A 115,343-nucleotide genomic window follows, 5' to 3' on the forward strand; every position below is an offset into this window, starting at 1 on the left:
ACCAGGGCCGCGCCCGCCGTCATCAACCCGCCGCGTCGGCCCATCCCGCCGCGCGCCACGCCGGCCGCCCCCTGGGTGGTCGCCGCCGCCACCACCCGGTCGCCGCCGGCCAGGGCCAACACCCGGCGGTCCGCCGCGAGGCCGCGCTTGTCCGAGCCGACGTCGCGCATCCGGGTGGCCGCGACCGCCTCTTCGCGCGCGCCCCGCGGATCGCCCGTGCACAGCGCCAGGATGGCCAACTCGTGCCGGAACCAGGCGTGATCGGACGCCGCCGCGGCACCCGCGTCGCGCGCCGAGGACAGGCCCAGGTCAAGCACCTCGCCCCAGGCGTCCCAGCGGGCCGAGGCGCCGAACGCGGGCGCCGAGGCCCGGGCCAACGAACGCGCCGAACCGGCCTTGCCCAGCCGCTCGGACTCGCGCAGGCAGGCCAGGATCGTGTCCGCCTCACGGGCGATCTCGGCGGGAGTGACCGAGGGGTGCGAGACCCACCAGGTGAAGTGCTGTATCGCCGCGACCGCCCACGAGGACGGTCCGCGCACGATCGCCGCGATCGCCTCGGCGGTGCCCCCGGTGAGCCGATATCGGCCGAACTCGCATGTCGCCAGCCCGGCTTCGACCAGTTCGTCGGCGGCGCCCACCGCGTCCACCGCGCCGGTCAGGGCCGGCAGGTGTACCGGGTCCGGCAGTTCGCCGTCCAGGGCCGAGGCCAGTCGCAACACCTGCTGCGCCGACGCGGACACCAGCGGCACCAGGCGGGGTACGAACTGGCGCGGCTCGCCGGGCGAGGGCAGCTCGCCCGACCCGTCCGCCGCGCCGTCGTCGAGCAGCCCGTAGCCGGACCGCCCGCGCTCGCGCCGCGCGAGCAACGCGCCGGCCTGGACGAACCGCCCCGGATGGCCGCCGACCTGGAACCACAACGCCGAGGCCCAGGCGAGTTCCTCGTCGTCGAGTTCGCGCCCGGCGGCACGACGCAGCAGATCGAAGCACGCCTCCTGGGGAAGACCGCCCAGGGTAATCTCGTGCAGCGGCGAATCCCGGCGCACGATCGGATCCACCACCTCCGGACCGGCCACCAGGAACGCGCATTCCGGCGCCATCCGCAGGAGCTCGGACAGGTCGTCCTGACCCAGCGCCAGGTCGTCCACGACCACGAGCGCGGCCGGCTCGGCCAGGAGCCCGGCCAGTTGCTCGCGGGTGGGTCGATACGCCGGGCCGGCGAAGCACGCGTCGTGCAGTTGCTGCAACAGGTCGTCCAGGCCGCGGCGCCGCCCGTCGAGCAGGATCACCCCGTCCGGCGCGCCCGCGGGATCGAGCGCGGCGAGGTAGCGCAGCAGGGTGCTGCGTCCGCTCGACGACGGGCCGCCGATCCGGACCGACGTGCCGCGCTGCAACAGGCCGGTCAGCTCGGCGATCTCCACCCCCCGGCCCAGCGGCGGCAGGTCGGTCGCGGGCACCGAACCGGGCAGCCTGGACGGCCGCGGCGGCCGCGCTCCGGCGGACAGCGGCGCGACGTCGGTGCCGTCCACCCCGCCGAAGGTGAGGAGCAGGTCGCCGGCGACCAGTTGCAGCACCCCCGGCCCGGACTCGCCGGCCCCGCTGCGATCGGCCGCCGGGTCCGACCATTCGTCGTCGAGCCGGATCGGCTCGCCCCGACCGATCCGAGGCTCGGACGAAGACGGAAACGAAGGCGCGGCAGGAGGCACGGACGAAGGCGCGGACGACTCGGCGGCGGCCCCGGCCCAGTCCCCGAACTCCGGCGCGGACGGCTCGAACGCGGCCCCCGAGCCACCCGGCCCGCCCTGCGCCGACCCGGCCCCGGCCCTCGGACGCGGCCCGAACAACTCGTCCAGATAGGCGTCGTCACCCCAGGACTCGCCGAAGGAGTCCATCGCATCGCCGGCGGAATCCGTGCGCGCGTCGGCCGGGGTCCCGAGCGGATCGTCCTCGAAGCGCTTTTCCCCGTCTTCTTCCGGCCGTTCCCTGCCGACGCCGTTCATGCCACTCCCTGTGCTCCCCGTCGTGGTTCCTCGACGCGCCGGTGCGGCCGGGGACAAGTCCGGGCACTCGGGGGCGGAAACCGGTGATCAGTGTGCCGGGCGCGGCCGGCACACCGATACCCGGCGCCGGGTTCGTGACAAGATCGTTGAGCACCGACGCGTCGAGCAGCGGGGCGGCCGACCACGGGCTGCGCGCACCCCCGCCGCACCGCATCCCACCCTGCCACCTCCTGCCGTCGAGCGGACCGGGTCCGGGCCGACCTTCGCTCCCTCTTCACAACACAACGCGCGCGCCTTCGAGTGGTCACGGGACGATCCTGTCGAGCCGGTCCCGAGGGCACCCGGGCTTGTCGAAAAGTCGGTGTATACCCGCCGAGTCGCCCTATGGTGCACAAGTGACGCCACAACGGTCCGGCGCACAGGGGGAACAGGGGGACATACATGTCCGGTTCCATCATGTCCGGTTCCATACGATTGCGATGTACGGGACGGCGGGTGAGCCGGCACAGGACCCGACTCGCGTGCGCCGCCGCGCTGCTCGCCTCATTGGCACTGTCGATACCCTCGGCCGGCGCATCGCCGGCCTCATCCGCCGTCGTCTCCGACGCATCCGCGCGGCCGCCCGGTCCGGAGCTGTTCGGCTCGGCACCCAGCGCGCGTGCCGGCTCCGCACAGGCCGCCGCGGTGCCGCCGAAGTTCTCCGACGATTCGGTACTGACCGGCCTGAGCCAGCCGGTCGACGTGGCCTTCGCCAAGGACGGACGGGTCTTCGTCGCCGAGAAGTCCGGCGTCGTCAAGGTGTTCGACTCGCTCACCGATCCCACGCCCACGGTGTTCACCGATCTGCGGGCGAAGGTGCACAACTTCTGGGACCGCGGCCTGCTCGGCCTGGCCCTGGCCCCGAACTTCCCGACCGATCCGTCGGTCTACGTGATGTACGCGCACGACGCACGCCCCGGTGGTTCGGCCCCCTACTGGGGCACCGCCACCGGCCCGGACGACGGTTGTCCGGACCCGCCCGGCGCACAGGCCAAGGGTTGTCTGATCACCGGCCGGGTCGCCAGGCTGACCGCGACCGGCAACACCGCGGGCCCGGAGCAGGTGCTGGTCGAGGGCTGGTGCCAGCAGTTCCCGTCGCACGCCACCGGCAGCCTCGCCTTCGGCCCGGACGGCTACCTCTACGCGTCCGCCGGGGACGGCGCCAGCTTCGACTGGGCGGACTACGGCCAAACCGCGGCGAGCGGCCCGATCCCGGGCAAGGATCCGATCCCGGCGAACCCGTGCGCCGACGGGAACAGTCCGGTCGGCACCGTACTGACCGCGCCGACCGCCGAGGGCGGCGCACTGCGGGCGCAGGACTTCCGGACCCCGGGTGACCCGTTCGCGCTCAACGGCAGCATCATCCGAATCGACCCGAACACCGGTGCGGGCGCGCCCGGCAACCCACTCGCGGGCAACGCCGACGCCAACGCCCGCCGTCTGGTGGCGGCCGGCCTGCGCAACCCGTTCCGGTTCGGCTTCCGGCCGGGCACGAACGAGCTGTGGGTGGGCGACGTCGGCTGGGGCACCTGGGAGGAGATCGATCGGCTCACCCCCTCCGGCGGCGCCGTGGCCAACTTCGGCTGGCCCTGCTACGAGGGCTCGGCCCGCCAGGGCGGCTACGAGTCGATCGGCCTGAACCTGTGCAACAACCTGTACGCCGACGGGCCCGAGGCGGTCAAGACGCCCTACTACGCCTACCAGCACAGCGCCGCGGTGGTCCCGGGCGACGGCTGCCCGACCGGCAACGGCTCGGCGATCTCCGGGGTGACCTTCTATACGGGGCAGCGCTACCCGGCCGCGTACCGCAACGCGATGTTCTTCGCCGACCACAGTCGGCGCTGCGTGTGGAGCATGCTGGCCGGTGCCGACGGGCTGCCGGACCCCGCCACCCGCCAACTGTTCGTGAGCAACGCGAACCCGGTCCAGTTGACCACCGGCCCCGAGGGCGACGTGTACTACGTCGGCTTCGAGGACGGCGCGATCCACCGGATCCGCTACACCGGCAGCGCGCCCAACGCGGTCGCCTCGGCCACCCCGACCACCGGCACCACGCCGCTGACCGTGGCGTTCACCGGCTCCGCCTCCACCGATCCGGATCCGGGCGAGACCCTCACCTACGCCTGGGACCTGGACGGTGACGGCGCGTTCGACGACTCGACCGCGGCGAACCCGTCGTACACCTACACCACTCCCGGCACCCGCACCGTCAGACTGCGCGTCACCGACCCGGTGGGCCTGACCGGCGTCTCCGCGCCGATCACCATCTCGGCGGGCAACGCACCGCCGACCCCGGTGATCGACACCCCGGCCGGCACGCTCACCTGGAAGGTCGGCGACCCGATCGCCTTCGGCGGACACGCCACCGACCCGCAGGACGGCGCCATCCCGAGCACCGGCCTGAACTGGCAGATCATCATGCATCACTGCACGACGCCCACCGACTGCCACGAGCATCAGATCACCGGCCAGGTCGGCGCCTCGGGCAGCTTCACGGCGGTCGACCACGAGTATCCGTCGTGGCTCGAACTACGGCTGACCGCCACCGACTCCGGCGGCCTGACCGGGACCACCAGCGTGCGCCTGAACCCGAAGACCGTGGACATCACGCTCGCGTCCGATCCGCCGGGCCTGACCCTGGGCCTGTTCTCCTCACAACGCCCGGCACCGTTCACCAGCACGGTGATCGTGGGCGGCACCTCCTCGATCGCCGCGCCGACGACCCAGGCCCTGAACGGCAAGAACTACGAATTCGTGTCCTGGTCGGACGGCGGCACCGCCGCGCACAACATCACCGCGCCCGCGACGCCGATCACGTTGACCGCCACCTATCGTGAGGTCGACGGCCCGACGCCCGGTCTGATGGCCCAGTACGGCTTCAACGCGTCGAGCGGCACGATCGTCACGGACGACGCTGGCCAGGGCAACAACGGCACCGTCACCGGCGGCACCTGGGTCACCGGCCATTCCGGCAACGCGCTCTCCTTCAACGGCACTTCGTCGATGGTGACGGTGCCGCACAGTGCCCGCCTGACACTCACCACCGGGATGACCCTGGAAGCCTGGGTCAAACCCTCGGCGATCACGAACTGGCGCAGCGTCCTGCTCAAGGAACGCGGAGGCGGCCTGTCCTACGCGCTGTACGCGAACGGCACCGCCGCACCCAACACGTCCATCAACACGACCGGCACCAACAACGACACCTACGCCGACGGCCCCGCAGCCCTGGCCACCGGTGCCTGGGCACACCTGGCGGCCACCTACGACGGCACCACGCTGCGTCTGTACGTCAACGGCGTCCAGGTGCAGGCCACCGCCCACACCGGCCCGATCGTGGACCAGGGCGGCGCACTCCACATCGGCGGCAACACCGTCTGGGGTGAGTACTTCGGCGGCCTGATCGACGACGTCCGCATCTACAACCGCCCGCTGACCCCCACCGAGATCACCACCGACATGAACCGCCCGGTCCCGTAACCCAGCCAACCCTCGAACGCCGGCCGGGCGCACATCGCCCGTCCGGCGTTCGAGGACACCCCGGCCGGCCGTCCGCGTTCGAGGACGAGCCAGGCCGGGCGAAGCCTCAGCCCGAAGGCACCGCGGCCCCGGCCGCCAGGCCGTTCGCCGCCCGAATCACCTCGACGATCCGCCCCATGATGTCCGTGATCCCGAAGTCCTTCGGCGTAAAGACGGCAGCAACCCCCTGCGACCGCAACACCACTTCGTCGGCGGAGGGAATGATCCCCCCGACGATCACCGGCACATCACCGATCCCCGCGTCGCGCATGCGCGAGAGCACGTCCGGAATCAGCTCCAGATGCGACCCCGACAGGATGGACAGCCCCACGCAGTGCACGTCCTCCTCGACCGCCGCCGCCACGATCTGCTCCGGAGTGAGCCGAATCCCCTGGTAGACCACCTCGAAGCCGACATCGCGCGCCCGCACCGCGATCTGCTCGGCCCCGTTCGAGTGCCCGTCGAGCCCCGGCTTGCCGACCAACAGCCGCAACCGGCCGCCCAGTTCCTCGCCGGTCCGCCGTACGGCACCGCGCACCTCGGTGAGCCCAGCGCCGTCCTGCACGCCGACCACCCCGGACACCCCCGTCGGTGCCCGATACTCGCCGAACTCCTCGCGCAGCGCCTGCGACCACTCGCCCGTGGTCACCCCCGCCCGCACACACGCCAGCGTGGCCGGCATCAGGTTGACCGCCGAGGCGGCCTTCCACGACCGCGCGTCCTCGCGCAGCCGGGCCATCGCCGCGGTCACCGCCTCCGGGTCGCGGTCCGCGCGCCAGGACCGGATCCGCTCGACCGCCGAGCGCTCGGCGTCCGGATCGGCGCTCATGATCGCCGCGTCCAGGTCGGCGGTCAGCGGGTTCTCCTCGGTGGTCTCGAAGCGGTTCACCCCGACCACCACCTCGTCGCCCGCCTCGATCCGGGCCCGCCGGGCGGCGTGCGAGCCGACCAACTGCGACTTCATGTAGCCCGATTCGATCGCCGCGACCGCGCCGCCCATCGCCTGGACCCGGTCGATCTCCGCGCGCGCACCCGCCACCAACTCGGCGACCTTGGCCTCGATCACGTGTGAACCGTTGAAGATGTCGCCGTATTCGAGCAGGTCCGACTCGTAGGCCAAAACCTGCTGGATCCGCAACGACCACTGCTGGTCCCACGGCCGGGGCAGCCCCAGCGCCTCGTTCCAGGCGGGCAACTGCACCGCCCGCGCCCGGGCGTCCTTGGACAGCGTCACGGCCAGCATCTCCAGCACGATGCGCTGGACGTTGTTCTCCGGCTGCGCCTCGGTCAGGCCCAGCGAGTTGACCTGCACGCCGTAGCGGAACCGCCGCTGCTTGGCGTCGCGTACGCCGTAGCGCTCCAGTGTGAGTTCGTCCCACAACTGCACGAACGCCCGCATCTTGCACATCTCTTCGACGAACCGCACCCCGGCGTTGACGAAGAAGGAGATGCGCTGCACCACCTCGCCCATACGATCCGCCGGCACCTGCCCGGAGTCGCGGACCGCGTCCAGCACGGCGATCGCGGTGCACATCGCGTACGCGATCTCCTGCACCGGCGTCGCGCCCGCCTCCTGGAGGTGGTAGCTGCAGATGTTGGTCGGGTTCCACTTGGGGATGTTCGAGACCGTGTACGCGACGGTGTCGGTGATCAGCTTGAGCGAGGGCCCGGGTGGGAAGACGTAGGTCCCGCGCGAGAGGTATTCCTTGATGATGTCGTTCTGCGTGGTGCCGGTGAGCTTGGCGATGTCCGCGCCCTGCTCCTCGGCGACGACCTGGTAGAGCGCGAGCATCCACAGCGCGGTCGCGTTGATCGTCATCGAGGTGTTCATCTCCTCGACGGGGATGCCGTCGAGGAGCGCTCGCATGTCGCCGATGTGCGAGATCGGCACGCCGACCTTGCCGACCTCGCCGCGCGAGAGCACGTGGTCGGGGTCGTAGCCGGTCTGGGTCGGCAGGTCGAAGGCCACCGACAGGCCGGTCTGGCCCTTGGCGAGGTTGCGCCGGTAGAGCGCGTTGGAGGCGGTGGCCGAGGAGTGACCGGCGTAGGTGCGCATCACCCAGGGACGGTCACGCTTGAGCGGCGCGGCCTGCTCGGTCGGCGAGGGCGGACCGGCCGGGGACGGCGTGGCCGGCTGCGAGGGCTGAGCTGAGGGCGTCTGGCTCGCCACGGAATACCTCCGGAGGGTTCCGGACCGACCGGTACTCGGCGACTACCGGCCTGGGCGTGCCCGCTGGTCCGCTGTCACCGCGCCTGGTGCGGCCCTGCTTACCACGGAGTGTACTGACGGGTAACAGCTCCGGACAGGGTGTGTTCGACCACAGCACGCAAGTCGTCGCCGGGCTCGCCTGACACTGTGTCGGCCTGCTCGCACGATCGACCGGCTCGGACCCCGGCGGTTTCGCGGAGGGTGAGGATACGGTGCAATCGAGTCAACACGAGCACCCGGTAGACGTCGGGGTTGACCCCGGCCAGCACGAGGCGACGTTCGCGCCGACCCGCCCGCCGATGCGCGCCGACGATCAGGCCCAGTCCGGTGGTGTCCAGCGCGGGCACCCGGGTGAGGTCGAGAATCAGGTCGCCGTCGCCGTTGTCCAGCGCGTCGTGCAACGCCAGGCGCACATCGGCGGTGGCCCGCACGTCGAGTACGCCCGCCAAGTGCAACTCGCGTGGGTCGCCCCAAACACGCATCGTCTCCTCCTGGGGAATCCGTCCGTTCGATGACGGTTCCGCTTCCCAGAAGAACACCCAAAACCCGATAATCCTCACTCATCACATCGGACTTCACTCGTACAGGTGACGAATCATCAGATGATGCACCGCCCGCGCGCCGCCCATCGGACCAACGGCCGCCCGACGACCGCCTCATGGGCGTCGAGCCCACGAAACCGGTCGCAAAGCGGCCGTCGCGCCGGACTCAGTACCGGTAGAAACCCTTGCCGGTCTTGCGGCCCAGGTCGCCCGCCGCGACCATGCGGTTGAGCAACTCCGGCGGAGCGAACTTCTCGTCCTTGCTCTCGGCGTAGATGTTGCTCGTCGCGTTGCGCATGATGTCCACGCCGGTCAGGTCGGCGGTGGCCAGCGGCCCCATCGCGTGGCCGAAGCCCAACCTGCAGGCGATGTCGATGTCCTCGGCGGTGGCCACCCCCGCCTCGTACAGCTTCACCGCCTCGACCGTGAGCGCGGTGATCAGCCGAGTGGTCACGAAGCCGGCCACGTCCCGGTTGACCACGATGCACGTCTTGCCCATCGCTTCGGCCAGTTCGCGCGCGGTGGCCAGCGTCGCGTCCGAGGTCTTGAAGCCGCGGACCAGTTCGCACAGGCTCATCAGCGGCACCGGCGAGAAGAAGTGCATGCCCACGACCGACTCGGGTCGGTCGGTGACGGCGGCGATCTCGGTGATCGGGATCGCCGAGGTGTTGCTCGCCAACACCGCGCCGGGCTTGCAGATCCGGTCCAGCTCGGTGAAGACGGCCTGCTTGACCTCGACCTTCTCGAACACCGCCTCGACCACGACGTCCGCGTCCGCGACGGCTTCCAGGTCGGTGGTGCCGGTGATCCGGGCCAGCGCCGCCGAGGCGTCCTCGGCGGTCAGCCTGCCCTTGGCGACGAACTTGTCGTACGAGGCCGCGATCCCGCTCAGCCCGCGCTCCAGGGCGGCGTCGGTGACATCGCGCAGGACGACGTCGTAGCCGGCCTGCGCGGCGCCCTGGGCGATGCCCGAGCCCATGAGCCCGGCCCCGATGACGGCGATCTTGTTGGTCACTGCGCTACCCCTCCAGTACACGAACCCGAACCGACGCCCTGCGGACGTCCCTCGCCCGGGAGCGTAGCCGGACCCTCGAAGACACCGACGCACCCCTACCTGACGACCCGTCAGAAACGCGAGGTACTCTCCGGCTCCGGCTCCCGGACGATCTTCGCGCCGAGCGACTGGAGCTGCACCTCCAGGCCGGTGTAGCCGCGATCGATGTGGTGCACCCCGCTGACCGTGGTGTCCCCGTCGGCCACCAGGCCGGCCAGCACCAGTCCCGCCCCGGCCCGGATGTCCGCGGTCAACACCGGTGCGCCGGAGAGCTGTTCGACTCCACGCACGATCGCGTGGTGTCCGTCGGTACGAATCGAGGCACCCAGCCGGAGCAGTTCCTGCAGGAACACGAAGCGCGCCTCGAAGAGGTTCTCGGTGATCATCGCCGAACCCTCGGCGATCGAGTTCATCGCGGCGAAGAACGGCTGCATGTCGGTGGCGAACCCCGGATACGGCAGGGTGACCACGTCCACGGCCCGGGGCCGCCGGTCCATCACCACCCGGAAGCCGTCCCGCACATGCGACACCTCGGCGCCGGCCAGGGTCAACTTGTCGAGCGCGATCTCCAGATGCTCGGGATGCGCGTTGCGTACCGTCACATCGCCCAGCGTCATCGCGGCGGCGACCGCGAACGTACAGGCCACGATCCGGTCCGGCACCGTGCGATGGCGCACCGGCTTGAGCCCCTCGACGCCCTCGATCTCGATCGTGGACGAACCCGCGCCCTCGATCCGCGCGCCCATCTCGGTGAGCATCGAGCAGATGTCCACGATCTCGGGCTCACGTGCCGCGTTGTCGATCACCGTACGGCCCTGCGCGAGCACCGCGGCCATCAGGATGTTCTCGGTCGCGCCCACGCTCGGGAAGTCGAGCCAGACGGTGGTGCCCTTCAAGCCGTTCGGCGCCTTGGCGATCAGCACACCGTGCGAGTTCTCCACGGTCGCGCCCAGCTTGACCAGGCCCTCGATGTGCATGTCGAGACCGCGCGAGCCGATCGCGTCCCCGCCCGGATAGGCGACGTGCACCTCCCCGCAACGCGCGAGCAGCGGGCCCAACACGCAGATCGACGCGCGCATGCTGCGCACCAGGTCGTAGTCCGCCTCGAAGCGCGGCGCCGCCGGCACATCGATCCGCACCGTCCCGGTGGTCTCCCCCTCGACCTCACAACCCAGCCGCCGCAGCAGCTCGCTCATGATCTCCACGTCGAGGATCCGGGGTGCCTCCTCGAGCACCGTGGTGCCCTCCGCCAGCAGCGCGGCGGCCATCAATTTGAGCGCGCTGTTCTTCGCGCCCGTGATCCGCACCTCGCCGACGAGTCGCTGACCACCTGTCACCCGGAACCTGTCCATCGGAGAATCGTACTGATTCCCGGACCCCGCCACGGACCGCGCCAAGCACGGACAAAGCGCGCCCCGAGGCCGGTTGCGAACGAACCCCAGGCCACGGGCCTAAGGTGTCCGTCATGGTCAACCTCACCCGGATCTACACCCGCACCGGCGACGACGGCACCACCGCGCTCGGGGACATGTCGCGCACCGCCAAGACCGATCCTCGACTCGCGGCCTACGCCGACGTGGACGAGACCAACGCGGTGATCGGCGTCGCGCTCTCGCTCGGCAACCTGGACGAGGATGTGGTCCGGTTGTTGACCCGCATCCAGAACGACCTGTTCGACCTGGGCGCCGACCTGTCCACGCCGGTGGTCGAGGACCCCAAGTACCCGCCGCTGCGGGTGGAACAGGGCTACATCGACGCGCTGGAAGCGGCCTGCGACGAGTACAACGAGAACCTGGAGAAGCTGCGCAGCTTCATCCTCAACGGCGGCACCCCGGGCGCCGCGCTGTTGCACCAGGCCCGCACCGTCGCCCGCCGTGCGGAGCGCACCACGTGGGCCGCCCTCGAAGTACACGGCGACTCGATGAACCCGCTGACGGTGAAGTACCTCAACCGCCTGTCCGACCTGCTGTTCATCCTGGCGCGGCACGCGAACCGCGAGGTCGGCGACGTGTTGTGGGTGCCGGGCGCCAACCGCTGACGCCAACGGCCGGCGCTGCTAGGCGACGTTCACCCGTTGTCCCGGCGGCGCCGCTTCCAACCAGGCCAGGAAGCCGGTCAACGCGTCGTCGCTGAGCGCGAGTTCGATCCGCGCGCCGTCGTGTTCGCAGACCAGGATGACCGCGCCCGCCAGCAGCGCCAACTCCTCCTGGCCGGCCGGTTCCCGGCGACCGATCACGTGGATCCCGCCGCGCTGCAACACCCGGCGCGGTCGCGGCGCGTAGCTGAACACCCGGAACCATTCGATCCGGTCGCCGCTGTAGCGGGCGATCCCGAAGACCCAGCCCTTGCCGTGGTCGGGATCGGCCGACGGCGCCGCCGGGTCCCCCTCGGCCGCGTCCGCGGCCCGCTCCGGGGACGACGACGCGGCGCCCCCCGGGGCCTGGTGCCCGGGTGACGCCGCGGTGGTCGATCCGGCTTCGCCGGCCGGCACTACCGGTGGCCGCATGCGAAGCGAACAATCGAAGGTGCCACCCGGTCGCTGGATCAGCCGGCGACGCAGCGCGAAGGCCGCGACACCGACCACCAATACGACGACAACAGCCAGAATCACGCTCAGCACAACGAGGACCATCCGGATCGACCTCCTCGTTCGCGCGTTGAGCAGTGGTCCCGGCCGTGTGTCGGTCCGGGCTCTGGTGCTGCGACTGGCCTTGTCAGTCCCGCCGCTGGGCGGCCAACAGCCGCGTCTCCGCGCGCCGCTCGGCGCTGGAGTCCTTCGCCGCGCCGGCGCGCTCGAGCGCCCGCTCCGCGCGGGCGACATCGATCTCGTCGGCCAGCTCGGTGATCTCGGCGAGCAGCGAGAGGTTGTTGTCCGCGAACGAGATGAACCCGCCGTGGACCGCCGCGATGACGACCGAACCGTCGGCCTGACGGATCGTCACCGGACCTGATTCGAGCACTCCGAGAACCGGCTGGTGACCGGCCTGGATGCCGATGTCGCCGTCCGCGGTGCGTGCGATGACGATGGTGGCCTCGCCGGACCACACCTTGCGGTCGGCCGCGACCAGCTCGACGTGCAGCTCAGCCAACGTGGCTCCTCATGTCGGGTCGAAGACACGCTGGTCTTCGCCTCCGCCCTCACGGGACGGGTGGTGTCCAAGGATAGTGGCCCGGACGGGCCTGGCTCCAACCGGCGCAGGCGCCGGCGGGTTTCCGGCCACGCCGAAGGGCGCGGTCGGGAACCGACACGAGGGGCGGACCCATGCGGGACCGCCCCTCGTCGATCAGGCGATCGTCAGCCCTTGTTGAGCTCGGCGATCTTCTTCTCGAGGTCGTCCAGCCCACCGAGCATGAAGAATGCCTGCTCGGGAGCGTGGTCGTACTTGCCGTCGGCGATCGCGTTGAACGCCTCGACGGTCTCGGACAGCGAGACGTCCGAACCGTCGAGCCCGGTGAACTGCTTCGCCACGTGGGTGTTCTGCGACAGGAACCGCTCGATGCGCCGCGCCCGGTGCACGGTGAGCTTGTCCTCTTCGGACAGCTCGTCCATGCCCAGAATCGCGATGATGTCCTTGAGGTCCTTGTACTTCTGCAGGATGTTCTTGACCCGCATCGCGCAGTCGTAGTGGTCCTGCGCGACGTAGCGCGGGTCCAGGATCCGCGACGTCGAGTCCAGCGGGTCCACCGCCGGGTAGATGCCCAGCTCCGAGATCGGACGGGAGAGCACGGTCAGCGCGTCGAGGTGCGCGAACGTGGTCGCCGGGGCCGGGTCGGTGAGGTCGTCCGCGGGGACGTAGATCGCCTGCATCGAGGTGATCGAGTGACCACGCGTCGAGGTGATGCGCTCCTGGAGGGTGCCCATCTCGTCGGCGAGGGTCGGCTGGTAACCCACCGCGGAGGGCATCCGGCCGAGCAGCGTCGACACCTCGGAACCGGCCTGGGTGAACCGGAAGATGTTGTCGATGAACAGCAGCACGTCCTGCTCCTGCACATCGCGGAAGTACTCCGCCATGGTCAGGGCCGACAGCGCCACCCGCAGACGGGTGCCCGGGGGCTCGTCCATCTGGCCGAAGACGAGCGCCGTCTGGTCGTAGACGCCCGCTTCCTTCATCTCCTCGATCAGGTCGTTGCCCTCACGAGTACGCTCGCCGACGCCGGCGAACACCGACACACCCTCGTGCAGACGGGCGACACGGACGATCATCTCCTGGATGAGCACCGTCTTGCCGACGCCCGCACCACCGAACAGACCGATCTTGCCACCCTTGACGTACGGGGTGAGCAGGTCGATGACCTTGATGCCGGTCTCGAACATCTCGGTCTTCGAGTCGAGCTGGTCGAAGGCCGGCGCCTTGCGGTGGATCGGCCAGCGCTCGGTCACCTCGAAGCTCGCCCGGTCCACGTCGAGGACCTCACCGAGGGCGTTGAACACGTGCCCCTTGGTGACGTCGCCCACGGGGACGGAGATCTGCGCGCCGGTGTTCGTGACGACGGCGCCGCGAACGAGGCCGTCGGTCGGCTGCATCGAGATCGCGCGCACGATGCCGTCGGCAAGGTGCTGCTCGACCTCGAGGGTGAGGGTGGTCTTGCCCTCGTCCTCGCCCTGGCCCGTGAGGTCCAAGTCGACGTGCAGCGCGTTGTACATCTCCGGCATCGCGTCGACGGGGAACTCCACGTCGACGACCGGGCCGATGACGCGGGCGACGCGGCCCGTGGCAGCGGCCGTCTCAACAGTGGCAGTCATGATGTCTAATCACTCCCCGCGGTCGCGTCGGCCAAGGCGTTGGCGCCACCGACGATCTCGCTGATTTCCTGGGTGATCTCGGACTGGCGAGCGTTGTTCGCCAGACGAGAGAGGGTCCGGATGAGGTCTTCGGCGTTCTCGGTCGCCGACTTCATCGCCCGCCGGCGGGCCGCGTGCTCGGAAGCGGCGGACTGCAGCAGGGCGTTGAAGATGCGGCTTTCGACGTACCGCGGCAGCAGTGCGTCGAGAACACCCTCGGCCGAGGGCTCGAAGTCATAGAGCGGGAAGGGACCGCCGGCCGGCGGCTCGTCCGTCTCCTCGACCGCCAACGGGAGCACCCGCACCGCGACCGGGCTCTGCGTGAGCATGGAGACGAACTCGGTGCTGACGAGATGAATCTCGTCCACACCGCCCTCCTCGGTGGGCGTCACGAACGCGTCGATCAGCTCACCTGCCACCTTCTTGGCGTCGGAGTACTCGGGGCGGTCGGAGAATCCCTTCCACTGCCCGGCCAGGTCCACGTCGCGGAACTGGAAAAATCCGATGCCCTTGGACCCGATCACGTAGCGGCTGACCGTCTTGCCCTCGTCCTCGAGCAGCTTGGTGAGCTGCTCGGCGGCCTTGATGGCATTCGAGTTGTAGCCGCCCGCGAATCCGCGGTCACTGGTTACCAGCAGCACCGCGGCCCGAGTGGGCCGCTCCACCGAAGTGGTCAACGGGTGCTGCGTGCTGGAGAAGGTGGCGACCGCGGAAACGGCGCGCGTCAGCTCGTCGGCGTACGGCTTGGAGGCCGCGACGCGCTGCTGCGCCTTCACGATCCGCGACGCCGCGATGAGCTCCTGGGCGCGCGTGATCTTCTTGGTCGCCGACACGGAACGGATCCGACGCCGGTAGACCCGAAGTTGGGCTCCCATTGGTCAGGGTTCTCCGTTCTTTACTCGGACTTGGCCACGTGACGGGTGATCTTCTCCTGGCCGACGTCTTCCTTCGTCAGCCCGGCAGGCGCCACGTCCTGGATCAACGGCTCGCCGTCGAACTTGGTGAACGTCTGCTTGAAGGAGTTCACCGCGTCGGTGAGCGCCATCACGGTGTCGTCTTCCAGCTTGCCGGTCTCGACGATCCCGGTCAGCAGGGCCGCGTGCTTGTGCTGCACGTACTCGTGCAGCTCCTTCTCGAAGCGGCGGATGTCCTGCACCGGCACGTCGTCCAGCTTGCCGGTGGTACCGGCCCAGATCGAGACGACCTGGAGCTCGATCGCGAACGGCTCGAACTGACCCTGCTTGAGCAGCTCGACCATGCGCGCACCGCGCTGGAGCGAGGCCTTGGAGGTGGCGTCCAGGTCGGAACCGAACGACGCGAACGCCGCCAGCTCGCGGTACTGGGCCAGGTCGACACGAAGTCGACCCGCGACACTCTTCATCGCCTTGATCTGCGCCGAGCCACCGACTCGCGAGACCGAGATACCGACGTTGACCGCGGGGCGCACGCCCTGCAGGAACAGGTCGGACTCCAGGAAGCACTGACCGTCGGTGATCGAGATGACGTTGGTCGGAATGTACGCCGACACGTCGTTCGCCTTGGTCTCGATGATCGGGAGACCCGTCATCGAACCGCCGCCGAGCTCGTCCGACAGCTTCGCGCAACGCTCGAGCAGACGCGAGTGCAGGTAGAAGACGTCACCGGGGTACGCCTCGCGCCCCGGCGGACGACGCAGCAGCAGGGACACGGCGCGGTACGCCTCGGCCTGCTTCGACAGGTCGTCGAACACGATCAGAACGTGCTTGCCCTGGTACATCCAGTGCTGGCCGATGGCCGAACCGGTGTACGGGGCCAGGTACTTGAAGCCGGCCGGGTCGGACGCCGGGGCGGCGACGATCGTCGTGTACTCCAGCGCGCCGGCCTCTTCGAGCGAGCGGCGCACGGACGCGATGGTCGTGCCCTTCTGGCCGATCGCGACGTAGATGCAGCGAACCTGCTTCTTCGGGTCGCCCGAGCGCCAGTTGTCGCGCTGGTTGATGATCGTGTCCAGGCAGACCGCGGTCTTACCGGTCTGCCGGTCGCCGATGATCAGCTGACGCTGGCCCCGACCGATCGGGGTCATCGCGTCGATCGCCTTGATGCCGGTCTGCATCGGCTCGTGCACCGACTTGCGCATCATCACGCCGGGAGCCTGAAGCTCCAGCGCGCGACGGCCTTCGGCCGCGATCTCGCCCTGGCCGTCGATCGGCTGGCCGAGCGGGTCGACGACGCGACCCAGGTAGCCGTCACCGATCGGTACCGACAGAACCTCGCCCGTACGACGGACCTTCTGGCCCTCTTCGATGCCGCTGAAGTCACCGAGGATGACGACACCGATCTCGCGGACGTCGAGGTTCTGCGCCAGACCGAGGGTGCCGTCCTCGAACTTGAGCAGCTCGTTCGTCATGACCGAGGGCAGGCCCTCGACCTTGGCGATACCGTCGTACGCCTCGGTGACGGTACCGACCTCTTCGCGCGCGGCCGTCTCCGGCTCGTACGAGGCGACGAAGCGCTCCAGCGCGTCCCGGATCTCCTCCGGCCGGATCGTGAGCTCCGCCATCTGGTGTCCCTGCTCTCCTAGGTGGTGGGGTTAACGGTCCGCTGTCCGTCGCTTGTCGTACGGAACCGCGGTGCTGCTGTGGGGGTCGCTGTGCCGCTCGGGGATTTCCCCGGGCGGTCGACGACGCCCCTGTCGTCCGGTGTCTCAGCCGGCGAGCCGTCGGCCCGCTTCTTCGAGACGTGTGGTCACGGTGCCGTCGATGACGTCGTCACCGATCTCCACGCGGACCCCGCCGATGACGTCGGCATCGATTTCCACGTTCAGGTGGACCTCGCGGCCGTACATCCGGCCCAGCGCCGCGGCCAAGCGGGTGCGCTGCTCCTCGGTGAGAGGCAGTGCGACCGTGACCAACGCGACCATGCGACGCCGGCGATCGGCGGCAAGGCGCGCGTACGACTCGAGCCCGTGTTCAAGGTTACGGCTACGGGGGTGTGCGACAAGCCTGGTGATCAGCCGCCGGGTGACGGGCTGGGCCCGGCCGTCCAGCAGTCCGGAAACCAGTTCCGCCTTGCGCTCGTTCGCCACGCCCGGGTCGGTCAGGGCGGAGCGCAGCTCGCGCTCGCCCACCACGATCCGGCCGAAGCGGAACAGCTCGTCCTCGAGTTCGTCGAGCTTGCCGTCGCGCTCGGCGGCGATCAGCTCGGCGGACACCGAGAGTTCGGCGATCGCGTCGACCAGGTCGGTCGGCCGCGACCAGCGGGTACGGACCAGTCCGCCGAGCAGATCCGCCGTGGTACCGGAGATCTGACCGGAGAGGAGCTGGGCCAGGAAGGCCGCGCGGGCCTCCCCGGAACGTGTCGAGTCGGTGAGGACCCGACGCAGCGACACCGTCCGGTCGAGCAGGATGACCACGGAGTCGAGCTCCTGGGCCAACCCGACCATGTCGGTACCGGTCACGGTCGCGAGCGCGTCGAGGCGCTCACGAGCCGCGGCGAGGGATTCCCTGCTGGCGCCCTGCATCAGCGCACCTTCTCCGAGGTCGCCGTTGCGGAGGCCTTGGCCTCCAGCTCCTCCAGGAAGCGGTCGACGACCCGACGCTGACGCGCCTCGTCCTCGAGCGACTCCCCGACGATGCGCGACGCGAGGTCGACGGCCAGCCGGCCGACGTCCTGACGAAGCGCGTTCTGGGCCTGGTTGCGGTCGGCCTCGATCTGGGTGTGGCCGGCGGTGACGATCTCGTCCTTGATCCGCTGGCCTTCGGCGCGCATCTCGGCGATGGCGACTGCACCCTGTTCGCGGGCGTCCTCCGTGAGGCGACCGGCCTCACGACGGGCTTCGGTGAGCTGGTCGCGGTAGCGCTCCAGCTCGGCCTGGGCCTCGGCCTGCGCCTCTTCGGCGCGCTTGAGACCGCCCTCGATGGCGTCCGTACGGTCCGCCAGCGTCTTGGCGATCTTGGGAAGGAGCATCTTCCACAGGAAGCCGAAGACGATGAGGAACGCCACGCCACCGATGATGATCTCGTCGAGCGGCGGGAGAAGAGGATTCATCTTCTCTTCGCTGTTGGCGAGGAAAATCACGGTGTGAGGACCTTCCGTCCGTAGCGGATTGATCAGGTGCCGTAGACGAACGGCATGACGACGCCGATGAGGGCGAGCGCCTCGGCGAGGGCGAAGCCGAGCAGCATGTTCTGGCGGACCAGACCGGCAGCCTCGGGCTGACGGGCCATGGCCTGGACACCGTTACCGAAGATGATGCCGATACCGATGCCGGGGCCGATCGCGGCGAGGCCGTAGCCGATGGAACCGAGGCTGCCCGAGACGCCGTCGGCGGCGAGGTTCATCATGGGAACTGATCCTTTTTTCGAGGCCGATGGACGATCCACCGGACGACGGTCGAGGAGGGAAAGGGGTCTGCGGGGTCTCTCAGTGCTCGGCTTCGAGCGAGCTGGAGATGTAGGAGGCCGCGAGCAGCGTGATGATGTACGCCTGCAGCGCCTGAATCATCAGCTCGAAAGCGGTCAGGATGACGACCACGATGAACGAGGTCGCCGAGAAGAGCGCCCCGATGTGGAAGCCGAGCAGGTACCAGGCGCCGACGCTGAAGGTGACGATCAGCATGTGTCCGGCGAACATGTTCGCGAACAGTCGGACCGCCATGGTGAACGGCCGGGTGATCAGACCCTGGAGCAGCTCGATCGGCGCGAGGAGGAAGTAGATCGCCTTCGGCAGACCGGGCGGGAACATCATGTTCTTGAAGTAACCGACGAAGCCCTGGTTCTTGATACCGAGGACGAGGTAGGTCACGTACACGACGCCGACGATCGATGCCGGGAAAGCGATGCGCGAGGTCGCGGGGAACTGGGCGAACGGGATGATCGCCATCACGTTCATGACCCAGACGAAGAAGAAGATGGAGAACAGGAAGGGGACGTAAGGGTCGCCCTTCTTTCCCATCGTCTCCCGCGAGATGTTGTCGCGGACGAACAGGTAGCCCAACTCGCCGACGTTCTGCGCGCCGCGCGGGACCATCTTGGGCTTGGCGAAGGCCGACCAGAAGAAGCCGATCACCAGCAGCATCGAGATGAGCGCGAGCAACATCGGCTTCGTGAAGTCGAAGGCCCCGATGGAGAAGATCGGCTTGAACTCGAAGACGTTCAGCCCGGGCGAGGGGAAGCCGCACCCGGAGAACAGGTGACATCCGCTCTCGCTGGCGAGCGTCTGGACGTCAGCAGTCACCACCGACTCCTTCGTCGTGAAGCATGATTTCGGCTACCTCGATGTGTCGGCGTGGCGAGGGCCACGGAGCGGCACGCAACAGGGCCCGGTCAGGAGGACCTGCCGTGGCGGACAAAGACAAGAACCAGGGACAGAGCGATTCCGACGACCAGGCCGATCGGCAGGAACAGGGCGGAGTGGCCCGTCCACCGGTCGATCAGCCAGCCGATGCCGCCGTAGAACAGCATGCCGCTCAGCAGGTAACCGACACTCGACCATGCGGCACCGTCCATCGCCCGATTCTCTCGGTCCGGTGGACGGGGGCCTCTCTCGCTCATGACGCCCCGGACATTAGCAGTACCTGCGTCGCGTCTACATACCCGGCCCGCGAACCCCGTGCCGAGTGCGACCGGCGTGGTGCGTAGGTCATCGCTCTCCGTCCGGTTCGACATAGGCGATCTTCAGTCGGGTGAAGATCCAGACCTGCGAGGCGACCCAAACCAGCGTGGCCCCGAGAATCGTGAGTCCGAACACCTTCGTGTCGAATGCCTTGGTGTCCTTGAACAGGAACAAAACCAACCCCAGCAGCAGGATCTGCACGATGTACGTGAAGAGCGCCATGTTCATCATCATCAAGGGGTTGTCGCGCGAGATACGCCCGATCGCGACCTGGCCGATCGCGAAGAAGGCCAGGACGACGACGGTGGCGAACACCGCGCCGAGCAGTCCTTTGCCACCGGCCGCGAAGAAAGCCGCGATGGCCGCGATTACTCCGGCGGCGGTCGTGAACACGACCGAGCCTCGGAGAAGGCGGACGTCGTTGGCCTGCATGTCGGTGACTCCGGCATCAAGTGGGGGGCAAGGAGTGGATCAGTCGTCCCGCCAAGCGCTCGGAACGACGCAACGCTCGGGACTGGCCGTGAGGTATCAGAACCCTCGTTGCTGGGGGTTCATCGGCTGTTGATCCTGGTTCGTGAACGATATCACAAACTATTTGAGCAGAGCTTTACCCGTTCGTGTGTACAAGCTCACAGCCTTCCACCACCCTTTCGCGTCCCTCTCCCCACCGGCAAATCCGCAGGTCGGGAGGGGTCTGCGGGATTTCGTGAGGGGCCTGTGGCGGGTGTGGCGGTTGCTCCGTTCAGCCGTACGCCGTCTGATTCGCCGGGAACCATCCGCTCGACCGGAACGTTCGCGCCGCGCCCGCGACGACGCAGCCTGCGATAGCGCGGCGGGACCACCTGGTGCAGCTCGGTGGGCACATGCGGCTTGAACCACGGCAACATCAGGATCACCAGGCCCAGGACAATCAGCCCCAGGCCCGCGTAGACGATCGGACGCCGTTCCGGTCGGACCGAGATGAGCACGGTGAACGACGCGATCAAACCGGACCAGAAGTACATGATCAGCACCGCGCGGCTGTGCGAGTGGCCGATCTCCAGCAGCCGGTGGTGCAGGTGGCCCTTGTCCGCGGCGAACGGCGAGCGCCCCGCCCAGCCGCGCCGACCGACCGCCATCACCAGGTCCATCAGCGGCACCACCAGCACCGCGAACGGCAACACCAGCGGGATGTAGACCGGCACCAGCTTGTGCGTCGTGAAGGTCAGCGAGCCGTCGTTTTGCGCGACGATCGCGCCCGGGTCGATCCGACCGGTCACGGTGACCGCAGCGGCGGCCAGCATCAGGCCGATCAACATCGAGCCGGAGTCGCCCATGAAGATCCGCGCGGGGTGCAGGTTGTGCGGCAGAAAGCCCAGGCACATCCCGACCAACAGCGCGGTGAACAAGGTCGGCGCGGCGGCGCTGGAGACGCCGTACCCGAACCAGAGCCGGTAGGAATAGCCGAAGAAGGCGAGCGCGGCGATGCACACCATGCCGGCCGCGAGGCCGTCCAGGCCGTCCACGAAGTTCACCGCGTTGATCGTGATGACCACTATCCCGATGGTCAGCAACGTGCCCTGGGTCGGCGTCAGCCCGACCGTGCCGTAGCCGGGGATGGGCAGCCACAGGATGACGATGCCCTGCCAGACCATCACGCCCGCGGCGAGCGCCTGACCAAGCAGCTTGATGATTGCGTCGACGCCCCATTTGTCGTCGATCACCCCGAGCACCGAGATCAGCGTGCAGCCGGACAGCAGTGCCTGCACGTCGGTCGAGGAGATGAACACGTCCTGGAGCACCGGCAGATGCCGGGCGACCAGCAGGCCCGCGCACAATCCGCCGAACATCGCCAAGCCGCCCAGGCGCGGCGTCGGCTCCTTGTGCACGTCCCGCGCGCGGATCTCGGGCATCGCGCCCGCGGCGATGGCGAACCGGCGGACCGCGCCCGTCAGCAGGTAGGTCACCGCAGCGGCGACGAACAGCGTGAGCAGGTATTCGCGCAAGACTCAACCGTCCCCGGCTTCGGCACATCCCAGCGGCAGCACGGGCATCAGACTAGACGTGCCGCCGCTCCCCGGGAGAATCACCAATCTTCACCGGCGAGGGACGATCGCACAATGCTCGGTGGCGCCGCCACCGGCCCGTCGCCCCACACGTAACCACAGTCCCCCCGGTCCCAGCCACCCCGTGGGCGGGTTTGCCGGATACGCACCTCACCGACGCGGGTACGCCGGACGGGTGGCGACGAGTTCGCCGACCGCGACCCGCACCTCGCGCAGCACGCCTTCGTCGTCCTCGCGCACCGCCCGGCCGATCAGCAGGGCGATCTCCTTCATGTCCGTCTCGGTCATGCCCTGCGTGGTCACCGCGGCCGTGCCGACCCGGATCCCGGACGCGATCATCGGCTTGACCGGGTCGAACGGGACCGCGTTCTTGTTCAGCGTGATGCCCGCCCGCTCGCAGCGGCGCTCCGCGTCGCTGCCGCTGACCCCGATCGGGCGCAGGTCCAGCAGCGCGAGGTGGGTGTCGGTGCCGCCGGAGACCGCCCGCAGACCCTCCGCCTGCAAACCCTGGGTCAGGGCCTGCGCGTTGGCCACCACGCGTCGTGCGTACACCCGGTACGCCGGGGTCGACGCCTCGCCCAGTGCGACCGCCTTCGCCGCCACCGCGTGCATGTGCGGGCCGCCCTGGCTGAACGGGAACACCGCCCGGTCGATCCGGTCGGCGAGTTCCTCCCGGCACAGGATCAGCCCGCCGCGCGGACCGCGCAGCACCTTGTGCGTGGTGCAGGTGACGATGTCCGCGAACGGGATCGGCGAGGGCACCGCGTCGCCCGCGACCAGGCCGATGAAGTGGGCCGCGTCCACCATCAGGTAGGCACCCACCTCATCGGCGATCTGTCGAAATGCCGCGAAATCGACAAGTCGCGGATATGCGGTCGCGCCGCACACGATCAGCCGCGGCCGATGCGCCCGGGCCAGCTCCCGGACCCGGTCGTAGTCGATGCGCTCGTCGCTCTCCCGCACCCCGTAGGCGACCGCGTGGAACCAGCGGCCGGAGAAGTTCACCCGGGAGCCGTGGGTGAGATGGCCGCCGTGCGGCAGCGACATGGCCAGGATCGTGTCGCCCGGTACCAGCACCGCCGCGTAGGCCGCCAGGTTCGCGGCCGTGCCCGAGTGCGGCTGCACGTTGGCGTGTTCGGCGCCGAACAGGGCGCGGGCCCGGCGTACGCCCAGTTCCTCGGCCCGGTCCACCTCGGCGCAACCGCCGTAGTAGCGCCGTCCGGGGTAGCCCTCGGCGTATTTGTTGGCGAGCGTGCTGCCGAGTGCGGCCAGCACCGCCGGGGAGGTGAAGTTCTCGCCGGCGATCAGTTGCAGGCCGCCGCGTTGCCGGGCCAACTCGCCCAGGAGCACCTCGGCGATCTCCGGATCCGCCTCGTGCAGGGCGGCGAAGTCCGGCCCCCAGAAGGGAGTTGGCGTGGAGTCGGGAGTGCCCATGGGACTGCTCCTCAAGGCCGCAGGGACGGTCTCCACCATAGGCCGGGGGTCGGGGCACCGACAGGCTCTTCGCGGGCCGATTCGGGCCCGTTGCCGCCCGCGCGAGGCGTCCGCTCACGGCCCGCGCGCCGACGCTCGGTCAGAGGCTGTGCGCGGGGTGACCGGTGAGCGCGGTGAGCACCGGGTCCAGGGCCGATCCGATGTCGGAGGCACAGGCCCGGAAGACGCTCAGCGGCGCGCCGTACGGGTCGGCCACCTCGTCCCACTCGGGATCGGGCGCGGCCAACCGACCCCGCAACGCCGCCGCGGCCCGCACCAACGAGCGACCGCGCTGGACCAGATCGCGCTCGGGGTAGGGCGCCCGCTCCAGCACCGCGACCAGCCGGGTGAACTCCTTGAGGGTGAACGTGCGCAGGCCCGAGGCATGCCCCATGGACACCACGTGCGCGCGGTGGTCGAGCGTCGCGGTGAGCACCAGGTCCGCCTCGGCGACGTGCTCGTCGAGCAGCTCGCGGCCGTGGAAGTCGCCCGGATCGGCGCCGTATTCGAGCAGCACCTCGGCGGCGTGCGGCTCCATCGGCGCACCCTCGTGCCCCCAGGTCCCGGCGCTCTGCACGCTGAGCCGGACCGCGTCGTCGGCGGCGAGCCGGCGCTCCAGGCCGAGCCGCGCGAGCCGCTCGGCGATCGGCGAGCGACAGATGCTCCCCGTGCACACGAACAGGATCCGAAACGAATCGGCCGCGGACCCGTACGGCCCGTAGGAATGCCCCACGGGTGGTGGCGGGGTCAATTCACGCCCTCCAGGTCGGGTACGACCTCGCGCAACGTGTCCAGCGACAGGGCGCCCTCACGCAGCAGCCGGGGGCGGCCGGCGGTCAGATCGATGATCGAGGACGGCGCGGTCGAGGGGCACGTGCCGCCGTCCAGGTACACCGACACCGAGTCGCCGAGCTGGGCCTCGGCCTCGTCGACCGTGGTCGCGGCCGGATTGCCGGAGCGGTTCGCGCTGCTGACCGCCAGCGGGCCGGTCTCGGTGAGCAACTCGATCGCGACCGGGTGCAGCGGCATCCGCACCGCGACCGTGCCGCGCGTATCGCCCAGGTCCCACATCAGCGACGGCTGGTGGAACGCGACGATGGTGAGCGCGCCCGGCCAGAACGCGTCGACCAGTTCCCAACCCACCTCGGGAAAGCCGGTGACCAGTCCGTGCAACGTGTTCGGCGAGCCGACCAGTACGGGCGAGGGCATGTTGCGGCCCCGACCCTTGGCGTCCAGCAACGCGTGCACGGCGTGCGGGGTGAACGCGTCCGCGCCGATGCCGTACAGGGTGTCCGTCGGCAGCACGACCAGGTCGCCGCGCTTGATCGACCCGGTCGCCTCACGCAGCCCGAGCCCACGGTCCATCGCGTCGGAGCAGTCGTAGCGTCGGCTCATCGGGCACTTACCTCCTGAAGCGGTACGGGCGGTACAGGCGATACGGGTGGTACCAGTGGTGCGGGTGCTGCGGGGGTTCTGCGCGGCGCGCGGTTCACGCGCCTTCCTTGCGGGCGGTGGTGAAGCGTGGGCGATTGGTCAGGTCGCGGTGGTCGGCCGCGTCCACCCAACCGGCTTCCTCGTTGAAGATCCATGGCACCGCGCCGCCCTGGGTGTCCGCGTGCTCGACCACCACCAGGCCCCCCGGGCGCAGCAGCCGGTAGGCGGTCTTGGACAGGATCCGGATGAAGTCCAGCCCGTCCGGCCCGGAGAACAACGCCAGTTCGGGATCGTGGTCGCGGGCCTCGGGCGCCATCTCGTCCCGCTCGTCCAGCGGCACGTAGGGCGGATTGCTGATCACCAGGTCGACCGTGCCGTCCAGGGCCGGCAGCGCGGCGAGCGCGTCGCCCCGATGCAGGATCACCCGCGAGCCGCTCGCGTTGCGCGTGGCGTAGCGGTGGGCGTCCGGGTCCAGCTCGACCGCGTGCACGACCGAGCGCGGCACCTCCTGGGCGACGGCGAGCGCGATCGCGCCGGAGCCGGTGCACAGGTCGACCACGAGCGGCTCGGCCACGTCCATCGCGCGCAGCGCGTCTATCGCCCAGCCGACCACCACCTCGGTCTCCGGGCGGGGCACGAACACGCCGGGTCCCACCTGGAGTTCGAGGTAGCGGAAGAACGCGCGCCCGGTGATGTGCTGCAACGGCTCACGGGCCTCCCGGCGCGCGATGGCCTCCCAGAACCGCGCGTCGAAGTCGCCGTCGGCGACGGTGTGCAGGGCGCCGCGCTTGACGCCGTGCACGAACGCCGCGAGTTCCTCGGCATCGAAGCGCGGAGAGGGAACGCCCGCGTCGGCCAGTCGCAGGGTGGCCTGGGCCACCTCGGCGAGCAGCAGATTCATCTCGTCTCCGTTATTGGTGGGCGAGCCGAGCGGCCATGTCGGCGTCCACACACGCCTGGATGACCGGATCGAGATCGCCGTCGAGCACCTGGTCCAGGTTGTACGCCTTGTAGCCCACGCGGTGGTCGGAAATCCGGTTTTCCGCGAAGTTGTACGTGCGGATGCGCTCGGAGCGGTCCACCGTGCGGACCTGGCTGCGACGCACGTCGGAGGCTTCCTTGTCGGCCTCCTCCTGGGCCGCGGCGAGCATTCTGGCGCGCAGGATGCGCATCGCCGACTCCTTGTTCTGGAGCTGGCTCTTCTCGTTCTGGCAGGAGACCACGATGCCGGTCGGCAGGTGCGTGATGCGCACCGCGGAGTCGGTGGTGTTGACCGACTGGCCGCCGGGGCCGGACGAGCGGTAGACGTCGATGCGCAGGTCGTTGGCATTGATCTCGACCTCGACGTCCTCGGCCTCGGGCAACACCAGGACGCCGGCCGCGGAGGTGTGGATGCGGCCCTGCGACTCGGTGGCGGGCACACGCTGGACGCGGTGCACGCCGCCCTCGAACTTCAGCCGGGCGTAGACGCCCTCGCCGGGTGCGGGGTTGCCCTTGGTCTTGACCGCGACCTGGACGTCCTTGTAGCCGCCGAGATCGGACTCGTTGGATTCGAGGATCTCGGTCTTCCAGCCGGCCCGCTCGGCGTAGCGCAGGTACATCCGCAGCAGGTCGCCGGCGAACAGGGCCGACTCCTCGCCGCCCTCGCCCGCCTTGACCTCCAGGATCACGTCCTTGTCGTCGGCCGGGTCGCGCGGCACGAGCAGCCGGCGCAGCTTCTCCGCGCACTCCTCGCGGCGCTGCTCGGCCTCCTCCGCCTCGGCGGCGAAGTCCGGGTCCTCGGCGACCAGTTCGCGGGCGGCCTCGACGTCGTCGGCGGCACTGGACCACTGCCGGTAGGCGTCCACGATCGGCCCCAGTTCGGCGTAGCGCCGCCCGAGGTTGCGGGCGCGCGTCTGGTCCGTGTGCACGGCCGGATCGGCGAGCTGTCGCTCCAGGTCGGCGTGCTCGGCGAGCAGGTCGTCCATCGCCTCGAACACTGGGGGGCTCCTCTGGGGTATGGCCGCGAACTCGGCGGGATCGGTGTCACGGTGGCGGGATCGGCGGGACGCCGGACGGGCGGACAAACGAACGGCGCCGGAGGAGCGGGCGGGCCTTGGACAAGGCCCACCGCTCGTCCGGCGCCGCAGGGTCGCTACTTGTTGCCGGCCACCGGCTGCTTGCCGAAGCGCTTCTCGAAGCGCGCCACACGGCCACCCGTGTCGAGGATCTTCTGCTTGCCCGTGTAGAACGGGTGACACTGCGAACAGACCTCGACGCGGATCTGGCCGCTGGTCGCGGTGCTGTGCGTGGTGAACGTCGAGCCACAGCCACAGGTGACGGTGGTCTCCACGTACTCGGGGTGGATGTCGGGCTTCACAGGAGTCTCCTTGAGGTTCGGGAGGGCGCCGGGTCGTACGCCCGAGCGGGCGTCACGTGAACCGGGGCCGACAGAGCAGTCTGCCAGGAGGGGGCGACCGGACCCAAATCAGGGTCTGTACCGCCCAACCACGATCGAGGTCGTGGCATTCCCTCCCGGCCGACGCCGTGCCTTTGTCTTGTCGTGCGTCGAGACGAGCAGTCGAACGAACTAGTCGTTCGGCATCGGCGTGGTCTTCTGGATCTGCATGAGGAACTCGCCGTTGCTCTTGGTCTTCTTCATCTTGTCCAGGAGCAGCTCGATGGCCTGCTGCTGGTCGAGGGCGTGCAGCACCCGACGCAGCTTCCAGACGACCGCGAGTTCGTCCGAGGCCATCAGGATCTCTTCCTTGCGGGTGCTGGACGCGTCCACGTCCACCGCCGGGAAGATCCGCTTGTCGGCGAGCTTGCGGTCGAGCTTGAGCTCCATGTTGCCGGTGCCCTTGAACTCCTCGAAGATCACCTCGTCCATCCGCGAGCCGGTCTCGACGAGCGCGGTGGCCAGGATGGTCAGCGAGCCGCCGTTCTCGATGTTGCGCGCCGCGCCGAAGAACTTCTTCGGCGGGTAGAGCGCGGTCGAGTCGACACCACCGGACAGGATGCGGCCGGAGGCGGGCGCCGCGAGGTTGTACGCGCGGCCCAGGCGGGTGATCGAGTCGAGCAGCACGACCACGTCGTGGCCCAGCTCGACCAGACGCTTGGCCCGCTCGATGGCCAGCTCGGCGACGATCGTGTGGTCCTCGGCGGGCCGGTCGAAGGTCGAGGAAATGACCTCGCCCTTGACCGAGCGCTGCATGTCGGTGACCTCTTCGGGGCGCTCGTCCACGAGCACGACCATCAGGTGGCACTCGGGGTTGTTCACGGTGATCGCATTCGCGATCGCCTGGAGCACCATCGTCTTGCCCGCCTTGGGCGGCGCGACGATCAGACCGCGCTGGCCCTTGCCGATCGGCGACACGAGGTCGATGATCCGCGTGGTCAGCGCACTGGAGTCGGTCTCCAGGCGGAGCCGGTCCTGCGGGTAGAGCGGGGTCAGCTTGTTGAAGTCGGAGCGCTGCCGCGCCTGTTCCGGCTCCATGCCGTTGACCGTGTCCAGCCGCACGAGCGCGTTGAACTTCTCCCGACGCTCGCCGTCGCGCGGCTGACGCACCGCGCCGACGATCGCGTCACCCTTGCGCAGGCCGTTCTTGCGGACCTGGGCGAGCGAGACGTACACGTCGTTGGAGCCGGGCAGGTAGCCCGAGGTCCGCACGAAGGCGTAGTTGTCGAGGATGTCCAGGATGCCCGCGACGGGCACCAGGACGTCGTCGTCGGCCAGCACGGGCTCGTTGGTCTCGAAGCCCTCGCGGCCGCCGCGGCGACGGTTGCGGTCGCGGTAACGGCCACGACGCCGACGGCCGCCGCCCTCGAAGTCGTCGTCCGGACCCATCGGGTCGTTGTCCTGCTGCTGCTGTTGCTGCTGCTTGCCGCGCTCGCCGCCACGATCGGCCCGCTCGGCGCGGTCGTTGCCGCGCTCGCCACGCTCGCCGCGCTCGTTGTTGCGGTCGCCGCGCTCGGCCCGCTCGCCACGCTCCGGGCGCTCGGCGCGCTCGCCGCCGCGCTCGTTGTTGCGCTCGCCGCGGTCGCGCCGGTTCTGGCCGCGCTCGCGACGCTCGCGGCGGCCTTCCCGCTCGCCGCCCTCGCGCTGCTCGCCCTGGTCGTCACCGGCGCCGGGGCGCTCGGCACGCTCGGTGCGCTCGCCGCGGCGGCGGGTCGGGGCCTCGGTGGCCTCGGCCGTCGCCTCGCCCTGCTCACGCCGGGTGCGGCCGTTGGTGGGCGCCTCGGCGGCGGCCTGCTCGGGAATCTCGATCTGCGGTGCCTCGACCGCGACCCGCGTGCGGGCGGCGCGACGGGCCCGGGTGGGCGCCTCCGCGACCGGTGCCTCGGCGGGCGCCGCTGCTGCCGGGGCGGCCTCGACGGGCGCCGCGCCGTTGTCGGCGGCGACGGCGGCGGCCTTGGCCCGGGTGGCCCGGGCGGGCTTCGTGGCGGCAGCGGGAGCGGCGTCCGAACCACCCTGCTTCGCCTGGATGGCCTCGATCAGCTGGCTCTTGCGCATGCGACCGGTGCCGCTGATGCCCAGACCGGTGGCGACCTGCTGCAGCTCCGCCAGCACCATGCCGTTGAGGCCGGTGCCCGTCGAGCGGCGGCGCCGCGTGGCGGGAGCGGGGGCGTCCGCGGTGGCAGCCGCGTCACCCGAGGCGGACGCGGCCTGTGGCGTTGCGTCCATGAGTTCGGTGGTGTCGCTCACGAAGGGTCCTTCCCTGGAGCGGGCGTCGGCCTTGAGGGGGCTCGGCGACCGGTTGTGCTGTCCGTCCCGCTTCCAGTGCGGTCCGGTGCGGTGGTCCGCCGGATGGCGGGAATCGTCGAAAATGTGCCCAGTACTGCGAGGATCGGGCTCATGTGTGCCTGTGGGGGCTCGTATTCCTGTAGGGGCTCGATTTCCTGGAGAGGAAAAGCCCTCGGGTCCCCGGGATGAGCTCGACGCGGCGCGGTGGTTCCGCCGGTCTGTTTCGGGGAGCCACGTTCGTCACGAAGGACAGGCAGGAGGGGAGACTCCCAAAGGATCGTGGCCACAGAGCACCGAACGCGCCCAACCCTATGCGGGTGGGGGATCTGGTGCGGTGATGACGCTAACACTACCGGACCCAAGAGACATTCCCCCACCCCATCGCTCCCCCGGCGCAGCCCTTTTTTCCAGCGGTAGTGCAGTGGAGTGAACGGACCCACCACCGTCGCCGACCGCTCGCCCGGCCACGCCGGGTCCGCCGTCGGGCCGGCTCCCGCCTACCGGGCGTACTGCCAACGAACAGCGAGTACGCAGGTCACGCCAGTGGCATGACGCTTGCTCCGGCCCCGTCCACATCCAGTTGCCGAACCACCCAATCGGGCCCGGCGCTGCCGATCGCCTCGTCCACGCGGTCGTGCGTGACCAGGGCGAGCACGGTCGGCCCCGCGCCGGAGACGACCGCGGCCATCCCCTGTGCGCGCAGCTTGTCGATCAATTCGGCGCTCGCGGGCATCGCGGGCGCACGGTAGGTCTGGTGCAGCCGGTCCTCGGTCGCGGCGAACAGCAGGTCCGGACGCGAGGTCAGCGCGGTGACCAGCAGGCCGGCGCGCCCCGCGTTCGCCGAGGCGTCGCGATGCGTCACCTTGGCCGGCAGCAGACCGCGCGCGACCTCGGTGGACAGTGGAACCGCGGGTACGAACACGACGGGAGATATACCCCGGTCGGGGGTCGATCGCACCGCCTTGGGGCCGTCCTCGTCGGTCCAGGCGATGGTGAAGCCGCCGAGCAGGCACGCCGCGACGTTGTCCGGGTGGCCTTCGAGCTCGGTCGCCAGGGCCAGGGTGGCCTCGTCGTCGAGCCGCTCGGCGCCGCCTATCGTCAGCGCCCGGGCCGCGATCACGCCCGCGCAGATGGCCGCGGCGGACGAGCCCAGTCCGCGCCCGTGCGGGATGCGGTTGGCACACACGACGTCCAGGCCGGGCGGTCGGCCGCCCATCGCCTCGAACGCGGCGTAGGCCGCGCGCACGACCAGGTGGTTCTCGTCCCGGGACAGGTCGTCGGCGCCCTCGCCTGCGATGTCGATCGACAAACCCTCGTCCGCGACCCGGACGGCGACGTCGTCGTACAGTCCGAGCGCGAGTCCGAACGCGTCGAACCCGGGGCCCAGGTTGGCGCTCGTGGCCGGGATGCGAACCCGGACGGGGGCGGCACGGAATGCGGGGCCGGCCATACGCGTGGACACTCCTCCTCGTGGAGTTCCGGGCACCTTCACGGGACGGTCCGAACCGGTGGCGCATTCGGGAAATCGCGGGTGCTGCGGAACGGCAGGAACAGACGCGAGACTCGGGCGACATGCGCCGCGGAACGAGTGCAAAGTCGCGTCCGGTGATCAGCCTACCGAAGGTGCGTTCCCTCGCGGGACACCGTAACCACCGCGTCGTGGGATTGGTACCGGAATCGGGATCCAAAGGGTCCGGGAGCGGTCGACGGATGATCATCGACCGTCCCGGTGTGTTCCCGTGTACGGCAAAGGTGGGGCGCGACCGCTTTCGGCGGCGGGTGCCGGGTCGGCTTTCCCGGAGTCGGCTTCCCTGGGTCGGCTTCCCGGGATCGGCTTCCCGGACCGGGGCCGAATTTTTCTACCGGTGCCGGGGTGCGGCGGCGCGGGTCGCTTTCCGGCCGGGTGCCGGGAGCGGGCGTCCGCGCCGCCGATGGGTGTCGCGGGTCAGCCGAGGCCGAGTTGTGCGGCTGCGGCAGAGGCGTCGATCGGGACCACGACGGGCTTGGGCGCGCCGGCCACCGCCCAGTCCGGGTCCTTGAGGCCGTTGCCGGTGACCGTGCAGACGATCCGCTGGCCCGGGTCGACGCGACCCTGTTCGGCCGCCTGGAGCAATCCGGCCACACTCGCGGCGGACGCCGGCTCGACGAAGACGCCCTCCTGCGCGGCCAGGAGGCGATACGCCGAAAGGATCTGACGGTCGGTCACCGACTCGATGTGGCCCCCCGATTCGTCCCGCGCGGCGATCGCGAAGTCCCACGAGGCAGGGTTGCCGATCCGGATCGCGGTGGCAATCGTCTGCGGCGAGAGCACCGGCGCGCCGTTGACCAGCGGTGCCGAACCGGCCGCCTGGTAGCCCCACATGCGGGGGCGGCGGGCGGACAGGCCGTCGGCCGCGTATTCGTTGTAGCCCTTCCAGTACGCGGTGATGTTGCCCGCGTTGCCCACCGGAAGCACGTGGATGTCGGGCGCGTCGCCGAGCATGTCGACGATCTCGAAGGCGGCGGTCTTCTGGCCCTCGATGCGGACCGGGTTGACCGAGTTCACCAGCGCGACCGGATACTTTTCGGCCAGATCGCGGGCGAGCGTGAGGCAGTCGTCGAAGTTGCCGTCGACCTGGAGGATGCGCGCGCCGTGCACCAGGGCCTGGCCCATCTTGCCCAGCGCGATCTTGCCCTGCGGCACCAGCACGGCGCAGACCATCCCGGCGCGCACCGCGTAGGCGGCGGCGGAGGCCGAGGTGTTGCCGGTGGACGCGCAGATGACCGCCCGGGCGCCCTCCTCCTTGGCCTTGGAGATCGCCATCGTCATGCCGCGGTCCTTGAAGGACCCGGTCGGGTTGGCGCCCTCGACCTTGAGGTGAACCTCACATCCCGTGCGCTCGGAGAGCACCTGGGCCGGGACCAGCGGCGTACCACCCTCACGCAGGGTGACCACGGGTGTGTTCACCGAGACCGGCAGGCGGTCGCGGTATTCCTCGATGACCCCGCGCCACTGAGTGGTGCGGACGCCTTCCTTGAGCGCGCTCACGGTCCCTCTACTCCCCTTCGACCCGCATGATGCCGGCGATGTCACGGACGATGTCCATACCGCGCAGATCGGCGACGGTCGCCGCGAGCGCGGCGTCGGTCGCGGTATGGGTGACGATCACGAGTGTGGCATCCCCGTCCCGGCCCTGTTGACGGACCGTGTCGATGGACACGTCGTGCTGGGCGAATACCGCGGCCACCTGGGACAGCACGCCGGCCCGGTCGGCCACGTCCAGGCTGAGGTGGTAGCGGGTGCGGACGATGCCCACCGGCTGCGGGGTCAGCTGTGCGTAGGCCGACTCGCCGGGCCCGGTCGCGCCGGAAAGCTTGTTCCGGCAGACCGCGACCAGGTCGCCGAGCACCGCGCTCGCGGTCGGCGCGCCGCCCGCGCCGGGGCCGTAGAACATCAACTGGCCGGCCGCCTCGGACTCGACGAAGACCGCGTTGTACGCCTCGCGCACGGACGCGAGCGGGTGCGTACGCGGGATCATCGCCGGGTGCACGCGGGCACTCACGCTCTGCCCGTCGGCGCCGCGCTCGCAGATCGCCAGCAGCTTGACCACGCAGTCCATCGCCTTGGCACTGGCCACGTCGGCGGCGCTGACCTCGGTGATGCCCTCGCGGTACACGTCGGCGGCGGTCACCCGGGTGTGGAACGCCAGACCGGCCAGGATCGCGGCCTTGGCTGCGGCGTCGAAGCCCTCGATGTCGGCGGTGGGGTCGGCCTCGGCATAGCCCAGCGCGGTGGCCTCGTCGAGCGCCTCGGCGAAGCCCGCACCGGTGGAGTCCATCCGGTCCAGGATGAAGTTGGTGGTGCCGTTGACGATGCCCAGGACCCGTTCGACCTTGTCCCCGGCGAGCGACTCGCGCAGCGGACGCAGCAGCGGGATCGCGCCGGCGACGGCGGCCTCGTAGTAGAGGTCCACGCCGTGTTTCGCGGCGGCGGCGTGCAGCGTGGAGCCGTCCTCGGCCAGCAGCGCCTTGTTGGCGGAGACCACCGAGGCGCCGTGCTCCATCGCGGACAGGATCAGGCCGCGGGCGGGCTCGATGCCGCCGATCACCTCGACCACCACGTCGATGTCGTCGCGTTTGACCAGTTCCACCGCGTCGGTGGTGATCAGCGCGGGGTCGATGCCCGCGCGCTCGCGCCCGGCGCGGCGCACGGCCACGCCGGCGAGCTCGATCGGGGCCCCGATTCGGGCGGCGAGGTCGGTCGCGTGCGTCGTCATGATGCGGGCCACTTCGGAGCCGACCACACCACAACCGAGCAGCGCCACCTTCAGCGGCTGCGTACGCATCATCCGACCTCACTTCTCGAAGACAAAGGTTGTCCGAGTCTGCCGTCCGGGGGAATTCCGGAGACAGGCAGTGCCGACAAGTGTCGCTCGGATCATGGGCCGAACCAGGGCCGGTCCAGGATCCGAGACGACAATTCTTGCGGCCTCACAGGCTGGCCGCGGGATTTTCTCCCGGGCCCGGGGGCCACCGCGCGGTGACCCCCGATCATTGCGTTGCTCTTGTTTCGTTGTGCTGCGTTGCGTTTCTTCGCTCTTGTTTCGTTGCTGTTGTTTCGTTGTTCTCGTCCTGCCGCCGGCGGCGGCGCTCGGTTGCCGGAGTCCGCTCAGCCGATGTCGAGGCGGAGCAGGTCCTCCTCGGTCTCGCGCCGCACGATCACGCGTGCGCTGCCGTCGTGCACCGCGATCACCGGCGGGCGGGTCACGTGGTTGTAGTTGCTCGCCATCGAGCGACAGTAGGCGCCGGTGGCGGGCACCGCGAGCAGATCGCCGGGGGCCAGGTCGGCGGGCAGGTAGGCGTCCTTGACGATGATGTCGCCGGACTCGCAGTGCCGACCCACCACGCGGGAGAGCATCGGCGCCGCGTCGCTCGCGCGTGAGACGAGCGTCACGCTGTACTCGGCGTCGTAGAGCGAGGTGCGGATGTTGTCCGACATCCCGCCGTCCACGCTGACGTAGGTGCGCAGGCCCTCCAGCGGCTTGATCGTGCCCACCTCGTACAGCGTGAAGGTGCCGGGCCCGGCGATCGCGCGGCCGGGTTCGACCGACAGACGCGGCACCGCCAGGCCGGCGGTGGCACACTCGCGGCGCACGATGTCCAGCAGCGAGGCGGCGATCACCGCGGGCGACTGCGGGTCGTCGGCGGAGGTGTAGGCGATGCCCAGGCCGCCGCCGAGGTCGATCTCGGGCAGTTCGACGCCGTGCTCGTCGCGCACCGCGACCAGCAGGCCGACCACCCGGCGCGCGGCGACCTCGAAGCCGGCCGTGTCGAAGATCTGCGAGCCGATGTGCGAGTGCAGGCCGACCAGTTCGAGCGACTCGAGCTTGCGGATCCGGCGCACCGCCTCGGCCGCTCGGCCGTCGGCAAGCGAGAAGCCGAACTTCTGGTCCTCGTGCGCGGTGGCGATGAACTCGTGGGTGTGCGCCTCGACCCCGACGGTGATCCGGACCAGCACCTTCTGCGTGACGCCGCGCCGGTCGGCCAGGAAGGCCAGCCGGCTGATCTCCTCGAACGAGTCGACCACGATCCGGCCGACGCCGACCTCCAGCGCGCGGTCCAGCTCGGCCCCGGACTTGTTGTTGCCGTGGAAGGCGATCCGGGCCGGGTCCATGCCCGCGGACAGTGCGACGGCCAGCTCGCCGGCGGTACACACGTCCAGGTTCAGGCCCTCCTCGGCGATCCAGCGCACCAGCGCGCGGCACAGGAACGCCTTGCCCGCGTAGAACACGTCGGCGCCCTCGAACGCCTCGCGCCAGGCGCGGCAGCGGGCCCGGAAGTCGGCCTCGTCGAGGATGTAGGCGGGCGTACCGAACTCCCGGGCGAGTTCGCGCACGTCCAGGCCGGCGATGGTGACCACGCCGTCGGCGCCGCGCTCGGCGCCGGCGGGCCAGATCTTCGGGTCGAGCAGGGTCAGGTCCTCGGGCGCGATCGGCGGCGCGCCGTCGGGCAGGACGTCCGCGTGGCGGGGACCGGCGGGGTGGGCGGAGCGGCTCATGTCGTGGTGCTCCCCGTGGGGTGAGGGCGTCGGTGTGGGGTGGGTGGTGTGCGGCGGTGTGGCGGGTGCGGCGGTTTGCGTGTGGTGCCGCGGCGGGTGCCTGCGGTGGGGCGGTGAGTGGCGTGCGGTGGGTGGCGGCCCGTGGTCGGGAACGGCCGAAGGCCGGGCATGTGCCCGGCCTTCGGCCTGTCGTCGCCTGCGTTGTGACGATCCGTCACATGCGCTCGGGGGCGGACACCCCGAGCAGGGCGAGGCCGTTGGCCACCACGGTTTTCGTGGCCTCGGCCAACCACATTCGGGCGTGCGTCAGGTCGGTGACCTCTTCCTCGCCCTTGGGCAGGATCTGACAGTGGTCGTAGAAGCGGTGATACGTGCCGGCCAACTGCTCCAGGTAACGCGCGACGTGGTGCGGCTCGCGCATCTCGGCGGCCTTGGCGACCACCCGCGGGAACTCGCCGAGCATGCCGAGCAGGTCGGACTCCCACTCGGTGGACAGCAGCTCGGGCTTGAACTCGCCCTTGACGATGCCGCGTTCGGCCGCCTTGCGCTCGACGGCGGACATCCGGGCGTGCGCGTACTGAACGTAGAACACGGGGTTCTCGTTCTTGTGCGACGTGAGGATGTCGATGTCCAGCGTGATGGTGGAGTCGGTGGACGAGCGCGCCAGCGAGTACCGCGCGGCGTCGACGCCGATCCACTCGACGACGTCGTCGATGGTGATGATGTTGCCCGCGCGCTTGGACATCCGGACCTCTTCGCCGGCGCGCATCATCTTCACGAACTGGCCGACGATGATCTCGATGTTGCGCTCGGGGTCGTCGCCCGCGCAGGCCGCGATCGCCTTGAGCCGCCCGACGTAGCCGTGGTGGTCGGCGCCGAGCATGTAGACGGCGACCTCGTTGCCGCGGTCGCGCTTGTTCAGGTAGTACGCGGCGTCGGAGGCGAAGTAGGTCTTCTCGCCGTCGGACTTGATCAGGACCCGGTCCTTGTCGTCCCCGTAGTCCGTGGTGCGCAGCCAGATCGCGCCGTTGTCGTCGTAGACGTGGCCCTGCTCGCGCAGCCGCTCGATCGCCTTCTCCACCGCGCCGGACTCGTGCAGCGTGGTCTCGGAGAACCACACGTCGAAGTGCGCGCCGAAGTTCTCCATCGAGCGCTGGATCTCGGCGACCATCAGCTTGAGCCCGGTGGCCCGGAAGACCTTCTCCTGCTCGGCCTCGGCCAGGCTCAGCACATCGGGCTGCTCGGCGAGGATGTCGGCGGCGATGTCGTTGATGTACGCACCGACGTAGCCGTCCTCGGGGACGGGGCGACCGTTCGCCGCCGCCATCAGCGACTTGCCGAACTTGTCGATCTGCACGCCGGCGTCGTTGATGTAGTACTCGGTGGTCACGTCCGCGCCGGACGCGCGCAGGATCCGCCCGAGCGAGTCGCCGACGGCGGCCCAGCGCACGCCACCGATGTGGATCGGCCCGGTCGGGTTCGCCGACACGAACTCCAGGTTGATCTTGAGTCCGTCGAACGCGTTGTTGCTGCCGTACTCGGCGCCGGCCTCGACGATGGAGCGGGCCAGCTCGCCCTGGGTGGCGGTGTCGAACGTGATGTTCAGGAACCCGGGGCCGGCGACGTCGACCTTGGCCACACCGGGCGCCTGCGCGATCCGCACGGCCAGCAACTCGGCGATCTCGCGCGGCGGTCGCTTGGCCGGCTTCGCGAGCTGCAACGCGATGTTCGTCGCGTAGTCCCCGTGCTCACGGTTCTTGGGTCGCTCGACCGTCGTGCTCTCGGGCACGGCAACGGCGAGCTCGCCCGCCTCGACGGCGGCACGAACCGCGGACAACACTGACTGCGAAAGCTCTGCGGGGGTCACGGGCACAAGCGTAGGCGACCCGCGGACCAACCCACCCGGCGGGCGGGGTCGGTCATTCGGGTGAGACTTCCGCCGGGGAACCGGGCGGGGGATCGAGCGGGCCGTCGGCGACGGAATCCGGCCCGGGCTCGGGCTCGGGCCTCGGCTCCGGCTCCGGCTCCGGCTCCGGCGACAACGCGCGCACGAGCCGAATCAACTGCTCGGGATGAAACGGCTTGGTCAGATACCCGTCGACCCCCACCGCCCGAGCCCGCGAAAAATCCTCGTCCTGCGCACAGGCACTGATCATCAATATCTTCAACCCACTGGTCCGCGGATCCGCCCGCAACCGAGCGGCAGTCCCGATCCCATCCAAATGCGGCATCACCACATCGAGCGTGACCAGATCCGGCCGCACCTCGTGCACGAGCCGCAAACACTCCTCACCATCACACGCGGTACTCACCACGAACCCCTCCAGCCGCAGATTGACCGCGATCAGCCGCCGAATCACCTCGTCGTCATCCACGACAAGCACCCGCGCCGCCTCACCACCAATCCCGCCCACGCCAGTGAGATTAGGCCCCCCACCCCCACCCGCGGGCCCGATCCGCACATCTCACCCCCGCCTCCCCCCAACCCCTTCGCAACCCACTCCCCGGAGCTGGTAATGTTCACGTCACCCGAGCCCCTGTAGCTCAGGGGATAGAGCAACGGCCTCCGGAGCCGTGTGCGCAGGTTCGAATCCTGCCAGGGGCACAAGCAGGTCAGAGTGTGCTAGTTGGACTTGACCAGCAGAAACGCCAAGACGAAGCGCCCGGACCCAGTCCCACTGAGTCCGGGCGCTTCTCGTTGTGCTGCGCTGTCCGCGCCCATCCTGCGCCCAGCTTCCCGGGCTAGGTGGTCGGCTCCTCCAGGGCCCGCTCGATCGCCCGGTTCGCGGCCTCCTCCCCGCCGTCCAGGCACCCCTGGTACCGCTTGTGGATAACCTCCACCGAGTTGCCCGCCCTGCGTGCCACCTCGGCGACGGGCACCCCGGCGTTCAGCCATCGGGTGATGGCTGCGGCCCGGAGGGCGTAGGGCTTCTCGGCGAGGATCGAGCGCACCCGAGCAGGAGGCAGGGCAAACTCCCGCGCTTCCTGCCAGACCCGCCAGTACGTGGAAGTCCCGACCAGTTCGCCCCGCTCGTTCCCGAACACGCGCCCATCCTTCGCGGTACCGAACTCCTCAAGGTGCGCTCGGAGGATGGCCACCAGGACCGGCGGAATGGGCACCGGACGATCCGTCCCCGGCTCCCGACCCTTCAAGCCGCGCTTGTCGTGCCGCGTCCCGCTGTCGGTCCACCGCTTGCCCGAGACCGGGCGCGTCTCCCAGAGCGTCAGGACGCCCCACCCCAACTCGGGAAGCTCACAGTCGCCCACCCTCAGCCCCACCACCTCGGCCGGGCGCAGGGCGGCGAAGTACATGACGGCGAAGAACGCCACCAGGCGGCGCCCCCGCATCCGGTCCCACGAACCGACGTACGAGACGGCCGTCAGCAGCTGCTGAGCCTGCGTGGGATTCGGCAGCGACCGGCGGTCGATCGGGCGCATCGTCGTCCCCAGCTTGGACCACCCACCGGCGAAGGGATCACCGGTCAGCGCCCCGATCTCCCGGGCGTACGCCACAGCGCCTTGCAGGGCCCGCCGTCTCCGCTTGACCGTCTCGGCCCCGGCCGGGCCGCCGTCCAGCTTGTACGTCACCCGGTAGCGGACCTCCCGGACGACGGCGGGATCCTCCAGAGCCGATACCGGCCGGGCGTTCTTCTCCAACCACTCCCACACCGGCAGGAGTTCGGCGGACAGGTCGTCCGGCGTGTGGTCCGGGACCGCGATCCACCGCATGACCGCCCGGATGTCCAGGGGCGCCGGTTGCCCCGGCGCGTCGGGCGAGACCATCGCGATGGCAACGGCGGCCAACCCGTCCGCGATCCCCTCGCGGCTCTTGCCCGCGAGGGTCCGCCACCGTACCCCCAGATAGGCGCGGCTGAACGCGGGCCACAGGGCATCCCCTGGCAGGACCACCGGAGTTGGCGGCGCCACCTCCTCCTCTTCGGCATCCCGGGCGACCTGGGCAGCCTGCGCGGCCCGGTACTCGGACTCGGGCAGGCCCGTGAGGACGTGGAACGCCTCACCGCGGCGCATCGCCTGCGACAGCTCCGACCGGCGGCTCTCCGCGAGAGGCAGCGTGGCGAACTGCTCGTTGGCCGGCCACCCCGCGACCCGCCAACGCAGGCGCCACGGCGCGGACTTGCTGGCAGACTTCGCGACCCGCCACAGGCGGACGTTGAACGAGAACTCGTCAGAGGCGGGGGCAGGGCGCCCAGGACGGGCGCCCCTTCCCTCGGCCGCTCCGGCGGTCACGCGGCCTCCTCGTGTGCCGACAACCACCGGTCGAACTCGGACCGGCGCACGCGCACGGCCCCGTTCGGCAGCTTGATGGCCTTCGGTCCCTTCCCGAGCTGACGCCACCGGTAGAACGTCGCGCGCGGCACGTCCAGGATCCGAATGATCTGAGGGATGGTCAGCATCTCGTCACGGCCCTTCAAGGCCGCCGGGTCAGCCATGGCTGCGGTCTCCCGTGGAGTTGTAGGCGGCGAGGGCCTTGTTTTCTGTCAGACCCCGAATTTCGCCGTCCGCATCGTCCGCGCCGTCCGCGCGGGGGTATCCATGCTGGTCAGAGGGCGATTGGCTGCGGACAACGGATGGTGCGGCACCGTCCACGCCTTCGTCCGCGTCGTCCGCACGGCCGGCCCCTGCGGACGATGCGGACAACGCGCGGACCGAGGACTCATCCGCGTCGTCCACACGTTTCCGCAGGTCAGAGGGCATTCCGGACGGCGCGGACGATGCGGACGACGAAATCCGCCCATGGACGAATTCGCTGTCCGTGAGGATGACCAGGCGGGTCCGGTTGCGGTCGGTCGCCCGTTGGTCGAGGTCCACCTCGATCCCGTACGAGCGCAGGGCGGGCAGGTCGCGTTTGACCTGTTCGCGCATGCGCCGCAGCACGGGCCATCCCTTGGGCGGACGCGGGTCGCCGTTGGCGTCCTTCGGGGTCAGCGCGCCCCACAGGTCGGCCGGAGTGCCCTGCCACCGCCCGCAGTAGGCCCGTTGGGCGAAGTCCCGCAGTGCTTCCCCGAACGCCGACAGCGACTCGGCCTCGGTCTGGGAGGACAGGTGAAGGTAGCGGTCGAGGCTCTTCCAGCCCGTGATGTGGTCGAGGGCCACCAGCACCCGGGCGAAGTCGGCCATGCGGGCGTTGCCCGGCTCCGGCAGGGTGTGACGAACTGCCTGGACACGGGCCGTCAGGTCCAGAAGCGCGCCGAGTGCGGTCGGGTGGGCGCGGCGGTAGTCGGCCCACAGGTCGTGTTCGCTGCGGTGGTGGGTGATGGGCAGCAGTTCGAGCGGGAGCATGCGGTTGGCCAGGTCGCCCTGTCCGCCCGCGAACTCGATCCCGTTGAGGATGATCGGGCGCCGGAAGCTGATGATCGACACGTCGGAGTCGGTGTACAGGGCCCGGTCGACCATGCCCTCACCGGTCGAGGCCCGGCACAACCAGTCCGAGAACTCGTCCGAGACGAACGAGACGTTGTCGATCCCGGAGATCCATCCGGCGTAGGCGCCGATGATCCAGGACTTGACGTCGCGCGGGGTGGATCGGGTCGGGACCGGGGACGGGCTGACCATCCGGGTGACCATGCGCGTGGTGTTCGACTTCGCCGTTCCCCGCAGACCGCGCAACCCCAGGATCGGGTAGGGCAGATCCGGCAGCAGCGCGCCGACCATCCAGCCCACGATCAGCGGCCAGTCGACGTCGGAGACGTTCACCAGGGCGCGCAGCCCGGACAGGTCTCCCCCGGGGATCGGATCCGGGAGCGGCCCGATGAGCTTGGTCCGGCGGAACAGCACGGGCGAGGTGGCCTGGATCGACCACGCCCCGCCGTCCAGCACCACGCACCGGCCGTCTGCCGTGCCCAGGTCGAGCACCACGGCCGACCCGTGTCCGGCGACGCGCAGGTGGATGGGTTCGGGGTCGCAGGTCAGGGCGTGCCCAGCGAACGCGTTGAGCGCGTCCGTCAGGGCCGCCCCGCCGGGAACACTGCCGTCGTGCTCCTCCGCGAACGCGCGGGCCAGCACCTGACGCAGACCGCCACCGCCGCTGAGCGGCAGGGCGATGCTGGGCCCCTCCAGCTTGACGGCGTACGGGTTGCCGTCGTCGCCCGTCAGGGGCCGGTAGCGGTCCCGGATCATGGCGAGCAACACACTCGCCTGCGTCGGCTTCTTCGACTCGCTCACGCGGACTCCTCGCGGATGTCGGTGTGCACGGGCGTCGCATCGGAGAGGAAGAGTCCACCCCGCCCCGACGCCGGGTGGACTCTTGCCGTCAACCGCCCCGGACCGCAGGGGACTTCACGGCGGGCGGGAACCGGTTCCGACGTAACGAAAGGCGTAACGGAACCCGGTTCGAGGCCGGGCCGGAACCGGCCCTGCAACAACGGGCGCAGGTACGCCAGGACTTCGACCGCCGGGGCCTGGAAGAGCCACGTACGGACCGGCGGCGGGCACGAGTGACCGAGAGCCCGGACGAGCTTGGACGGCACCCTGCGGCCCTTGGCGCGGTTGCAGGGCAGGCAGGCCAAGACGAGCGCGTTCGGCGAGTCGGTCGGGCGGATCGCGCGGGGCCACAGGTGGTCCAGCGTGGCCGGGCGGTCGCCGCCGAGTTCGGTCGCGCAGTAGAAGCAGGCGCGGCCGTCGCGTTCGACAACGCGGGCACGCAGGTACGGCTTCGAGGTGCGCCACGTGTTTCCGGGACGCGTTCTCGGCGTCGGAAGCAGTGCGGCCGACAGGCCGCACTGGCGGATGGAAGGAGTGACGTTCACGTGGATGTCTCCTGTTGAGGGAGCAGTGCGCGGAAGCGGTCGGGAAGCGCGTCCGGAACGCGTTCACGGGGGGGTTCACGGCGTTCACGACCCGCCCGCCGGGCGTGGTCGGCGATCCGTGTCGGACGCGGTGGTGAAGCGCTACGGGCGCGATCCGGGGAACGCCCGAGGACCGTGTTCACGGGTGCGTTCGGGCTGTTCAGGGCCGCGTTCACGGTGTTCACGGACCGCCCGCCGGGAAGCACTCGGCGCGCGGCGCGGAACACTCGGGAACAGGCGCGGAAGCGTTCCCGGTGCCCGCGTTCAGGCGTGTTCAGGAACGGGGCGCGTCGGCGTACGCAGCGCCGATCGCGGTAACCCAGGCAGCGCGGTTGTCGGTCACCGGGAAACGCTCCTCGACAGGCCCGTTCTGCCTGCGCCACAGCGCTTCCGGGGCGCGAAAGGTCGCGGACGCACCGTGCATCCCGACGTACGTCGCCACCAGCTCACGCACCTTGTCGGCGGACAGCGTGGCCGGGTCGTCGTGAACGCCGTGAAGGGCCATGAACGCGGCGAGTTCGGCCACCGCGACCACCGGCGCCACCGCCACCGCGACGGTCACCGGGCCACCGACGAACACGCTCGGCGTGAACGTCGAGGCTGGCGGTTCGGGCATCGGGCGAGTCGGCATCGGCGTGGTGAATGGCCGGGCGGTCGGCGTGTGCGCCACGGCGGCCCGCTTGCGGGCCCTCGGCGCGGTGATCGCGTCGGCGTGCGCGGTCAGGCAGGCGCCGCAGCGGTCGTTGTCGTTGTACCGGCTGAGCGCGGTACCGCACGCGCAGCTGCGTGCGGCCCTGGTGAGAGTGGCCGTCCCGGTTATCGGGCCACCGCCAAGGCGAACGAGGCGGAGGAACCGGCGGACCGCTCGGCGACGGCCAGGTGGCCGAAGACGTCCAGGACGCGGGCCCGGCACAGGTCCACCCACTCGGCGCCGCCGCTGTCCGCGTCGAAGTCGGCCGGCGCCTGCTTCTCCATCCGGCCGACCATGAGCTGAATCGGGGTGTAGCCGTTCAGCGTGAGGGAGGACGCGATCTCGAACCGGACCTGCTCGTCCGTGGCGATGTCCTCCGGCGTGATGAACTCCGACACCAACAGGGCCGCGACCATCTCCGCGACGGACAGGTGGACGCTCACCCGGCAGACCGGGAGCCTCGGAAAGGCGTGCCGCTCGGCGGGGAAGAGCGCCGCGGTGAGGTCGGGCAGGCGGTTGGGCGTCGGGAGCGTGCTGCGAGCCATACTGGTCACGTCCTTCGGTCAACTTGCTGACTGAGGTTCGAACCCGGCGGGACGTCGACACTTGGCGGTAGAGGCGTCCCGTCGGAGCTGTGCGCAGGCCAAAGAAGGCCCTTCTTGCACCGTCCTGGACTTCACTGGACCGGCATGAACAACATAGACAACCTGCCTAGGCAGGTCAACAGTCTCTCGCACTTACCTACCTTGACCATGTCGCCTAGCATGGCTGTCATGAGTCTTGACCCGGACGACCCTCGCGCGCCGTACCAGCAGGTGAGCAGCGCGCTACGTGCTCAGATCCTCACGAAGAAGTTCCAGCCGGGTGAGCAGCTGCCATCAGGCCCGGAGCTGGCGAAGCACTATGGCGTTGCCCGAATGACGGTGAGCAAGGCCCTGAAGATCCTTCAGGATGAAGGGCTGATCGTCACCAGGCAGGGAAGCGGGTCGTTCGTGCGCGAGCGCACCGAGCGGCCGGTGGGCCTTCGCCCGCACTTGGAACAGGCGTTCACTGAACAGCAGGTGACCATCGACTTTGCGGGCTTCTCCAGCGAAACGCTGCACAACGCCATGCAAGAACCGTTGGACAAGGTCCGCTCTGGCCGACTCACACCCGAGTCGATTTCTGTCCGGTTGCTGCTTCCGGATACTTCGGCGTCCATGGCTGTCCCGGTCCTCGTGGACGGGCTGGAGGACGATCCGGCCTTGCGCAACCGAGCGCGGGACATTGCTCTGACCAACGCCGGAGGCATCCTTCACTCCGTCGAGGTGCTTGCCGAGCTGGGTCTCATTCAGACAGCAAGTGTCCAGGTCAAAGTGCACCGCGCGTCTTCGCTGTTCAAGCTCTACATCCTGAACAGGACGGAAGCCTTCTTCGGCTTCTATCCGCTGCGGGAGAAGTCCGTCCCGATCGACGGTGAGTCGAAAACGTTCTACGACGTCACAGGGAAAGACACGACGCTGTTTCGTCACACTGCCGGCCCGGATGACGCCTCAATGGGTTCCCAGTACGTCCAACAAGCGCAGATGTGGTTCGACAGCGTGTGGCAGACGATCGCCTACGAGCGTGCGAAGTGACTCGGGAGTCACAGCCTCTCGCGGAAGTACTGCGGTCAGTCAGCCATGTGCTTCTGGACTTCGACGGCCCCGTTTGCTCAATCTTCGCGGGCCTGCCCGCGACCGAGGTTGCTGCGCGCATGGTGACTGACCTTCGGACCGCTGGCGAAGTGACGCCCGACGAATGGTCCGGGGAACGTGATCCGTTGGCCCTGCTCCGCCGCATCGCCGACGCACGCGCAGACCTTGTTCCACGAGCCGATGGGCTACTCGAACGAGCCGAAAACGAGGCTGCGAAGACGGCTTTGCCAACGGCGGGAGCCAGCGAAATGCTGCGGGCGTGTGCAGACGGGGGACGATCAGTCTGGGTGGTTAGCAACAACGCCGGGAGCGCGATTCGCGCGTACCTGCATGACCACAACCTGACGCCCTTCGTCGCTGGCGTCTTTGGCAGAGTCCCCGGCGACCCTTCGTCCCTGAAGCCAAACCCGCGTTTGCTCAACGACGCAATCGCGATGGCCGTGGCCAAGCCGTCAGAGTGCGTGTTCATCGGCGATGCCGCGCGCGATGTGGAAGCAGGGACCGCCGCGGGCATCGCCACGATCGGCTACGCGAACAAGCCCGGGAAAGCCGAATCGCTCGCCAACGCTGGCGCGGTCTCCGTAGTCGAGTCGATGTCGAGCATCGTCGACGCCTTGTTGTGAGAGAGGACCGAGACTCCCGACTGCGGCAAGTGGATCCGCACACGAAGCGTGATGGCCGAGCATCCAGCGTGCGCACGGTGTGAGGTGTGCGCACGGCCGAGAGTGGGCCCTACGCGCGCGCGTGCGCGCGAGGCGCACGGGGTGTGCGCACGGTCCGCACGCGTGCGCACCCCGGATGCACAGTTACCCAGTGTGAGGATAGTTCACCGACGTTGTTAAGGATTCTGGCGCGTCAGCAGGACTCCCCTGACGCCTGTCACGCGCGCACGCGCAGGGGAATGGGCCGAGCCTGGCGGCCTGACGCTTCTGACACCTGGGCGCCGACTCGCCACTCGCGGCTACTGGGTAGGGGGCACACCCAGTAGCCGCCGAGAGGCACGCGCGCCCCGCGGTGGGCGGTCGCCGCCTGCGACGCCCCAGTACCCCAGTAGCCGACACCCCAGTACCCACTACCCAGTAGCGACCGCCCGCCATAGCGGCGCGTGCTCACGGCGTGTGGACCCACACGGTTCACATCTCGTACCGCCACGAGAGGTCCACACCCCCTCTTAAGAGGGGTGGAGGGGTGTTCTGTGTGGGCCCACACGGCCCACACATGCAGGTCAGAGGCCCACACGGGCTGTATGAGCCCACACAGTCCGTGTGGGCCCCCGTGTGGGCCCACACGGAACGGGCCCAGGTGTCTTTCGCCAGCGAAAAGCTTTTTGTAGGGCCTCGTGTCGGTTCTGTGTGGGCCCACGCGGACCCGGCGGCGGGTCGCCCCGCGCCTCTTCGCTCAGCGTGCGGCGGTACCCGCACGGGAAGTCAGGCCGCAGGTTGATCGGGCTCCCCATCCTCCGGGGAGTCGCCCTGGAAAGACCACCCATCGACATAGGTATGACCAGAAGGAAGATCCTCCCCTGTCTCCTCCTTGTACTTCGTCCGTTTTGCCTCGCTAGCGCTCTGGCCATCAGGGAGCTTGCGCACAAAGTTGTCAACGTTATAGGGGCTGAGGGAGTAACGAGGCTCGTCCACGGTTTCAGGGGCAGAGACCGGATCGGAATCCTCGATGCCCTCGATGTTCTGCCCCTTGGCGCGACTGACGACCACAGCGCTGACAGCCACGCCCACGGCGACGACAGCGACGGCGAGGATCTTCGGCTTGTGCTTCTTGTACCAGTTCTTCGCAGTCTCGGCGAAGGAGGTGGGCTCGCCGTCCTCGGGGTTGGCCTGGTCGTTGACCCCGGGGGTCTCGTCGGAGGCATTCACCTGCATAGACCTACCGGATCCAACCTTCGACTGTCAGGCGATTACCCGACATCGCCCATCCAAGTTCGGTAGCAAGCAAAACCGCATCCCACCCACCAACAGGGCGTGCGGAAATGCGGCCTATGGTGAGGGGATTCAATTCTCACTGGCTCCCGCTTTCAACTGTTCGCGCCCATCCTGCGCCCGTAGTCGACGTCAGAGCACTGCGTTGAGTACAACATGCAGGTCAGGGCCATGTACGGCGTGGCCTCCGGAGCCGTGTGCGCAGGTTCGAATCCTGCCAGGGGCACACAGCGTGAACAGTCTCAGCAGCCACGATCACTCGTGAGCTGCTGTTTTTGTTTTGGGGCCTCTTTTCACTCGTCACTCCGTGTGTCAGCCCGCGCAGGTGCGTGCAGGCGTAGGACGACCCGCGCGTAATGGGCGCGTAATGATCTTGGAGCCGTTTCCGCAGGTCACAGCGCGTATTTGGCGTATGTGCGGCGTGGCCCCGACACGACGAAAGCCCCGGAGTGATCCGGGGCTTCCTGCCGTCTGACGGTTGCTCAGCTCTCGTCACCGAGACCATCCGAGATGCGTTGGTTGATCAGGTCGCGCTGTCCGTCGATGCACTTGGCGTAGATCTTGAGCAGTACATCCACCGAGTGCCCGAGCCGTTCGGCGACCTCCGTGGCCGGCACTCCGGAGTTGAGCCAGAGCGACGCACAGGCGTGCCGCAGGTCGTACGGCCGAGCTGCCAGAGGTGAGATCACTTGTTCCTCCGTCAGCGCGAGCTTGCGTGCTTCCTTCCACACTCGGGAGTAGGTGGAGGAGGCAAGGACGCCACGGCGTTCGCTCGGGAAGAGCCGACCGTCCTTCGCCGTGCCGAACTCTTCGATGTGCGCGAGCAGGATCGCGACGAGTTGCGGAGGGATGGGCACGTGGCGCGTGTCCTTGTCCGCCCGCTGCTTCAGGCCCCGCTCATCGTGCGCCTGTCCGCTGTCCGTCCAGGTCTTCCCCGCCGCCGGCCGGGTGGTGTGGAGGGTGAGCGAGCCCCATCCCGAGGTGGGCAAGACACAGTCGGCGCGCCGCAGGTTCACCGCTTCTGCCGGGCGCGTGCCGGCGTAGTAGAGGACCGCGAAGAAGGCGCGGAGACGACGGCCGCCGGCCCGCTTGTGTCCGCCGACGTAGGTCACCGCGGCGAGCAGTTCGCGAGCCTGAACCGGGTTGGCGACCGAGCGACGGTCCACCGAGGAGGCCACCATGACGCGCTTGCGCTTGAGCTTGTCGATCGGGTTCACCGGAAGGTGTTCCAGCTCCACGGCGTAGTCGAGGAGGTTGTAGACGACCGAGCGCTTACGGCGAAGCGTCTCGGCGCTTGCCGCGGATCCGTCGAGCTTGAGACCGAGCGCGTCCAAGACACCGTGAACAGTCTTGGCGTCCGCAAGCCCCGTGATGGGCAGAGACCTCTTTTCGAGCCAGGCAACCGCTTTGGTGATGTCGCCGGGCCGAGGGAGCTTCCGGCGAGTCGGCGGTAGAACGAACAGCCGGAGGGCACGGCGGAGGGTCACGACGTCGGGCCGACCGTCGCTGTCCTTCACGAGCGCGGGCAGAGCCGTGGCCAACGCGTCGGTCATGCTGTCGCGCGACTTCGCCGCCGCACCCGGCCACTTCATGTCCATGTAGGCGAGCGCGAAGGTGAGGGCCGACGTCGCCTGTTTGGCCTTCTGCATGGACTCGGGGAGACCGCTCTCAAGATCGAACGCTTCGCCGTCCTCGGTGGCACGGATCAGGCGTCCACGGAACCGGTCGACCAACCCTTTCGTACCAAACGTCGCTGATTGCGGCTCGCCCGCGACAGTCCAACGCACCACGAAAGAGGGCTTCTTCTTACTGCTCTGGTTCCGGACCACGGCCCAGACCCGGACCTTGTACGTCTTGTCCGTCACGCTGCTTCCTCCGCCCGAGTGTCGAGCCACTCCGCGAACGCCTCACGAGTGACGCGCAGTTCGCCATTCGGGAGCTTGTGGCAGGCCGGCGCCAAGCCGAGTTCACGCCAGCGGTAGAAAGTCCGGCGAGAGAGGCCACCCAGCGCTTCGAGGACTTCCGGGACGGTCATGAGTTCGACGTCCGAAGTCTTGGCCCTTCTGGTCATGCCGCCCTCCCCCGGGCAGTTGCCGAATTGTCGAGCGTCCCTTCTGCGCGTGCTTTCGCGTCGTCCATCGCCTTGCGCCACCGCACCCGTTCGGCGACCGCACGAAGGAGGCGATGGGACAGCGGTGCGACGTCAGGGTCGTCACGGCCGACCGGAGCCCAGATGAACCGATTCGGATCCGGAATGTCGCCGGCACGGCCGACCAGGTCCAGCACCCATGCCCGGCGCTCCGCCTTGTGGTCGGCCATGGTCTTGCCGGACCACTTGCGCGAGACGAGGACACGCCGCCCGCCGTAGCCGAGGTGGGTCCGCCGATGGGCTTTGGCCTTGCAGCAGCCAGGCCGCAGGCCCGCGCGAGCGTTCTTCGGCTGGACCCCATAGAGCAGCCAGTTCGCGCAGGTGGGCGAGCAGGGCTCGTAACGCAGGGCTTCCACAAGCCGGTCCACGTGCGCGTGCTGCGCCCCGCTCTGGGCCTCGTGGGACTCGTGGGCGGACTTGTTGAGGTACTTGGTCAGGTAGCCGATGCAGCGGCGCGCGTCCGGCGAGCCGACCAGGACGCCCTTCGCGTCGACCTGCGTCCCGAACCGGGCGACGTGAATCGGCTCCGCATCGCCGCCCAGGTCGTCCAACGCCTCGTCCCAGGTGGGGAGTTCGACGCCGTTCGCCGGGTCGAGATAGGCGCCGGACTCCGTGTCCCAGACCGGCGGAAGGTCGGTCGAATAGACCGGCTCGTCGCACGCTGGCCACCACACCTGGTGATAGGTCGCCGCCGCCACCTGGCGCAGTTCGGCGCGCGAGACCGTGCCCCTGATCGCCAGGTGGATATGCGGAGCCAGCCGCCGTTGATACTCGACCGCGGCGAAGTACTGCACGTCGAAGCCGACCAGGCGCCGCAGGTTCTGCACGAACCGATCGACCAGCTTCGAGAAGTGCAGCGCGTCCCGAGCAGCCGCCCGGTAGTCGTACGCCGAGGCATCCACGGGTGTCCCGTCCCGCCGCACACGCCCGTACGACGGCAGCGTCAGCGTGACGAACAACGAGGGCCGGAACACCTTGCCGTCCGGTGCCGTGTACGCCCTGCCGACCGTCCGCGCGTCGACCTCACGCCGAGGAAGATCCGGAGCATCCTGCCGCCGCCGAGTCGACCGCACCCGCCGTGTGACCGAGTCGGGGTCGATGTTGCCCCGTACGCCGGAGTCGGCCAATTCGGCGTCGACCGCGGCCAAGTCTTCGGCGAGTTCGTCCCGCTCATCACCGCGCGCCAGGTCGTGCTTCTTGGTCCAGTCCGCCCGCAGTTCGGCCAACAAGCGCTGTTCGTCGGTCGGCTCGTCGGCTTCCTGAATGGGTTCCTCGGTCAGATGCCACCCTTCCCGACACTGCGCCATCCTCAGCCGCCGCTTCCGCTCGGCACAGGTCGGGCACACGCTCGCCAACGTCGCCCCACACGGGACGTCGACCACGGTCGTCTCACCGGTCACGATGTCCGTGCGCCGCAAGGCAATCGGCCGGACACAGACCCCGTGTTCTTGAGCCACAGCCCGCACGACCTCACGCGCAAGTGGTATCCGCGCACGTTCCGCCCGGGTAGTCATCGATCACCAGCCGGGAGAAGCGGACCGTACTTCCGTTGGAGCTCAGCCATGAACGCGTCGTCACTCCGTCGCATCTGGCCGACCAGGTCTGCGCGCACCCGATAGAGCACCGTCACGGCGGTGTCGATGCCCTGGATAGCGGAGTTTGCCGCCTCGCGTCGTTCCGCCGAGGTGCGCCCGTCCGTCTCCCCCGTCCAGATCGCGACCGCTTTTCCCGCGAGTGCCAGCAGGTTGTACACCGCAGCCATGCGCTCGCTCATGCTCCGCTCAGCCATGGCGCAACTCTTCACCGTGCGCTTCACCCCTCAGACGTCCGCGCGACCACACGGTGATCGAGGCACCCGCGATGCTTCCCACCGCCTGGTAGTGGACGTACGACGCGCCCGACATGGTCACCTGAGCCGACGTCGTCACACCTTTGGTGATCTCTCCAGCCCACATCGCAACGGCTTCCGCAGGGAAGTCCGAGTCGCCGTCGACGAACACGCGCGCCGTCACGTTCCACTCGTCCGTCTCCGCGCTCCACACCGTGTGGACAGAGACCAGGTCGGGCAGCGCCGGCCGAGCTTCGATCAGCGCGACCAGGGCTGCGAGCACACCCCCGAGGTCTGCCAGGTTCGGAATGGACCTCATGCCGCCGCCTCCAATCCGCCACGTCGGCCGTAGTCGCGCACCATCGCGTCGATCGCGGGATCGGAGACGAACGCCGCTCGAACGCGCACCGGTTCCGGCTGGGTCTCGTGCTTGACGTAACCGACACCCGCGCCGATCTCGGGTTGCGGCGAGATCAGGTCCGCCGCAGCGCCACGCTCCCGAGCGCCGTTGCCGAGGACCATGTCCACCTGGTTCGGCTCGTCCAGCCGGAGCGCGATCCGGTCCGGGAACAGGTTGCGGATGTTCATCACCTCTTTGCGCGGATCCTGCAAGGCTCCGATGACGCAGAACCCGACGGACCGCCCCTGGGACGTGAGCGTGGCTATCGCGGCATCCGCGCGCTTTCGTAGGTCGCGGTCCGGTTGATACGCCGTCAGGAACGCCAGCTCATCGACGATCAACACGACGAACGGGCAGACAGAGGAGGGTTCGTGCTTGCGGACCTTGCCGGCGAATGTCTGGGCCCGAGTGTTCATCTCGCCCGCAGCGTCTTCCAGGAGTTCGACCATGGCCGCCGGCTCACAGGCGTAGCGGTGGAAGAGCGACCGGCCGTAGGACAACTCCATGCGCTTCGGATCGCACGCCCAGAGCTGCACGATGCCCGAGCGGGCAGCCGGCAGGAGCGCGCGGATGACGCCCCAGAGGACCGAGCCCTTTCCGGCACCGGTCACCCCGGCCACCAGGACGTGCGTTCCGTGAAGTCGCAGCCGCCATGGCGAGCCGTCGTCACACCGCCCGATCTCCGCCGACGCGAACTCTGGTGTCCACGGATCCTCGCGTTCCTCGGCCGGCCGCCCGAACCGGATGGACGCAAGGCCGGCAGCCCGTTTGGTGACGTCGCCCAGTCCGGGCATCGGAGGAGCTTCGAAGGATTCGGCCAGTGGGTCCACGAACCAGGCCCGCAGTACGACGACCCCGCGAGCAGGTGAAGACGCTTCGACCCGGAAGACCTTCCAGGTATGCGCGATGCCTTCGACGTGGTCACCGAGGTTCTTGGGGATCTGCCCCGGCAGGAGGGAAACAACTACGTCAAAGCCCAGTTGGTGGCGCCGGATTCGCAGGATCTTCGGGTACCGGTACTCGAACGTCTCGTCGATCCGGGACACCGGTTCTTGCTGCCATGCGCCGAGCGCCTTGGACAACGCGGGCCAGCCCCTTCGGACTCGTGCAGCGAAGGAGAACAGCCACCACCAAACGCCGGCCACCGCCGACGTCAGGTAGATGGAGACGACCAGATACGAGGCAGTCAGGCCGGCTTTCGCGCGCACCGCCTCGTAGACGACGTACAGGGCCGCAAGTAGTAAGGCCCCGAGCTTCACCCAGGGCCGGTTGAGGACATGCATGATGGGAGACACCCCTTCGAAGATCACCAGGTCGTTCGGATGGGGGCGACCCCGGTGCGTGAGACCCGCCAAAGTCAGTTCGCACCGGGGCCGCGTCGTACTCCGTGCGCGACGAGCCGTCAGGCCGCCGTCTTGATCGCGCTCTTCAGCGGTCCGCCCGGCGCACGGAGGCCGGAGGCGCGGTAGGAGAACGCCACGCGGTTGTTGGACTGGTTGACGTACGCCGTCACCGTCAGGCCCTCGAACTCCACCGGCCGGAACGGCAGTCCGGGCAACGCGTCCGGAAGGACCGGCTCGGAGTCGGAGGCGACCTTGACCTTCACGGTCGCCTCGTTGGCGTCCGGGTCGCCGTCGACCACGGAGACGGCCCAGACCGGCAGCCCGGTCGTCTTGTCGCGCGCCTGAACCTTCACGCCGCCCTTGGATGCCTCGAAGTCGGCCATCGGAACCACCGACTTCGCGAAGGCCCCGAAGGGGAACACAGCCGCGAAGGACACCGGGATCGCACCCTTGATTGCCACGAACACACTCCTTGTCCAGTTGACTTATCAAGCACTCTCGAAGTTAGACATGACAGGTTGACTTGTCAAGTTGCTTTGCGGAGAAAACCCGCCACACACGGCGGGATCCTCACTGGACCGAGTAGACGTCTTCCAGCTCGTGGCGGTCGCCCGCCAACACCACGTCCGCGACGTACCAGCCCCGACCGGTCGAGTCATGGCCGATCACCAGCAGACCAAGGACCGGCTCCCCCGCCGGCAGCTCCAGCAGTTCGGCCTCTTGGTCGTCAGCGAGCCGTGCGCAGATGCGCTCGGTGATGTGGTCGATGCGGACCTTGCCGCGACTCTCGAGATGAGCCCTCAGCCCGCCGGGCAGTGCCTGATCCGAGGCCAGGTCTGTGCGCTCCGCGAGTTGCAGCGGGAAATAGGACGAGACCAGTTCCGAGGGTCCGTCCTCATCGCGCACCAGCCACCGCCGAAGAAGCGCCTTGGCGCCGGGAGGCAGGCCCAGCGCGGAGGCGGCTCGTCGAGGAAGGTCGATCGTCGTGACCGCGATCAACTCACCGGGACTGGAGTCTTCGTCGCGCTCCATGACCTCCAAGCCGCGGCGAGCAGGCGTCGCGCGGGACGACTCGGGCCGTCCTCGGACGAAGGTGCCCCGGCCTTGCTGCGACTCGATCCAGCCGTCTTGCCTCAGGATCTGAAGCGCCCGCACCACGGTGGGCCGCGACATCCCGAATGCCTGCACGAGTTGGTGCTCACTCGGCAGGAGCGAACCGGCCGGATAGGTGCCGTCTTCGATGCGCGACTGAAGCGTCTGCACCAGGCGTACGTACTTCGGTGGAGCCACCTCATACGCCATGCTGCACCCGGTTCTCACTTGACCTGTCAAACGGTTGACCCGTCTACATTCGCAGTAGATGTAGCCACTTTCAAGCTCATCCATGCAGCTCAGTCGACCGCGCAGGCCGCGCGTCACTGGCGGAAGCAGCTGGTCAGGCCAACCGAACGGCGAACCACACGATGGTCCCACCGTCTGGGCCACGCTCGCTTCCGCAATCCTCGGAAAACGCACCGACGAGGAAGAGACCACGTCCGTCGCAGTCCTCCGGTCCGGGCGCGCGCGAGAAGGGAACTCCACACCCGGGGTCGTGCACTTCGATGCGCAACACGTCCCCGTCGAGCCAGCACAGCACGTTGATCAGCCACTCGTACGCGACCTTGACGTGCTCGACCGCGTTGGTGACCAGCTCCGAAAGCATCAACACGCAATCGGCGGAGTCGAATTCGGGGTCGAGCATGCCCAGCAGCGACGCCAACTGGGCACGGCCGACGGCAACGGCTTCCGGGATCGGACGAAGGACGATTCCGCCCACGAGTTCGGCTGTCGGGCTTGGTGCGATGGGACCGACGGGGATGGACATCGTCACGTGCGCTCCTTACCGCTGCCGTCACAGTCGAGGCAGCGCCGCTTCTGGGTGACCCTCTTTCGGCCGTTCGAGACGCTCAGCGCCGCGCTCGCCCGACCACCCACGTGCTTCCAGCCGCGACCGCGGCAGCGTGGGCACTTCCGAGACGGCGAGTCCCCCGACTTCCCTGACGAGCCCATCCCGCCGCCCCCTCTCCTCAAGTGGCCTTAGCCACTTACTGGATAGTGGCATTGGCCACTTCGGAGCGCAAGCGGTTCTGCACAGATCGTCTTCCGGCGTGCGATCAGCCCAGCGGGTACTCACGCTCGAAGGCCCATCGACCCTGCGGGTAGACCGCCTCCGCGAACTCCAACGGTCGATCGGCATCGTCGTACACCGTGTGCCGGACGACCATGACCGCCGCAGGTTCGCTCATCCCCAGCTCAGCAGCCTCGTCACCGTGCGCGAGTCGTGCACAGACCCTGTCTTCGCCGTATCGGCCGTGCCGTCCGGTCACATCCTCGACATAGGCGAGAGTGCCTTGTCGGATGCGCTCCGGGATCAGCAACAGCGGCGCGACCTCGGCAAGCGCCGGAGAGAACCACGACGTCGAGACTTCGACCGGCCCACCCTCGTTGTTCGTCACCCGCCGGCGGTGGATCGCTTGCGTCGTTCCGGCCGGAAGCCCGAGGCCGCGTACGACGTAGTCAGGGGCATCGACCAGGCCGGTCGACTTGATCACCGCGTACTCACCGGGCGCATAGATCTTGCCCAACTGACGGGCACGTCCGTACCGTTCGCGGGCCCGTCGGTGGATCTGGACTTCCTGAACGTACGTACCGGAGCCCTGCCGCTTCTCGACCAGGCCCTGTTGCCGAAGCGCGTCGAGCGCTCGGGCCGCGGTCGGCCGAGAGACGCCCCATTGCGTCACCAAGGCTCGCTCGGAAGACACCTCATCGCCAGGGCGAAGGTCGCCGCGCAGGATCTGATCCCGCAGGAAGTTGGCGATCTGAAGGTACTTCGGCAAGCTCTCCTCGATCTCGGGCACTGCTCCTCCTAAAGTGGCTATGACCACTGGCCACTATAGGGCTGGGCCCGTTGCCACCCGCATAGGGTGACCTTGTGACGCGGCTCTTAGTGGCTGCTGGGGGAGGTGGCGACGCCGTAGCCGCCGCCATGATCCACGCAGCCGAATACGGCACCGACCAAGAAGCCCTGATCCTCACGTACTCGTGGGATCGGCTCCTCATCGACCCACGCCCAGGCCCACGCAGCGCGGCCGACTTCACCGGGCTGGAGACGTTGGCCCCCGGCGTCCTCACGTTCCGCCCGACGTCCGCTCTCGTCGACCCCGCTGGCTCGTCGACGCTGCCCCGCCTCTCGGGTGAGATCAGGCCCGCGATCGCGCTCTTGGACCCGTACCGCGGCGCCGACGGCTTGACCGAGCAAATCACCGCAGCCATCACATACACCGGTGCGGACGCCATCGAGATCATCGACGTCGGAGGCGACGTCATCGCCCGAGGCGACGAGCCCGGTCTACGCAGCCCGTTGGCGGATGCGCTCACATTGGCCGCATGCGCGAACGCCCACGTGCCCACGGTCGTCTCGGTCGCCGGCCCCGGCCTGGATGGCGAACTCCCCGAAGCCGAAGTCCTGTCCCGACTCGGCGATCCGGCCTTCACCCTCACCCCCGAGCAGACGACCGCCTTCCTCCCGGTCTTCACCTGGCACCCCTCGGAAGCCACATCCCTGTTGTCGGCAGCCGCCCGCGGCACCCGAGGAGTCTGCGAGATCCGCGACGCCGGCCTACCGGTCGTACTCACCGACGCCAACGCCGGCGTCTACCGTCTCGACCTGGACGACGCCTTGGCCATCAACCTCTTGGCCCGCCGCCTCATCGCCACCACGTCCCTGGACCAGGCCGAACAAATCACCCGCGACGTCTGCGGCTTCAGCGAACTCGACCACGAACGCAACAAGGCAACCTGGCTCAGCACCAGGCCGCCGACGGACGGCAGCAAGGATGACCGCTCGGCCCGCCTGGCAGCGTTCCTCACAGAAGCAGCCAACCGCGGCAGCGACTACGTCACGTTCCGCCGCCTAGCCGAAGCCCTGGAAATCCCCCAGGCCGAATTGCCAACCTTTCGAGCCGCTTTGATCGCGACCACCCCTGACTCGGACACGCCACTCGTCTGGCGGACGAGGACGTAAGCCTGCGCAGTTCTCCGACCCAGTCCCAGGCCCGGACCTATCAATCCCTACAGCCGGACGCCGCCGCCGCGAGACGCCAGGACATGCAAGAGCCCGACCAGGCCCCCCGAACTCCAGATCAACCCCTTGGCGATCAGGTCCGGAACATCCGCAAGCGGCACCCACTCCATACGAGCCATCTCGCTCGTCTCGGTCGGCTCCGCAACCTGGATAGCTCCCTCCCCCACGAACACGTCATGCCACGAGTCGACCATCCCGACCATGGGCTGAAAGCGAGCCACACGCCGGAAGGTGGCCGGCCGATAGCCAGTCTCCTCAAGCAACTCCCGAAGCGCCGTCTCCTCCGAGTCCTCGCCGGGTTCGACCAGCCCGCCGGGAATCTCCCACCCCCACTGGTCCGACACGAACCGATGCCGCCACATCATCAGGACGCGTTCCTGATCATCGATGAGCACCACCATGGCCGCAGCATGCAGCTTGATCACGTGATGCTCGAACCGCTCCCCATCAGGCAGTTCAACGTCGGTCAGGAAGACGCGCATCCACTCGTTGTCATAGATGATCCGTTCACCATGAACAACCCAGGCCGAGGCAGCGTCATCGTCAGTAGCCACATAGCAACGCTACAGGTGGCAAAACCGCTGCACCGTAGATTAAATGAATCTATGCTCTAGTATTATTAGATTCCGGCGATTGCTCCAACTGGAGTTCCCGCTTACGCTGCTCATCTTTGATCTTTTCGACAAACTCAGCAAACTTGCGAAGCCGATTCTTTTCGGCATCCTCCGGCGAAGTACCAGAGATGTTTTCATAGTCGCCGAACCTGAACTGAACGGCCTTGTAGTGCTTTTCGATCTCATCAGCGGTCGATTGCAGGTTGAATCCCCGCTCTCGAAACTTAAAGTAGCCAGTCAGGCCAGCCGAAGCACCAACCACCGCGCTGATAACTGTCGCCGTTATAGTTAGTGGCGTAAGATCGTTTGACATGGCAGAAAGAGTACTTACAACAATCGATCCAACAATGATGACTACTTGGAAAAGATTATGAACCTGTCGATTCCGAGTCGCCTTCTTTCTGTACTGTTGGACGTCATCCAGAGATGCTTCACGGTAGATACGCAAAGCCGCTTCAGAATCCAGCGGGAGAGCAGCAGCGGCAGATTGGCGGGCATGCAACAAATTTCTCAAATTAGCATTTAAGTCAACAATCTTTTTGCGATTCAGAAGGACAAGTCGCCCCATCGCTACCCAAACCACAAGGACGGTCGCCAAACCAAAGTACCGAGTAAAGAGAGGCTGGTCCTTCCACAGGCCCACGACGACCGTATATCCGAGAAGAAACGTAAGAGCAATACCGCCAAGAAGACCGACTGTATACGTACGCTGCATCGCACGGGCAGCGGTTGCATCTTCAACGGCCTGATCAAATTCGCGCGCCGCTTCCCGGTACGCCTCTTGACGCCGGTTCGCATCATTGGTCGGCTGACTCACTGTTCCCCCGAACTAGATCTCTCGCCTTCGCCAGAAGACTACTTCGTCTGAAGGACGTCGGCACACCAGTTAGAGAAGATTCCACTCTAACTGCCGAATTTGGCTTTTCTGAATCAAGGGCGCGCCCTGACGGGCGCGCCTCCGCCGCTCCGGTACGGGCCGCCCCGGGCGTGCGGCGTGGCCGCCGGTCCCGGCGCGGCCCGCCCTACGACGTCGGCTCTCGCGCCGAGTATCACCAGTAAATTGCGATGATCTCTGCCTCAATAAATCGTTCGTTGACAGCTACCGACTGAGGAGGCGCAGACGGAGCGCGAGTACTCATAAATCCACCGAGAGCCAGCGCATGAACTCGGAAATTAGATGCTTCTCGCCTATCTGTCTGAACGCCAGATATCGCAGAGATGCACTGTTCAATCGCCTCGAAAGCCCTCCGACGGTCCGCGACGTCGCCTCTTATCAGGCTCGCATTAACTTGTGCAAGCGCCAGAATCCGGGCGTCGTCTTGAGGTGTCAATGTTTGCGAGTGGCTCCGTGCGATAAGGCTTCCGTATTCTTGAAGCGTCTGAACTTCACGTGAATTCGAGTTATGGACGACCGAAGGGTTTCCGCCAGACATGGCTGCCAGCGCGTCCGAGCCCAGGTTGTCCATGATATTCGTGAATTCAGGCCATATTTCCGAAAGGACGTCACCCAACTTAATGGGCGTCCATGAATTCTTGAGACCTGGATGGCTAACACGACACAGCACACGAGCTCTTGCGTCGGCGAAAAGGACGCGCCGGATGTCTTTCCAAAAGAGTGCTTGCTCAGCTACGCCAACGAGGCTTACCGGCAGGGTCGGTGGAAGCTGGTTGGTGGAGAATTGACTCAAGATTTCTGTATGAACGACGTAATTCTGCCCGCCATATTCAAGTGCTCTGTAATCTACAGCCACACACTGAACCGGGACAAGGCCAACCATAAGCCGATCCAGAAGCCGTGCTAGATCTGCAGCTTGACTCATCTGCGTTTGGTTCATCTGCGCACTAAGCTGACCACTACTTGCGATTATATTGTCAATGGCGGATATTATTGCACCCATTCGATAAATGGGTGCTGCGCGGAGCTCAACCTCAATCTCGAACGGCTTTCCTCTTCCCAAATCACCCTCCCTTACAACCCAAGGGCGCTTACCAGCGAGGGATCGCGTGCTGAGTGAATGCATGAGACTCCCGGAGATCTGCGGCACGGCATTCCTGGCGACAGGCCGCATTACGAGCTCATCCGCTATTCTGCGCCGAAGGTCTCTAAAAGTAGCCTGGATCGTTGCCTTTCGTAGGACTTGAGTATCCTCCGTTTGGCTTGATTCCAATGCTGACCCGAGAGACGCCTTCAGGACTTTGGAATTTGCTTCGAACCCGCTCGTAACTCCAGATTTTGTCGTTTTGGACCACGATTTTGTTATCTCGCTGGGAATGGCGCCGATTAGAGACGAGAGCAGGCTCGTCACGCTGACCTCGTCTAGATAAATAAACTCACGTAGGCGGGGATCGTCGTAAAGGCTACGTCTCCGCCTAAACCAGACCCTCCTTCTCCATCGGGCCGCGATCAAACCAATCATTTTTCTACTCTCCTGCCCTGGTTGAGAGGTTCAGTGACACGACGGCGCTGCATCGCGACGCGTTCGAACCCACCAATGTAATCCTCAAGCTGAATCTCGTCTCGATCGTCGGCCACGCACAACAGGGCAGCCTCCGTCCAGATAGCCGCCAAATCAGCTGATGACCACGATTCCGTCTGTCCAGCAATGAGCTCATGCGGCAGGCCCGCTTCAACACCTCTGGGAGCAGTCACTTCCAGGATAGCCGCTCGATCCTGTAATCCCGGGAGTTCGAAACAGATCTCCCAGTCAAACCTTCCTGGACGGCGCAGTGCATTATCTATGTCCTGTGGGCGATTAGTCGTCGCAATGACGATCACATTGGTCTCTGATCTAAATCCGTCCATGCAGGCCAGCAATTGCCCAACAATTCGACGGGACGCCTCGTGTGAATCGTCGCTACGCTGGCTAGCTAGGCTGTCTATCTCGTCGAAAAATATAATGGCCCTATCTTGCGCCCTGGCGTCATCAAAAAGTTTTCGGATAAGCTCCTCGCTTTGGCCGACCCATTTATTCATGATCTCAGGGCCGCTTACCTGGTAGAACGTGGCATTGGTCTGGCTGGCAATGATTCGGGCGAGAAGCGTCTTCCCTGTCCCAGGAGGGCCGGTGAATAGAACTCCTTTGATGGGTCGCGCGCCAATCTTGACTAGCTTGTCGTGCTTCTCCAGCGGTAGTCTGACGAGCTCAAGAGCCCTGTCCACGATCTTTTTAGATCCGCCAAAGTGATCAAAAGAAAGTTCGTCATCTGGGGGCACTTGGAACTGCCTGACGGTATGAGAGTCAACCCCCGGGATATCGAGAAAACGGATCGGAGCGTCGGATATTACTTCCAAGATCCCCCGTGCGTCAGAACCCTCGACAGTATTTCCTTCATGCAGATCGATCCCATCTGGGGGATCTATTTTCTTGAGTCGCCCGCCGATATCGACAACCACAAGATCAACTCGGATCAACCTCACGACCCCGATCCAAGTGTTTGCTGGCCATACTTCATCAGGGGCGCGTTCGACGCGACCACTTTCTCCCACTAGGACGATGTCGCCGGCGGAGTACGGGAAGACCTGATCACTGGAGCATGGAGCGACTCGGCCAGAAGTGAATTCTAGATGGGCAACATATCCATCGTCGCTTACGTAAACGACTCTGGCGACGACGCCATCCTCATGCATTTCCATGTTCAAAGTGCCACGCTGCCTATGCGGAGAAAACTTCCTAAGAAAAGTTTCTCACGGAGTACGCGTCGGGGCAGCATCTTCATAGATCCCATGGTGCTGGGGGGTGAGAATCTGGTAGCAACCATCAGCAAGCTCATGAAAGTGCACATGTCCCCGCCTGCACGTCGAGGACATCGCGCCACCGCCACCCAGGGGGATCCACTCCCACAGGCGACTCGGTCTATCCAGCAACTGACCAGATGCGAACGGGAGTTCGCAGCTGCGCTGCGAGCCGGCTGGGGGCCGGCGACGCGACCTTTGGCCGCGACCGGGGCGCGCTCGTTGCGTGGGACACCCGTTGGTGCTGGGCTTTGGGGGTCGGGCCGCGGTTGCCGAGCAGCTGGGTTGTTGGTCGGGTTGCGTGACCCGCGCGCATAAACCACGGCATGCCACCCGGTCCCCGGCATGCCGTGGACCGGGTGCGTGGGTTGGGTTTTGGGGGCAGCTGACTGGTTGTGCAGCATGCGTGTAATGATCTTGGAAATGGGTGAGTCGCCGACGTGTTCCTGTGCAGGTCAGGGGGCGGTTTTGGAAATGCGGCTATACCCCCTCCGGAGCCGTGTGCGCAGGTTCGAATCCTGCCAGGGGCACACAGCGTCACCAGGATCAGCAGCCACGAAGCCACGTGAGCTGCTGTTTTTGTTTCCGGCCTCTTTTCCGCCGTCACGATGTGTGTCGCTTCGCGGAGGCGAAAGCAGGCGTTGGACGGCCGTCGTGCAACATGCGTGCGATGGTCTTGAGGCTTTTTCCGCAGGTCAGAGTGAGTTTCCGGCGTGTCTGCGGCGAGTGCCGGACACGACGAAGGCTCCGGATCACTCTGGGGCTTCCTGGCACCTGACGGCTGGTCCGTCGTCTGGTCAGGCGTCGTCGTCGAGGCCGTCCGAGATGCGCTTGTTGATCGGGTCGCGCTGTTCGTCGATGCACTTGGCGTAGAGCTTCAGGAGCACGTCCGCGGAGTGGCCGAGCCGTTCCGCGACTTCGGTTGCAGGCGCTCTCGCGTTCAGTCGGAGCGAGGTGCAGGTGTGCCGAAGGTTGTACGGCCGAGCTGGCAAGGGTGACGTGACCTGCTTCTCGGTGAGCGCAATGGGCGGCGGCGCTTTCTCGACCCACGCGACCGCCTTGGCGATCTCACGGGGCCGGTCGATCTCACGACATATCGGGGGCGACAGGATGGACCGGAGCGTTTTGACGTCGGGCCGCCCCTAGGCGTCGGGCACGAGCGTCGGAGGGCGGTGGTGAGGGAATCCGTCACGTCCAGCGTCATGCCGTGCGGGATGCCGCCCGGAAGGGGAATGAATCGCGCTCCCCGCAGCAGGACCGGAGGGAAGCCATGGAGCCCGCTCGCTACCACGAGATCACGGACTTTCTGCGTGACCGGATCATGGATGGCACGCCCCCGGCGGGACAACGGCTGCCGAGCGAGGAGGAGTTGGCGAAGGAGTTCGGGGTGTCCCGCCCGACGGTCCGGCAGGGCATCACCGAGCTTCGTGTGGCCGGGTTGGTCGAGGTGTTGATGGGTCGCGGGATGTTCGTGCGCTCTCCGCACGCCAGGCCGAACACGACGCGGCCACGTGGGGTTCGCCGGGACCGGGGCGGGCGGTACGTCGAAGCCGACGCCATCCGCCGGACCACCCGGGACGAGCCGACCGCGACCCGCACCGGCGCGCGCTTGGCGTTGGTCGACGTGTTGCCCGTGCCGCCGGGCGAGCCGATGTTCACCGACGACGAGTGGCAGACCGCCGAGCACGGCCGGCTGTGCCGGGTCCGCCGGACGTACGTCCCTTTCTCGGTCCCGGAGAACACGCCCTACTCCGGTACCGCCCCGCGGCTCGGCCACGGCCCGCACTGGAGCGAGAACGTCCGCAGCCGCATGCCGCTCCCCGACGAGGCCACTTCGCTTCACCTGGCGGACGGGGCACCGCTCGTCCACGTGCTGCGACTGACCTCGGACCAGCACGAACAGCCGCTCGTCCTGGCGGAGTTCGGGATCTCCGGTGACGATCTGGAGATTTCCTGCGGATTCGGCCGCTCTTCATGAGCGAGGCGCGGCCGCTCGCGGAGGCCCTCCCGGAGCTTCACAGCGAATTGCTCAGGCTGCTGCATGTGGCGGCCGAGCATTCGCTGGCCGACGATCTCCACGGAGTGGAGTTCCACGACTGGTGCGACTGCGGGGACGACTTCTGCCAAGGCTTCAGGACGGTGCCGGATCGGGAAATCTTCTACGGTCCCGGTCATCGCATGGTCTGCCTGCTCGGCGAGGACGACCACGCCATGATCAACCTCGACGTGGTCCACGGGTCCGTGGTCTACATCGAGATCCTCTACCGACCGCAGCTCAAGGCCCAACTCCGGGCACCGGCCTGAAACGCTTTCGAACGTGCGAGAACCCCCGCTCGGGCCACCGGGCGCGAGGTCTTTGTTTCGGCCGGAGAACAAGAGAAGAAACCGGCCGAGCTTTGGTCGGGCCGGCGCCGGACGATCGTCACGCGCCGGTTCCCGGGCCCGCACTGCGAGGGCACTCCATGAGGCTTTGGCACTCAGATGAGGCCGCGGCGGGTGAGTTCGGCGGTCAGGTTTCGTTTGCGGTGGTGTTCGGTGCGCAGGGTGGTGAAGTGCTCTTGCCACTCGGGCTCTCGGTCGGCGGTTCGGGATATGTCTCGGGCGCGTACGAGCAGGTCGGCGGCTCGGGCGTAGGCGTGGTTGCCTGTTGCCTTGATGAGGACTGCGGCTTCGCGTAGGTAGATGTGCATGGCTTCGGCGGGGCGGGTGGTTCGGCAGGCTTCGGCAAGGTTCAGCCATTGGTCGAGGTTGGCGCCGAAGGTTTCGGCCGCGGTCCAGGCCTGGTCGTATTCCTGTTCGGCGAGCAGGACGTCGATCAGGACTCGGGCTGCCCAGGTGCCGGTGGGCCGCTCGGCGGCTGCGTCGCGCAGTATGCGCAGGGTCTCGGCGCGGTAGTGGTCGAGTTCGCCGATCGCCCGGGCGGCTTCCAGGACTTGGTGGTGGAGCGCGACGCTTGGCCGGTGGCGGAATTGCTGCCGGCGGATCTTCAGGGTGTCCGCCTCCCGGCCCTCGGCGCTGTATCGCTGCGTCAGGTAGTCGGCGAGGCGGGATTCGTCCGGGTGTTCGGCGAAGCCGCGTTCGGCCCAGGTGAGGGCTTCGTCGTTGCGGTCGGCGGCGGTGAGGACCTCGGCTATGCGGAGGTAGGCGTATCCGTGGGTGAGGTTGTCGGCGATTGCCTCGACCTGCGCGTCCGTGTCGTTTCGTACTTCGGCCAGATCTTCCCGGAGATGTTGGATCAACCATCGGTCCGCGTCGTGGGTGGAGTCGCCCTCCTGTACGGCGCGCAGCCGAGCGGCGTAGTGCGTGATTCCGGTGTCCCCCAGCGACTCGGCGTAGTCCCGGATCGCCAGTTCCGGCCAATCGTGGTTCGCGAGTTGGAAGGCGAGCAGCCAGTCGGCGAGTTCGGCGGGGTCGGGCGAGGTGGCGGCGCACGCTGCGGCGTGCAATTCCGCCAGGGCCTCGCCTTCCACCGTGATGCCGCCGTCGGAGTCGTCGATCTCGCCGAGTGCCCCGCCGATCAGGGCCAGGGCACGGCCGGAGAGGTCCATGACGGCGACGTGGTGGCCGCCCTCGTACAGCTCCCGCAGCGTCTCGGCGATGTCGGCGACCGCCTCGGCGTAGGCGTACGCGCCGTGCCGGTCCAGGTAGCCGTAGGTGCGGAGCGCGCGGCCCAGGTGCTCGCGAATCGAGGTGATGTCCGGGCCGGCCCCGCCGTCGGTGCGCGCCGCGCGCAGGGTGAGCCGGCGGCGCAGGTCGGGATCGTTGCGGGCCGCCTCGTCGAGGAGGTCGACGAGTTCGTGGGGATCGAGTGAGGCCAGGTAGGCGCGGAGGTCGAACGGGGCGGCCTGGGCCTCCCCTACCGGGCGGGCCGCGACGGACCGAAGGAAGACGAGGCCGACGGCGACGCAGTGCTTGCAGAAGTGGCCCTGCTCGCCGTATGGGCAATCGCAGTCGCCGATGAGACCGTCCGCCCCGTATTCGAGGGCGACCGCGTAGGTGTCGTTTCCGTACACGACGGCGGAAACGTAACCCGGATCCTCTTCGATCAGATTCGCGACCGCACCGAGGTAGCCCTCACCGCGCCCGTACGACTTGGCGCCGGCCGCGTCGAGGAGGTCCTGTTCGGTGAATGGGAGGCGTGGTACCGACATGGCTTCATCAAACCGTACGTCCCGATGCCGGATGTGCTGTTCGCCGACTGGAGGGATTACCGGAGCACTTCTCGGACGTACCGAGCACTTCTCGGACGTACCGAGCACTCCCCGGGCGTACCGGAGCGCTTCCCCGACGTACCGGAGCATTTCCCGGACGTACCGGCGAGGTGACGCAGGAGTTCAAGAGGCTTGCGTGCTCCGAGACTTCGGCCAAGAAAGTCGCGCCGACCGGCCCGGCTCGCGCATGACTCGCAGCGCCGATTTCGCCCATGCCGTGCCGGGTTCGCGGATGCGGTGGAGTTCGGCCCCGTTGTCGGAGGAGGCGGTCTCTCGGGTCGGGCAGTCCTTGGCTTCGAGGCGACGGCGGGGCCGCGCCGGCGGTCCGGACGTCTCGTCGCCGGCCGGCGACGATGACCGCTCGGGCGTGGGGTGGGCGTCGGCTTCTCCGTGGGCGGCGCCCACCCCACGGTTCGGGGGGTGGTGTGTCCAGTGGGGGGGGTGTCCTACAGGGCCTTCGCCGTGTATACGGCTGTGCCTTCCACATAGGTGCCCAGGACTTCCGCGTTGGCGATCTCCGCCGCCGGCCCCGCGTACGGGTCGCGATCGAGGACTACCAGGTCGGCGAGCTTGCCGACTTCGATCGTGCCCGTGTCGTGGTCGCGGTGGTTCACGTACGCCGTGCCCACCGTGTAGGCGGCCAGGGCCGCCGTGAGGTCGAGGCGCTGCTCGGGGAGGAAGACGGTGTCGGAGGGATCCGCGAAGGAGGGCAGGACGCGGTTGACCGCCGTGTGGATGCCCCACATCGGGTCGGGGGCGCTGACCGGCCAGTCGCTGCCCGCCGCGAGCGTGGCGCCGGAGCGGAGCAGGTCGCCGAACGGGTATTGCCAGGCCGCGCGTTCGTCGCCCAGGAACGGGATGGTGAGTTCGTCCATCTGGGCCTCGTGGGCGGCCCACAGGGGTTGCAGGTTGGCGGTCACGCCCAGCGCGGCGAAGCGCGGGATGTCGTCGGGGTGGACCACCTGGAGGTGCGCGATGTGGTGCCGGTGGTCGCTGCGGCCGTTGGCCGCGAGGGCTTGGGCGAAGCCGTTCAGTGCCTCGCGGGCCGCCCGGTCGCCGACCGCGTGCACGTGTACCTGGAAGCCGTGCGCGTCCAGCAGCGTGACGTGCTCGCGCAGCGCGACCGGGTCGACGAAGCTCAGGCCGCTGTTGCCGGTGTGGCAGCCGCAGCCGTCGAAGTAGGGCTCGTTCAGGGCTGCGGTGAAGTTCTCCGCGACGCCGTCCTGCATGATCTTGACGCTGGTCGCCGTGAAGCGCCCGACCGACGAGGACGCGCGCAGGTCGAGCAGGCGCTCCAACTGCTCCGCGCCTTGCCCACGTTCCCACCACAGCGCGCCCACGACCCGGGCCGTCAGTTGCCCCGAACGGGCCGCCGTGAGGTAGCTGTCCAGCGGGTCCAGGCCCATGTGGGCCGAGCCGACCATCGCGTCCTGCCAGGACGTCACGCCGACCGAGTGCATGCGTGCCTGGCCGGCGAGCAGCGCGCGCAGGCCGTCCGCCGCGTCCAGGCCCGGTACCAGGTCGCCGACCAGGGCGGCGGCGCCCTCGTGCAGGGTGCCCTGCGGGGTGCCGTCGGCCTCGCGTTCGATCCGCCCGTCGGCCGGGTCGGGGGTGTCCCGGGTGATGCCGGCGAGTTCGAGCGCACGCGTGTTGACCCAGGCGCCGTGGCCGTCCGCGTTGATCAGGAACGCCGGGCGGTCCGGCACGATCGCGTCGAGTTGTTGCCGGCTGGGCGTACCGCCCGCGAACGCGTCCATGTTCCAGCCACCGCCGCTGATCCACGCCTCGTCGGGCCGGTCCGCGGCGTACGCGCGAATCAGCGCGAAGGTCGCCTCGGCGTCCCGCGCGTCGGAGAGGTCGCAGCGGATCAGCGTGGTGCCCGCGAGGGCGGGGTGCACGTGCGAGTCCTGGAAGCCGGGCAACAACGCCCGTCCGGCCAGGTCGATCACGTCGGTGCGGGGGCCGATCAGGTCGCGCACGTCCGGGTCGTGGCCGACGACCACGATCCGCCCGTCGCGCACGGCCACCGCCGTGGCCCGACGACGAGCGGCGTCGATCGTGTGGACCGGTCCACCTCGGAATACGACATCGGCAGGGGTGGGCATGGGGGCTCCTTGCGCAGACGACGGCGGTGCGGACGGCGGGACGAAAGGGAAACGACGGGCGAACCCGCGACGCTCGGGGCGGGGGGCGGAGCACCCGACCCGGGACGACCGGCAGCGGGGCAGCGAGCGCCCGACCCCGGGCAGCGGGCAGGAGGCGCCCGACCCCGGGCGGCAAACCCCGGACCCTGCGCCCAAGCTGTCTGGAGTATCGACGCGGGAACGTTCCCGCACAAGCGCGTGCGGGAACGGTTTTCCGAAGGTCCTGGCTCCGCACATCGCGCGTGACTCGGGGCTTGCCAGCCGGCAGCATGTCGTGACATGACCACCTCACCCCGCAGTGGCGGCCGGCGGCCCGCGCCCGTGCCTCGGGTCCGACTCGTCGACGTGGCCCGAGAGGCGGGGCTGTCCAAGACCACCGTCTCGGCCGCCCTGAACGGCACCGGCCGGCTGTCCGACGCGGTCCGGCTGCATGCCCAGGAGACCGCGCGCCGACTCGGCTACCGGCCGAACGCGACCGCACGGCTGCTGCGGGCGGGGCACGCCCGGCTGATCGGGTACGCGGTGCGCGAGTACGTGGAGACGCCGTGGTCGTACATCGAGTCGCCCTACTTCGCCCAACTCACCAGCGCCACCGCCCAGGCCGCGCTCGCCCACGGGTACGCGCTGGTCCTGTTGCCCACCCACTCGGCCCGGGACGAGTGGGCGGACCTGCCGCTGGACGCGGCGGTGGTTGCCGACCCGCTCGCGGAGGACCCGTTGGTCGAGGACTTCCTGGCCGCCCGCATCCCGGTCGTCTCCGACCGGCGGCTGGAGGGCATGACCGGCGGGCACTGGGTGGACATCGACCACGAAGCCGCCGTACGCGGTGTGCTCGACCACCTGGCCGCGGGCGGCGCGCGGCGGATCGGCGTGGTGGCCGCGCACTCCAGCTCGCTGTTCTACGAGGAAAGCGTGACGACCTATCACACCTGGTGTCGGGAACGGGAGTTCGCACCGCTCGTGGGGATGACCGAGCGTCCCGGCAACCAGGCCGCCCGCGCCGTGATCGACCACATGCTGGGGCAACCCGAGCGCCCGGACGGGCTCTTCGTACTCACCGAGGCGAGCCCGCCGCTGATCCTGGAGACCGTGCGCGCACACGGCCTGAGGGTCCCGGAGGACCTGCTGATCGTCTGCGTCAGCGACGACGCGACGGCCGCGCAGACCGACCCGCCGATCACCACCCTGAGCCTGAACCCGGCCGAAATCGCGACCGTGGGCGTCGAGTTGCTGATCCGCGCGCTGGAGTCCGGCGACCCCACCCCCACCGGCCGGATCGTCCCGACCAACCTGGAGATCCGCACCAGTTCACGACGCGGCGACTGACCCGACGAACTCGGGGCCGAGTCGAGCGGTACGCGCCGGTGCCTTCGTACACCCGGGCCGAGCGGCACCTCCGCCATCACCGAGCGGCACCCCGCCACCGTCGGGCACCCGAGCCCAGCCGCACCTTCGAGCAGCCGCGCCGGCGCGATCCGGTGCGGACCACCGGCGCCGACGTCCTCGGCCTGCTCCGCACCGCACCAGCCCCGGCCCGACAACTGTCGAACGGCCCGACGGATCGTGATTCGATGGCCTCGGATCACCGACCACGCCACACCGCAGCACGCCGCGCCACACCACACGCCGCCGCCGCACCCCGCCCGACCACCCCTCGGGCCCCGACCCGGAGGAATCGCCGTGATCGAGTCGACCCCGACTCCCCCCGCCGAGCCGACCGTCGTGCAGGGGCACGATCCCCGCACCGGAGCGCCGGTCGGTGATCCCGTGGCGGGCAGTACCGGCGCCGACGTCGACCGCGTGGTCGCCGCCGCCCGGGCCGCCGCGCCGGCGTGGGCCGCACGCTCCGGTACCGAGCGGGCCCGGGTGCTGGAGGCCGTCGCCGACGCGCTCGACGCCGCACGCGCCGAGTTGGTCGCCGTCGCGGACGCGGAGACCGCGCTGGGCGAGGCCCGGCTGAGCGGCGAGGTCGGCCGTACGTCCGGCCAACTGCGGATGTTCGCCGGCCTGCTCCGGGACGGCGCGCACGTGGGCGCGGTGCTCAGCCCGGCCGATCCGGCGCTCGGCCGGCCCGACGTGCGGCGGATGTTGCACCCGATCGGCGTGGTCGCGGTGTTCGCCGCGAGCAACTTCCCCTTCGCCTTCTCCGTCGCCGGCGGCGACACCGCGTCCGCGTGGGCGGCCGGGTGTCCGGTGGTGGTCAAGGTCCACGAGGCGCACCCGGCCACGTCGCTCACGGTGGCCCGCGTCGTGCATGCCGCGCTGGCCGACGCCGGCGCTTCCCCGGATCTGCTCGGCCTGGTCGCCGGTCGCGCCGCAGGCGGCCCACTGGTCACCCACCCCGGGATCGCCGCCGTCGGCTTCACCGGCTCGCTCGCGGGCGGCCGGGCCCTGTTCGACCTCGCGGCCGGTCGCCCCGACCCGATCCCGTTCTTCGGCGAACTGGGCAGCGTGAACCCGGTCGTGGTGCTGCCCGGCGCGGCGGCCGACCGCGCCGAGGAGTTGGCCGCCGGCTACCTCGGCTCGCTCACCCTGGGCACCGGCCAGTTCTGTACCAATCCCGGGCTGCTGTTCGTCCCCGAGGACAGCAAGCTCCCGGACGCCGTCGCCACGCACGCGCGCACCGCGACCGGCGGCCCGATGTTGTCCGAACGCATCCGCGACGCGTACCGGGACGGCGTGTCGGCGCACGCCGCACGCGAGCTGGCCCGAGGCACCGCCGCCGAGGGGGCCTGGGCGGTGGCACCGGTGGTGTGGCGGGTCGACCTCGCCGAATTCGTCGCGCACGCGGCCGAGCTGACCGAGGAGACCTTCGGTCCGGCCGGCCTGATGGTCACCTACGCCGACGAGGACGCCCTGCTCGCCGCACTCGACCGCCTCCCGGGCAGCCTCACCGGCTCGGTACACACGGTCGAGGCCGACCACGCGCTCGCCGCCCGGGTCGGCGCCGCCCTGCGTCCGCGCGCCGGTCGGCTGATCCACAACGGCTGGCCCACCGGCGTCGCGGTGTGCTGGGCGATGCACCACGGCGGCCCCTGGCCCGCCACCACCGCCCCCGGCCACACCTCCGTCGGCGGCACCGCGCTGGAGCGCTGGCTGGTGCCGACCGCCTACCAGGACTGGCCCGACGCACTGCTGCCCGCGGAACTGCGCGACGCCAATCCGCTGGGCGTGCCACGACGCAGCCAACCCTGAGCGGTCCCCGCCACCGAACCCGGACGGGCACGCCGGGGCGTGCCACGACGCCCGAGCGGCCCGCGCCACGGGCCGGGACGGCCATCCGACCAAGCGCGAGCCCCCGCGGCGCAGCGTTATGGCCGAGTCCTCAGCGGTTGTCCACAACCGTGCCGCACCCTCCGTCCACGTTGTCCACAGACCGGCCTCGGGTGTCGCCGACTGCTCTTAGACTGCTCGGATGACAGCGCTCGACGACGGTCCCCAGATCAGCGAAGCGCTGCAGGTTCTGCATCGCGTCTTCGGTTACGACTCGTTTCGCGGGAGTCAACAGGAGATCATCGACCATGTGATCGAGGGCGGCGACGCGCTCGTCCTGATGCCCACCGGCGGCGGCAAGTCGCTGTGCTACCAGATCCCCGCGCTGGTGCGAAAAGGCGTCGGAGTGGTGATCTCACCGCTGATCGCGCTCATGCAGGACCAGGTGGACGCGCTCACCGCGCTGGGTGTGCGCGCCGGGTTCCTCAACTCGACGCAGAACCCCGACGAGCGGCGCATGGTCGAGTCGGAGTTCCTGGCCGGCGAGCTGGACCTGCTCTACCTGGCGCCGGAACGGCTGAAGGTCGACGCGACCCTGCGGCTCCTCGACCGGGGCACCGTCTCGCTGTTCGCGATCGACGAGGCACACTGCGTGGCGCAGTGGGGCCACGACTTCCGGCCCGACTACCTCACCCTGTCCCAGTTGCACGAGCGCTGGCCGGACGTGCCGCGCGTCGCACTCACCGCGACGGCGACCGAGGCCACCCACACCGAGATCGCCTCCCGGCTGAACCTCCGGCAGGCCCGGCACTTCGTGGCCAGCTTCGACCGGCCCAACATCCAGTACCGGATCGTGCACAAGGACAAGCCGCAGAAGCAGTTGCTCGACCTGCTCCGCTCCGAACACGCCGGCGACGCGGGCATCGTCTACTGCCTGTCCCGGGCGTCGGTGGAGAAGACCGCCGCGTTCCTGGTCGACAACGGCATCGACGCGCTGCCGTACCACGCGGGCCTGGACTCGCGGGTGCGCGCCGCCAACCAGTCCCGCTTCCTGCGCGAGGACGGCATGGTGATGGTCGCCACCATCGCGTTCGGCATGGGCATCGACAAGCCCGACGTGCGCTTCGTCGCGCACCTGGACCTGCCCAAGTCGGTCGAGGGCTACTACCAGGAGACCGGCCGCGCCGGGCGCGACGGGCTGCCGTCCACCGCGTGGCTGGCGTACGGCCTCCAGGACGTGGTGCAGCAGCGCAAGATGATCGACGGGTCGGAGGGCGACCAGGCCCACCGCCGCCGGCTGGGCACGCACCTGGACGCGATGTTGGCGCTGTGCGAGACGGTCGAGTGTCGGCGGGTGCGTCTGCTCGCCTACTTCGGTCAGGAGAGCACCGCGTGCGGCAACTGCGACACCTGCCTGTCGCCGCCCGCCTCCTGGGACGGCACGATCGCGGCGCAGAAGGTGTTGTCGACCGTGTGGCGGCTCAAGCACGAGCGGCGCGGGCAGAAGTTCGGCGCGGGCCAGATCGTGGACATCCTGCTGGGTGCCAAGACCGCCAAGGTGATCCAGTTCGACCACGACACGCTCCGGGTCTTCGGCATCGGCACCGAGCTGGGTCGGACCGAATGGATGAGCGTGGTGCGGCAGTTGCTCGCCATGAAGCTGATCGCCGTCGAGCCCGCGTTCAACGCGCTGGTACTGACCGAGGCCAGCGAGGAGGTGCTCGGCCGGCGGCGCGAGGTGATGCTGCGCCGTGAGCCGGAGCGGCCGGCGCGTGCGGCGAAGGCCGACCGGGCGGCCAAGTCCGGCAAGGGCAAGGCCGCGCCGATCGAGCTGCCCGCGGCGGCGGCGCCGATCTTCGAGGCGCTGCGCGCGTGGCGCGCGGCGACCGCGAAGGAGCAGGGCGTGCCGGCGTACGTGATCTTCCACGACGCGACGCTGCGCGAGATCGCCACCATCGGGCCGGACACCCTGGCCGCACTGGGCGCGATCAGCGGCATCGGCGAGAACAAGCTGGCCAAGTACGGCCAATCGATCCTGGACACGCTGGCCGGCTCGCCCCCCGGCGCCCCGGCGCCCGCCTCCACCGCCTCCACGCCGGGAGCGGCCCGCATCCCGGCGCCCGGCTCGACGGCCGGCTCGGCCCGACCCGGCTCGGCACAAGCCGCCTCGGCACCGGCCGCCGAGCTCACCCGCGAGCCGGTGCCCGAGCTGATCCGCGAACCCCTGCCGGACTATCAACCCGACTACCAGAACGACTACGAGCCCGACTTCGAGCCGGAGCCGGAGTACTACCCGGAGTTCGAACCGGACCCGGACTACCGAAACTGACCGACCGGGCCGGGGCGCACCCGCGGACCCCGGCCCGAACCCGCACCACGGAACCGACCGACCGGGCCGGGCACACCCCCGGACCCCGGCCCGAACCCGCACCACCGAACCGCCCGACCGGGCCGGGCACACCCACGGAACCGTTCCGTACCCGCACCCCCGACAACGATCGATCAGGCCCGGGCACACCCGCAGGCACGGCGACGGACGGACCCGCACCCGTGCCCCGGCCGAGCGCCGGTCCCGAAGGACCACCAAACGCAAAAGTGGCCGGGCCCGGGGAGGCGATCCCCGGGCCCGGCCACCGGCCGGCCCATCCGACGCTCGGTCAGCCCTTGCCGCCCGAACCGCCGCCCTGCTCCGCGTCCAACTCGTCCAGCTCGGCCAGGAAGCGCTCGATCACGTCGCTGTCGGCCACCAGCGTGCCGACCGGCTCACCGAGCACCTTGCCCGCCAGGTCCGTCGCGATCAGGCCCAGCTCCGCGTGCAGCGACGCGCTCGCCAGGGCGAGGTCCGCGTCCAGCCGCTCGTGGCCGGAGGTGACCAGCTCCTCCTTGATCCGCTGGCCCTCGGCACGGGCCTCGGCCATCAGCCGGGCACCCTCCTCGGCCGCCTGCTGCCGAACCGCCGCGGCTTCCTTGCGGGTCTCGGTCATCTGCGCCCGCAGCTCGGCCAGCGCCGCCTCACTCTCCGCCTGGAGGCCGGTCGCCCGGTCGAAGCCACCTTCGAGCGCGTCGTGCCGCTCGGCGATCGTGCGGCCGATGCGCGGCAGCAACACCTTCGCGAACACCGCGAAGACCACCACGAAGGTGACGAATCCAAAGATCAGTTCGGCGATATCCGGCTTGAGAGGTCCCATGGTTCGAAATCCTCGAACACAGCCGAGCACAAATCAAGTTCCGTCACCCCCCTCGGCCACCGACCGTGAGCAGTCGGCTCCTCTGCGCGCCGTTCGGATCCGCCCGACGGACCCTCATGCCCGCCCACCCGCGAATTCGAGCAGCACGATCGGGTCCCCCGACGGCTGCGCCGAGCCGCCCGCCGGCTCCACCGTGACCCCGACCCCCGAGGCCCGATCGACCGCCGACGCCAGCAACGCGGTGCCCGGCCGAAACGTCCCGATCGAACGCATGCGGCCGTGGTCGACGTACCAGCCCTGGTACACCCGAGCGTTCGGCAAGGTGGGCAGCCCGGACGTCAACAGCACGGTGCGATCCAGCGCGCGGGAGACGACCACCCGTGCCGTACCGCCGCCGGTCACCGGTGCCGACGCCTGGACCGCGTCCGGCGCGGTGATCACCGCCTCGATCACGGCGGCACGCTCGCGTTGTGCGCCCACCGTGTGCTCGGCTCTGCGGGCGTCCCGATACTGGTCGATCGCGACCCCGCCGAGCACGCCGATCGCGGCCAGGCACGCGGCGAGCACGAACACCGTGACCCGCCGGGTCCGGCCCGGCCCCGCGCCGACGTCCGGCTGCCGGGCGGGCAGTTCGGGCGGCAACTGACGTACGGTCACGATGCCGTCGAGCACCCGGCGCCGCAGTTGTGCCGACGGCGTCTCGGCGACCGCCGAGGCCAGCCGGGCGGCGGTCTCGCGAAACTCGCGAACCTCCTGCGCGCAGGCCGGACACACCGTCAGGTGGCGTTCGAATTCCCGCCGTTCGTCCTCGTCGAGGGCGTGCACGGCGTACGCCCCCGTCATCGTGTGCAGGTCGGCGGGGGTCATGTGCCCACTCCCAGGCAGTCGCGCAGGCGGATCAGGCCGTCCCGCAGGCGGGTCTTGATCGTGCCCAACGGCACGTCCAGCAGGCCGGCCACCTCCCGATGGGTACAGCCCCGGTAGTAGGCCAGGGTCACCGACTGACGCTGCAACTCGGTCAGCGTGCGCAGACAACGCCGCACCTGCTCGCGTTCGAGTCGGGCCTCGACCTCCTCGGTCACCTCGTCGTACTCGGTGGTGTGCTCGCGGATCGCGGTGCGGTGTTCCCGATCGGTGGCCGCCTGGGCCGAGCGCACCCGGTCGACCGCACGCCGGTGGGCCATGGTCAGGATCCAGGTCATCGCGCTGCCCCGGTCCGGGCGAAAGCGGGCGGCGGTACGCCACACGTCGAGCAACACCTCCTGCGCCACCTCCTCCGACTGCGCCGGATCACGGACCACCCGACGCGCGACGCCGAGCACCGCGCCGATCACCGCGTCGTAGACGAACGCGAACGCCTCCCGGTCGCCCTGCGCGACGCTCACCAGCCGGTCCTCCAGCGACGGCCCGCGATCCCCGGACGAGGCGATGTGCACGGCGGTCCTCACCCGCGCTCACCACGCATCCCGATGCCGCGCCCGAATCCGGGCCCGCGTCCGTCCCCGCGCCCGCGCCCGCGCCGATACCTGCACCTGCACCTGCGCCCGCATCCGCGCCCGCCTCGGCGGCGGTGTCCGTACCGATCGTCCATGTCCCACTCCCACTCGCGCCGATCCCGAGGAGGTCACCCGTGGCGGGCGCCGACACTCCGACCCAATGTTCGGTGCCGAACGGCGAACGGATTGCCGTGGACGTCGAGCGATTTCCGAACGATTTCCGAGCCGCTCCCCGGAGATCGCAACGCGGCAACCCGTTCGGGTGAACGGCCAATCCGGAGCAGCGTCGGCCGCGAATGGCTCACCGTGAAGGGAAACAGCACCCGCCGATGGATGCGGGCCGGAACGGGCGCGCTGAGCGGACTGCTGTCCGCCGGCGCGGCACTGGCCGTCGCCGAACTCGGCGCCGCGTTCGTCCGGCCCGAGGCGGGGCCTCTCACCGCCGTGGGGGGAGCCGTCATCGACCGCACTCCCCCGGCGGTGAAGGACTGGGCCGTCCGGGAGTTCGGCACCGACGACAAGTTGATGCTGCAGGCCGGAATCCTGGTCCTCCTCGCGCTGATCGCCCTCGGCCTGGGCGGCCTGGCGCTGCGTTTGCGGCGCACCGCGATGGCCGGGGTGTTCGCGTTCGGCCTGCTCGGCGCGTTCGCGGCCCGGCACCGGGCCGGCGCCGGATTCGTGGATGTCCTGCCGTCCCTGCTGGGCGGCGTCGCCGGGGCCGCCGCGCTGTGGTGGCTGACCAGGCCGGTGGTCGCGGTGCGCGCGCGGGATCGTGCATTCGATCGTCGGGCCTTCCTGATCGCCGCCGGCACGGTGGCCGCGGGCTCGGTGGTGGCCGGCACCGCGGGCCGCCTCATCGGCAACGGCAGGCGCGCCTCGATCGCCGCCTTCCGCAACCGGATCAGGCTGCCCGCCCCGGCCGAACCGGCCCCGCCGCTGCCGGCCGGCGTCGATCTGCGGATGGCCGGACTGTCCTCGTTCACCACGTCGAACAGCGACTTCTACCGGGTGGACACCGCCCTCGTGGTGCCGCGCGTCGACGTCGAGAACTGGTCGTTGCGGATCCACGGCAAGGGCGTGCGCACGCCGTTGACCTTCTCCTACCACGACCTGCTGCGCCGCCCCCTGATCGAGCGCGATCTCACCCTGACCTGTGTGTCGAACGAGGTCGGCGGCCCGTATACCGGCACCGCGCGGTGGCTGGGCGTGCGCCTGGCCGATCTGCTGCGCGAGGCGGGTGTGCGGCCGCCGTCCCGGGGTGGTCCCGCCGACCAGCTCGTCTCCCGATCCACCGACGGGATGACCATCGGCACCCCGGTCGAGGTGGTCATGGACGGGCGGGACGCGCTGCTCGCGATCGGCATGAACGGCGAGCCGCTGCCGTTCGAACACGGCTATCCCGTCCGGATGGTGGTGCCGGGACTGTACGGCTACGTGTCGGCGTGCAAGTGGCTCAAGGATCTCGAACTGACCACGTTCGCCGACTACGACGCCTACTGGGTCAAGCGCACGTGGTCGCAACAGGCGCCGATCAAGACCCAGTCCCGGATCGACACCCCCAAGCCGTTCGCGCGCCTTCGGATCGGTACGCCGGTGCCGATCGCGGGCATCGCCTGGGCCCAACACCGGGGCGTGTCGGCCGTCGAGGTCGCCGTGGACGGCGGCCCGTGGCAACCGGCCCGACTGGCCGAGGTGCCCAGTACGGACACCTGGCGCCAGTGGGTGTGGGAGTGGACGCCGAGCACACCCGGCTCGCACCGGATCGAGGTCCGCGCCACGGACGCGGGCGGCGCCGTGCAGACCGACAAACGGGTCGGCACGGTGCCCGACGGCGCCACCGGCCGGCATTCGGTGGTGGTCACCGTCACCTGATCGACCCTCGATTCCCCCCTCGGGCCGGCCACATCGACCAACCCCGCACGATCCCATCCGAAAGACAGAAGGAAGCCCCTGATGATCACCGACATCCGTCTCCCCCGCGCCATCGCCACCGCCGCCGCCCTGGCCGCGCTCGCGATCCCGCTGGCCGCCTGTGGCAGCGACGACAAGGACGACTCGGCCAAGAAGAGCGCGGCCTCCGCGCCGGCCGCGCCGGCCGCCGGCGCCGGTACGCCCGGCCCCGCGGGGGGCAGCACGAGCACCGCCTCCGCACCGTTCGGCAGCGCGTGTTCGGCCGTGCCCGCCACCGGTGCGGGCAGCTTCGCCGGCATGGCCCAGGACCCGGTCGCCACGGCCGCCTCGCACAATCCGGTGTTGTCCACGCTGGTGACCGCCGTCCAGGCCGCCGGTCTGGTGGACACGCTGAACACCGCGCAGAACATCACCGTGTTCGCGCCGAGCAACGACGCGTTCGCCAAGATCCCGAAGGAGACCCTGGACAAGCTGCTGGCCGACAAGGCCGCGCTCACCAAGGTGTTGACCTACCACGTGGTGGGGCAGCGGCTCACGCCCACCGGGCTCGACGGCGGCTCGTTCGAGACGCTGGAGAAGCAGCAGCTCACCACCAAGGGCGCGGGCGGGACGTACACCGTCAACGACGCCTCGAAGGTGGTCTGCGGCAACGTGCAGACCGGCAACGCGACCGTGTACATCGTCGACACCGTGCTGATGCCGCCGACTTCCTGATCGACGGCACGCCAGACCGGTCGAGGTCCGGGACGAGACCGGACCGGACCGAGCCGAGACCGCAACCAACGGACGGTCGTGTCCCCGCGCGTGGGGACACGACCGTCCGTCGGTGTGCCGAGCGCCGCCGGACCTCTCCCTCCCAGGCCCGCCGGCGCCGGCCGCCGTGCGCCGGTCGAGACCGCCCCCATCGGTCGGCCCGTTCGACCCGGCGCACCGAGTGTGTCCTCCCACCCACCACGTCACCGAGGTTGGCGAACCTCACCGTCGAAGCTGAAGCCCCTGTCCAGCCCCCCGCGCTGGACAGCCCTCTTCCGCACCCGAGGTGGAGTCGCCACATGGTCGGTGCCCGTGGCGGGTGGACGTTGATAGCCGGGCACGTACACCCACGCGGTCTCGTCGACCTCCTTGGCCTGCACGTGCACCTCCCCGTACGCCGAGCTCTCCAGGCCGCCGCGCTCCGGGACGACCACCGCCTCGTGCCAGGACCGGGAGACGATCAGCGCGAGGCAGGCGCGTTCGGCCGCGGCCAGCACCTCACGCAGCGGGTCGGCGTTGACCAGCCGACACGCGGTGTTGATCGCGCTGCCCGACCAGCCCCGGGTGTCCTGTACGACGTCGCCGGCGTGCAGGGACACCCGCAGCCGGATCCGCGCCTCGTCGCTCGCGTGCCGATCGTGGTTGCGCAGCCCGGCGTGCAGCCGGTCGATGAACAGATCGGTCAGGTCCTCCTTGGGCACGTTCGCCGGGATCAGCAGGATCGCCCCGTCGCCGCGGTCCTCGACCACGCACGCGTTCCAGGCGATGCCCGCCGATTCGAGCGCGGAGTGCAGCAGTTCGTACAGCCGCCCGCGCACCCACTCCTGGGTCACGTCCGAACGTCGGCCGAATCGCTCGACGTCGAGCACCAGGATCGACATGTACCGCGACTTGGCTCCCACGGATTCCCCCCACCGCGCCGTGCGCTTGTGCGCCCTCGCTCCCTGCCCCTCAAGGAGTACTCCGGCGGCGGCCGGTTGTACGCGTCAGATGACACACAACGCGTTATCCGTCGGCCCATTCGCGCAAAGCCGGCGGATCGGGCACGACGATGCTGCCGCGCCGGGTCTGCACCAACCCCGATTCGTGCAGCACCCGCAGCGCGCGGACCACGGATTCCCGCGAAATGCCGATCGCGTCGCCGAGTTCCTGCTGGGTGGTTCGGATCACGCACGGCCCCTCGGCGCTGCCCAGCGTGCGGTCGGCCAGCGCCCGGGCCACCCGACGCCCGGTGGCCAGCGCGCCGTACTCGACCCGCCACCGGTCCGACTCGCGGATCCGGGACACGGTGCGGATCAACACCGCGTACACCAGCGGCGCGTTCGTGTTGAGCAACTCGCGAAAACGGGACAGCGGCACCAGCACGGCCACCACCGGCCCCAGCGCGACCACGGTCGCGGACCGGCCGCGCCCGTCGATACAGGCCAGTTCGCCGACCAACTCGCCGGGCCCACGCACCGCGATGGTGACCGCCGAGCCGTCCGAGGTGGCCCGCTCGATCTTGACCTGCCCGTGCTCGATCAACACCACATGGCGCGGGTGGTCGCCCTCCATGAACAGCGCGTCGCCCCGGTCGTAGCCCAGCCGTCGGCCGGACTCGCGCAGGACGTCCCGAAGTTGCGGGGGCAACGCCCTGTCGTCCTCGGTCACGCCCGCTCCTCCGTCGCCCGTGCCGCCAGAGCTTAACCACGCACATCCGATCCGGCAGGCATTCCCGGATCCCGAGGATCACCCCCGAAGGCGTGGATCGCCCGGTTCCCGGGGAGAGATAGGACTCCCGCACCGGGGCGGCGGCATGGCCCCGGTGACGGCATCGACAAGCGATATCGACCAGGCGAACGAACGGTGGCGGCATGGACGCGCGAATGCTCTACACCCAGGTGGTACAGGACCTGACCGCAGGCTCGACGAATCGGTTCGTGGACCGGGCCGAGGCCGGTCCGGTGGAGGTCGACGCGCTGCGTCGGATCGCCGGCGAGGAATACCGGATCATCCTGAGCGACCGGCGTTCGTTCGCCCTGCTCGCGTCCCGATTCCCGGAGGCGACACCGCTGTTCCTGGCGCTGGCGGGCGGCGAGAGTCAGGCTTTCCAATTGTTGATGCCGTACGCGGAGGCGATCGGCATGGGCGCCGCCGACCTGCTCGGGTACGCCCCGAACGCCGCGGCGCAGGGCTACCCGCATCACCTGGCCTGGTTGGCCCAGTACGGCTCGCGCGCCGAGGTCGCGCTCGCCCTGTTGGCCAACTTCGGTTTCTGGGGCGGGTATTGCGAGCGGTTCGCGCAGGCGCTGCGGAACCACCACGGGTTGACCGAGGACCAGGTCGCGTTCTTCACCTTCTTCGCGTCGTTGCCGCCGGGCTTCGAGGACGCGGCGCTGACCCTGTTGCAGACCGGCCTGGACGAGGGCGACGACCAGGAGGGCGCCAAGACCGCGGCCCGACTGATGCAGAGCTACGAACTGGCTTTCTGGGACGCCCTCCCGACGTCGTGACGGCGGGTCTCGGTACCGCTCCTCTTCCTCCGCCTTCTCCCTCTTCGACTGCTTCGGTTGCTCCGACTGCTTCGACTATTTCGATTCGGTGAGTCCTGCCCCCGCCGCGCCCTCGGAGAAGACCGCGTCCACCACGGTCGAGCGCGCGGTCTGCAACAGCGCCCGGGTCTCGGCGGGGGTGGTCGGGTCGGCCAGCGCCTTGTTCACGTCCAGGATCCGAAACGGCGGGCCCGGATGCGAGTACAGCGGGCGGAACTGCGCCTCGGTCACGCTCCACGTCCCGGCGGCGTCCCGGGAGAAGGTGAACAGCCCGGCCGAGCTGTAGTTCCCGCGCGGTTTGTCCGGGAAGTTGGCCAACTCGTCGCCCATGCCGTAGATCACCCAGGTGCCGTTGACCTTTTCGTACGCCTGCGGCACGTGGTTGTGCGTACCGATGATCAGGTCGACGTCCTTGACACCGTTGTTCGCCGAGGCAGTCAACTCCTTGGCCAGCGCGCGCTGTTGGGCGTCGGGCTCGCGCTGCCACTCGGTGCCCCAGTGCACGCTGAGCAGGACCAGTTCGGCGCCGGCGGCGCGCGCGGCCCGGGCCTGGGCGATCATCCGGTCCTTGTCGATCACGTTGACCGACCACGGCTTGTCCTCGGGCAGCGGGATGCCGTTGGTGTCGTAGGTCCAGGACAGGTGTGCGACCTTGACGCCCTTGACGTCCAGGATCGTCGGCGCGGCCTCCTGCTCGGTCCGCGCGCTGCCCGCGTGCCGTACGCCCGCCGCGTCCAGCGTGTCCAGCGTGCGCCGCAGCCCGGTGAAGCCGCCGTCGAGCGTATGGTTGGACGCCGTCGAGCAACCGTCGTATCCGGTGTCCGCGAGCGTGCGGGCGATCTGCGGGGGCGCGGCGAACATCGGGTAGCCGGTGAACGGGCCCTCGGGCGGGGCGTAGGGCGTCTCCATGTGGCAGAGCGCCAGATCGGACTTCTGCACCAGCGGCACCACGTCCGCGAAGATCTTGTGGAAGTCGTTGCCGGAGCCGCCCGCGCCGCTCGATCCGCCCGCGCCGCTCGGCCCGCCCCCCGCGTCGAGCTCGGACTGGGCGATGATCGTCGGATAGGCGAGCACGTCCCCCGTGGTGGTCAGGGTGAGGCTGGTCGGCCGACTCGCGCCGCCGGGCGCTCCGGGGCCGGGCGCGGAGGGGGTGGGCACCGAGGCCGCCGAATCCTTGTGCGGGGTGTCCCGGGTGCGGTCCGCCTCCCAGATCAGGGTGATCAGTCCGGCCAGCAGGCCGACCGCCACCAGCGCGATGGCGAAACGATATTTCTTGCGTGACGTGTCCATGGCCCCGTGTTCCCCCCGTCCCGGCGGCGCAGCCGAAGAGCCGCCGTTTGGCGGAACCCTCTCAGCCCATCCGGGCTCGCGGAACCCCGGATTCGACCGGCTCGACACCCGAGGCCGGGCGCCGCCGCCCGGGCCGGTGGGCGGTCGAGGGCACGATTCGGCGGCGCATGGCACGGGGGGAGCCATGCGCCGCCTGGCGAGGTGTGCGGTCGGCCGCACACCCGGCGAGGTGTGCGGCTAGCCGCACGCCTCCAGGTACTTGTGCAGGATCAGCTTCGCCACCGAGGTGTGCGCGCCGATCGGCTCGGCCGCCGTGCAGCCGGACTGTGCCGCGATGTCCGCGATCCGGCCGGTCTCGACATCCGGGCCGAGCACGTGCGGCGCCAGCGCGATCGAGGCCGCACCCATCTCGCGCAGCCGCTCGGCCGCCGCGAGCACCGTCTTGGGGTCACCCAGGTCGGCGGTCATCACCGGCAGCGCGAGGCGGGCGGCGAGCAGCACCCCGGTCACCTCGGCCGCGGCAACGGCCTCCGGGCCACCGTCGGTGACCAGCACGATCCCCTCGGCGGCGGTCGCGACGCTGAACAGGCGGGCTCGGTCGGCACGGGCCAGGCCGGCCTCGGAGAGCCGCTCGTGCAGCACCTCGGCCAGCAGCGGATGCGGGCCGAGCACGCCGCAGCGCAGGAACTCGCCCTCCGTGCCGGCGAGCACCGCCTCGATCCGGGCCGCGGCCTCGGCGTTCGGACCGAGCAGGAGCGGGACGACGACCGCCGACGGTGCGCCGCGCAGAACGGCGACGAGGTCGGTCTCGCCCTCCTCTATCACCACCGGCCTGATGTCCAGGCCGGGTAGATCCGCGCCGGCCAACAGCGCGACCTCGCCCACCACGGCGAGCAGGTCGGCGGTCGCGGGACCGGGCACGGCAAGAATCAACGGTTTGGCGGCCTCCGGGAGTTCATGGGAATCGGGCCGACGGTGCCGACCGCCCTGACGGGGTTGCGGCACCCTGGTGGGCAGACCTGGAGTGCGGGCGGGCAGCGGGGACGCTGCGTCCGAGGAGGAGCTCATGGGACCGAATTTTATGGAATCCGGCCAAAGCCTTCACAGCCGGACGGCAAGAGCAACAGGACTGTTACGGCCATGATCACCGGCAGTGGTCGTCGGCCGACTCAGATTCGGGTGGCCAATTGCGGATAGTCCAACACCAATCCCTCGTGATCCACGAGCAGATCGCTGCGGAAGTCGCCGGATTCGTAGCGCACCCGCGCCCCGTCGGGCTCCACCCCGAGATGCGTGTACGTCTGCCAGGACGGCTCCACCACCAACTCCGGCACGGCCACGAAGGCCATCAGAAAACGATGCCGGCCGGCCTCCTCGTGCAGGCCGTGCCGCAGGATCGGCATCGTGTTGGTGAGCGGACACAGACCCAGGTCGCAGTCGAGCGCGTCGGCGAGGTCCGGTCGCGGCACGCCGTCCGCGGTCCAGCCGTCGGCCGAGCGGCGCAGATCCAGCCGCCTGGTCTCGCCCGCGCCCTGCGCGACCACCCGCAATCGGGTGGTCACGTAGTCCTGCGTCGTCTCCAGCTCGTAGGTGAGTCGATAGGACCGAGGCGTGGTGCCCAGCGCCTCGCCGCGCGCGGAGAGCCGCGACTTCCCCAACTCGACCCAGGAGGTCTCCTGACCGCCGCTCTCGGTCACCTGCCACGTCAGTACGCGCTCATCCGTCACGTGTGCATCGGTACCCCGAATCAGACCTCCACACCAACGCTTTTCCGACCTCCGCACCGACACTTTTCCCACGTCCACGCCGATGCCGTCCCGGTCTCCACCCGTCGCCGCCCACGCCGAGGGCGTCACCTTGTGGGCCCGCTCAGCCGGCCGCGGCGGCTGCGGTCGCGAACAGCTCGGACAACGTTCCGGCGAACGCGGGAGCCATCCGCGCGGCGATCACCCGCGCCTCCAGCCCTTCGCCCAGGTGTTCGTCGATGTATCGGGTCATCCGCGCGCGCTGCTCCGCCGCCGGCTCCGGGTCGGGGGCGTACCGCTGGATCCGGTCGTAGAGCTCCAGCGCCCGTTCGGCGGGCGTGCCGTCGGCGAACACCCGCTCGACCAGCCCCGGAATCCTCGCCATTTCGGCACGCAATCGACGCACCTCGTTCGTGTGGACCTGGTCGCGCGCATGCGTCCCGTACCACCTCTCGCGCGCCGGCCACCGCCCGCGCAACGTGTCGTCGTCCTCGGTCGCCTCGGCGATCGCGGTCGGGCAGCCCGGGAACTCGGTCAAAAAGCGGGCGGTCACCCCGGGCAACGGCTCCTTGGCGTGTGCGGCCACGAGCGTGGCCCAGCCCGCCTGCGGCTGCCACGGCGCGGCGATCCGGAAGCCCTGCGGCACGCTCGGATGCGCGGACCGCGAGGCCCGCCGGGCGAGTTCGCGCTCGTACTCGGCCCGCAGTCGCACACGACCCGCGTCCCCCGCCGCGAACATCGTGCGCAGCTTGGCCGCGGACGCCTCGCGCAGCGGCAGCTCGTCGACCAGGAGCTCCGCCTGTGCCACCCCGTGCCGCTCCCACAGCGCGAGCAGCGCACCGAGCAGGATCGCCCGGTGCAGCGGCACCACGAAGGGCTCGTATTGCTTGTGCTGGTAGTTGTTGCGGAACTGCGGGCGCAGCGCCTCGATCCCACCGCGTTTCCACAGTTCGACGCACTCGGCGGCGGACACGCCCATGTGGCGCACCCGCAGCAGCGCCGCACGCACCAGGGCGGGATCGCCGGACCACACCGCGGGGCGCCGGTAGCGGGCGTTGTTCGCGCCGAGCACCCGCTCGATCGTGGCCGGGTCGAGCGGGACCTCGGCCGCGGCGGCCATGATCCGGTTCCGCTCCCGGTCGCCGGCCCAGGAATTGGCGTAGACGACCGCGTTCAGCTCCGGATCGCCCAGGTCGATCAGCGCGTCGTATCCCTCCGGGCGCAGGTGATGCGCGGCGGCCAGGGCCCGGCGTTGCCGCGGCGTCGCGCGGCGCACCGCCTCGGTGACGACCGACGCGGGCAGCAGGGCGCCGAAGTGCACCAGGTCGAGCACGGTGGGCGGGCGCAGGTGCGGGACGAGGGCCGCGAGGTGATCCGGGTGGGTCGACAGCAGCAGTTGCCGCCACTCGCCGGCCACCGTGCGCGGCGGCGTCGGGATCGCCTCGGTACCGCCCTCGCCGGCGGCGGCCGCCTCGACGAGTTCGGCCACGGTGCCCTGGCAGTCGGGCAGCAGGGTCAGCAGTCGCGACCAGGCTCGCGGATCGGCACCGAGCCGCGCACCCAGCAGCGCGCTCACCTCGGTCATCGGGAGCAGGTAGGAGATGCCGTTGCTCGCGCCGCAATGCCGCAGGAAACGCAGGACGGCGACGGCGGGGCCGGCCTCGGCGAGAAGTTCGTCGAGCACCCGGAGGTTTCGGGTCCGCGCCGCGATCTTGATCAGGTCGGCGCCGGTGCCGTATCGGATCGCCGAGGTGATCAGCGGGGCCGGAAGGCCGGCTGCCTCACCCAGGTGCGGCGCGTAGGAGCCGCGTACCCGGGCGAACACCTCGCCGTTGGCGTTGTCCAGCGCGGCGAGCAGCGCGAACGCGGAGCCGTAGTGCATGTCGGGAAGCCCTCTCGGGAGGCGGGCCCGCTCGGGGCCGACGGTGGAAAAAAGGGGTCAGCCGCGCGCGGCGGCAGCGGCGGTTTCGACGAGTTCGGCCAGGCTGCCCTCGAACTCGGGGAGCAGGCGCAGCGCGACCACGGCGAACGCGACACGGTCCGCCGGGGGGACGTGCCGGTCGATCGACTCGGCGAAATCGTCGTGGAGTCGGTGGGCGGCACGGGCGTCGGGGGCGATCGTGTCGCGGAGGGCGAGCAGTTCGGCGGCTGCGGCCGCGCGCGTTCCGGTCGGCAACTCGCCGATCGGTGTCCGGCCGGACGCGAAGTCGGCCGCGAGACCCGCCTCGGTGGCGTGCAGGGCGAGATTACGTCTGCGGGTCGGGTCCGACCACACCACGGGAACGGGCCACCGCCCGCGCCGAGTCACTCCCGGCGTGGGCGGGACGGATCCCGCTTCGCGCTGCAACTCGGCCGGACAGCCGTCCTGTTCGATCAGCATCGCCAACGCCCGGTCGGTGAACGGCGTGCGCCGGTGCGCCGGGGCGACCTGCGCCCAGTCCACGATGCTCGTCTCCAGCATCGGCCAGGCGAAGCCGGGCACGTAACCGCGCAGGCGGCGGATCAGCACCCGGCTGCCCGTCGAGCGGGCCACCCGCTCCCGCAGCGCGGCGATCCCGGTGGGCGAGGACACCAGTTCGCGGCACAACTCGGCCAATCGTGGGTCCAGGGACAGTTCGTTCACCAGGTCGAGGGCGGCCGCGGCGCCGGCGCGCTCGTACAGGCGCATCAGGGCGATCAGCAACAGCGAGCGATAGCGCGGCGCCCGGTAAGGCTGCGGTTCGGCGCCGTTCGTGGGCCGCATCAGGTGCCGGGTGTGCGGGCGCAACCCCTCGATGCCCTTGGCCTGCCAGATCGCCAGGCACTCGGGCAGGGTGATCGTCATCGCGTCGCGCTTGAGCAGCGCGGCCCGCACCAGGACCGGGTCGCCCGACCACAGGGCGGGTCGGCGGATCGTGATCGCCCAGTCGTTGCACACCCGTTCCACCAGACTCGGGTGCAGCGGCGTGGTGGAGGCCATGATCCGGGCTCGGATCGCTTGCCCGCTACGGGGGTTGAGGTAGATCGCCGCGTTCGTCGCGGGATCCCCCAGGGCGAGCAGAGCACCGGCCACCTCGGGCCGGCTCCGTCGGGCGCGGGCCAGTACCAGGCGCTGCGCGGGGGTGGCCCGGGCGATCACGTCCGCGAGCACCGCCGGCGGCACCCGGGCACCGAACCGGAGCAGGTCGCGCACGGTGTGCGCGGGCAGCGCGGGGAGCAACTCGGCCAGTGACGCCGGCGCCGCGAGCAGGAGCAAGTGGCGTACGTCCGAACGCAGGTCGGCGCGAACGCGCAGGCCGGGGGTCTCCGCATCGGCGCCCGCCGCCTCGATCGCCGCGCCGAGCGGCCCCTCGAAGGTCGGCAACAACGCGAACAACCGGCCCCAGGCGGCGGCCGAACCACCGAGGTGTCGGTCGAGCAACTCGCCGATGCCACGCGTTGCTTCGGTGTACGCGCGCGGGTTTCTCGGGCCGAGTGCGCGCAGTGTCCGCAACGTCGGGAGGGCGGGGCCGCCGTACAACTCGGCGAGCGCACCGCGCGGCACCCCCAGGTTGCCCGCGATCGCGAACAGCGCGGCGTCGTCGGCCAGGTGCAGTGCGGTGCGCACCACGGCGGGCGGCATCACCTCGGTGTCGCGCAGTGCCGCCGGCATCTCCTCCCGGATCCGTGCGAAGATCGTTCCGTCGGCATCGTTCATCTCGGCCAGCAGCGCGATCATGGCGGTCTTCGACACTCGTGCACCCTCCGTGGCGTCCTCACCAGGAAGCTACGGGGTCAGGCCGACAACCACTCGGCCGAGGTGCACCCACGCACGCCTGGCGCGTGGGCGCACCGCCGGGTCGGCTCAGCCGCTCGTCGTCGCACACTGCCCGCGGTCGGCGAAGGCCGGTCCCGAGGCCGACGGGCGGATGTCGAAGTCGAAGATCTCGGTCGGTACGTACAGCGTCGCGCACGCGTTGGGGATGTCCACCACGCCGGAGAACCGCCCCTCGATCGGCGCCGCCCCCAGGATCAGGTACGCCTGCTCGGGCGTGTAGCCGAACCTGGTCAGGTAGGTGATCGCGTTCAGGCACGCCCGCCGGTAGGCCAGGGTCGAGTCCAGGTAGCGCTGTTCGCCGTCCTCGGTGACCGAGAATCCGGTGAAGGTCAGGTATTCCGAGTACTGGGGCGCGGACCGTCCCGGCATGAAGATCGGGTTCGTGGTGACGCCGTACGTCTCCATTCCGCCCTTGAGGACGTCCACCCGCAGGTCGATGAACCCGCCCATCTCGATCGCGCCGCAGAAGGTGATCTCGCCGTCGCCCTGGCAGAAGTGCAGGTCTCCCACCGAGAGTTTGGCGCCGTCGACGAACACCGGGTAGAAGATCCGCGAACCGGCGGTCAGGTTCTTGATGTCCTGGTTGCCGCCGTTCTCGCGCGGCGGCGCGGTCCGCGCGGCCTCGCGGGCGGCGGCTGCGGCCCGGGCGGCGTCCATCGAGCCCAGCAGGGCCGCGATCGGCTCGGGCGGCAAGGCCAGCGGCGGCACCCGGTTCGGGTCGGTCGCGCGCAACGCGCCCTCGCGGGCGTTCCACTCGGCGAGCAGGCGCGCGGAGGGCGCGGTGCCCATCAGGCCGGGGTGGATCATGCCGGTCAGCTCGACGCCGGGGATGTGTCGGGAGGTGGCCCGCTGTCCGTGGAAGTCCCACACCGCCTTGTACGCGCCCGGGAAGTGGTCGGTGAGGAAGCCGCCGCCGTTCTCCTTCGCGAACAGGCCGGTGTAGCCCCAGCCTTGGCCGGCCACCGGGCCGGTCACCGAGAAGGTGTCGTCCTGCGGACAGGCGCCGACGTCGAGGATGTCCACGATCAGCAGATCGCCCGGCCGGGCCCCCTCCACCCCGATCGGCCCGCTGAGCTGATGCACCATCGTCAGGTCCGCGTCGCGTACGTCGTCGGCGCTGTCGTTGTTGCCGATCGTGCCGTCGAACCACTCGCGGCATTCGATCCGGAACTCGGCCCCGGGCTTGACCACCGTCACCGGTGGTACGTCCGGGTGCCAACGGTTGTGGCCGAGCGCCTTCTGCTCCCGGAACGGGCGGGACTGGTCGACACCGAACACGACCTCGGGCATGTGACTCCTCGAAGAATCGGAGGTACGGCGGCCGTTGACGATGCGTCAGGGCCGGGGCAGACGCGCGTGCCGGGGGTCGCCCGGCCCGCGTACACCCGATCCGGGCGGCGGGCCCGAGGTCACGGCGGGGGCGTGCGCCGAGCGCTCCTCGGCGGCGGCGGTACGCATGCCGACGCCGTTGTCGCGGAGTCGAGGTGCGGTCCACACGCGTCGGCCGGGCGCCGCGCAGTCGGGACAACACTCGTCCGTGCGGGCCTCGCCGAGCGGGCGGACCAGCTCGAAGTCGCCGCAGTCGGCACATCGGTAGACGTAGGTCGCCACGACCGCTCCCTCACTTGATCACCGGGTGTGCCTGGAAGCACAACACAGCACCGGGCAAAACAAAACGGCCGACACGCGGGTTGGAGCTGACGCATGGTCAATTGACGGAATCGGTGGTTCCATCGCGCTGTCGATCACCGTTTTCACCGCTTTCCCACTTCCCGCTTTCCCGGTTTCACCGCATTCGGAGCACTCGGAGGTCTCGTGAGCAGACGTGTTGCCCTCGTCGTGGGTGCCGACGACGTCGGGGAGGCGGTCGCGCGGCGGCTCGTTCGGGATGGTTACGAGCTGGTTTGGTGCGATCCGGTCGAGCCGGGGTCGGTTGCGGGGCGGATCGCCGAGGGCGATGGCGATGGTGGTGGCGTGGTGACTCTGGGTGCTTCGCTCGATGTGCTCGGTGATCCGGACGACTTCCGGGCCGCCCTGGGCTCGACGTTGCGCGACGCGGGTCACGACGGGGTGGATGTGCTCGTGTACACGCTGGTGTCCGTCGAGGCGTTCGTACCGCGCCCGCTGGCCGGCCTGACCGGCGCCGAGTGGCAGCGGCTCGCGGAGGACCCGATCCGGCACGGCCTGACCGTGCTCCAGGTCGCCCACGAGGTGCTGGCCCCGCGCCGGGGCCGATTCGTACTGGTCGTGCCCGCCGTCGCGCTCGAAGGCGCCGCCGAGTTGGTCCCGCTGGCCACCGCCGCCGAGACGCTGCGCGCGCTGGCCAAGTCGGCGGCCCGACGCTGGGCGGCCGACGGGATCACCGTGAACATCGTCACCCCGGACGTGTTCGCCTACGGCGCGGAACACTTGCGCGGCACGGACGTGGACCGAGGCGAGGCGGTGTTGCCGGGGGCCGGCACGGCGGCGGATGTCGCGGACGCGATGTCGCTGCTGGTGGCGCCTGCGGCGGGGCGGCTGACGGGGACGACTTTGGTCGTGGACGGGGGAGCGCTGATGGCGCCGTGAGCGGGGAGTCGGGTGAGGGCGTGACCGGGGACACCGGTGGCGGGAGCAAGGACGTGGCCGGGGATGCCGGGGTCGCGCGGGTGGCGTTGGTGACGGGGGCGGCGGCCGGGCTCGGTCGAGGGATCGCGCTCGCCCTGTCGACGGCCGGTTTCACCGTCGTGGTGACCGCGCGCCGACTCGCGGCCGGTGCCGAGGTGGTCGCGGAGATCACCGCGCGCGGCGGCAGCGGGTGGGCGAGCGAGTGCGATGTCACCTCGGCGGAGTCGGTACGCGCCGCGATCGAGGCGACCGTGACCCGGTTCGGCCGGCTGGACGCGGTGGTGCACAACGCGACTTCGCGTCGCTCCAGCGAACCGGTGGACTTCGAGCGAGCGCGGCCGCAATTGTGGCGCGAGCACGCGGACGTCTCGCTCACCGGCTCGTTCACGGTGGCGCACGCGGCCTACCCGCATCTGCGCGAGACCCGGGGAGCGTTGTTGCTGCTGACCTCGCCGGCGGGCATGCGCGGCAGCGCCAACCTGTCCTTCTACGCGGGCGTCAAGGGCGCACAACGCGGCTTCGTCAAGGCGCTCGCCCGCGAGTGGGGCCCGAGCGGCGTGCGGGTCAACGGGCTCGCCCCGCTGGCCGTGACGCCGGCACTGGCATCCGCGTTCGAGGCGGACCCGACCATGGAATCCCGGATCGCGGACAAGGTGCCGATGCGCCGAGTCGGCGACCCGGAAACGGATATCGGCGCACCCGCGGTGTTCTTGTGTGGGGCGGGATCCCGCTATGTGACCGGACAGACCCTGATCGTGAACGGGGGACGGGACACGTTCTTGTAGGGCGGACGGGGAGGACGGCAAGGACACGACCGCGGGGCGAGATCCGAGGCCCGAGTCGGGCGAAACGCCTCGTACCTAGCATGTGTTCGCCTATCGCCACAAGAGTGAACACCATGTGGTAACCGGCCGATCACACGTCTAGCCTGACCGGATCGCCGAGCGGAACGAGGGGGCGCCCGTTCCATGTCCAATACCGCGGCAGTAACGAGTCGTCGTCCGTCGAGGGGACCGCGACCGCGGTTACCCTCGTCCACGCCGGGGCGATTGGTGGGCCTGGCGCTTTTGGTGGTCCTCGCATTAGCCCCCGTACTGACCCTGTCCGTGTTGATAGCCGACCGATCCGAGGCGACGACGGCCGAGTTGCGGGAGCGTCGGATCCCGGGCGCGCTCGCCCTGGACCAGGCCGCGGCCGCACTGACCGAGGCCGATCGGGCCACCGCGACGAGCCTGGTGTCGGGGGCGTTCTCGCTGACCGGGCCGGGGCAGGACTATCAGGACGCGGTCAAGCGGGCGAACCAGTTCCTGACCCTGGCCGCCGACCTGCACCGCGAGGATTCCGGCGCCCGGGCCCGCCTCACCGGTGTCAACGCGCTCATGGTCGAGTACACGATCATGGTCGGCCTGGCCCAGACCGGTGGCGACGGGCCGCTGTCCCTGGCCAACGTGTTCTACGCCTCCGACCTGCGGCGCTCGATCGTGACCAGCCTGTACGAGCAGCGCCGCGCGGACCTGGCGGACATCCGCGAGGCGCGCTCGACCTGGTGGGTGGGCACCTACGTGGCGGTCCCGTTCGGCGCCACCGCGTTCGTGGCCCTGCTGCTCGTACTGATCGCGCACGGCTATCTGCGCCGCCGCTTCCGCCGCCGCATCAACCCACTGCTGTTGCTCGGCGCCGCCGGACTGGCCGGCCTGATCGCCTGGACCGTGCTGCACGCGCAGACCACGCACGACCGGCTCGCCGAGGGTGCCGGGCGGCGGGTCGCCGAGCAGTCCGCGCTGTGGCAGGCGCGGACCGCCGTGCACGAGGTGGTCGGCACCGCGGCCCTGGACATCGCCTCCGGTGGCATACCGCGCAGCAGCGACGTCAAGGCGGGCCTGACGCTGCGGGATCTGGTCGACCCGCTTCCGTCGGCCGTCGAGATCGAGGCCGTGCGCACCGGGGGCGACCCCCGGTTCGGCGGCCTGATCGCCACCGCGATGGCCGAGGACCGCTCACGGCCGCTGCGCGAGGCGGGTGCTCGGGCGCTCACCGCGCTGACCGCGCTGCGGGCCGCCGCCGAGCGCACCAAGGCCCAGGCGCCGCCGGGTGGCACCCGGGACGGCGGACCGGGAACCGCGTTGTTGACCGGTCGGGCCGCGGACCGGATGTCCGGCGCGGCCGACGACGCCCAGGCGGCGTTGACCGACGCCCTGATCGAGGGCCGCGGGGCGGCCGACGCGGCCTTGACGGAGGCCGCCGACGACGGCGGGCTCACCCTCGGTGGCCCGGTGACATGCGTGGTCGTGCTCGCGCTGAGCGTCGCGGGGTTGCTGATCCGCCGCGTCGAATACGGGAGGCTCCGGTGACCGGAATCGGCAGGTCGAGGTCGGCGTTCGGTGCCCTGCTCCTGGTCGTTGCGGGCTGTGTCCCGGTCGCGTGCTCGACCGGCGAGTCGACTCGGGTGGTGCACGTCCTGGGCACCTGGGAGGACGCCGAGAAACGGGCGTTCGAGGACGTGGTCGCGCCGTTCGAGAAGGACACCGGGATCGACGTGCGCTTCCAGGGCACCCGTGACGTCGCGGCGGTACTGGCCGGCCGAGTGGACGAGGGCGACCCGCCGGAGATCGCCGTACTCAGCTCGCCCGGCGACCTGTTGCACTACGCCAAGACGAACAAACTCGCGCCCCTGGACTGGATCCGGCCGGGATACGCGCCGGAGTGGTTGGCGCCGGGCCGGGTCAACGGGCGGCAGTTGGCGGTGGTTCTCAAGGCCGCGCTCAAGAGCACGATCTGGTACAACCCGGCCAAGCTTGCCCGGGTGAGCGAGCCGATACCCACCACGTGGGCGCAACTCCAGTCCACCACCGCGAAGTTGCGCGCCGCCGGGATCACCCCGTGGTGCATGGGGCTGGCCTCCAGCACCACATCGGGCTGGCCGGGTACCGACTGGATCGAGGATCTCGTGCTGGCCCGCTCCGGATCGGACATCTACGACGCCTGGGCGCGAGGCGAACTCTCCTGGCGAGCGCCGGAGATCCGCGCCGCGTGGCAGGCGTGGGGCGCGTTGCCCGGTACGCCGGACACCGTTCCCGGCGGATCGATCGGCACGCTGCTGACCGGGTTCGACAAGTCGGCCGAGGTGCTGGACCCGCGCGGCGGTTGCGTGTTCGACCACCAGGGCTCGTTCATGGCCGGCAACTACGACGCCCGTACCGCGCCCGGCGCCCCGCGCGACTACGACACGTTCGCCTTCCCGGGCTTCGGCACCCCCAGTCCGCGCGAGGTGGCGGGCGACGTCGCGGCGATGTTCCACGAGACCCCGGCAGCCCGGCAATTGCTGACCTACCTCACCGGCACGCCGGCTCAGGAACGGTGGGTCCAGTCGGGCAACGCCCTGTCCCCGGACCGCAACGTCTCCCCCGACGCCTACCGCGACGAGGTGACCAGGCGCCTGGGCACCGCGTTGGCCACCGCGCCCGCGATCCGCTTCGACGCCTCCGACCTGATGCCCACCACGATGCGCAGCGCCTTCCAACGCGCGGTGTCGGCGTACGTCTCCGCCCCGGCGGACCTGGACCGCATCCTGGACGACCTGGACCGGGTGCGAGCCACCGCCTATTGATCGGGCCGGCCGCCGACCCGATGCCCGGACGCACCCGATCCCCGCCGGGTCGGGTGCACATCACAGGTCGGCTGCGGCTGGGACTTGTGCTGTTTGCCGGGGGTCGGGATCTGTCAGGCTGCCCCGGACGGCGTCCTTGGCCTGGTGGGTGGGGGAACGATGGTCGAAGCGGAGTTGTCCGGCGGGTCGGCTCATACCGCGTTGTTGCGGCGGGCGGCTCGGGTGTTGCCGGCGCGGTTGCCGGAGTTGACGGATCGGCTCGTGGCGGAGCTCCAAGCGCTCGAACCCGCGTATCTGGCGGGCGGTGTGCCGCCGGACGAGCTCTGGCAGAGTGCGCACGAGGCGTTGCGGGTCGGCGTGGCGGCGCTCGCGGTGTGGCCTCGCGAGTTGGAGGGCAGCCGGTGGGCTTCCGGGCGGCTGGCCCGGCGGCGGGCCGAGCAAGGCGTGCCGCTGGAGGCGCTGTTGCACGCCTATCGGCTCGGCGGGGTGTTGTTGTGGCAGACCCTGGTCGAGGTCGCCGCGGAGCAGGAGCCGGACGAGGTACGGCTGTTGGTGCACGTGGCCACCGACGTGTGGAACTTCGTCGACGGACATGCCGGTGCGATCGCCGACGCGTATCGGCGCGTGGAGGCCGAGCTGACGAACCGTCATGACGAGCGGGTGCACGCCCTGTTGGACACGCTGTTGGACGGTCGCGCGCCGGCGGCCGACCTCGCCGCCGCGGCTGCCGTGCTGGACCTGCCCGAGCGCGGTCGGTACGCCGTGGTCGCGTTGCGCCATCCGTTCCCCGGTACCGGGGTGCACGACGCGCCTCGGCGGCCGGCGCCGGACGGCGTGCGGGTGGTGTGGCGGGCCCGGATGGAGGGGGAGTTCGCGGTCGTGCTGCTCGGCACCGCGGGGCTGGACGAGGTTGCCGAAACGTTCGGCCCGGCCACCGGATCCCGGGCCGGCATCAGTGCGATCGTCGACGGGCTGGCCGCCCTGGGCCGGGCGCGGCGGCTCGCCGAGATCGCGTTGCGCACCTGTACCGCCGACGGTGAATGCGCCCGGTTGGACGAGCGGTTGCCCGCCGCGCTGGTCGCCTCGCAGCCCGATCTGGCGCACGATCTCGCGGCACGGGTACTCGGGCCGATCCTGGCGCTCGACCCGGTGGACCGCGATCTGCTGCTCGGCACGCTCGGCGCGTGGCTCGACTGCGGCGGCTCGGCGGTGCGCGCGGGCCGCCGGTTGTTCTGCCACCGCAACACCGTGCTCAACCGGCTGCGCCGGCTGGAACAACTCACCGGCCGCGAACTGGGCCTCCCCCGCGACCTCGTCGAGCTCGCCCTGGCCCTGGACGCGCACCGCCTGCGCACCTGAAGCGGAGTCGGCGGAAACCATTCGCCGCCTCGCGCCCGCCGGTTCTGTGCCGCTGCACAAGGCCCCACGCGCCGCGTTGGTCGGCTGCCCCGATGTGGCCCGGGTATCTGGACTCCGGTCGCACCCCGTGCTGTGATCGCGGTCACTCCAACAGCGGGGAGGGGTGCGGTGGAATCGGGAGCGCTCCTCGTGGCGGGGCTGGAGGTCGTCTACGGGCGGTCGGTGCGGGCCCTGCGCGGTATTTCGCTCGACGTGCCGCCGAACGGCGTGGTGGCGGTGCTCGGGGCGAACGGGGCCGGCAAGAGCACGTTGCTTCGGGCTGTTTCGGGCACCCTGTCCCTGCAACGGGGCGCGGTCGCCGCGGGCACGATCCACTACGGCGGCGTACGCCTGACCGGTCGCGATCCGGCCGCGATCGTCCGGGCCGGCGTGGTCCAGGTCCCGGAGGGCCGGCGGGTGTTCGCCAATCTCTCGGTGGACGAGAACCTGCAAGCCGGCGCGCTGAGTACACGCGGCCTTCGGCGGGGCAACGGCGGCGCGGCCAGGACCCGGGCCAACCGCGACCGGGTCTTCGAGCTGTTCCCGGTACTGGCCCAACGACGGGCCCAGCGGGCCGGGCTGTTGTCCGGCGGCGAACAACAAATGTTGGCGATCGGGCGGGCGTTGATGGCCGCGCCGCGCCTGTTGCTGCTCGACGAACCCTCGCTCGGTCTGGCGCCGATGATGGTCGGCCGGATCGCGGGCGTGATTCGGGAGATCGCCGCCCAGGGCGTGGCCGTTCTGCTCGTCGAGCAGAACGTGACGGTCGCGCTCGACCTCGCCGACAAGGCCTACGTGCTCGACGTCGGCGAGGTGCGACTCGCCGGTTCCTCGACCGACCTGGCGCGCACCGACGAGGTGCGCCGGTTGTACCTCGGCGAGGAGGAGGCGGTGGGCCCGGACACCGCCGCGGCGCCCGCCCGGCCGACCCCGCGCAAGCCGCTCCGGAGGTGGGTCGGATGACCGTCGGCCAGGCCGAGACCGCCCGGGCGGCGGAGTTCGAAGTCCCCGAACTGACCGTACGCGCGATCACCGTGCGCTTCGCCGGCCTGGTCGCGCTGGACGCGGTCGGCTTCACCGTCGCACCGGGCTCGATCCACGCGGTGATCGGCCCGAACGGCGCGGGCAAGTCGACCTGCTTCAACGTGCTTTCCGGCGTCTACCGGGCCGATCGCGGCACGGTGCACCTGGGCGGGCACGAGCTGACCCGGCTGCCGCCGCATCGCATCGCCGCGCTCGGCCTGGCCCGTACCTTCCAGAACATCGTGCTCACCCGGGGCACCGTCGCGGACAACCTGCTGCTGGGTCGGCACGTATTGACCCGTTCCGGGTTCGCGGCCACCGCGCTGCACCTGCCCCGGGTGGTCCGCGAGCAGCGACGTCATCGTGAACGGGCCCGGGAGATCGCCGAGTTCATGCATCTGGGCCAGGTCTTCGACGCGCCCGTGGGGCTGTTGCCGTACGGCATGCGCAAGCGGGTCGAGATGGCCCGCGCGTTGTGCATGGAGCCCAAGGTGCTGCTCCTGGACGAGCCGGTGGCCGGGATGAACGCCGAGGAACGGACCGAGACCGCCGAGGCGATCGCCTCGATCCGGGAGTCGCTGGGCATTTCGATCGTGCTGGTGGAGCACGACATGGGCCTGGTGATGCGGATCGCCGACGAGGTGACCGTGCTCGACTTCGGCCGCCGGATCGCCGGCGGTGTGCCCGCCGACGTCCAGCGCGACCCGGCGGTGATCCGCGCCTACCTCGGCACCGGCGAGGAAACGGAAGCAGCCGCGGCAACCGACGCCGGGAACGACCGGGAGGTCCCGACATGACCAAGCTCGCCGAGATCCTCCTCAACGGCTTCGCCCTCGGGTCCGTGTACGCGCTGATCGCGCTGGGGTTCGTGGTCATCTTCAAGGCATCCGGGGTGATCAACTTCGCGCACGCGTCGTTGCTGCTGCTCGGCGGATTCACCGTCGCCAAGCTGCACGACGACCTCGGCTTCGCCCTCGCGCTGCTTGCCGCGGTGCTGGTGACGGCCGCCGTGGCGGGCCTGGTCGAGGTGTTGTTCATCCGGGGCCTGGGTCGCACCGAGGTACACACCCTGACCATCCTCACCATCGGCGTGGACATCCTGCTGACCACCGAACTCACCCGCCGGATCGGCTCGGACGTGCTGAGCCTGGGCGATCCGTGGAAGGCCGGCGTGCGGGACTGGGGCGGCGTGCACATCGCCGACGCGCGGATCGCGTGCATCGTGGTCGCGGTGGTGTTGATCGGCACGTTCTTCGCGGCGTTCCGGTTCACCGCGTGGGGCCTGTCGATGCGTGCCGCCGCCGAGGACCGGGAGGCCGCCGCGCTGATGGGCATCCGGCTGGGCCGGATCCAGCTCACCGCGTGGTGCGTCGCGGGCGCCCTGGCCGCGGTGGCGGCGGTGTTCCTGGCCGCGTTCCCGTCCGCCGGCCTGGATCGCTCCACCGGCCAGATCGCACTGGCCGCGTTCCCGGCGGCGATCCTGGGCGGGATGGATTCGGCCGCCGGCGCGCTGGTCGGCAGCCTGGTGGTGGGGCTGACCGCAGCGCTGATGGCGGGCTACCAGAGCGACATGACCTGGCTGGGCGCCAACCTCGGCGATGTCGCCCCCTACGTCGTGATGTTGCTCGTGCTGATCTGGCGGCCGACCGGCCTGCTCGGCTCGAAGGAGCGTGCCCGTGTCTGACCGCGTGTCCACGACGGTGCCCGCGGCGACGCCGCCCGCGCGGCACGCCTCGACCGCCGCGCCGGGGCTGCGCGGGTGGGCCGGGCCCGGCGCGGTGACGGCGGTGGTGCTGGTCCTGCTGGTGCTGCCGTTCTACGTGACCGCGTTCTGGTTGCAGACCGGCTTGTTCGCGATGGCCGCCGCGATCGGCGCGATCGGGCTGAACCTGCTGTCCGGCACCACCGGGCAACTCTCGCTCGGGCACGCCTTCTTCCTCGCCTGTGGCGCGTACGGCTACGTGTGGTTCGCGGGCGACTCGGGCAGGGTCGGCGTGCAACGGCTCAGCGGATTGGGTCTGCCGCCGCTGCTCGCGCTGGTGCTCGCGGTGTTGCTGACCGGCATCGTGGGAGGCCTGTTCAGCCCGATCTCCGGCCGGCTGCGCGGGATGTACCTGGGCGTGGCCACGCTGGCCCTGGTGTTCATCGGCCACCACGTCATGCTCAACGCCAAGTCGGTGACCGGCGGCTTCAACGGGCGCTCGGTCACCCCGATGGAGTTCGGCGGCTTCACGCTCACCGACGGCGACCCGGACGGCCTCGAAGTACTCGGCATCCCGTTCGGACAACTGGAGCGGCTGTGGTACTTCGCGCTGGTGCTGGTCCTGGTCGCCGCCCTGACCGCGCGCAACCTGCTGCGCGGCCGTCCCGGCCGGGCGCTGGGCGCGGTGCGCGACAGCGAGATCGCCGCCGCCGTCATGGGAGTTCCGGTGGCCCGCTACCGCTCGGCGGCGTTCGTGGTGTCGTCGATGTACGCGGGTCTCGCGGGCGCGCTGCTGGCGATGATCTTCAACCGTGCGGTGCCGGACTACTTCGGGCTCGCGTTGTCCATCGACTACCTCGCGATGATCGTGATCGGCGGTCTCGGCTCGGTCACCGGCGCCGTGGTGGGCGCGGCCTTCGTGACCGTGTTGCCGCAGGTGTTGAGCAAGTACGCGGACACGCTGCCGCTGGTGGTGGCGCCGGGCAGCCCGGATTCCGGGGTGGGCCCCGGTGAGGCCGCGCGCTACCTGTACGGCGCGGCGATCGTGCTCGTCCTGCTGTTCGCGCCCGGCGGCCTGGTGGGCCTGCTGCGCGGTCGGCCCGGCGGCGTTCCCACCGGCCGCCGCACCGTACGACTGGGACGTACCAAGGGCTCCATCCGTACCGGCTCGAAGGGGTAACACAGTGAGGCTCCGGAATGGCGTGCGTGTGGGGGCGGCGCTCGCGGCGCTCGTAATGGCCGCGACGGCGTGCAGTACCAAGGGCGACGACGACAAGAAGGACAAGCAGTCCGGTGGAGTCAAGACCGGGCCCGGGATCACCGACACCACCATCACGCTCGGCGCGCTGACCGACCTGTCCGGTCCGTACGCGCCACTGGGCAAGAGCATCGTCAACGCGCAACAGCTCTACGTGGACGAGGTCAACGCGCAGGGCGGGATCTGCGGGCGCAAGCTCGCCGTCACGGTCCGCGATCACGGCTACGACGTGCAGAAGGCGGTGGCCGCCTACACCGAGATCAAGGGCGGCGTGGCGGGCTTCCCACAGGTGATCGGCTCGGCCGTGGTCACCGCGTTGCAGGACAGTCTGAAACAGGATCAGATCCTGACCTTCCCGCAGGCGTGGGCCGCGACGCTGCTCAATCGGCGCGAGATCCAGATCGTCGGGACCACCTACGACATCGACATGATCAACGCGATGGACTTCCTGGGGCAGGCCGCCCAGCTCAAGTCCGGGGACAAGGTCGGGCACGTCTACTTCGAGGGCGAGTACGGCGAGAACGCCCTGGCGGGTGCCAAGTTCGCGGCCGGCAAGCTCGGCGTGCAGGTGGTCGAGCAGAAGATCAAGGCGACCGACACCGACCTGACCGCGCAGATCGCCGCGCTGCGCGGCGCCGGCGTCAAGGCGATCCTGATCAGCGCCGGACCGACGCAGACCGCGACCCTGGTCGGTTTCGGCGCCATGGCCGGCCTGCGGGTGCCGGTGCTCACCAGTGCGCCGGGCTTCCACCCCCAGGTGATGGCCAGTGCCGCGGCGGGTGCGCTGGAACAACTGCTGTACGTGGTCAGTTCGGCGCCCGCGATGGGGGCCGACATCCCGGCGGTGAAGAAGCTGGCCGCGGACTACAAGGCCAAGTACCCGGACGGGACGATCGATCAGGGTGTGATCTCCGGGTACAACTCGATGAAGATCTTCGGCGAGGACCTCAAGGCGGCGTGCGCCAAGAAGGACCTGTCGCACGCCGGGATCATCGCCGCGCACCGGGAGCAGAAGCAGATGGACACCGGGCTCGGCGCGCCGCAGGACTTCTCCGACCCGACCAAGCCGGCGTCCTACAAGTCGTACATCCTCAAGCCGAGCAAGACCGTGCCGGGCAACCTGGTGGTGGCCAAGGACGCCTTCGAGGTGCCGGCGGTGCACGAGTACAAGCTGCCCGCGGCGGGCTAGGTGTGTTGACCCGTCCGGCGTGACGGCCCCGAGGCGCGCCGGTCTCGGGGCTGCGGCCACCCGGGACCCGGGAGTCAGGGCACCCGGGCCCCGGGGCGGCGGCTTCAGGGCCGCTCGTGCCTGCGGCGGCCGGGGATCGGGCCGGCCGGGCCCGGGACGGGCCGGAAGGTCCGGAAGGTCAGGGTGATCCGGGCCCCCGGGCGCCCGGTGGCGTCGGCCGTCAACGAGGCGCCGGTGAGGGTGTCCAGGCGCGCGGTACCGGTGCCGGCGTGTGCGGCGATGCTCGGCCGGGCCCGGACCGCCGCCAACGGGCCGTCGGGGCCGGTCATCCGGCTGGTCGGCCCGCCGTTGTGATGCAGTTCCACCACGCCGGGCCCCAGCACCAGGTATTGCAGCTCGCGCGCCTGCACCCGGCACGCGACCACCGACGCGGCCGGGGTGGCCTCGTGCGCGAGGTCGCAACGAGCCCCGTGCAGCGCGGCGGTCTCGGCGATGGTGTCCGCCAGGCAGGCGGTGATGCCCCGGTCCGGGCGATCGGTCAACCGGGCCAGCAGGTGCACGCCCAGCCGGCGCAGGAACCAGTCCATGCCGTGCCCGCACCCGCCCACCGGCCCGGTGGACGCGGCGGCCACCACGACGGCGGCCTCGGGCGTGGTGAGCGCGAACGCGCGCTCTGCGGAATCGTTTCGCGGGTCGACGACGACCACCTCGGCATGCACGAAGATCAGTGTTGGGGACAAGGGCCCGATCGGGACAGGGGTGCGCGAACGATTGGCTCGAACGTGCGGCCGGCGGCCCGGGTTCGACCGGTGTATCGGGCGCGTGTCGGTGCCGCGTCGCGCGGCCGTACGCTGACGCCCATGACCGACGTGGAGAGCCGACGCAGGATCAACGAGGCGATCAGCTCGATCCGCAGACTGATGAGCAGCCGCCGGCTGGACGCCCTGCACGTGGAGCGCTCCGGTGTGCCGCTCAGCCTGGTCGCGATCGGCGTGCTGCATCGCATCATCGACTTCGGCCCGATCCGACCGACCGAGCTGGCCGAGCGCGCCGACATCCAACCGGCCGCGCTGAGTCGGCAGATCCGGATCCTGGAGGAGGGCGGCTACACGGTCCGGGTCACCGCCCCCGACGACGGCCGGGTGGCGCTGCTGGAGGCCACCGAGCACGGGCGCGAGGCGTACCGGCTGTTCGTCGCGGCCAACGACGCGATGCTGGCCCGGCAGTTGGCCGACTGGACGGCCGAGGAACTCACCGACCTGGCCGACCGCATGCAACGCTTGGTCGCGGATCTGCGCGGGCCGCTCGACGAGGAGTGACGACGGGTCGGCTCGGACCGGCCCGCGGTCGCAGCGGATCGGCCGGGCGGAAGTCACTGCCCGCCGACAAGATGATTGACCTTGTTAACTATCCGGATTAACGTCCGGCCATGGCATGGGAATTCAGCACCGATCCGGACGTCGCGGCCGAACTCGACTGGATCCGTCGGCTCGTGGTCGACGAGATCGAACCGCTCGACCTGGTCCGCACCCGAATGAGCCCGGAGAACTGGCGGGCCGTCACCGAACCGCTCAAGCAGGCGGTCAAGGACCGCGGCCTGTGGGCCGCACACCTGGATCCGGCGTTGGGCGGCGGCGGCTTCGGCCAGGTACGGCTGGCCCTGATGCACGAGATCCTCGGCCGATCCCCCTCCGCGCCCGCGATCTTCGGCAACCAGGCGCCGGACTCGGGCAACGGCGAACTGCTCGCTGTGGGCGCGACCGACGCCCAGAAGGAGCGCTGGTTGTGGCCGCTCCTGGCAGGCCGGCTGACCAGTTCGTTCTCGCTGACCGAGCCGCATACCGCCGGCTCCGATCCGACCGGCATCCGGACCCGGGCGGTGCGCGACGGTGACGAGTGGGTGCTCGACGGGCACAAGTGGTTCGCCTCCAACGCGCGCCGCGCGGACTTCGTGCTGGTCTTCGCGGTCACCGACCCCGATGCCGAACCACACCGCCGGGCCTCGATGTTCGTGGTCGAACGGGACACCCCGGGGATGCGGATCGTGCGCGACGTGCACACCATGCACCACCCCTACGACGGCCCCGCGACCCGCAACCTGGGCGGCCACGCGGAGATCCGGTTCGAGGGCTGCCGGGTGCCCCACGCCCACCTGATCGGCGCGCCCGGCGACGCGTTCACACTCGCCCAGAAGCGGCTCAACGGCGGCCGGATCCACCACACGATGCGCTGGATCGGCCAGTGCCGACGGGCCTTCGACATGCTCTGCGAACGGGCCCTGTCCCGGCACTCGCACGGCCGGTTGTTGGCCGAGCACCAACTCGTGCAGCAGATGGTGACCAAGTCCACGATCGAGATCGAGGCGCTGCGCCTGATGACCCTCAAGGCCGCGTGGACCTGGGACCACGAGGGCCCGAAGGCGGCCCGGCAGGCGGTCTCCGAGGTCAAGTACTGGGGTGCGCAGGTGTTGCACGACGTGGTGGACCGGGCGATCCAGGTGCACGGCGCGCTGGGCTACTCGACCGACCTGCCGCTGGAGGAGATGTACCGCCTCGCCCGCAACTTCCGGTTGTCCGACGGGGCGGACGAGGTGCACGTCGCGCAGGTCGCCAAGCTCGCGCTGCGCGGCCACAGCGCGGTGGAGGGATGGCCCAGCGAGCACATCCCGACCCGGCGGGCGGTCGCGGAGCAGCGCTACGCGACCTGGCTGGATCTGCCGTGACGGCCGGGGTGGCGACGCCGGGGTCGGCGGAACTGCGGGCGTTCACCGCGTGGTCGGTGGGTCGCGGCGTGCTGGCGCCCGGGGTCGAGGTGGTGGTGGAGCCGCTGACCGGCGGCTCGTCCAATCCCACGTATCGGGTCCGGGGCGGCGGCGCCGATCTGGTGCTGCGCACGCCGCCCGCGCGCGGCGGACTGCCCACCGCGCACGACATGGACCGCGAATACCGGTTCCAGGCCGCGTTGGCGGACGGCGCGGTACCGGTGGCGCCGATGGTCGCGCTGTGTTCGGACCCGGCGGTGATCGGTACGCCGTTCTATCTGATGAATCGACTGGACGGGGTCGTGCACGCCCGCGCCGAGACGGTACGGGAGTTGCCCGCACACACCGCCGGGGCGATCGGGCGCGCGCTGGCCCGGACCCTGGCCGTGCTGCACGCGGTGGATCCGGTCGTGGTGGGGCTGGCCGAGTACGCCCGGCCGGAGCCCTACCCGGTACGCCAGTTGCGCCGCTGGCAACGGCAGTGGACGACCTCCGGCGCGGATCCGGTACCCGCGGTCGACGAGGTGCTGGCCGCGCTGACCGCACTGACGCCGACGGCGGGTCCGGAACGGATCGTGCACGGCGACTACAACCTGGCGAACGTAATGTACGAACGGGCCCGCCCCGAACGGGTGCTCGCGGTGCTCGACTGGGAGATGGCCACGCTCGGCCCGCCCGAAGCGGATCTGGGCCAGTTGCTCGCGTACTGGGGACCGGCGGGCCGGCTGTTGTTCGCCGAGCGCGGTGGACATCTGCCGGACGCCAACCCGGGGTTGCCCACGGCCCGCGAACTGGTCGCCGAATACCGCGCGGCCACCGCCGAGCAGGGCCCGGCCATCGAGCTGAGTATCCGTCATATCCCGTTCTGGGAAGCCTTCGCGGTCATCAAGCTGGCGATCGTCTGCGCGGGTGCGCTGCGTCGCGGCACGAATGCGTCGGGTGCGCGTCGAGCGCGAATCGGGTCGCTGGTAACCGGTTTGGCAGACATTGCCCGGGACACGCTGGAGGAGTGAGGTTCCGCCTGGAACGAACCCCGAATATCGGGACAAATACCTCGATGGTTGTGCGCAGAAAAGTAAAATTCTCAAGAACTTCACTCCGGATACGCATGAGTAGCCGGTTGAGGGGCCAAGATTGCAAGTGTTCGCCAGGGAGCGTGGCGAACACTTCGAGACGAGGCGGGCCCGGCCGGGGCGGGCCCGCGTCGTCCCGCTTGTCGGGCGCCTTCGGCGCCGGCTCGCGAGGCACTACTTTTTTGCTCCGTCGCTGACGCTCCTCCGCGAAAAAGTGGCCCCTCGCTCGTGACTTCGTGTCCCTTCGCTTCGCTGCGGGCCACGAAGTCTTTTTTGCGGCTCCGCCGCTCTCCGCGCTGCGCGCGTCGATCACCTGGGTGGGCCGAGGTCGTGGGCGCTGACGCGCCGGAGGGCAGCGGCGGCCGGGGCGGGGAAAGCCCGGCGCTCGGTGCGGCCGGCGATCCGATCCGCACCGGCATGCCGTGGCTTGCGGGATCGGGGTGTTCGCAGAGCCGCCGGTGTCGGTTGGGTGGACGGGCGTCGGCGGGTGGCTCTTGGATAGTGCCCTTCGGCGGGCGGCCTTCGTGTCGTGCTGCTCGGCGGGTTCGCCCGCGTCGGCGTTCGCCGTGACCGCTGCCTGGCGTCGTGGGCACGGTCATCGCGTGCCGCGGTACTCGGCTTCGGAGAGTCGCCTCAAGGCCCTTTGTGCCGGGGCCACTTCATGCTGCCGGGCCTTGGGGAGCCGTACTCGACGTCGTTCGCGCCTGCCCGGTATGCCGCCCGACGGGTGGTGACCGGGTCGCGACGTCAGCCGGAGCCCTTCGGGGGGTGTGGCCACGCGAACTGGGGGGCCCGGCGTTCCGTGAAGGCGGTGAGGCCCTCGCGGACGTCGGCGGAGCCGCGGGATTCGGCTTCCCAGTCGGCGCGCCACGTGGTGAGGCGTTCGGGGGTGGGGTCCGTCGCGAGGAGGTCCTTGGCGGCGCGGACGGTGAGTTGGGAGCGGGACGCGATCGTGCGGGCGAAGCCGTAGGCTCGGTCGGCGGCCTCGGTCGGGTCGAACACGTCGTCCACCAGGCCGACCCGCAACGCGTGGGCCGCGTCGATCAGTTCGGCCGAGAACAACAGGTACTTGGCCGTCGACACACCCACCAGTCGGGCCAACCGCGTGGTGGAGTCCGCGTCGTAGACGATGCCGAGCTTGGCCGGGGTCACCCCGAAGCGGGCCGTCGTGTCGGCGAAGCGCAGGTCGCACGCCGCCGCCAACTGGCAACCCCCGCCCACGCAGGGCCCCTGCACGAAGGCGATCGTCGGCTTCGCGAAGGTCGCCAACGCGCGTTCCGCGGCCGAGTTCAGCGCGTGATAGGCGTCCGCCGCCTCGGCGCTCGCGTAGTGCCCCCGCAACTCGCGGATGTCGGCCCCCGCCGAGAACACCCCGCCGGTCCCGGTCAGCACCAGCACGCTCACCTCGTGGTCGGCCTCCAGCGCCGCCAGGATCCCCGGCAGCGCCCCCCACATCGCGGCGGTCAGCGCGCCGCGGGCCCGCGGCCGATCGATGCGCAGCGTCGCCACCGCGCCCTCGACCTCGACCACGAGCCCCTCGACCCCGGTGTCGTGCATAGCGCCGCCCTTTCCCACACCGACCCACATCCCCGGGCCACGCTACGACCCACCCGCCCCGGCCCGCCCCTCGGCCCCCGCCCCCTCATGCCCCGGGTCCAACGGCGGCCCCGCCACATCGCACCCCATCCGCACGCACGGCCGCGCACATTCGGCCCCGGTCTCGCTCGGCGCCAGGACCTTGGCCGAGATGGTGAACCAGGCCACCGCGGAGCCCGCGACCAGCAGTCCCGCACAGATCCACAGCGCGCGGTCGAAGCCCGTGTCCACCACGCCCGGGTCCCGGTAGCCGTCGCCCGACAGGCCGACCAGCGCCGGGAGCCCGGCGACGGTGAGCAGCCCCGCCGCCCGGGCCGCCGCGTTGTTGACGCCGCTGGCGATGCCCGCCCGGGTCACGTCCACCGACGCCAGCACGGTCGCCGTCAGCGGCGCCACCAGGACCGCCAGGCCCAGCCCGAAGATCAGCACACCGGGCAGCACGTCGGTCGCATAGTGCGCGTGCGAGCCGACCCGCAGCAGCATCAACAACCCGCCCGCGCACACCAGGGGGCCCACCGTCAGTTGCGGGCGCGGGCCGATCCGCCGGGCCAGGTCACCCGATCGGGCCGAGAGCAGCAGCATCACCATGGTGACCGGAAGCAGCGCCAGACCGGCCTCCTGCGCCGAGTAGCCCGACACGATCTGGAGTTCCAGCACCAGCAGGAACATGAACGCGCCCAAGGCGCCGTAGACGAACAGCGTCACGATGTTGACCGAGGTGAACAGCCGGACCCGGAAGATGTCCAGCGGCAACATCGGTTCGCGTGTGCGCTTCTCCACGAACACGAACGCCACCCCCGCCGCCACCCCGGCCGCGCCCGCGATCACGGCCGGCCCCGGGCTGGTCTGCGCCTCCACCAGGGCCCAGGTCACGCCGGCGAGCGACAACGCGGCCAACGCCGCGCCGTTCACGTCGAAGCGGCCCCGAGGTTGCGGGTCGAAGGTCTCCGGGACGGTGCGCAGCGCGACCACGATGGTCACCGCCGCAAGCGGCAGGTTGATCAGGAAGACCCAGCGCCAGCTCACCGCGTCCACGAGCCAGCCGCCCAGGAACGGTCCGATCGCGCTCGCCACGCCGCCCAGTCCGGACCAGGTGCCCACCGCGCGAGCCCGGTCGTCGGGGTGGAACGTGGCCTGGATGATCGCCAACGAGCCGGGGGTGAGCAGCGCGCCGCCGATGCCCTGGAGGGCGCGGGCCGCGATCAGCGTCTGCACGTTGGGCGCGATCCCGCACAGCAGCGAGGCCACCGCGAACCAGGCCACGCCGATCACGAACACCCGGCGCCGCCCGTACCGGTCCCCGAGCGCGCCGCCGAGCAGGATCAGTCCGGCCAGCGTGAGGGTGTACGCGTTGACGGTCCACTGCAAGGCCGCGAGCGAGGTGTCGAACGAGCGCCCGATGCTGGGCAGCGCGACGTTGACGACGGTCGAGTCGAGCATGGCCATGCCGGAGCCGAGCACGGTGGCCAACAACACCCACCGGCCGGCCGGCGTCCTGGCGCGAATGCCCCCGGAGGGGAAGGAGACGGGCATTCGTGGATCATGCCCGGCCCGAGCGCCGGAAATTCGACCCCGATCATTCGGCGCAGACGGAACACGGCGAGAACGCCGGGAAACGATGTGAAACGAGCGCTCGAACCGGGTCGCCGGCCCGCACCGATCGCGCGAAGCCCCGTTAGCGCGCTATCCGCGGCGCCGGGATCGCCCGGATCAATCCCCGCTGGAGGTCCCGATCGGGGCCGGGCAGCACCGCCAGCGCGAAGATCATCAGCAACACCGCGACCACGGCGTCCATCCAGTAGTGGTTCGCGGTCACCACGACCACCATCAGGGTGATCGCCGGATGCAGCCAGACCGCCCAACTGGCCACCCGCCGACCGGTGCCGGCCGCGTGCCACACCGAGGCGACCCCGAGCGCGACCACCACCGCCCAGCCCACGTGCAACGACGGCATCGCGGCGAACTGGTTCGCGATCTTGGCGCCCGCGCCGGAGTACGGCGAGTCGCCCGCGTCCATGCCCGTGTCGGTGAAGCCCGGCATCTTCCGCGGCGGCGCCAGCGGAACCAGGATGTGGATGACCAACGCGGCGCCGGTCATCATCGCCAGGATGTTGCGGACCCACTTGTAGTGCTCGCGATGGCGGATCCACAACCACAGCAGGAACCCGACGGTGGCCGGGAAGTGCACGTAGGCGTAGTACTTGTTGCAGAACGTCACGGCCGCGTGCGACTGCATGAACCAGTCCTGGATGGCCGCCTCGTCCGGCAGCCGCAGGTCCTGCTGCATGGTCAGCAGTTGCTTGGCGTTGGAGAACGCGGTGGAGGTCTCGCCCGAGGCCAGGCCGCGGCCGAGCTTGTACACCCCGAACAACAGCGCGACCAGGAGCAACTCGCGGGCCGCGTCCTTGAAGACGCGCATCCGGCGGGCCTTGGCCTCGGCCGGATCCGGTTCGGTCGCCACCCGCCCGGCCGGCTCGCCGGCCCCCGTCACCGAAGCCGCCTGCGCGGCCGACGGCGCCTGCTCGCGCCGATCGACCTCGTGGGAGGGATCCTCCGTGACGTTGCGCCGCACCACGCCCCCATGCTGTCGGTTGAATCGGTCGTGCCGTCGGTCGGCCGCTGCGATCGGATCGCTCGCCACCCGGGTCGTGGACCACTCCCCGCACCGCGCACCCCGGAGCACGGGATGCGGTGTACGGCGGCAACGCTTCAGCCAGGGTAGACGGATCAGGTTAGACGGATCCTCCCCCTGAAGTACCAATCGGGGCCGGCTCCCATGGGGTACCCGGGTCCCGTCCCTCTCCTCTGGACGTCGTAGGCGCCTCCCCGGTTCGAAGGAGCCTCACCAAGTCGCGCACACGGCTCGCCGGCGATACGTAGGCTGCGGGTATGACCGACCCGACGGGGGAAAAGCGGCTCGTACTCGTGGTCGAGGACGAGCCCATGATCGCCGACGCGGTGGCCGCCCGGCTGCGGGCGGAGGGCTTCGGCGCGATCATCGCGCCGGACGGCCCCGCGGCACTGACCACGGCCGCGACCACCCGACCCGACCTGGTCGTGCTCGACGTGATGTTGCCCGGTCTGGACGGCCTGGAGGTGTGTCGGCGGCTGCAGGCACTGCATCCGGGCCTGCCGGTGATCATGCTGACGGCACGCGACGACGAGACCGATCTGCTGGTCGGCCTGGCCGTGGGCGCCGACGACTACATGACCAAGCCGTTCTCGATGCGCGAGCTGGTGGCCCGCGTGCACGTACTGCTGCGCCGGATGGAGCGCGCCGAGGCGGCCGCCCGCGCCGTCTCCCCCGAGGCCGCGCTGCACCTGGGCCGGTTGCGGATCGACCGCACCCAGCGCCGGGTCCGACTCGGCGTGGACGAGGTGCACCTGACCCCGACCGAGTTCGACCTGCTGGTCTGCCTCGCGTCGCGCCCGCGCGCCGTGCTCTCGCGCGAGCAGTTGCTCGCCGAGGTGTGGGACTGGGTCGACGCCTCCGGCACCCGCACCGTGGACAGCCACGTCAAGGCGCTGCGGCGCAAGCTCGGCGCCGAGTGGATCAGGACCGTGCACGGCGTGGGTTACGCGTTGGAGGCACCGTCCTGAAGTCCGCCGACCCCCGCCCCGCGCGGCTGCGACGCCTGCGGCTGAGCCGCGGCAATCTGCGTCCGCTCGATCGGCTGCGCTCGATCAAGGCCAAGCTCGGCGTGCTCGTGATCGCGTCCGTGTTCGTCTCGACGCTGCTGATCATCCTGGGGCTGCGGGCCGAGGTCCGGTTCCGGTACATGCTCGTGTTCACCTCGCTGGCCTGCCTGGCGGTGACCCTGGTGCTCGCGCACGGGATGACCTCGCCGCTGCGCGAGATGACCACCGCCGCGCAGGCGATGGCCCGCGGCGACTACTCGCGCCGGGTGCGCGCCACCTCGCGCGACGAGGTGGGTCGCCTCGCCGGCGCGTTCAATCGGATGGCCGCCGATCTGGAGGCGGTGGACCGACATCGCCGCGAACTGGTCGCCAACGTCTCGCACGAACTGCGCACCCCGATCTCGGCACTGCACGCGGTGTTGGAAAACCTGGTGGACGGCGTTCAGGAACCCGACCCCGACACCCTGGGACGGGCGCTCAATCAGACCGCGCGACTGGGCCGACTCGTGTCACAACTTCTCGACCTTTCCCGGCTGGATTCGGGGGCCGTTCCGCTCCAGGCACGCGAGTTCGCGGTGCGCCCGTTCCTGACCGCGCTCACCGAGGAGACCGAGGCGCTGAGCAGCGACGTCAGGTTCCGGGTCGACGTGCAACCGGCCGAGCTGACCGCGCTGGCCGACCCCGAGCGGCTGCATCAGGTTGTTACCAATCTGGTGGCCAACGCCTGCCGGCACAGCCCCTTCGGTGGCACCGTGAGTCTGCACGCACGACGCGACGAGGGCCCGGGCAGTCTGCGCCTGGAAGTCCAGGACGAGGGGCCCGGGATCCCGTACGGCGAGCGCGGTCGGGTCTTCGAACGATTCACCCGGGGCGGCGAGAGTTCGTCCACCGACGGGGGAACCGGACTGGGCCTCGCGATCGCCCGCTGGGCCGTGGATCTGCATGGGGGTGATATTTCCGTAGCCGAATCGAGCCATGGGTGCCGTATCCGAGTGCTCCTGCCCGGTGACCCGACGTAATCGGGTGATCGGTCACTTACTGCACGGGACGATCCCGACATGACGTTCCGTGACCACCAATACGGCGGGAAGCAACAAACGCGACTAAACGGTCAACCGTTTGTGATCTACGCGACGCGAAGGCCGAGGGGCCTGCGCGACACAGGTCAAAGGGCGTAGCCTTGTTTCCCGCTGTCCACCACCCCAGGAAGCGGAAGAGGGCGGTTGCCGCCGTGTCGTCACAGTCCCCTAGCAACCCGATGGCCAGCTTCGGCCCCAACGAGTGGCTCGTCGACGAGATTTACCAGCAATATTTGCAAGATCCCAACTCGGTGGATCGTGCTTGGTGGGACTTCTTCGCCGATTACAAGCCCAGCGAGCCGTCGACGCCGTCGACGCCCGCCGGTCAAGCCACCGTGGCAAGCCCGAGCGGCCCCACACCAGTGAGCAGTACCACGAACAACTCCGGAAGCATCCCCGCGCCGAGTACGGCGCAACCCCCCGTGACGGCGGCAGTGTCGTCGACCGCGACGGGGACGACGACTCCGAGCCCGGCCCCGAGCCACCCGATAATGACGACCGGTGTACAGGACGCGGCCCCTTCGCCGACTCCCATCCCGGCCGGCACCCCGGCTCCGGCCCAGGTCTCGCCCGCGAAGGTCGCACCGACTCCGACGCCCGCGCAGGCACCGGCCGCCAAGGCCCCCGCCGCGCCCGCGAAGAAGCAGCCCGCCGCGTCCCCCGAGGCCGTCCAGCTCAAGGGCCCGGCGGCACGTGTCGCGATCAACATGGACTCGTCGCTCGCCATCCCCACCGCGACCAGCGTGCGGGCCGTGCCGGCCAAGCTGCTGATCGACAACCGGATCGTGATCAACAACCACCTCAAGCGCGCGCGCGGTGGCAAGGTCTCGTTCACCCACCTCATCGGCTACGCGCTCGTCCAGGCGGCCAAGTCGATGCCGTCGATGAACCACGCCTACGAGGAGCGCGAGGGCAAGCCGTTCCTGGTCAAGCCCGCGAACGTCAACCTCGGCCTGGCGATCGACCTGACCAAGGCCAACGGTGACCGCCAGCTCGTGGTGGCGGCCATCAAGAAGGCCGACGAGATGGACTTCTTCGCCTTCTGGCAGGCGTACGAGGACATCGTTCGGCGGGCCCGCTCGAACAAGCTCACGGTGGACGACTTCGCCGGAGTGACGATCTCGCTGACCAACCCGGGCGGCATCGGCACCGTGCACTCGGTGCCGCGGCTGATGCCCGGCCAGGGCACGATCGTCGGCGTGGGCGCGATGGACTACCCGGCGGAGTTCGCGGGGGCGTCCGCGGACACCCTGTCCCGCCTCGCGGTCAGCAAGACACTCACGCTGACCAGCACGTACGACCATCGCATCATCCAGGGCGCGCAGTCGGGCGAGTTCCTGCGCCGGATGAACCAGCTACTGCTCGGCGAAGACTGCTTCTTCGAGGAGATCTTCCGTTCGCTGCGCATCCCGTACGAGCCCGTGCGCTGGGTGCAGGACATCTCCGCGACACACGAGGACGACGTCAACAAGACGGCACGTGTGCAGGAGCTGATCCACTCCTACCGCGTCCGCGGTCACCTGATGGCCGACACCGACCCGCTGGAGTACAAGCAGCGCCGGCACCCGGACCTCGACGTGGTCGAGCACGGGCTGACGCTGTGGGACCTGGAGCGCGAGTTCGCCGTCGGCGGCTTCGCCGGCCAGGCGCTGATGACCCTGCGCGACGTGCTCGGCGTGCTGCGGGACACCTACTGCCGCACCGTCGGCATCGAGTACATGCACATCCAGGACCCGGACCAGCGCCGCTGGATCCAGGAGCGGGTGGAGGTGCCGCACGCCAAGCCGGACCGCGAGGACCAGCTCCGCATCCTGCGCCGGCTGAACGCGGCCGAGGCGTTCGAGACCTTCCTGGCCACCAAGTACGTCGGCCAGAAGCGCTTCTCGCTGGAAGGCGGCGAGACCACCATCCCGCTGCTCGACGCGATCATCTCGGCCGCCGCCGAGGACGGTCTCGACGAGGTCGCGATCGGCATGGCGCACCGCGGTCGGCTGAACGTGCTGACCAACATCGTCGGCAAGTCCTACGCGCAGGTCTTCCGCGAGTTCGAGGGCAACATCGACCCGAAGTCGATGCACGGCTCGGGCGACGTGAAGTACCACCTCGGCGCCGAGGGCACCTTCGCCTCCGAGGACGGCGCGCAGGTCAAGGTCTCCCTGGTGGCGAACCCCTCGCACCTGGAGGCGGTCGACCCGGTCCTGGAAGGCGTCGTGCGCGCCAAGCAGGACATCATCGACATGGAGGGCGCCGACTTCCCGGTGCTGCCCCTGCTGCTGCACGGCGACGCCGCGTTCGCGGGCCAGGGCGTGGTCGCCGAGACGCTCAACATGTCGCAGCTGCGCGGCTACCGCACCGGCGGCACGATCCACGTCGTGATCAACAACCAGGTGGGCTTCACCGCCTCCCCGGCCGCGTCCCGCTCGTCCATCTACGCGACCGACGTCGCGCGAATGATCGAGGCGCCGATCTTCCACGTCAACGGCGACGACCCCGAGCAGTGCGTGCGCATCGCGCAACTCGCGTTCGAATACCGCCAGACGTTCCACAAGGACGTGGTGATCGACCTCATCTGCTACCGGCGCCGGGGTCACAACGAGGCCGACAACCCGTCCTTCACCCAGCCGCTGATGTACGACCTGATCGACAAGAAGCGCTCGGTGCGCAAGCTCTACACCGAGGCTCTGATCGGCCGTGGCGACATCACCGTCGAAGAGGCCGAGCAGGCGCTGAAGGACTACCAGGACCAGTTGGAGAAGGTCTTCTCCGAGGTCCGCCAGGCCACCGCCCCGCAGGCCCCGCAGGCGGCCCCGGCCGCCCCCGCGGCGGACATCGCCTTCCCGCGGATCGACCCGACCGGCATCGCGCACGAGACGGTGAAGCGGATCGTCGAGTCGCAGGTCTCGCTGCCCGAGGACTTCGCCGTACACCCGCGCCTGCAGCCGCAGTTGCAGCGCCGGGCGGCGATGGTCGAGGACGGCACGATCGACTGGGCGATGGGCGAGACGCTCGCGTTCGGTTCGCTCCTGATGGAGGGTCGCCCGGTGCGGCTCGCCGGTCAGGACAGCCGCCGCGGCACCTTCGGCCAGCGGCACTCGGTCCTGGTCGACCGCACCTCCGGCGCCGAGCACACCCCGCTCGCGCACCTGTCCGACGACCAGGCCAAGTTCACCGTCTACGACTCGCTGCTCAGCGAGTTCGCCGCGATGGGCTTCGAATACGGCTACTCGCTGGCCCGGCCGCAGTCGCTGGTGTTGTGGGAGGCGCAGTTCGGCGACTTCGCCAACGGCGCGCAGTCGATCATGGACGAGTTCATCTCCTCCGCCGAGCAGAAGTGGCACCAGCACTCCGGTGTGGTCCTGCTGCTTCCGCACGGCTACGAGGGCCAGGGCCCGGACCACTCGTCCGCACGCATCGAGCGTTACCTGCAGATGTGCGCGCAGAACAACATGACGGTGGCCGCGCCGACCCTGCCGAGCAACTACTTCCACCTGTTGCGCTGGCAGGCGCTCAACCCGCACCACAAGCCGCTCGTGGTGTTCACCCCGAAGTCGATGCTGCGGCTGAAGGCCGCCGCGTCGAAGATCGAGGAGTTCACCAGCGGGCAGTTCCGGCCGGTGATCGGGGACACCACGGTGGACCCGAGCAAGGTCAAGCGGGTGGTCATGTCCTCCGGCAAGTTCCACTACGACCTGGCCGCCGGACGGGCCAAGTCGGGCCGCGACGACGTCGCCCTGGTGCGCGTGGAGCGGCTCTACCCGCTGCCCGTGGCCGAGCTCAAGGCCGAGCTGGAGCGGTACGGTCTGGACCGCTACGGCAAGGACCTGGAGCTGGTCTGGGCCCAGGAGGAGCCGACCAACCAGGGCGCGTGGCCGTTCATCGCGCTCAACCTGGTCGAGTACGGCCTGCCGGCCCCGCGCCGGATCGCCCGCCCGTCGTCCTCCTCGCCCGCGGTCGGTTCGGCCAAGCGGCACGAGGCCGAGCAGCAGGGCCTGGTCGAGGAAGCGATGAGCTGATCCGCTTTCGCTGATCACCGACCGCGCCCCGGTCCGCGTACGATGCGGCCGGGGCGCGGTCGTGTCGTCGTCCCGGGTGCCCCGCACCCCCACCCATCGGAGTCGGAGAGCATGTACTTCACGGACCGTGGCATCGAGGAGCTGGAGAAGCGACGCGGCGAGGAGGAGGTGTCCCTGGCCTGGCTCGCCGAGCAGTTGCGCACGTTCGTGGACCTGAACCCCGAGTTCGAGACCCCCGTCGAACGTCTCGCCACCTGGCTCGCCCGGCTGGACGACGACGAGGACGACGAGTAGGACGGCGAGTAGCCGGCCGCGCCGAACGTCGCGGGCCCGGGGCCGGGTTCAGGCGTCGGTGGCGCGTCCGGTGCCGCGGGAGTTGCGGGTGTGCCACAGGGCCCAGCACACCCCGTACAACACCAGCCCGACCGCCAGGCCCCGGCCGAACCCGGTCGCCGCGCCGAAGCCGAGTACCTCGAAGGTCGGCACCCGCCCGTCCGGGAACGGCAACAGCGCCCGGGCCGCGCCGAGCACGCCGACCAGCACGAGGGCGCCCAGTACCGCCCAGCGCCCCGCGACGGGCATCCGCAGGCCGGTGATCGGCCGCACCGGCAGCCGGCCGATCCAGCGCCACGTCCACACCGCGCTCACGGTCAGCCCGACCGCCGTGCTGATGTGCTGGAGCAATACGAAGCCCGGCCGCAGGCCGAAGAACTCCCGGCGCAGCTCGGGCAGTACGTGCGCGACCCCGGGGTCGTTGCGATGCGTCCAGGCGTCCCAGCCGATGTGCGTGAGGCCGCCCAGGACCGCCGAGACCACGAACCACCCGCAGACCGCGAGGGTTTCCCGCAGGAACGGCCGGCGGGCCCGCGCGGCGGCGTACAACCGGCCCGGCAGGCGGGGGCGCAGCGGCTCCTCCAGCGCGCCCCGGATCCGGTCCGGGACCAGCACCAGCAGCGGTCTGGCGAGCAGGTGGAAGCCCAGCACGAGCAGCACGGTGAGCACGACGTTCAGGCCCAGCACGCCCGGCCAGAGCTCGTGGGTGGCCTGCCGGTCGGCGCGTATCGGCAGGAAGTGCAGGGGCACGAACAGGATCACGTCCGGTGCCATCGCGCCGAAGGCCAGCGCGGAGGCGATCAACGGGCCGTGTCGGCCCGCCCCGTCCCCGGCCGTGGTGCCGGTACGGGTGGCGCCCTGCAGCGGCAGCACCGCGGCGATGTGGCTGAGCGTGAATGGCATGCGTGGTGCCCCCGGTGATGGTGCCGTCGGCCGGCGTGCCCCGCTCGCGCGCGCACGCGCGTCGCGGGCACGACGCGCGGTGAGCGAAGTCCCTCGGCTTCGAGAAACGTCGAAACCAGACCCGATGGTTCCCTTGACGTTCG

At 69.8% G+C, this 115,343-nt stretch carries 100 protein-coding genes and 1 tRNA gene; 31 read left to right on the plus strand and 70 right to left on the minus strand.

The features are described from left to right. Positions 1-1,997 (minus strand): hypothetical protein (locus tag ACFXMF_RS07580; RefSeq protein ID WP_380020567.1); only part of this gene is annotated, 1,997 nt, incomplete at its 3' end. Between the two features lie 495 nt (positions 1,998-2,492). Here ACFXMF_RS07580 and ACFXMF_RS07585 point away from each other — a divergent pair. After that, positions 2,493-5,513, plus strand: a complete 3,021-nt coding sequence (locus ACFXMF_RS07585; protein WP_379992559.1) for a LamG-like jellyroll fold domain-containing protein — start codon at positions 2,493-2,495, stop codon at positions 5,511-5,513. 106 nt (positions 5,514-5,619) lie between these two features. Here the strand turns inward: ACFXMF_RS07585 and ACFXMF_RS07590 are convergent, their stop codons facing one another. From ACFXMF_RS07590 to murA, 4 genes are all read right to left on the minus strand, one after another. Next, positions 5,620-7,608, minus strand: a complete 1,989-nt coding sequence (locus ACFXMF_RS07590) for a protein meaA (RefSeq protein ID WP_379992474.1) — start codon at positions 7,606-7,608, stop codon at positions 5,620-5,622. A 212-nt stretch (positions 7,609-7,820) separates the two neighbouring features. Next, positions 7,821-8,243, minus strand: coding sequence for an STAS domain-containing protein (locus ACFXMF_RS07595; protein ID WP_360318873.1), 423 nt, complete (start codon positions 8,241-8,243; stop codon positions 7,821-7,823). A 226-nt stretch (positions 8,244-8,469) separates the two neighbouring features. Beyond that, positions 8,470-9,318 (minus strand): 3-hydroxyacyl-CoA dehydrogenase family protein, encoded by an 849-nt coding sequence (locus ACFXMF_RS07600; RefSeq protein WP_360318875.1) that lies wholly within the window; start codon positions 9,316-9,318, stop codon positions 8,470-8,472. A 110-nt stretch (positions 9,319-9,428) separates the two neighbouring features. After that, positions 9,429-10,709: a UDP-N-acetylglucosamine 1-carboxyvinyltransferase gene (gene murA, locus ACFXMF_RS07605; RefSeq protein WP_360318878.1), complete on the minus strand. Its 1,281-nt coding sequence runs from the start codon at positions 10,707-10,709 to the stop codon at positions 9,429-9,431. A gap of 113 nt (positions 10,710-10,822) precedes the next feature. Between murA and ACFXMF_RS07610 the strand changes: the two genes are divergently transcribed. Continuing rightward, the gene (locus ACFXMF_RS07610) at positions 10,823-11,395 is read left to right on the plus strand and encodes a cob(I)yrinic acid a,c-diamide adenosyltransferase (protein ID WP_360318880.1); all 573 of its coding nucleotides are present in this window, start codon (positions 10,823-10,825) and stop codon (positions 11,393-11,395) included. Positions 11,396-11,413: 18 nt separating this feature from the next. Here ACFXMF_RS07610 and ACFXMF_RS07615 read toward each other — a convergent pair whose 3' ends face one another. The 25 genes from ACFXMF_RS07615 to ACFXMF_RS07735 all read right to left on the minus strand — a co-directional run bounded on the left by ACFXMF_RS07615 (position 11,414) and on the right by ACFXMF_RS07735 (position 37,849). Further along, positions 11,414-11,989, minus strand: a complete 576-nt coding sequence (locus tag ACFXMF_RS07615) for a DUF2550 domain-containing protein (RefSeq protein ID WP_360318883.1) — start codon at positions 11,987-11,989, stop codon at positions 11,414-11,416. A gap of 82 nt (positions 11,990-12,071) precedes the next feature. After that, a complete protein-coding gene (locus ACFXMF_RS07620) occupies positions 12,072-12,446 on the minus strand; it encodes a F0F1 ATP synthase subunit epsilon (RefSeq protein WP_360318886.1) in 375 nt (124 codons plus the stop codon). 206 nt (positions 12,447-12,652) lie between these two features. Beyond that, complete coding sequence (gene atpD / locus ACFXMF_RS07625) at positions 12,653-14,101, minus strand: F0F1 ATP synthase subunit beta (protein WP_360318888.1); 1,449 nt, start codon at positions 14,099-14,101, stop codon at positions 12,653-12,655. Positions 14,102-14,106: 5 nt separating this feature from the next. Continuing rightward, positions 14,107-15,015 carry a F0F1 ATP synthase subunit gamma gene (locus ACFXMF_RS07630; protein WP_360318891.1) on the minus strand — a complete coding sequence of 303 codons (909 nt, stop codon included), beginning with the start codon at positions 15,013-15,015 and terminating at the stop codon, positions 14,107-14,109. A 20-nt stretch (positions 15,016-15,035) separates the two neighbouring features. After that, positions 15,036-16,679 carry a F0F1 ATP synthase subunit alpha gene (gene atpA / locus ACFXMF_RS07635; protein ID WP_360318894.1) on the minus strand — a complete coding sequence of 548 codons (1,644 nt, stop codon included), beginning with the start codon at positions 16,677-16,679 and terminating at the stop codon, positions 15,036-15,038. A 144-nt stretch (positions 16,680-16,823) separates the two neighbouring features. Further along, positions 16,824-17,639: a F0F1 ATP synthase subunit delta gene (locus ACFXMF_RS07640; protein WP_360318897.1), complete on the minus strand. Its 816-nt coding sequence runs from the start codon at positions 17,637-17,639 to the stop codon at positions 16,824-16,826. Continuing rightward, positions 17,639-18,196, minus strand: coding sequence for a F0F1 ATP synthase subunit B (locus ACFXMF_RS07645; protein ID WP_020549135.1), 558 nt, complete (start codon positions 18,194-18,196; stop codon positions 17,639-17,641). The genes ACFXMF_RS07640 and ACFXMF_RS07645 overlap by 1 nt, the downstream gene beginning before the upstream one ends. A 32-nt stretch (positions 18,197-18,228) precedes the next feature. Further along, positions 18,229-18,462 carry an ATP synthase F0 subunit C gene (gene atpE / locus ACFXMF_RS07650; protein ID WP_174861358.1) on the minus strand — a complete coding sequence of 78 codons (234 nt, stop codon included), beginning with the start codon at positions 18,460-18,462 and terminating at the stop codon, positions 18,229-18,231. A gap of 79 nt (positions 18,463-18,541) precedes the next feature. Beyond that, the gene (gene atpB, locus ACFXMF_RS07655; RefSeq protein ID WP_360318901.1) at positions 18,542-19,357 is read right to left on the minus strand and encodes a F0F1 ATP synthase subunit A; all 816 of its coding nucleotides are present in this window, start codon (positions 19,355-19,357) and stop codon (positions 18,542-18,544) included. 86 nt (positions 19,358-19,443) lie between these two features. Further along, on the minus strand, positions 19,444-19,626 hold the full coding sequence (locus ACFXMF_RS07660; RefSeq protein WP_020549132.1) for an AtpZ/AtpI family protein: 183 nt from the start codon (positions 19,624-19,626) through the stop codon (positions 19,444-19,446). 133 nt (positions 19,627-19,759) lie between these two features. Further along, a complete protein-coding gene (locus ACFXMF_RS07665) occupies positions 19,760-20,164 on the minus strand; it encodes a hypothetical protein (RefSeq protein ID WP_360318904.1) in 405 nt (134 codons plus the stop codon). 197 nt (positions 20,165-20,361) lie between these two features. After that, positions 20,362-21,717 (minus strand): MraY family glycosyltransferase, encoded by a 1,356-nt coding sequence (locus ACFXMF_RS07670; RefSeq protein ID WP_360318906.1) that lies wholly within the window; start codon positions 21,715-21,717, stop codon positions 20,362-20,364. 210 nt (positions 21,718-21,927) lie between these two features. Next, the gene (gene glyA / locus ACFXMF_RS07675) at positions 21,928-23,211 is read right to left on the minus strand and encodes a serine hydroxymethyltransferase (protein WP_360318908.1); all 1,284 of its coding nucleotides are present in this window, start codon (positions 23,209-23,211) and stop codon (positions 21,928-21,930) included. Between the two features lie 139 nt (positions 23,212-23,350). Beyond that, positions 23,351-24,001, minus strand: a complete 651-nt coding sequence (locus tag ACFXMF_RS07680; RefSeq protein WP_379988075.1) for a low molecular weight phosphatase family protein — start codon at positions 23,999-24,001, stop codon at positions 23,351-23,353. Beyond that, positions 23,998-24,645, minus strand: coding sequence for an L-threonylcarbamoyladenylate synthase (locus tag ACFXMF_RS07685; protein ID WP_360318914.1), 648 nt, complete (start codon positions 24,643-24,645; stop codon positions 23,998-24,000). Before ACFXMF_RS07685 ends, ACFXMF_RS07680 begins: the two co-directional genes overlap by 4 nt. 94 nt (positions 24,646-24,739) lie before the next feature. Continuing rightward, positions 24,740-25,585, minus strand: coding sequence for a peptide chain release factor N(5)-glutamine methyltransferase (gene prmC / locus ACFXMF_RS07690; RefSeq protein ID WP_360318917.1), 846 nt, complete (start codon positions 25,583-25,585; stop codon positions 24,740-24,742). Between the two features lie 10 nt (positions 25,586-25,595). Then, positions 25,596-26,663, minus strand: a complete 1,068-nt coding sequence (gene prfA, locus ACFXMF_RS07695; protein WP_020549125.1) for a peptide chain release factor 1 — start codon at positions 26,661-26,663, stop codon at positions 25,596-25,598. 155 nt (positions 26,664-26,818) lie between these two features. Then, entirely contained in the window at positions 26,819-27,043 is a 225-nt protein-coding gene (rpmE, locus tag ACFXMF_RS07700) for a 50S ribosomal protein L31 (RefSeq protein ID WP_355543038.1), read from the minus strand. 210 nt (positions 27,044-27,253) lie between these two features. Next, positions 27,254-29,368 (minus strand): transcription termination factor Rho, encoded by a 2,115-nt coding sequence (gene rho, locus ACFXMF_RS07705; protein WP_360318921.1) that lies wholly within the window; start codon positions 29,366-29,368, stop codon positions 27,254-27,256. A gap of 574 nt (positions 29,369-29,942) precedes the next feature. After that, the gene (gene thrB, locus ACFXMF_RS07710; RefSeq protein ID WP_360318923.1) at positions 29,943-30,857 is read right to left on the minus strand and encodes a homoserine kinase; all 915 of its coding nucleotides are present in this window, start codon (positions 30,855-30,857) and stop codon (positions 29,943-29,945) included. 495 nt (positions 30,858-31,352) lie between these two features. Continuing rightward, on the minus strand, positions 31,353-32,435 hold the full coding sequence (thrC, locus tag ACFXMF_RS07715) for a threonine synthase (protein ID WP_360318926.1): 1,083 nt from the start codon (positions 32,433-32,435) through the stop codon (positions 31,353-31,355). 7 nt (positions 32,436-32,442) lie between these two features. Then, entirely contained in the window at positions 32,443-33,735 is a 1,293-nt protein-coding gene (locus tag ACFXMF_RS07720) for a homoserine dehydrogenase (protein WP_360318928.1), read from the minus strand. Between the two features lie 320 nt (positions 33,736-34,055). Then, positions 34,056-35,444, minus strand: a complete 1,389-nt coding sequence (gene lysA / locus ACFXMF_RS07725; protein ID WP_379988074.1) for a diaminopimelate decarboxylase — start codon at positions 35,442-35,444, stop codon at positions 34,056-34,058. A 214-nt stretch (positions 35,445-35,658) separates the two neighbouring features. Then, the gene (gene argS, locus ACFXMF_RS07730; RefSeq protein ID WP_379988073.1) at positions 35,659-37,311 is read right to left on the minus strand and encodes an arginine--tRNA ligase; all 1,653 of its coding nucleotides are present in this window, start codon (positions 37,309-37,311) and stop codon (positions 35,659-35,661) included. Between the two features lie 52 nt (positions 37,312-37,363). Then, on the minus strand, positions 37,364-37,849 hold the full coding sequence (locus tag ACFXMF_RS07735) for a response regulator transcription factor (RefSeq protein ID WP_379988080.1): 486 nt from the start codon (positions 37,847-37,849) through the stop codon (positions 37,364-37,366). 128 nt (positions 37,850-37,977) lie between these two features. On the opposite strand from ACFXMF_RS07735, the gene ACFXMF_RS07740 reads away from it, so the two are divergent. After that, positions 37,978-38,049 (plus strand) — tRNA-Arg (locus ACFXMF_RS07740). Between the two features lie 137 nt (positions 38,050-38,186). On the opposite strand, the gene ACFXMF_RS07745 is transcribed toward ACFXMF_RS07740, so the two are convergent. The 6 genes from ACFXMF_RS07745 to ACFXMF_RS07770 all read right to left on the minus strand — a co-directional run bounded on the left by ACFXMF_RS07745 (position 38,187) and on the right by ACFXMF_RS07770 (position 43,486). Continuing rightward, positions 38,187-39,692: a tyrosine-type recombinase/integrase gene (locus ACFXMF_RS07745; protein WP_379988072.1), complete on the minus strand. Its 1,506-nt coding sequence runs from the start codon at positions 39,690-39,692 to the stop codon at positions 38,187-38,189. Next, the gene (locus tag ACFXMF_RS07750; protein ID WP_379988079.1) at positions 39,689-39,859 is read right to left on the minus strand and encodes a helix-turn-helix transcriptional regulator; all 171 of its coding nucleotides are present in this window, start codon (positions 39,857-39,859) and stop codon (positions 39,689-39,691) included. Before ACFXMF_RS07750 ends, ACFXMF_RS07745 begins: the two co-directional genes overlap by 4 nt. A gap of 28 nt (positions 39,860-39,887) precedes the next feature. Further along, entirely contained in the window at positions 39,888-41,627 is a 1,740-nt protein-coding gene (locus tag ACFXMF_RS07755) for an ATP-binding protein (RefSeq protein ID WP_379988071.1), read from the minus strand. Next, complete coding sequence (locus ACFXMF_RS07760) at positions 41,624-42,211, minus strand: HNH endonuclease (RefSeq protein ID WP_379988070.1); 588 nt, start codon at positions 42,209-42,211, stop codon at positions 41,624-41,626. The genes ACFXMF_RS07755 and ACFXMF_RS07760 overlap by 4 nt, the downstream gene beginning before the upstream one ends. A 313-nt stretch (positions 42,212-42,524) precedes the next feature. Further along, the gene (locus ACFXMF_RS07765; RefSeq protein WP_380020569.1) at positions 42,525-42,866 is read right to left on the minus strand and encodes a hypothetical protein; all 342 of its coding nucleotides are present in this window, start codon (positions 42,864-42,866) and stop codon (positions 42,525-42,527) included. Between the two features lie 200 nt (positions 42,867-43,066). Then, positions 43,067-43,486, minus strand: coding sequence for a hypothetical protein (locus tag ACFXMF_RS07770; RefSeq protein ID WP_379988068.1), 420 nt, complete (start codon positions 43,484-43,486; stop codon positions 43,067-43,069). Between the two features lie 228 nt (positions 43,487-43,714). Between ACFXMF_RS07770 and ACFXMF_RS07775 the strand changes: the two genes are divergently transcribed. Together ACFXMF_RS07775 and ACFXMF_RS07780 are read left to right on the plus strand one after the other, a co-directional pair. Then, on the plus strand, positions 43,715-44,557 hold the full coding sequence (locus tag ACFXMF_RS07775) for a GntR family transcriptional regulator (protein ID WP_379988067.1): 843 nt from the start codon (positions 43,715-43,717) through the stop codon (positions 44,555-44,557). Between the two features lie 47 nt (positions 44,558-44,604). Then, the gene (locus ACFXMF_RS07780; RefSeq protein WP_379988066.1) at positions 44,605-45,240 is read left to right on the plus strand and encodes an HAD family hydrolase; all 636 of its coding nucleotides are present in this window, start codon (positions 44,605-44,607) and stop codon (positions 45,238-45,240) included. Positions 45,241-46,044: 804 nt separating this feature from the next. Here ACFXMF_RS07780 and ACFXMF_RS07785 read toward each other — a convergent pair. The 11 genes from ACFXMF_RS07785 to ACFXMF_RS07835 form a co-directional block, all read right to left on the minus strand. Then, positions 46,045-46,494, minus strand: coding sequence for a hypothetical protein (locus ACFXMF_RS07785; RefSeq protein WP_379988065.1), 450 nt, complete (start codon positions 46,492-46,494; stop codon positions 46,045-46,047). Positions 46,495-47,033: 539 nt separating this feature from the next. Continuing rightward, entirely contained in the window at positions 47,034-48,416 is a 1,383-nt protein-coding gene (locus ACFXMF_RS07790; RefSeq protein ID WP_379988064.1) for a tyrosine-type recombinase/integrase, read from the minus strand. Continuing rightward, on the minus strand, positions 48,413-48,622 hold the full coding sequence (locus ACFXMF_RS07795; protein ID WP_379988063.1) for a helix-turn-helix transcriptional regulator: 210 nt from the start codon (positions 48,620-48,622) through the stop codon (positions 48,413-48,415). The genes ACFXMF_RS07790 and ACFXMF_RS07795 overlap by 4 nt, the downstream gene beginning before the upstream one ends. Then, positions 48,619-50,214: a replication initiator gene (locus ACFXMF_RS07800; protein ID WP_379988062.1), complete on the minus strand. Its 1,596-nt coding sequence runs from the start codon at positions 50,212-50,214 to the stop codon at positions 48,619-48,621. Before ACFXMF_RS07800 ends, ACFXMF_RS07795 begins: the two co-directional genes overlap by 4 nt. Continuing rightward, entirely contained in the window at positions 50,211-50,474 is a 264-nt protein-coding gene (locus tag ACFXMF_RS07805; RefSeq protein WP_379988061.1) for a hypothetical protein, read from the minus strand. Before ACFXMF_RS07805 ends, ACFXMF_RS07800 begins: the two co-directional genes overlap by 4 nt. 7 nt (positions 50,475-50,481) lie before the next feature. Continuing rightward, complete coding sequence (locus ACFXMF_RS07810; RefSeq protein WP_379988060.1) at positions 50,482-50,847, minus strand: hypothetical protein; 366 nt, start codon at positions 50,845-50,847, stop codon at positions 50,482-50,484. Next, positions 50,844-52,211 (minus strand): FtsK/SpoIIIE domain-containing protein, encoded by a 1,368-nt coding sequence (locus tag ACFXMF_RS07815; protein WP_379988059.1) that lies wholly within the window; start codon positions 52,209-52,211, stop codon positions 50,844-50,846. The genes ACFXMF_RS07810 and ACFXMF_RS07815 overlap by 4 nt, the downstream gene beginning before the upstream one ends. A gap of 119 nt (positions 52,212-52,330) precedes the next feature. Next, the gene (locus ACFXMF_RS07820) at positions 52,331-52,732 is read right to left on the minus strand and encodes a plasmid replication, integration and excision activator (RefSeq protein ID WP_379988058.1); all 402 of its coding nucleotides are present in this window, start codon (positions 52,730-52,732) and stop codon (positions 52,331-52,333) included. Between the two features lie 109 nt (positions 52,733-52,841). After that, the gene (locus ACFXMF_RS07825) at positions 52,842-53,573 is read right to left on the minus strand and encodes a GntR family transcriptional regulator (RefSeq protein WP_379988078.1); all 732 of its coding nucleotides are present in this window, start codon (positions 53,571-53,573) and stop codon (positions 52,842-52,844) included. A 133-nt stretch (positions 53,574-53,706) separates the two neighbouring features. After that, complete coding sequence (locus tag ACFXMF_RS07830) at positions 53,707-54,135, minus strand: ATP-binding protein (protein ID WP_379988077.1); 429 nt, start codon at positions 54,133-54,135, stop codon at positions 53,707-53,709. 289 nt (positions 54,136-54,424) lie between these two features. Next, the gene (locus tag ACFXMF_RS07835; RefSeq protein WP_379988057.1) at positions 54,425-55,168 is read right to left on the minus strand and encodes a GntR family transcriptional regulator; all 744 of its coding nucleotides are present in this window, start codon (positions 55,166-55,168) and stop codon (positions 54,425-54,427) included. A gap of 89 nt (positions 55,169-55,257) precedes the next feature. Between ACFXMF_RS07835 and ACFXMF_RS07840 the strand changes: the two genes are divergently transcribed. Next, positions 55,258-56,334 (plus strand): DUF1152 domain-containing protein, encoded by a 1,077-nt coding sequence (locus ACFXMF_RS07840; RefSeq protein ID WP_380020571.1) that lies wholly within the window; start codon positions 55,258-55,260, stop codon positions 56,332-56,334. Positions 56,335-56,381: 47 nt separating this feature from the next. On the opposite strand, the gene ACFXMF_RS07845 is transcribed toward ACFXMF_RS07840, so the two are convergent. From ACFXMF_RS07845 to ACFXMF_RS07860, 4 genes are all read right to left on the minus strand, one after another. Continuing rightward, positions 56,382-56,948: an NUDIX hydrolase gene (locus ACFXMF_RS07845; protein WP_379988055.1), complete on the minus strand. Its 567-nt coding sequence runs from the start codon at positions 56,946-56,948 to the stop codon at positions 56,382-56,384. Between the two features lie 49 nt (positions 56,949-56,997). Further along, complete coding sequence (locus ACFXMF_RS07850; RefSeq protein WP_379988054.1) at positions 56,998-57,825, minus strand: DUF4231 domain-containing protein; 828 nt, start codon at positions 57,823-57,825, stop codon at positions 56,998-57,000. A gap of 232 nt (positions 57,826-58,057) precedes the next feature. Next, positions 58,058-58,843, minus strand: coding sequence for a hypothetical protein (locus ACFXMF_RS07855; RefSeq protein ID WP_379988053.1), 786 nt, complete (start codon positions 58,841-58,843; stop codon positions 58,058-58,060). A gap of 578 nt (positions 58,844-59,421) precedes the next feature. After that, positions 59,422-60,642, minus strand: coding sequence for an ATP-binding protein (locus tag ACFXMF_RS07860; RefSeq protein ID WP_379988076.1), 1,221 nt, complete (start codon positions 60,640-60,642; stop codon positions 59,422-59,424). A 1,369-nt stretch (positions 60,643-62,011) separates the two neighbouring features. On the opposite strand from ACFXMF_RS07860, the gene ACFXMF_RS07865 reads away from it, so the two are divergent. Further along, on the plus strand, positions 62,012-62,719 hold the full coding sequence (locus tag ACFXMF_RS07865; protein WP_379988052.1) for a GntR family transcriptional regulator: 708 nt from the start codon (positions 62,012-62,014) through the stop codon (positions 62,717-62,719). Further along, positions 62,716-63,045 (plus strand): hypothetical protein, encoded by a 330-nt coding sequence (locus tag ACFXMF_RS07870; protein ID WP_360319466.1) that lies wholly within the window; start codon positions 62,716-62,718, stop codon positions 63,043-63,045. The genes ACFXMF_RS07865 and ACFXMF_RS07870 overlap by 4 nt, the downstream gene beginning before the upstream one ends. A gap of 173 nt (positions 63,046-63,218) precedes the next feature. On the opposite strand, the gene ACFXMF_RS07875 is transcribed toward ACFXMF_RS07870, so the two are convergent. Both ACFXMF_RS07875 and ACFXMF_RS07880 read right to left on the minus strand, forming a co-directional pair. Then, entirely contained in the window at positions 63,219-64,892 is a 1,674-nt protein-coding gene (locus ACFXMF_RS07875; RefSeq protein ID WP_379988051.1) for an SWIM zinc finger domain-containing protein, read from the minus strand. A 506-nt stretch (positions 64,893-65,398) separates the two neighbouring features. Further along, a complete protein-coding gene (locus ACFXMF_RS07880) occupies positions 65,399-67,057 on the minus strand; it encodes an amidohydrolase (RefSeq protein WP_360319462.1) in 1,659 nt (552 codons plus the stop codon). Positions 67,058-67,375: 318 nt separating this feature from the next. Between ACFXMF_RS07880 and ACFXMF_RS07885 the strand changes: the two genes are divergently transcribed. The 3 genes from ACFXMF_RS07885 (at position 67,376) to recQ (ending at position 72,638) form a co-directional block, all read left to right on the plus strand. Then, positions 67,376-68,422, plus strand: a complete 1,047-nt coding sequence (locus tag ACFXMF_RS07885) for a LacI family DNA-binding transcriptional regulator (RefSeq protein ID WP_360319460.1) — start codon at positions 67,376-67,378, stop codon at positions 68,420-68,422. Between the two features lie 354 nt (positions 68,423-68,776). Beyond that, positions 68,777-70,291, plus strand: a complete 1,515-nt coding sequence (locus tag ACFXMF_RS07890; RefSeq protein WP_379992286.1) for an aldehyde dehydrogenase (NADP(+)) — start codon at positions 68,777-68,779, stop codon at positions 70,289-70,291. Positions 70,292-70,511: 220 nt separating this feature from the next. After that, a complete protein-coding gene (gene recQ / locus ACFXMF_RS07895; RefSeq protein WP_360319456.1) occupies positions 70,512-72,638 on the plus strand; it encodes a DNA helicase RecQ in 2,127 nt (708 codons plus the stop codon). A gap of 328 nt (positions 72,639-72,966) precedes the next feature. Here recQ and ACFXMF_RS07900 read toward each other — a convergent pair whose 3' ends face one another. From ACFXMF_RS07900 to ACFXMF_RS07910, 3 genes are all read right to left on the minus strand, one after another. Continuing rightward, the gene (locus ACFXMF_RS07900; protein ID WP_360319454.1) at positions 72,967-73,497 is read right to left on the minus strand and encodes a hypothetical protein; all 531 of its coding nucleotides are present in this window, start codon (positions 73,495-73,497) and stop codon (positions 72,967-72,969) included. A gap of 114 nt (positions 73,498-73,611) precedes the next feature. After that, positions 73,612-74,364 (minus strand): anti-sigma factor domain-containing protein, encoded by a 753-nt coding sequence (locus ACFXMF_RS07905; protein ID WP_379992146.1) that lies wholly within the window; start codon positions 74,362-74,364, stop codon positions 73,612-73,614. Then, complete coding sequence (locus ACFXMF_RS07910) at positions 74,361-74,945, minus strand: sigma-70 family RNA polymerase sigma factor (protein ID WP_360319450.1); 585 nt, start codon at positions 74,943-74,945, stop codon at positions 74,361-74,363. Before ACFXMF_RS07910 ends, ACFXMF_RS07905 begins: the two co-directional genes overlap by 4 nt. A gap of 381 nt (positions 74,946-75,326) precedes the next feature. Here ACFXMF_RS07910 and ACFXMF_RS07915 point away from each other — a divergent pair, with 381 nt between their 5' ends. Then, complete coding sequence (locus ACFXMF_RS07915) at positions 75,327-76,865, plus strand: molybdopterin-dependent oxidoreductase (protein ID WP_379992145.1); 1,539 nt, start codon at positions 75,327-75,329, stop codon at positions 76,863-76,865. Between the two features lie 81 nt (positions 76,866-76,946). Next, complete coding sequence (locus ACFXMF_RS07920; RefSeq protein ID WP_360319446.1) at positions 76,947-77,618, plus strand: fasciclin domain-containing protein; 672 nt, start codon at positions 76,947-76,949, stop codon at positions 77,616-77,618. Between the two features lie 242 nt (positions 77,619-77,860). Here ACFXMF_RS07920 and ACFXMF_RS07925 read toward each other — a convergent pair whose 3' ends face one another. Further along, positions 77,861-78,559 (minus strand): hypothetical protein, encoded by a 699-nt coding sequence (locus ACFXMF_RS07925; RefSeq protein ID WP_360319444.1) that lies wholly within the window; start codon positions 78,557-78,559, stop codon positions 77,861-77,863. A 103-nt stretch (positions 78,560-78,662) separates the two neighbouring features. After that, entirely contained in the window at positions 78,663-79,307 is a 645-nt protein-coding gene (locus tag ACFXMF_RS07930; RefSeq protein ID WP_360319442.1) for a Crp/Fnr family transcriptional regulator, read from the minus strand. Positions 79,308-79,510: 203 nt separating this feature from the next. Here ACFXMF_RS07930 and ACFXMF_RS07935 point away from each other — a divergent pair, with 203 nt between their 5' ends. Then, on the plus strand, positions 79,511-80,149 hold the full coding sequence (locus ACFXMF_RS07935; protein ID WP_360319440.1) for a transcriptional regulator: 639 nt from the start codon (positions 79,511-79,513) through the stop codon (positions 80,147-80,149). A 75-nt stretch (positions 80,150-80,224) separates the two neighbouring features. Here the strand turns inward: ACFXMF_RS07935 and ACFXMF_RS07940 are convergent, their stop codons facing one another. The 7 genes from ACFXMF_RS07940 to ACFXMF_RS07970 form a co-directional block, all read right to left on the minus strand. Next, a complete protein-coding gene (locus tag ACFXMF_RS07940; protein WP_360319438.1) occupies positions 80,225-81,478 on the minus strand; it encodes a CapA family protein in 1,254 nt (417 codons plus the stop codon). Between the two features lie 237 nt (positions 81,479-81,715). Further along, the gene (locus tag ACFXMF_RS07945; protein ID WP_360319436.1) at positions 81,716-82,546 is read right to left on the minus strand and encodes a hypothetical protein; all 831 of its coding nucleotides are present in this window, start codon (positions 82,544-82,546) and stop codon (positions 81,716-81,718) included. Positions 82,547-82,647: 101 nt separating this feature from the next. Then, positions 82,648-83,205 carry a putative glycolipid-binding domain-containing protein gene (locus ACFXMF_RS07950; RefSeq protein WP_360319434.1) on the minus strand — a complete coding sequence of 186 codons (558 nt, stop codon included), beginning with the start codon at positions 83,203-83,205 and terminating at the stop codon, positions 82,648-82,650. A 142-nt stretch (positions 83,206-83,347) separates the two neighbouring features. Then, positions 83,348-85,105, minus strand: a complete 1,758-nt coding sequence (locus ACFXMF_RS07955) for a hypothetical protein (RefSeq protein ID WP_379990232.1) — start codon at positions 85,103-85,105, stop codon at positions 83,348-83,350. A 57-nt stretch (positions 85,106-85,162) separates the two neighbouring features. Next, the gene (locus ACFXMF_RS07960) at positions 85,163-86,935 is read right to left on the minus strand and encodes a hypothetical protein (protein WP_379990233.1); all 1,773 of its coding nucleotides are present in this window, start codon (positions 86,933-86,935) and stop codon (positions 85,163-85,165) included. A gap of 111 nt (positions 86,936-87,046) precedes the next feature. Further along, entirely contained in the window at positions 87,047-88,309 is a 1,263-nt protein-coding gene (gene fmdA / locus ACFXMF_RS07965; protein ID WP_379990234.1) for a formamidase, read from the minus strand. A 45-nt stretch (positions 88,310-88,354) separates the two neighbouring features. Further along, positions 88,355-88,630 carry a zinc ribbon domain-containing protein gene (locus ACFXMF_RS07970; protein ID WP_360319426.1) on the minus strand — a complete coding sequence of 92 codons (276 nt, stop codon included), beginning with the start codon at positions 88,628-88,630 and terminating at the stop codon, positions 88,355-88,357. 228 nt (positions 88,631-88,858) lie between these two features. Between ACFXMF_RS07970 and ACFXMF_RS07975 the strand changes: the two genes are divergently transcribed. The 10 genes from ACFXMF_RS07975 to ACFXMF_RS08020 all read left to right on the plus strand — a co-directional run bounded on the left by ACFXMF_RS07975 (position 88,859) and on the right by ACFXMF_RS08020 (position 99,803). Then, positions 88,859-89,587 carry an SDR family oxidoreductase gene (locus ACFXMF_RS07975; protein WP_379990242.1) on the plus strand — a complete coding sequence of 243 codons (729 nt, stop codon included), beginning with the start codon at positions 88,859-88,861 and terminating at the stop codon, positions 89,585-89,587. Further along, positions 89,584-90,411, plus strand: a complete 828-nt coding sequence (locus ACFXMF_RS07980) for an SDR family NAD(P)-dependent oxidoreductase (protein WP_379990235.1) — start codon at positions 89,584-89,586, stop codon at positions 90,409-90,411. Before ACFXMF_RS07975 ends, ACFXMF_RS07980 begins: the two co-directional genes overlap by 4 nt. Positions 90,412-90,696: 285 nt before the next feature. Further along, positions 90,697-91,977 carry a hypothetical protein gene (locus ACFXMF_RS07985; RefSeq protein ID WP_379990236.1) on the plus strand — a complete coding sequence of 427 codons (1,281 nt, stop codon included), beginning with the start codon at positions 90,697-90,699 and terminating at the stop codon, positions 91,975-91,977. Continuing rightward, positions 91,974-93,233 carry an ABC transporter substrate-binding protein gene (locus tag ACFXMF_RS07990; protein WP_360319418.1) on the plus strand — a complete coding sequence of 420 codons (1,260 nt, stop codon included), beginning with the start codon at positions 91,974-91,976 and terminating at the stop codon, positions 93,231-93,233. Before ACFXMF_RS07985 ends, ACFXMF_RS07990 begins: the two co-directional genes overlap by 4 nt. 159 nt (positions 93,234-93,392) lie before the next feature. Next, entirely contained in the window at positions 93,393-94,592 is a 1,200-nt protein-coding gene (locus ACFXMF_RS07995) for a helix-turn-helix domain-containing protein (protein ID WP_360319416.1), read from the plus strand. 168 nt (positions 94,593-94,760) lie between these two features. Continuing rightward, positions 94,761-95,594, plus strand: coding sequence for an ABC transporter ATP-binding protein (locus ACFXMF_RS08000; RefSeq protein ID WP_379990237.1), 834 nt, complete (start codon positions 94,761-94,763; stop codon positions 95,592-95,594). After that, positions 95,591-96,451 (plus strand): ABC transporter ATP-binding protein, encoded by an 861-nt coding sequence (locus ACFXMF_RS08005; protein WP_360319412.1) that lies wholly within the window; start codon positions 95,591-95,593, stop codon positions 96,449-96,451. The genes ACFXMF_RS08000 and ACFXMF_RS08005 overlap by 4 nt, the downstream gene beginning before the upstream one ends. Beyond that, positions 96,448-97,338: a branched-chain amino acid ABC transporter permease gene (locus tag ACFXMF_RS08010; protein WP_379990238.1), complete on the plus strand. Its 891-nt coding sequence runs from the start codon at positions 96,448-96,450 to the stop codon at positions 97,336-97,338. Before ACFXMF_RS08005 ends, ACFXMF_RS08010 begins: the two co-directional genes overlap by 4 nt. Next, positions 97,331-98,536 carry a branched-chain amino acid ABC transporter permease gene (locus ACFXMF_RS08015; protein WP_379990239.1) on the plus strand — a complete coding sequence of 402 codons (1,206 nt, stop codon included), beginning with the start codon at positions 97,331-97,333 and terminating at the stop codon, positions 98,534-98,536. The genes ACFXMF_RS08010 and ACFXMF_RS08015 overlap by 8 nt, the downstream gene beginning before the upstream one ends. A 55-nt stretch (positions 98,537-98,591) precedes the next feature. Then, positions 98,592-99,803 (plus strand): ABC transporter substrate-binding protein, encoded by a 1,212-nt coding sequence (locus ACFXMF_RS08020; RefSeq protein ID WP_379990243.1) that lies wholly within the window; start codon positions 98,592-98,594, stop codon positions 99,801-99,803. A gap of 104 nt (positions 99,804-99,907) precedes the next feature. Here the strand turns inward: ACFXMF_RS08020 and ACFXMF_RS08025 are convergent, their stop codons facing one another. Next, on the minus strand, positions 99,908-100,543 hold the full coding sequence (locus tag ACFXMF_RS08025; protein WP_379990240.1) for a hypothetical protein: 636 nt from the start codon (positions 100,541-100,543) through the stop codon (positions 99,908-99,910). 120 nt (positions 100,544-100,663) lie between these two features. Here ACFXMF_RS08025 and ACFXMF_RS08030 point away from each other — a divergent pair, with 120 nt between their 5' ends. The 3 genes from ACFXMF_RS08030 to ACFXMF_RS08040 all read left to right on the plus strand — a co-directional run bounded on the left by ACFXMF_RS08030 (position 100,664) and on the right by ACFXMF_RS08040 (position 103,577). After that, positions 100,664-101,122, plus strand: coding sequence for a MarR family transcriptional regulator (locus ACFXMF_RS08030; protein WP_360319406.1), 459 nt, complete (start codon positions 100,664-100,666; stop codon positions 101,120-101,122). 110 nt (positions 101,123-101,232) lie between these two features. Continuing rightward, on the plus strand, positions 101,233-102,525 hold the full coding sequence (locus ACFXMF_RS08035) for an acyl-CoA dehydrogenase family protein (RefSeq protein WP_360319404.1): 1,293 nt from the start codon (positions 101,233-101,235) through the stop codon (positions 102,523-102,525). Then, positions 102,522-103,577, plus strand: coding sequence for a phosphotransferase family protein (locus ACFXMF_RS08040; RefSeq protein ID WP_379990241.1), 1,056 nt, complete (start codon positions 102,522-102,524; stop codon positions 103,575-103,577). Before ACFXMF_RS08035 ends, ACFXMF_RS08040 begins: the two co-directional genes overlap by 4 nt. Before the next feature lie 807 nt (positions 103,578-104,384). Here the strand turns inward: ACFXMF_RS08040 and ACFXMF_RS08045 are convergent. The 3 genes from ACFXMF_RS08045 to ACFXMF_RS08055 all read right to left on the minus strand — a co-directional run bounded on the left by ACFXMF_RS08045 (position 104,385) and on the right by ACFXMF_RS08055 (position 107,808). After that, on the minus strand, positions 104,385-105,194 hold the full coding sequence (locus ACFXMF_RS08045; RefSeq protein WP_360319400.1) for an enoyl-CoA hydratase/isomerase family protein: 810 nt from the start codon (positions 105,192-105,194) through the stop codon (positions 104,385-104,387). 42 nt (positions 105,195-105,236) lie between these two features. After that, complete coding sequence (locus ACFXMF_RS08050) at positions 105,237-106,766, minus strand: MFS transporter (protein WP_379991948.1); 1,530 nt, start codon at positions 106,764-106,766, stop codon at positions 105,237-105,239. A 142-nt stretch (positions 106,767-106,908) separates the two neighbouring features. Then, positions 106,909-107,808, minus strand: a complete 900-nt coding sequence (locus ACFXMF_RS08055) for a phosphatase PAP2 family protein (RefSeq protein ID WP_360319396.1) — start codon at positions 107,806-107,808, stop codon at positions 106,909-106,911. 314 nt (positions 107,809-108,122) lie between these two features. On the opposite strand from ACFXMF_RS08055, the gene ACFXMF_RS08060 reads away from it, so the two are divergent. The 4 genes from ACFXMF_RS08060 to ACFXMF_RS08075 all read left to right on the plus strand — a co-directional run bounded on the left by ACFXMF_RS08060 (position 108,123) and on the right by ACFXMF_RS08075 (position 114,258). Next, positions 108,123-108,833 (plus strand): response regulator transcription factor, encoded by a 711-nt coding sequence (locus ACFXMF_RS08060; protein ID WP_379991946.1) that lies wholly within the window; start codon positions 108,123-108,125, stop codon positions 108,831-108,833. Continuing rightward, positions 108,782-109,891: an ATP-binding protein gene (locus ACFXMF_RS08065; protein ID WP_379991945.1), complete on the plus strand. Its 1,110-nt coding sequence runs from the start codon at positions 108,782-108,784 to the stop codon at positions 109,889-109,891. Before ACFXMF_RS08060 ends, ACFXMF_RS08065 begins: the two co-directional genes overlap by 52 nt. Before the next feature lie 239 nt (positions 109,892-110,130). Next, a complete protein-coding gene (locus ACFXMF_RS08070; RefSeq protein WP_360319392.1) occupies positions 110,131-113,964 on the plus strand; it encodes a multifunctional oxoglutarate decarboxylase/oxoglutarate dehydrogenase thiamine pyrophosphate-binding subunit/dihydrolipoyllysine-residue succinyltransferase subunit in 3,834 nt (1,277 codons plus the stop codon). Positions 113,965-114,075: 111 nt separating this feature from the next. Continuing rightward, the gene (locus ACFXMF_RS08075) at positions 114,076-114,258 is read left to right on the plus strand and encodes a DUF6104 family protein (RefSeq protein ID WP_020557400.1); all 183 of its coding nucleotides are present in this window, start codon (positions 114,076-114,078) and stop codon (positions 114,256-114,258) included. A 48-nt stretch (positions 114,259-114,306) separates the two neighbouring features. On the opposite strand, the gene ACFXMF_RS08080 is transcribed toward ACFXMF_RS08075, so the two are convergent. Continuing rightward, positions 114,307-115,200: a DUF4184 family protein gene (locus ACFXMF_RS08080; protein WP_360319390.1), complete on the minus strand. Its 894-nt coding sequence runs from the start codon at positions 115,198-115,200 to the stop codon at positions 114,307-114,309. Positions 115,201-115,343: the final 143 nt, after the last annotated feature.

It is taken from the genome of Embleya sp. NPDC059213, from assembly GCF_042754445.1.
Lineage (GTDB): Bacteria > Actinomycetota > Actinomycetes > Streptomycetales > Streptomycetaceae > Embleya.

Excerpts from the sequence above, each read along its gene's own strand:
- ACFXMF_RS07590 (WP_379992474.1), bottom strand. The coding sequence starts at position 7,608 with ATGCGCACCTACGCCGGTCACTCCTCGGCCACCGCCTCCAACGCGCTC.
- ACFXMF_RS07595 (WP_360318873.1), bottom strand. The coding sequence starts at position 8,243 with ATGCGTGTTTGGGGCGACCCACGCGAGTTGCACTTGGCGGGCGTACTC.
- murA (WP_360318878.1), bottom strand. The coding sequence starts at position 10,709 with ATGGACAGGTTCCGGGTGACAGGTGGTCAGCGACTCGTCGGCGAGGTG.
- ACFXMF_RS07610 (WP_360318880.1), top strand. The coding sequence starts at position 10,823 with ATGGTCAACCTCACCCGGATCTACACCCGCACCGGCGACGACGGCACC.
- ACFXMF_RS07615 (WP_360318883.1), bottom strand. The coding sequence starts at position 11,989 with ATGGTCCTCGTTGTGCTGAGCGTGATTCTGGCTGTTGTCGTCGTATTG.
- atpD (WP_360318888.1), bottom strand. The coding sequence starts at position 14,101 with ATGACTGCCACTGTTGAGACGGCCGCTGCCACGGGCCGCGTCGCCCGC.
- ACFXMF_RS07630 (WP_360318891.1), bottom strand. The coding sequence starts at position 15,015 with ATGGGAGCCCAACTTCGGGTCTACCGGCGTCGGATCCGTTCCGTGTCG.
- atpA (WP_360318894.1), bottom strand. The coding sequence starts at position 16,679 with ATGGCGGAGCTCACGATCCGGCCGGAGGAGATCCGGGACGCGCTGGAG.
- ACFXMF_RS07640 (WP_360318897.1), bottom strand. The coding sequence starts at position 17,639 with ATGCAGGGCGCCAGCAGGGAATCCCTCGCCGCGGCTCGTGAGCGCCTC.
- atpE (WP_174861358.1), bottom strand. The coding sequence starts at position 18,462 with ATGATGAACCTCGCCGCCGACGGCGTCTCGGGCAGCCTCGGTTCCATC.
- ACFXMF_RS07660 (WP_020549132.1), bottom strand. The coding sequence starts at position 19,626 with ATGGACGGTGCCGCATGGTCGAGTGTCGGTTACCTGCTGAGCGGCATG.
- ACFXMF_RS07665 (WP_360318904.1), bottom strand. The coding sequence starts at position 20,164 with ATGCAGGCCAACGACGTCCGCCTTCTCCGAGGCTCGGTCGTGTTCACG.
- glyA (WP_360318908.1), bottom strand. The coding sequence starts at position 23,211 with ATGGGCACTCCCGACTCCACGCCAACTCCCTTCTGGGGGCCGGACTTC.
- ACFXMF_RS07685 (WP_360318914.1), bottom strand. The coding sequence starts at position 24,645 with ATGAGCCGACGCTACGACTGCTCCGACGCGATGGACCGTGGGCTCGGG.
- prmC (WP_360318917.1), bottom strand. The coding sequence starts at position 25,585 with ATGAATCTGCTGCTCGCCGAGGTGGCCCAGGCCACCCTGCGACTGGCC.
- thrB (WP_360318923.1), bottom strand. The coding sequence starts at position 30,857 with ATGGCCGGCCCCGCATTCCGTGCCGCCCCCGTCCGGGTTCGCATCCCG.
- ACFXMF_RS07720 (WP_360318928.1), bottom strand. The coding sequence starts at position 33,735 with ATGATGCGTACGCAGCCGCTGAAGGTGGCGCTGCTCGGTTGTGGTGTG.
- lysA (WP_379988074.1), bottom strand. The coding sequence starts at position 35,444 with ATGAGCCGCTCCGCCCACCCCGCCGGTCCCCGCCACGCGGACGTCCTG.
- ACFXMF_RS07750 (WP_379988079.1), bottom strand. The coding sequence starts at position 39,859 with ATGCTGACCATCCCTCAGATCATTCGGATCCTGGACGTGCCGCGCGCG.
- ACFXMF_RS07765 (WP_380020569.1), bottom strand. The coding sequence starts at position 42,866 with ATGCCCGAACCGCCAGCCTCGACGTTCACGCCGAGCGTGTTCGTCGGT.
- ACFXMF_RS07770 (WP_379988068.1), bottom strand. The coding sequence starts at position 43,486 with ATGGCTCGCAGCACGCTCCCGACGCCCAACCGCCTGCCCGACCTCACC.
- ACFXMF_RS07775 (WP_379988067.1), top strand. The coding sequence starts at position 43,715 with ATGAGTCTTGACCCGGACGACCCTCGCGCGCCGTACCAGCAGGTGAGC.
- ACFXMF_RS07785 (WP_379988065.1), bottom strand. The coding sequence starts at position 46,494 with ATGCAGGTGAATGCCTCCGACGAGACCCCCGGGGTCAACGACCAGGCC.
- ACFXMF_RS07795 (WP_379988063.1), bottom strand. The coding sequence starts at position 48,622 with ATGACCAGAAGGGCCAAGACTTCGGACGTCGAACTCATGACCGTCCCG.
- ACFXMF_RS07800 (WP_379988062.1), bottom strand. The coding sequence starts at position 50,214 with ATGACTACCCGGGCGGAACGTGCGCGGATACCACTTGCGCGTGAGGTC.
- ACFXMF_RS07805 (WP_379988061.1), bottom strand. The coding sequence starts at position 50,474 with ATGAGCGAGCGCATGGCTGCGGTGTACAACCTGCTGGCACTCGCGGGA.
- ACFXMF_RS07810 (WP_379988060.1), bottom strand. The coding sequence starts at position 50,847 with ATGAGGTCCATTCCGAACCTGGCAGACCTCGGGGGTGTGCTCGCAGCC.
- ACFXMF_RS07815 (WP_379988059.1), bottom strand. The coding sequence starts at position 52,211 with ATGCATGTCCTCAACCGGCCCTGGGTGAAGCTCGGGGCCTTACTACTT.
- ACFXMF_RS07825 (WP_379988078.1), bottom strand. The coding sequence starts at position 53,573 with ATGGCGTATGAGGTGGCTCCACCGAAGTACGTACGCCTGGTGCAGACG.
- ACFXMF_RS07830 (WP_379988077.1), bottom strand. The coding sequence starts at position 54,135 with ATGTCCATCCCCGTCGGTCCCATCGCACCAAGCCCGACAGCCGAACTC.
- ACFXMF_RS07855 (WP_379988053.1), bottom strand. The coding sequence starts at position 58,843 with ATGAACCAAACGCAGATGAGTCAAGCTGCAGATCTAGCACGGCTTCTG.
- ACFXMF_RS07860 (WP_379988076.1), bottom strand. The coding sequence starts at position 60,642 with ATGGAAATGCATGAGGATGGCGTCGTCGCCAGAGTCGTTTACGTAAGC.
- ACFXMF_RS07865 (WP_379988052.1), top strand. The coding sequence starts at position 62,012 with ATGGAGCCCGCTCGCTACCACGAGATCACGGACTTTCTGCGTGACCGG.
- ACFXMF_RS07870 (WP_360319466.1), top strand. The coding sequence starts at position 62,716 with ATGAGCGAGGCGCGGCCGCTCGCGGAGGCCCTCCCGGAGCTTCACAGC.
- ACFXMF_RS07875 (WP_379988051.1), bottom strand. The coding sequence starts at position 64,892 with ATGTCGGTACCACGCCTCCCATTCACCGAACAGGACCTCCTCGACGCG.
- ACFXMF_RS07880 (WP_360319462.1), bottom strand. The coding sequence starts at position 67,057 with ATGCCCACCCCTGCCGATGTCGTATTCCGAGGTGGACCGGTCCACACG.
- ACFXMF_RS07885 (WP_360319460.1), top strand. The coding sequence starts at position 67,376 with ATGACCACCTCACCCCGCAGTGGCGGCCGGCGGCCCGCGCCCGTGCCT.
- recQ (WP_360319456.1), top strand. The coding sequence starts at position 70,512 with ATGACAGCGCTCGACGACGGTCCCCAGATCAGCGAAGCGCTGCAGGTT.
- ACFXMF_RS07900 (WP_360319454.1), bottom strand. The coding sequence starts at position 73,497 with ATGGGACCTCTCAAGCCGGATATCGCCGAACTGATCTTTGGATTCGTC.
- ACFXMF_RS07905 (WP_379992146.1), bottom strand. The coding sequence starts at position 74,364 with ATGACCCCCGCCGACCTGCACACGATGACGGGGGCGTACGCCGTGCAC.
- ACFXMF_RS07915 (WP_379992145.1), top strand. The coding sequence starts at position 75,327 with ATGCGGGCCGGAACGGGCGCGCTGAGCGGACTGCTGTCCGCCGGCGCG.
- ACFXMF_RS07920 (WP_360319446.1), top strand. The coding sequence starts at position 76,947 with ATGATCACCGACATCCGTCTCCCCCGCGCCATCGCCACCGCCGCCGCC.
- ACFXMF_RS07935 (WP_360319440.1), top strand. The coding sequence starts at position 79,511 with ATGGACGCGCGAATGCTCTACACCCAGGTGGTACAGGACCTGACCGCA.
- ACFXMF_RS07940 (WP_360319438.1), bottom strand. The coding sequence starts at position 81,478 with ATGGACACGTCACGCAAGAAATATCGTTTCGCCATCGCGCTGGTGGCG.
- ACFXMF_RS07945 (WP_360319436.1), bottom strand. The coding sequence starts at position 82,546 with ATGAGCTCCTCCTCGGACGCAGCGTCCCCGCTGCCCGCCCGCACTCCA.
- ACFXMF_RS07955 (WP_379990232.1), bottom strand. The coding sequence starts at position 85,105 with ATGCACTACGGCTCCGCGTTCGCGCTGCTCGCCGCGCTGGACAACGCC.
- fmdA (WP_379990234.1), bottom strand. The coding sequence starts at position 88,309 with ATGCCCGAGGTCGTGTTCGGTGTCGACCAGTCCCGCCCGTTCCGGGAG.
- ACFXMF_RS07995 (WP_360319416.1), top strand. The coding sequence starts at position 93,393 with ATGGTCGAAGCGGAGTTGTCCGGCGGGTCGGCTCATACCGCGTTGTTG.
- ACFXMF_RS08005 (WP_360319412.1), top strand. The coding sequence starts at position 95,591 with ATGACCGTCGGCCAGGCCGAGACCGCCCGGGCGGCGGAGTTCGAAGTC.
- ACFXMF_RS08010 (WP_379990238.1), top strand. The coding sequence starts at position 96,448 with ATGACCAAGCTCGCCGAGATCCTCCTCAACGGCTTCGCCCTCGGGTCC.
- ACFXMF_RS08020 (WP_379990243.1), top strand. The coding sequence starts at position 98,592 with ATGGCCGCGACGGCGTGCAGTACCAAGGGCGACGACGACAAGAAGGAC.
- ACFXMF_RS08030 (WP_360319406.1), top strand. The coding sequence starts at position 100,664 with ATGACCGACGTGGAGAGCCGACGCAGGATCAACGAGGCGATCAGCTCG.
- ACFXMF_RS08035 (WP_360319404.1), top strand. The coding sequence starts at position 101,233 with ATGGCATGGGAATTCAGCACCGATCCGGACGTCGCGGCCGAACTCGAC.
- ACFXMF_RS08045 (WP_360319400.1), bottom strand. The coding sequence starts at position 105,194 with ATGCACGACACCGGGGTCGAGGGGCTCGTGGTCGAGGTCGAGGGCGCG.
- ACFXMF_RS08050 (WP_379991948.1), bottom strand. The coding sequence starts at position 106,766 with ATGCCCGTCTCCTTCCCCTCCGGGGGCATTCGCGCCAGGACGCCGGCC.
- ACFXMF_RS08060 (WP_379991946.1), top strand. The coding sequence starts at position 108,123 with ATGACCGACCCGACGGGGGAAAAGCGGCTCGTACTCGTGGTCGAGGAC.
- ACFXMF_RS08070 (WP_360319392.1), top strand. The coding sequence starts at position 110,131 with ATGGCCAGCTTCGGCCCCAACGAGTGGCTCGTCGACGAGATTTACCAG.
- ACFXMF_RS08075 (WP_020557400.1), top strand. The coding sequence starts at position 114,076 with ATGTACTTCACGGACCGTGGCATCGAGGAGCTGGAGAAGCGACGCGGC.
- ACFXMF_RS08080 (WP_360319390.1), bottom strand. The coding sequence starts at position 115,200 with ATGCCATTCACGCTCAGCCACATCGCCGCGGTGCTGCCGCTGCAGGGC.